This window comes from Aequorivita marisscotiae (assembly GCF_029814825.1).
GTDB lineage: Bacteria > Bacteroidota > Bacteroidia > Flavobacteriales > Flavobacteriaceae > Aequorivita > Aequorivita marisscotiae.
Genome location: NZ_CP122379.1, coordinates 1845489 through 1960831 on the forward strand (window position 1 = coordinate 1845489; position 115343 = coordinate 1960831).

Annotated in this window: 79 protein-coding genes, 5 tRNA genes and 1 other RNA gene (1 of these 85 only partly in view); 53 read left to right on the forward strand and 32 right to left on the reverse strand. The window is 38.7% G+C overall.

Features of this window, described 5'->3' with window-relative positions; translation table 11 throughout:
* Positions 1 to 207: 207 nt before the first annotated feature.
* From QCQ61_RS08475 to QCQ61_RS08500, 6 genes are all read right to left on the reverse strand, one after another.
* Positions 208 to 429, reverse strand: coding sequence for a DUF2795 domain-containing protein (locus tag QCQ61_RS08475; protein WP_014782927.1), 222 nt, complete (start codon positions 427 to 429; stop codon positions 208 to 210).
* Positions 430 to 634: 205 nt separating this feature from the next.
* Positions 635 to 1207: a cob(I)yrinic acid a,c-diamide adenosyltransferase gene (locus tag QCQ61_RS08480; RefSeq protein ID WP_279447204.1), complete on the reverse strand. Its 573-nt coding sequence runs from the start codon at positions 1205 to 1207 to the stop codon at positions 635 to 637.
* Between the two features lie 206 nt (positions 1208 to 1413).
* The gene (locus QCQ61_RS08485) at positions 1414 to 1590 is read right to left on the reverse strand and encodes a hypothetical protein (RefSeq protein WP_279447205.1); all 177 of its coding nucleotides are present in this window, start codon (positions 1588 to 1590) and stop codon (positions 1414 to 1416) included.
* 56 nt (positions 1591 to 1646) lie between these two features.
* Complete coding sequence (locus tag QCQ61_RS08490; RefSeq protein WP_279447206.1) at positions 1647 to 2351, reverse strand: ABC transporter ATP-binding protein; 705 nt, start codon at positions 2349 to 2351, stop codon at positions 1647 to 1649.
* 131 nt (positions 2352 to 2482) lie between these two features.
* A complete protein-coding gene (locus QCQ61_RS08495) occupies positions 2483 to 3259 on the reverse strand; it encodes an O-methyltransferase (protein ID WP_279447207.1) in 777 nt (258 codons plus the stop codon).
* 25 nt (positions 3260 to 3284) lie between these two features.
* Positions 3285 to 5153 carry an ABC-F family ATP-binding cassette domain-containing protein gene (locus tag QCQ61_RS08500; RefSeq protein ID WP_279447208.1) on the reverse strand — a complete coding sequence of 623 codons (1869 nt, stop codon included), beginning with the start codon at positions 5151 to 5153 and terminating at the stop codon, positions 3285 to 3287.
* Between the two features lie 216 nt (positions 5154 to 5369).
* Between QCQ61_RS08500 and QCQ61_RS08505 the strand changes: the two genes are divergently transcribed.
* Positions 5370 to 6029 (forward strand): uracil-DNA glycosylase family protein, encoded by a 660-nt coding sequence (locus tag QCQ61_RS08505; protein WP_279447209.1) that lies wholly within the window; start codon positions 5370 to 5372, stop codon positions 6027 to 6029.
* 6 nt (positions 6030 to 6035) lie between these two features.
* Here QCQ61_RS08505 and QCQ61_RS08510 read toward each other — a convergent pair whose 3' ends face one another.
* Positions 6036 to 9329: a VCBS repeat-containing protein gene (locus QCQ61_RS08510; RefSeq protein WP_279447211.1), complete on the reverse strand. Its 3294-nt coding sequence runs from the start codon at positions 9327 to 9329 to the stop codon at positions 6036 to 6038.
* A gap of 198 nt (positions 9330 to 9527) precedes the next feature.
* Here QCQ61_RS08510 and QCQ61_RS08515 point away from each other — a divergent pair, with 198 nt between their 5' ends.
* The gene (locus QCQ61_RS08515) at positions 9528 to 13322 is read left to right on the forward strand and encodes an HYR domain-containing protein (protein WP_279447212.1); all 3795 of its coding nucleotides are present in this window, start codon (positions 9528 to 9530) and stop codon (positions 13320 to 13322) included.
* A 130-nt stretch (positions 13323 to 13452) separates the two neighbouring features.
* Positions 13453 to 15573 (forward strand): M3 family metallopeptidase, encoded by a 2121-nt coding sequence (locus tag QCQ61_RS08520; RefSeq protein ID WP_279447213.1) that lies wholly within the window; start codon positions 13453 to 13455, stop codon positions 15571 to 15573.
* A gap of 67 nt (positions 15574 to 15640) precedes the next feature.
* Here QCQ61_RS08520 and QCQ61_RS08525 read toward each other — a convergent pair whose 3' ends face one another.
* The 6 genes from QCQ61_RS08525 to ssrA form a co-directional block, all read right to left on the reverse strand.
* Positions 15641 to 17809: a S46 family peptidase gene (locus tag QCQ61_RS08525; protein WP_279447214.1), complete on the reverse strand. Its 2169-nt coding sequence runs from the start codon at positions 17807 to 17809 to the stop codon at positions 15641 to 15643.
* A gap of 400 nt (positions 17810 to 18209) precedes the next feature.
* Complete coding sequence (locus QCQ61_RS08530) at positions 18210 to 18713, reverse strand: GreA/GreB family elongation factor (protein ID WP_279447215.1); 504 nt, start codon at positions 18711 to 18713, stop codon at positions 18210 to 18212.
* Between the two features lie 158 nt (positions 18714 to 18871).
* Positions 18872 to 19372, reverse strand: coding sequence for a hypothetical protein (locus tag QCQ61_RS08535; RefSeq protein WP_279447216.1), 501 nt, complete (start codon positions 19370 to 19372; stop codon positions 18872 to 18874).
* Positions 19373 to 19877: 505 nt separating this feature from the next.
* On the reverse strand, positions 19878 to 26474 hold the full coding sequence (locus QCQ61_RS08540; protein WP_279447217.1) for a M6 family metalloprotease domain-containing protein: 6597 nt from the start codon (positions 26472 to 26474) through the stop codon (positions 19878 to 19880).
* A gap of 502 nt (positions 26475 to 26976) precedes the next feature.
* Complete coding sequence (locus tag QCQ61_RS08545) at positions 26977 to 27465, reverse strand: YqiA/YcfP family alpha/beta fold hydrolase (protein ID WP_279447219.1); 489 nt, start codon at positions 27463 to 27465, stop codon at positions 26977 to 26979.
* A gap of 251 nt (positions 27466 to 27716) precedes the next feature.
* Positions 27717 to 28115: a transfer-messenger RNA gene (ssrA, locus tag QCQ61_RS08550) on the reverse strand.
* A gap of 171 nt (positions 28116 to 28286) precedes the next feature.
* On the opposite strand from ssrA, the gene QCQ61_RS08555 reads away from it, so the two are divergent.
* Entirely contained in the window at positions 28287 to 29504 is a 1218-nt protein-coding gene (locus QCQ61_RS08555; protein WP_373693831.1) for an NAD(P)-dependent oxidoreductase, read from the forward strand.
* A gap of 46 nt (positions 29505 to 29550) precedes the next feature.
* On the opposite strand, the gene QCQ61_RS08560 is transcribed toward QCQ61_RS08555, so the two are convergent.
* From QCQ61_RS08560 to QCQ61_RS08595, 8 genes are all read right to left on the reverse strand, one after another.
* Positions 29551 to 31521, reverse strand: a complete 1971-nt coding sequence (locus QCQ61_RS08560; protein WP_279447220.1) for a DUF3858 domain-containing protein — start codon at positions 31519 to 31521, stop codon at positions 29551 to 29553.
* Position 31522: 1 nt separating this feature from the next.
* Complete coding sequence (locus tag QCQ61_RS08565; protein ID WP_279447222.1) at positions 31523 to 33490, reverse strand: DUF3858 domain-containing protein; 1968 nt, start codon at positions 33488 to 33490, stop codon at positions 31523 to 31525.
* Positions 33491 to 33547: 57 nt separating this feature from the next.
* Entirely contained in the window at positions 33548 to 34216 is a 669-nt protein-coding gene (locus QCQ61_RS08570) for a DUF1361 domain-containing protein (RefSeq protein ID WP_279447223.1), read from the reverse strand.
* A complete protein-coding gene (locus QCQ61_RS08575; protein ID WP_279447224.1) occupies positions 34188 to 34580 on the reverse strand; it encodes a ribosomal maturation YjgA family protein in 393 nt (130 codons plus the stop codon). The genes QCQ61_RS08570 and QCQ61_RS08575 overlap by 29 nt, the downstream gene beginning before the upstream one ends.
* A gap of 72 nt (positions 34581 to 34652) precedes the next feature.
* On the reverse strand, positions 34653 to 36002 hold the full coding sequence (creD, locus tag QCQ61_RS08580; RefSeq protein WP_279447225.1) for a cell envelope integrity protein CreD: 1350 nt from the start codon (positions 36000 to 36002) through the stop codon (positions 34653 to 34655).
* A gap of 82 nt (positions 36003 to 36084) precedes the next feature.
* A complete protein-coding gene (locus tag QCQ61_RS08585) occupies positions 36085 to 36393 on the reverse strand; it encodes a hypothetical protein (protein ID WP_279447226.1) in 309 nt (102 codons plus the stop codon).
* A 78-nt stretch (positions 36394 to 36471) separates the two neighbouring features.
* Entirely contained in the window at positions 36472 to 36768 is a 297-nt protein-coding gene (locus tag QCQ61_RS08590; RefSeq protein ID WP_279447227.1) for a winged helix-turn-helix domain-containing protein, read from the reverse strand.
* 1 nt (position 36769) lies between these two features.
* Positions 36770 to 37378, reverse strand: a complete 609-nt coding sequence (locus tag QCQ61_RS08595) for a hypothetical protein (protein ID WP_279447228.1) — start codon at positions 37376 to 37378, stop codon at positions 36770 to 36772.
* Positions 37379 to 37832: 454 nt separating this feature from the next.
* On the opposite strand from QCQ61_RS08595, the gene QCQ61_RS08600 reads away from it, so the two are divergent.
* Complete coding sequence (locus QCQ61_RS08600; RefSeq protein ID WP_279447229.1) at positions 37833 to 38192, forward strand: DUF1801 domain-containing protein; 360 nt, start codon at positions 37833 to 37835, stop codon at positions 38190 to 38192.
* Here QCQ61_RS08600 and kdsA read toward each other — a convergent pair.
* Entirely contained in the window at positions 38183 to 39001 is an 819-nt protein-coding gene (gene kdsA, locus QCQ61_RS08605) for a 3-deoxy-8-phosphooctulonate synthase (RefSeq protein WP_279447230.1), read from the reverse strand. The two genes, QCQ61_RS08600 and kdsA, sit on opposite strands and share 10 nt — an antisense overlap.
* 180 nt (positions 39002 to 39181) lie before the next feature.
* On the opposite strand from kdsA, the gene typA reads away from it, so the two are divergent.
* From typA to QCQ61_RS08650, 9 genes are all read left to right on the forward strand, one after another.
* Positions 39182 to 40975, forward strand: a complete 1794-nt coding sequence (typA, locus tag QCQ61_RS08610; protein ID WP_279447231.1) for a translational GTPase TypA — start codon at positions 39182 to 39184, stop codon at positions 40973 to 40975.
* A gap of 235 nt (positions 40976 to 41210) precedes the next feature.
* A complete protein-coding gene (locus tag QCQ61_RS08615) occupies positions 41211 to 41414 on the forward strand; it encodes a hypothetical protein (protein WP_279447232.1) in 204 nt (67 codons plus the stop codon).
* A complete protein-coding gene (locus QCQ61_RS08620) occupies positions 41398 to 42792 on the forward strand; it encodes a class I SAM-dependent methyltransferase (protein WP_279447233.1) in 1395 nt (464 codons plus the stop codon). The genes QCQ61_RS08615 and QCQ61_RS08620 overlap by 17 nt, the downstream gene beginning before the upstream one ends.
* Positions 42782 to 44263, forward strand: a complete 1482-nt coding sequence (locus QCQ61_RS08625; protein WP_279447234.1) for a sulfatase-like hydrolase/transferase — start codon at positions 42782 to 42784, stop codon at positions 44261 to 44263. The genes QCQ61_RS08620 and QCQ61_RS08625 overlap by 11 nt, the downstream gene beginning before the upstream one ends.
* Positions 44264 to 44266: 3 nt before the next feature.
* Positions 44267 to 45718 carry a sulfatase-like hydrolase/transferase gene (locus QCQ61_RS08630; protein ID WP_279447235.1) on the forward strand — a complete coding sequence of 484 codons (1452 nt, stop codon included), beginning with the start codon at positions 44267 to 44269 and terminating at the stop codon, positions 45716 to 45718.
* Positions 45719 to 45736: 18 nt separating this feature from the next.
* Entirely contained in the window at positions 45737 to 46714 is a 978-nt protein-coding gene (locus QCQ61_RS08635; RefSeq protein WP_279447236.1) for a GNAT family N-acetyltransferase, read from the forward strand.
* Complete coding sequence (locus QCQ61_RS08640; RefSeq protein ID WP_279447237.1) at positions 46711 to 47811, forward strand: DegT/DnrJ/EryC1/StrS family aminotransferase; 1101 nt, start codon at positions 46711 to 46713, stop codon at positions 47809 to 47811. Before QCQ61_RS08635 ends, QCQ61_RS08640 begins: the two co-directional genes overlap by 4 nt.
* Positions 47812 to 49101, forward strand: a complete 1290-nt coding sequence (locus QCQ61_RS08645) for an O-antigen translocase (protein ID WP_279447238.1) — start codon at positions 47812 to 47814, stop codon at positions 49099 to 49101.
* 94 nt (positions 49102 to 49195) lie between these two features.
* Positions 49196 to 50179: a hypothetical protein gene (locus QCQ61_RS08650; protein WP_279447239.1), complete on the forward strand. Its 984-nt coding sequence runs from the start codon at positions 49196 to 49198 to the stop codon at positions 50177 to 50179.
* A gap of 3 nt (positions 50180 to 50182) precedes the next feature.
* Here QCQ61_RS08650 and QCQ61_RS08655 read toward each other — a convergent pair whose 3' ends face one another.
* Positions 50183 to 51322: a glycosyltransferase gene (locus QCQ61_RS08655; RefSeq protein WP_279447240.1), complete on the reverse strand. Its 1140-nt coding sequence runs from the start codon at positions 51320 to 51322 to the stop codon at positions 50183 to 50185.
* Positions 51323 to 51455: 133 nt separating this feature from the next.
* Here QCQ61_RS08655 and QCQ61_RS08660 point away from each other — a divergent pair, with 133 nt between their 5' ends.
* Together QCQ61_RS08660 and QCQ61_RS08665 are read left to right on the forward strand one after the other, a co-directional pair.
* The gene (locus tag QCQ61_RS08660) at positions 51456 to 52565 is read left to right on the forward strand and encodes a glycosyltransferase (RefSeq protein WP_279447241.1); all 1110 of its coding nucleotides are present in this window, start codon (positions 51456 to 51458) and stop codon (positions 52563 to 52565) included.
* Complete coding sequence (locus QCQ61_RS08665) at positions 52552 to 52971, forward strand: sugar 3,4-ketoisomerase (RefSeq protein ID WP_279447242.1); 420 nt, start codon at positions 52552 to 52554, stop codon at positions 52969 to 52971. The genes QCQ61_RS08660 and QCQ61_RS08665 overlap by 14 nt, the downstream gene beginning before the upstream one ends.
* Here QCQ61_RS08665 and QCQ61_RS08670 read toward each other — a convergent pair.
* From QCQ61_RS08670 to QCQ61_RS08680, 3 genes are read right to left on the reverse strand one after another with little or no spacing between them, the layout of a single operon-like run.
* Complete coding sequence (locus QCQ61_RS08670; RefSeq protein ID WP_279447243.1) at positions 52954 to 53880, reverse strand: glycosyltransferase family 2 protein; 927 nt, start codon at positions 53878 to 53880, stop codon at positions 52954 to 52956. The genes QCQ61_RS08665 and QCQ61_RS08670 overlap by 18 nt on opposite strands.
* 13 nt (positions 53881 to 53893) lie before the next feature.
* Positions 53894 to 54772, reverse strand: a complete 879-nt coding sequence (locus tag QCQ61_RS08675; RefSeq protein WP_279447244.1) for a glycosyltransferase family 2 protein — start codon at positions 54770 to 54772, stop codon at positions 53894 to 53896.
* A complete protein-coding gene (locus QCQ61_RS08680) occupies positions 54769 to 55494 on the reverse strand; it encodes a class I SAM-dependent methyltransferase (RefSeq protein ID WP_279447245.1) in 726 nt (241 codons plus the stop codon). Before QCQ61_RS08680 ends, QCQ61_RS08675 begins: the two co-directional genes overlap by 4 nt.
* 121 nt (positions 55495 to 55615) lie before the next feature.
* On the opposite strand from QCQ61_RS08680, the gene QCQ61_RS08685 reads away from it, so the two are divergent.
* Positions 55616 to 57250, forward strand: a complete 1635-nt coding sequence (locus QCQ61_RS08685; RefSeq protein ID WP_279447246.1) for a S8 family peptidase — start codon at positions 55616 to 55618, stop codon at positions 57248 to 57250.
* A 32-nt stretch (positions 57251 to 57282) separates the two neighbouring features.
* Here QCQ61_RS08685 and QCQ61_RS08690 read toward each other — a convergent pair whose 3' ends face one another.
* From QCQ61_RS08690 to QCQ61_RS08705, 4 genes are all read right to left on the reverse strand, one after another.
* Positions 57283 to 57966: a cell division ATP-binding protein FtsE gene (locus tag QCQ61_RS08690; protein WP_279447247.1), complete on the reverse strand. Its 684-nt coding sequence runs from the start codon at positions 57964 to 57966 to the stop codon at positions 57283 to 57285.
* Positions 57914 to 59284, reverse strand: coding sequence for a hypothetical protein (locus QCQ61_RS08695; RefSeq protein WP_279447248.1), 1371 nt, complete (start codon positions 59282 to 59284; stop codon positions 57914 to 57916). Before QCQ61_RS08695 ends, QCQ61_RS08690 begins: the two co-directional genes overlap by 53 nt.
* Positions 59281 to 59757, reverse strand: a complete 477-nt coding sequence (locus QCQ61_RS08700; RefSeq protein WP_279447249.1) for a tail fiber protein — start codon at positions 59755 to 59757, stop codon at positions 59281 to 59283. Before QCQ61_RS08700 ends, QCQ61_RS08695 begins: the two co-directional genes overlap by 4 nt.
* 67 nt (positions 59758 to 59824) lie before the next feature.
* Positions 59825 to 60496: a transposase gene (locus tag QCQ61_RS08705; RefSeq protein ID WP_279447250.1), complete on the reverse strand. Its 672-nt coding sequence runs from the start codon at positions 60494 to 60496 to the stop codon at positions 59825 to 59827.
* 217 nt (positions 60497 to 60713) lie between these two features.
* Between QCQ61_RS08705 and QCQ61_RS08710 the strand changes: the two genes are divergently transcribed.
* From QCQ61_RS08710 to QCQ61_RS08725, 4 genes are all read left to right on the forward strand, one after another.
* The gene (locus QCQ61_RS08710; protein ID WP_279447252.1) at positions 60714 to 63731 is read left to right on the forward strand and encodes a tetratricopeptide repeat protein; all 3018 of its coding nucleotides are present in this window, start codon (positions 60714 to 60716) and stop codon (positions 63729 to 63731) included.
* Positions 63732 to 63816: 85 nt separating this feature from the next.
* Complete coding sequence (locus QCQ61_RS08715; protein ID WP_279447253.1) at positions 63817 to 65553, forward strand: TonB-dependent receptor; 1737 nt, start codon at positions 63817 to 63819, stop codon at positions 65551 to 65553.
* 78 nt (positions 65554 to 65631) lie between these two features.
* Positions 65632 to 67269, forward strand: coding sequence for an amidohydrolase (locus QCQ61_RS08720; RefSeq protein ID WP_279447254.1), 1638 nt, complete (start codon positions 65632 to 65634; stop codon positions 67267 to 67269).
* A 72-nt stretch (positions 67270 to 67341) separates the two neighbouring features.
* Complete coding sequence (locus QCQ61_RS08725; protein ID WP_279447255.1) at positions 67342 to 67839, forward strand: YkgJ family cysteine cluster protein; 498 nt, start codon at positions 67342 to 67344, stop codon at positions 67837 to 67839.
* A 116-nt stretch (positions 67840 to 67955) separates the two neighbouring features.
* Here the strand turns inward: QCQ61_RS08725 and QCQ61_RS08730 are convergent, their stop codons facing one another.
* Positions 67956 to 69275: an exo-beta-N-acetylmuramidase NamZ family protein gene (locus tag QCQ61_RS08730; protein WP_279447256.1), complete on the reverse strand. Its 1320-nt coding sequence runs from the start codon at positions 69273 to 69275 to the stop codon at positions 67956 to 67958.
* 9 nt (positions 69276 to 69284) lie between these two features.
* Between QCQ61_RS08730 and QCQ61_RS08735 the strand changes: the two genes are divergently transcribed.
* The 30 genes from QCQ61_RS08735 to QCQ61_RS08880 all read left to right on the forward strand — a co-directional run bounded on the left by QCQ61_RS08735 (position 69285) and on the right by QCQ61_RS08880 (position 99871).
* Positions 69285 to 70520, forward strand: coding sequence for an ABC transporter permease (locus tag QCQ61_RS08735; RefSeq protein ID WP_279447257.1), 1236 nt, complete (start codon positions 69285 to 69287; stop codon positions 70518 to 70520).
* 420 nt (positions 70521 to 70940) lie between these two features.
* Positions 70941 to 72299 (forward strand): pyridoxal-phosphate dependent enzyme, encoded by a 1359-nt coding sequence (locus tag QCQ61_RS08740; protein ID WP_279447258.1) that lies wholly within the window; start codon positions 70941 to 70943, stop codon positions 72297 to 72299.
* Between the two features lie 84 nt (positions 72300 to 72383).
* Positions 72384 to 72767, forward strand: a complete 384-nt coding sequence (locus tag QCQ61_RS08745) for a GxxExxY protein (protein ID WP_279447259.1) — start codon at positions 72384 to 72386, stop codon at positions 72765 to 72767.
* 165 nt (positions 72768 to 72932) lie between these two features.
* Positions 72933 to 73292 carry a DUF202 domain-containing protein gene (locus QCQ61_RS08750; protein ID WP_279447260.1) on the forward strand — a complete coding sequence of 120 codons (360 nt, stop codon included), beginning with the start codon at positions 72933 to 72935 and terminating at the stop codon, positions 73290 to 73292.
* A gap of 77 nt (positions 73293 to 73369) precedes the next feature.
* Entirely contained in the window at positions 73370 to 74659 is a 1290-nt protein-coding gene (locus QCQ61_RS08755) for a DUF2851 family protein (RefSeq protein WP_279447261.1), read from the forward strand.
* 71 nt (positions 74660 to 74730) lie between these two features.
* On the forward strand, positions 74731 to 74961 hold the full coding sequence (locus tag QCQ61_RS08760) for a PspC domain-containing protein (protein ID WP_279450247.1): 231 nt from the start codon (positions 74731 to 74733) through the stop codon (positions 74959 to 74961).
* On the forward strand, positions 74958 to 75965 hold the full coding sequence (locus tag QCQ61_RS08765; RefSeq protein ID WP_279447262.1) for a potassium channel family protein: 1008 nt from the start codon (positions 74958 to 74960) through the stop codon (positions 75963 to 75965). Before QCQ61_RS08760 ends, QCQ61_RS08765 begins: the two co-directional genes overlap by 4 nt.
* 527 nt (positions 75966 to 76492) lie before the next feature.
* On the forward strand, positions 76493 to 78118 hold the full coding sequence (locus QCQ61_RS08770) for an alanine/glycine:cation symporter family protein (protein WP_279447263.1): 1626 nt from the start codon (positions 76493 to 76495) through the stop codon (positions 78116 to 78118).
* Positions 78119 to 78130: 12 nt separating this feature from the next.
* Complete coding sequence (locus tag QCQ61_RS08775; protein ID WP_279447264.1) at positions 78131 to 79015, forward strand: ComEA family DNA-binding protein; 885 nt, start codon at positions 78131 to 78133, stop codon at positions 79013 to 79015.
* A gap of 47 nt (positions 79016 to 79062) precedes the next feature.
* Positions 79063 to 80229, forward strand: a complete 1167-nt coding sequence (locus tag QCQ61_RS08780; protein ID WP_279447265.1) for an acyl-CoA dehydrogenase family protein — start codon at positions 79063 to 79065, stop codon at positions 80227 to 80229.
* 22 nt (positions 80230 to 80251) lie between these two features.
* Positions 80252 to 81670, forward strand: a complete 1419-nt coding sequence (locus QCQ61_RS08785; RefSeq protein ID WP_279447266.1) for a carboxypeptidase-like regulatory domain-containing protein — start codon at positions 80252 to 80254, stop codon at positions 81668 to 81670.
* 77 nt (positions 81671 to 81747) lie between these two features.
* Positions 81748 to 81942 carry a 30S ribosomal protein S21 gene (gene rpsU, locus QCQ61_RS08790; RefSeq protein WP_279450248.1) on the forward strand — a complete coding sequence of 65 codons (195 nt, stop codon included), beginning with the start codon at positions 81748 to 81750 and terminating at the stop codon, positions 81940 to 81942.
* A 149-nt stretch (positions 81943 to 82091) separates the two neighbouring features.
* Positions 82092 to 82976 (forward strand): tyrosine-type recombinase/integrase, encoded by an 885-nt coding sequence (locus QCQ61_RS08795; RefSeq protein WP_279447267.1) that lies wholly within the window; start codon positions 82092 to 82094, stop codon positions 82974 to 82976.
* A gap of 62 nt (positions 82977 to 83038) precedes the next feature.
* Positions 83039 to 83341 (forward strand): ribosome hibernation-promoting factor, HPF/YfiA family, encoded by a 303-nt coding sequence (gene hpf, locus QCQ61_RS08800; protein WP_279447268.1) that lies wholly within the window; start codon positions 83039 to 83041, stop codon positions 83339 to 83341.
* A 113-nt stretch (positions 83342 to 83454) separates the two neighbouring features.
* Positions 83455 to 83528 (forward strand) — tRNA-Thr (locus QCQ61_RS08805).
* 128 nt (positions 83529 to 83656) lie between these two features.
* Positions 83657 to 83738: transfer RNA gene (locus QCQ61_RS08810), tRNA-Tyr, on the forward strand.
* 389 nt (positions 83739 to 84127) lie between these two features.
* Positions 84128 to 84200, forward strand: a tRNA-Gly gene (locus QCQ61_RS08815).
* 212 nt (positions 84201 to 84412) lie between these two features.
* Positions 84413 to 84484: transfer RNA gene (locus QCQ61_RS08820), tRNA-Thr, on the forward strand.
* A 56-nt stretch (positions 84485 to 84540) separates the two neighbouring features.
* Positions 84541 to 85728, forward strand: a complete 1188-nt coding sequence (gene tuf, locus QCQ61_RS08825; RefSeq protein WP_279447269.1) for an elongation factor Tu — start codon at positions 84541 to 84543, stop codon at positions 85726 to 85728.
* Positions 85729 to 85919: 191 nt separating this feature from the next.
* Positions 85920 to 85992 (forward strand) — tRNA-Trp (locus QCQ61_RS08830).
* Positions 85968 to 86243, forward strand: coding sequence for a preprotein translocase subunit SecE (gene secE, locus QCQ61_RS08835; protein ID WP_279447270.1), 276 nt, complete (start codon positions 85968 to 85970; stop codon positions 86241 to 86243). Before QCQ61_RS08830 ends, secE begins: the two co-directional genes overlap by 25 nt.
* Before the next feature lie 4 nt (positions 86244 to 86247).
* Positions 86248 to 86802 (forward strand): transcription termination/antitermination protein NusG, encoded by a 555-nt coding sequence (gene nusG, locus QCQ61_RS08840; RefSeq protein WP_279447271.1) that lies wholly within the window; start codon positions 86248 to 86250, stop codon positions 86800 to 86802.
* Between the two features lie 64 nt (positions 86803 to 86866).
* On the forward strand, positions 86867 to 87304 hold the full coding sequence (gene rplK, locus QCQ61_RS08845; RefSeq protein ID WP_279447272.1) for a 50S ribosomal protein L11: 438 nt from the start codon (positions 86867 to 86869) through the stop codon (positions 87302 to 87304).
* A gap of 21 nt (positions 87305 to 87325) precedes the next feature.
* Positions 87326 to 88021, forward strand: a complete 696-nt coding sequence (gene rplA / locus QCQ61_RS08850) for a 50S ribosomal protein L1 (protein ID WP_279447273.1) — start codon at positions 87326 to 87328, stop codon at positions 88019 to 88021.
* A 12-nt stretch (positions 88022 to 88033) separates the two neighbouring features.
* A complete protein-coding gene (gene rplJ / locus QCQ61_RS08855) occupies positions 88034 to 88555 on the forward strand; it encodes a 50S ribosomal protein L10 (RefSeq protein ID WP_279447274.1) in 522 nt (173 codons plus the stop codon).
* 95 nt (positions 88556 to 88650) lie between these two features.
* Positions 88651 to 89025 carry a 50S ribosomal protein L7/L12 gene (rplL, locus tag QCQ61_RS08860; protein ID WP_237604113.1) on the forward strand — a complete coding sequence of 125 codons (375 nt, stop codon included), beginning with the start codon at positions 88651 to 88653 and terminating at the stop codon, positions 89023 to 89025.
* Between the two features lie 137 nt (positions 89026 to 89162).
* Positions 89163 to 92975, forward strand: coding sequence for a DNA-directed RNA polymerase subunit beta (rpoB, locus tag QCQ61_RS08865; RefSeq protein WP_279447275.1), 3813 nt, complete (start codon positions 89163 to 89165; stop codon positions 92973 to 92975).
* 78 nt (positions 92976 to 93053) lie between these two features.
* A complete protein-coding gene (rpoC, locus tag QCQ61_RS08870) occupies positions 93054 to 97352 on the forward strand; it encodes a DNA-directed RNA polymerase subunit beta' (RefSeq protein ID WP_279450249.1) in 4299 nt (1432 codons plus the stop codon).
* A 116-nt stretch (positions 97353 to 97468) separates the two neighbouring features.
* Positions 97469 to 97789, forward strand: a complete 321-nt coding sequence (locus QCQ61_RS08875; protein WP_279447276.1) for a DUF3467 domain-containing protein — start codon at positions 97469 to 97471, stop codon at positions 97787 to 97789.
* Between the two features lie 174 nt (positions 97790 to 97963).
* Positions 97964 to 99871: a beta strand repeat-containing protein gene (locus tag QCQ61_RS08880; RefSeq protein WP_279447277.1), complete on the forward strand. Its 1908-nt coding sequence runs from the start codon at positions 97964 to 97966 to the stop codon at positions 99869 to 99871.
* 59 nt (positions 99872 to 99930) lie between these two features.
* Here QCQ61_RS08880 and QCQ61_RS08885 read toward each other — a convergent pair whose 3' ends face one another.
* Positions 99931 to 101541 carry a peptide chain release factor 3 gene (locus tag QCQ61_RS08885; protein ID WP_279447278.1) on the reverse strand — a complete coding sequence of 537 codons (1611 nt, stop codon included), beginning with the start codon at positions 101539 to 101541 and terminating at the stop codon, positions 99931 to 99933.
* 431 nt (positions 101542 to 101972) lie between these two features.
* On the opposite strand from QCQ61_RS08885, the gene QCQ61_RS08890 reads away from it, so the two are divergent.
* Both QCQ61_RS08890 and QCQ61_RS08895 read left to right on the forward strand, forming a co-directional pair.
* Entirely contained in the window at positions 101973 to 102470 is a 498-nt protein-coding gene (locus QCQ61_RS08890) for a FixG Ig-like domain-containing protein (protein ID WP_279447279.1), read from the forward strand.
* Between the two features lie 62 nt (positions 102471 to 102532).
* Positions 102533 to 115343, forward strand: partial view of an Ig-like domain-containing protein gene (locus QCQ61_RS08895; RefSeq protein WP_279447280.1) — the 5' portion only. 7028 nt of this gene lie beyond the right edge of the window; the window shows 12811 of its 19839 coding nt (coding positions 1-12811); it begins with the start codon at positions 102533 to 102535; the stop codon falls past the right edge of the window.

Consider the following 115343-nt stretch of genomic DNA (forward strand, 5'->3'; position numbering starts at 1 on the left):
GCCAATTTTTCGTAAATTCTTGGTTTTTTTTGAATTTTTCAATTTTTTTGAAAAACTCACTTTATAATTTATTTCCGTGAATACATTTGTGATTAACCGTTTAATTGGTGTATTCGCCGTTTAATTTTTCAATACATTTTAAATAAAAAAAAGCCTCATAAAAGAGACTTTTTGTATTATTTTTAAATGTTTCCCAAAACCTTGGGATTAATATTCATCCTCGTTCCAAAGATAATCGTCGTCTGTGGGGTAGTCTGCCCAGATCTCTTCAATAGAGTCATAAGAGTCGCCCTCGTCTTCAATTGCCTGAAGGTTTTCCACTACTTCTAGTGGAGCACCGGTCCTGATCGCGTAATCAATCAATTCGTCTTTGGTTGCGGGCCAGGGTGCATCGCTTAAATAGGATGCTAATTCTAATGTCCAGTACATAGCACTTTAGGTTTTAATTTTCTGCAAAAGTAATTTTTTAGATCAAAAAGTCAAGTAAAATCTCAATTATTTCTGCTATATTTTAAAGAACGTTTTTTGTTAGCTGATAGTCAGTTAGTTGCAAAACAGCTTGTTTATAAGTTATTTTTTAAAAACTCGTGTTTTACTTAAATCTAACTAATATTAGTAACAGATAATTAATAACTTACAATTTCTTTGGAATCCATTGCGTTTCTTCTGCGTTTGTGTCTTTAGACAACTTTCGTGCCAGCACAAATAGGTAGTCAGATAGTCTGTTTAAATATTTTATAACTAGTTCGTTTACTGGTTCCTTTTCATTTAAAAGGGTAATCCGGCGTTCGGCACGACGACATACGGTACGGGCAATGTGACAAGATGACACGACCGGATTTCCTCCGGGAAGCACAAAATGGGTTATCTCTGGCAAGGCCTCGTTCATAGCATCCATTTCTGTTTCCAGAAGTAAAATATCTTCCTCCTCAACTTTTGGAATATTGAGGCGTTCCTTTCCACTTTTTAGAATGGCCTTGTTGGGGTCTGTTGCCAAGGTAGAACCTATGGTAAAAAGTATATTCTGAATTTGTATTACTATTTTTTTACTATGATCGTCTATGGCGTGGCTGCGTATCATCCCGAGGTTGGCATTAAGTTCGTCAACAGTGCCGTAACTTTCAATACGGATGTTGTGCTTAGGAACCCGTGTGCCGCCGAAAAGGGCAGTAGTGCCTGCATCGCCGGTTTTGGTGTATATTTTCATTTTAGGTATGAGGTTTTAGACAAATTTACAAATAACACAATTAATGGATGGACTAAAAAATTATTTATTAATCGGGTTAAAGTGAAGAAAATTATTTCTTAAATTGTTACATATTTTCAAGTACTTCGGATAGGCTAAGGTGTAGGACTTTTACAATTATGCCAATAGGAACAACGAGTATCAATACGCCTGTGTAGTGCAATTGCCTACCGCCCACTTTCTTTTTCCCGTTCCTTTTTCCGCTCGTAGTAACTGCTTTTGAAATTTCTGTTGCGACGCGCCTTTTGGTTTGAAGCGTTGCGTTTGTTCCAAAAATAGAGAATGGCAAGTAGCAGGATTCCGCCAATGATTAAAACGATGGGGTTTGAAAGATCAAAATTCATACTTCAAAGATAAAGTTTGAAATGGGAAGGACGAAATTAAAAGAATATTTTTCAACTCAGGACTTACCAATTAATACTTCCTTTTTCGTGTCGCTCTCTACCATTCCGTCGCGAAGCCTAATTATTCTGTGGGCATTCTCGGCAATTTCTTCTTCGTGGGTTACAAGAATTACCGTATTGCCCGCTTGGTGAATTTCATTAAATAGATTCATTATTTCATCCGAAGTTTTTGAATCTAAATTGCCTGTTGGCTCATCGGCCAAAATAATAGATGGTTTATTTACTAAGGCTCTGCCAACAGCCACACGTTGCCGTTGTCCGCCGGAAAGTTGGTTTGGCTTGTGGTCCATCCTATCTGCCAGTCCCACATCTGTTAATACTTGTTTGGCACGTGCGGTGCGTTCGCTTTTTGAGGCGCCTGCATAGATCATTGGCAAAGCCACATTTTCGAGCGCTGTGGTTCGGGGCAGTAAATTAAACGTTTGAAAAACGAAGCCTATTTCCTTATTTCTTATTTCAGCCAATTCGTCATCGGTCATATTGCTCACATCCTTGCCATTTAGCTCGTAGCTGCCAGAAGTAGGCGTGTCTAAACAACCCAAAAGATTCATTAATGTAGATTTTCCCGAGCCAGATGGCCCCATTAATGCTACGTATTCGCCGCGATTAATATCGAGGTCTATCCCTTTTAAAACTTTTACCACTTCATTTCCTAGTGGAAAATCACGGGTTATTTTTCTAATTTTAATCAATAAACTCATAGTCCTCTAAATTTCCAAAAAAGAAATTTTTTAAATTAATAGTGCTTGTAAGACGCAAAGATACATGGGTTGTTACAAATTAAATTTAAAGCCTTTGTTTTAAAGTGAAAGAATTGTTTTGCCTATAAATACTACTTAATGCGAATTATAAAATGTTGTTTAGGCTGTTCCTTCCTAAAAAATACCAAACCCCATTGAAAGGTATCGATACTTACTGTAACTTTTGTATTTGCAATAATTTGTTGCCATGCAGCCGTCATCTCTTTGCTCCAATAAATATCGTCAAAAATTATAAGAGAGTCGTTGTGAACATTGTTTAAAAGCGAATTGAAATACTGCAAAGTACGCTCTCCGTTATGGTCGCCGTCAATAAATACTAAATCGTATTTAACCATTTTATTTTCAAAAAGAAAATCTTTAAACAACATCTCGTTAATCTGAATATTGTGCAGATTAAATTTTTCAAAATATTGCTGCGCTTTCCCAAGGGTATTTGGGCAACCGTCCACCGTATTAATTGCGGCAAATTCATTGGCGAGCGAAAGCGCAACCGTACCAAGGCCCAAGGAGGTTCCAAGTTCTAAAATATTTTCACTTTTAAGATATTTCGCCAAGCGGAAAAGTAATTTTTGCCGCTTTTTTTTCATACCAGCATTTTTAACTACTGCCGAAACCTTTCGGGCATTGCCTTTAAACACGCGCGAACCTTGGCCAAAATCCTTCATTTCTACCTTCGTGGTATCTTGCCTGAGGGCTTGGCGGTGTTTTTTTAAAATTTCGTATTCAGGGTATTTCGCTTTATCGTTAAAACACTGCGTCACCAAATCGAATACAAACGGCGAATGTACGCCATGCTTATTCTTGGAGAGCCGAATAAATTTTATATAACTTTTTGATTGATGTATCATAATTTTGAATTTTTTTAATTCAGAATTATTCCATCTTTGCCGAAAGCTCAAACCAACGCTCTTCCTTTGCTTCAATGGTATCTATAATTTCCTGAAGTTTTATAGATTGCTTGTCAATTTCGGGGCCGTCCCAGTTTTCGGTTGCGAACTTGTTTTGCAGTTCTTCGCGATTTTTTTCAAGATTTGCTATTTCCTTTTCCAGTTTATTGTATTCCTTTTGTTCGTTATAGGTTAGCTTTACCGGACTGGCGTCTTGTTTCCAATCTTTTTTAACTTTAGGTGCACTTTCGCTCGCCTCGCGTTTTTCTTGAATATTACTGTCTTCATACGCCCTAAAATCTGAATAGTTTCCGGGAAAATCTTCTATTTCTGCATTGCCTCTAAATACAAACAAATGATCTACAATTTTATCCATAAAATAGCGGTCGTGGCTCACTACTAATAGACAGCCGGGAAAGTCTAACAGGAAACTTTCCAACACATTTAACGTTACAATATCTAAATCGTTTGTGGGCTCATCGAGAATTAAAAAGTTAGGGTTTTTAATTAAAACCGTACATAAATAAAGTCGTTTTCGTTCTCCGCCGCTAAGCTTTTCTACAAAGTCGTATTGCTTTTTGGGGTCGAAAAGAAAACGTTCCAACAGTTGCGATGCCGATATTATCCTTCCTTTTTTTAGCGGAATATATTCGCCGTATTCCTTTATAACATCTATAACTTTTTGGCCATCCTTAATATTTAGTCCTGCTTGGGTGTAGTAACCAAATTTTACGGTTTCGCCAATAATTACTTTCCCAGAATCTGGTTTTAAAGCACCAGTTAAAATATTTAAAAATGTAGATTTTCCTGTTCCGTTTTTCCCGATAATTCCTACGCGTTCGCCACGGTTAAAATTATATTCAAACTTATCGAGCATCTGTTTGTCGCCAAATGATTTCGAAATTTTATGCAACTCCACCACTTTGGTGCCCATTCGCTCCATATTTAGTTCCAATTGTACTTGGTGGTCGTTTCGGCGTTTGTTGGCGCGTTCTTTTATTTCGTGAAAATCGTCTATTCGGCTTTTGCTTTTTGTGGTTCTAGCTTTGGGTTGGCGGCGCATCCAGTCCAATTCTTTTTTAAAAAGTTGCTTTGCCTTGCCGGTTTCGGTCGCTTCGTTTTCAATGCGGGCCTCACGCTTTTCCAGGTAGTAACTGTAATTTCCCTTGTAACTGTAAAGCGTTCCCTCGTCTAATTCTACAATTTCGTTGCAGACGCGTTCCAAAAAGTAACGGTCGTGTGTAACCATAAACAAGGTGAAATTTTCTTTCGCAAAAAGATTTTCCAGCCATTCAATCATTTCTAAATCTAAATGGTTGGTAGGCTCATCCATTATTAACAAATCTGGCGTAGTTAATAGGGCATTTGCCAAAGCCAACCGTTTTTTTTGTCCGCCGCTAAGTGTTGAAACTTTCGCGTGCAAGTCTTCCATTTTAAGTTTGAAAAGAATCTGTTTGTACCGCGTTTCAAAATCCCAAGCGTGATGCGCTTCCATGGCGTCAAAGGCTTTTTGGTATGCTTCGGAATCCTCCGGATTTTCAATGGCCCGCTCGTAATTCTCAATAATTTTAAGAATGGGGTTGTCTGAAGAAAAGATAGTTTGTTCTACCGTTTGTGCGGGGTCTAAATCGGGTTCCTGCGGTAAATAAGCAATTTTTAAGCCTTTTCGGCTCACAACATTGCCGGAGTCGGCGGTGTCGTTTCCCGCAATTATATTGAGTAAGGATGTTTTTCCCGTACCGTTTTTGGCTACAAAACCTATTTTTTGTCCTTCATTTATTCCGAAGGAAATATTTTGAAACAAAGGTTTCATCCCGAAGGATTTAGATATGTTTTCTACTGAAAGGTAATTCACAATTTGTATTTTCCGCAAATGTAGTGAATATGTTAGAGCATTTGTACATTTAGAAACCTCGGAAGAGTGCCAAACAACTATGTGGTGTGCAAAACCACTTCAATTTAATGAATTTCTGTATTTTCACGCCTATTATACCAAAATTGTACTTTCCAGTAATAGGGTTTACCTTCGTAGATTTAATTCTGAAAGCGATAAATATAAAAAGAGATCCGCTTGTTTCATCACATTCATCCATACCCGCCGTATATTCCAAAGACAGCCACCAAATTAATTGTGGGTACCTTGCCGCCCCCTCGTTTTACCACAGGTAATTTAAAAGAAGGCGATGTAGATTTTTGCTACGGAAGTAGAGACGGACAATTATGGACAATTCTCGATAAAATTTTCAATTTAAATCTGAAATTTGAAACTACTGCCGAAGCCATTGCGCAACGGGAGCATTTTCTTATTAAAAGAGGCATAGGCATTTGCGATATGGTAGCTTCGGCAAAACGTGAAAAAGTAGATGCTTCAGACATAGGAATGTTGGATGTAGAGCTACGTGATTTGGTTGCCGTTCTTCAGCAAAACCCTAAAATTGATACGCTTCTTTTTACAGGAGGCAACAGTAAAAATGGTCCGGAATATTTCTTCCGAAGAAGTTTGAAGGCGTATAATATTTCTTTAAAAGTGGTTTCAAACAAAGTACCGAGAATTCACCAATTTCAACTTCCTAAAGACGGTAGAATTATAAAAACCGTTTCGTTAATTGCGCCTTCGGGCGCTGCAAATAGGGCGGTGGGTAGTTTGGATTCGTATAAAAAAATGAAGGCTGAATTTCCTGAGAAAACAACAATTGATTTTCGGGTAGAGCAGTATCGGCCTTTTTTTTAAAACGATTTACGGAGCTGTGAAATTAAAAATTTGCAGGGGTGCGTTATTGCTGACCACTACATACATTTCGTTTCCGTTGATGTTTATGGCTTTCATATTTTTTGAATCGCTGTCTATAAAAGGCGCGTATTCTTTTGAATAGGTAAAACCGCCTTTTCCATCGCCCAATAAAACATAGCCGTAATTGCTGTCGTAACGGATGGTTTCCACTTCGGCGTCATAAATAGCGCCAACGCCCATTATATCTAGGTTGCCATCGTTATTAAAATCGCGCGAAATAAAGGAAAGCGTTGGGCCTAGCTGGGCTTCGTTTGGCAGTTTTTTTACTTGAAATTTTCCGCCGCCAAGATTTTCTGCGTACATGCTTTCAAAATTGTGGCTGGTTAATTTAAAAGCTTCTTTAAGCTGTTCTTTGCCGTAAATACCTTCCATATCTAGCGTAGAAAATTCCTTGAAGCTTTTTATTTTATCGAGCAGAAATGGATTTTGCTGGCTGCTGCATTCTTTTCCGCGAACAGGTACTATTCTTCCGTCGTTAATTTTACTCATAGCGACGTCAAAACTACCGTTGTTATCAAAGTCTTTTGCGTAAATAAACAGGGGTTTTTCTGCGGAAGGGTGAAATTTATTATTACCGCCAATATTGCCAAAAACATAATCTTCATCGCCGTCGCCGTCAAAATCTGCGGCAGTTACGGTAAACCACCATCCTTCGGTATTTTCAAAGCCTGCAATGTTTTCATTTTTGGTGAAATTTCCATTATTGTTAGTGAAAATGGTTGGCGCCATCCACTCGCCAGTGATCAACAAGTCTAAGTCATTATCGTTGTCATAATCGGTAAAAATTGCTTCAGAAATCATCCCTATTTCTTTAAGTGAAGGGTTTTCTTCGGTGGCATCTTTAAAACTTCCATTTTCGTTTTTAAGAAGATAGGAGCGTGGGGAAAGCGGATATTTTCTGGGAACAACATTTCCACCAACAAACAAATCCAGGTCGCCATCGCCATCGTAATCTGCAGCAACAACACTTTTGCTGGACACTAACATTGCGGGCAAAGCTTCTTTTTTATAAGTGAAATTTCCGTTGCCGTCATTTATAAAAAGTCTGTCCTGTAAAAGCGGACTGTTTTCATCGAGCTCGTAGCCAGCGCTTGCAAGGTAGAGGTCTAAGTCGCCATCGGCATCGGCATCAAAAAAGAGGGCGTTTGCATCTTCAAATTTTGCGTTGTTTTTCCATAGCGCTTCGTTCGTTTTTGTGAAGCTGCCGTCGGGTTTTTGAATGTACATGGCGGCTTCGGCTCCCGCGGCATTTCCTACAAAGAAATCGTCTAAACCATCATTATTAACGTCGGCCACGGCAAGGCCACTACCTTTGGTTGATTGCTTTTGCGGGATGAGGAGTTGAAGCGAAAAATCGTCAAAATCATTCTCTTTCTGCTCGTAATTAATCCCGATACTTGTAGGGTCTAAGCTAATTTTTTTTGACACCGGACTTTTATACGTCACCGTGCCTACAATTGCCGTGTTATAATCTATATTGAGCATTTGGTTGCTGGATATATTGTTCAGTTTTGATATTTTTCCATCGGGCCATTGTACTATCACTTCATCAATTTGTTCGTTTTTTCCGAGCCCAAAATGTAGCACATCCGAAACTGACGATTGATACCCACGGGTAAGATATAATTGCTGTAATTGAATGGTGTCGCCTTTTTTTACATAAACTTTTGTTCCAATTCCTAATGAATTCTTGCTTGGGCCTTTGAGTTTTACTTGTAAGTAATTAGTGTTGGCATTGTTTCGGTATATGCCCACTTCGTCATCTATGTTGTTTACAATAAGGTCTAAATCGCCATCGTTGTCAAGGTCGGCATAAACGGCACCGTTGGAGAAAGTTGGGTCTTCCAGCCCCCATTCTTTAATTGTTTTAGTAAAAGTGAGGTCGCCATTATTTTTAAAAATATAATTGTCTAGCTTTTGGTAGGGCAACATATTCGTAACGGCTTCGATAGTCATGGCCTCTCCATTGGCATTTTTTTCTTTTAAAGCACTCCTGAAATCTTGGTTGGCGTAATCTTTATAAACTCCATTGGAGACAAAAATATCTTTCAGCCCATCGTTATCAAAATCTGCAATAAGTGGAGCCCAGCTCCAATCTGTTTTTACAATGCCGCTAAACTGTGCAGTTTCTTGAAACTTACCATTGCCGTTATTGTAATGCAATAGGTTTGCCATATAGGCATGGTGATACCCCACTTCTACCATTTTTAAAAAATTGGAAGTGCTCATAGAAGCCATGTTTTGTTTGCCTCTGGCATAATTTTCTGCCAACATATCTAAGGTTATTAAATCTGGGTAGAGGTCATTATTGAGGTCGGCATAATCAGAGCCCATACTATTAAAAGATATGTGGTTAATGCGACTATTAATTTCGTTTTTAAAGGTGCCATCTTTTTGATTGATGTACATAGCATCTGGTTCAAGAAAATCATTTGAAACATAAATATCGTCCCACCCATCATTATTAAAATCTCCAATAGCGCTAGCAAGCCCCCAGGTTTTGTTGTATAATCCTGCTTCTCCAGTTACTTTGGTAAAAATTGTGCCGTCATTTCGATAGAGTTGATCGCTGGTAATTTCTTCGATATTTCGTTGAATTTCGCCACTTATTTTGATGTTGTTTTTAAAGTCGTATCGATAGTTTACAACGTATATATCTAGGTCTCCATCTTTGTCATAGTCTAACTGGTAAATTTGAGTTGTATAGCCGGGGTCGTCTAAGCCCCATTTTTTTGCTTCTTCCTTGAAAGTGCCGTTTTGTAGGTTTACGAATAAAAGGTTTCGTCTGGCGGCGTCGTCTTTTAATGAACCAGCTTTTGAAACGTATATATCCAGCCATCCATCATTATTTATATCTAACATGGTAACGCCCGTTGAAAACCCTTTGTAATCTTCGGTTTTTGAAGAAGTTGTTATATCTTCAAAATTAAGGCTGCCCTTATTCTTATAGAGTTTATTGGGGCCAAAATTAGAAACCAGATAGATGTCTTGAAGTCCATCATTATCAATATCGCCAACGGCAACTCCAGCTCCAGCATATATATAAGGGTAATTTAAAAAGTTAAAATCTAAATCTTGCTTTATTACATTTTTAAATTTTAATTGGGAACTTTTAGAAGAAACTTTTGAGTATAGAGTACTAGCATTGTCGGTATATTTTGCGTTTTCTGTCTTTTTTTGATGTTGGGAACAGGAAAATAAAACAGTAGCTAAAAAAAGAATAGCAAAAAGTGTTTTCATAATAAAATAAATTAACTCGCTTATAGACAATTGCTTAAGGAGTGCATAAAAAAATTGTTTCTTGGTTTGTAAAATGAATCTTTAAATATAGTGAATTTTAGTTTTGGGAATAATTTGTCTTCTATCATAAATAATGCTATTTTTAACGACTTATTAACTAAATAGTATGAATATTTATTAATTTAAAACAATCAATTTATGAAGAAAATTACCCTCACGCTCTTACTGTTATTTTTTACGGTTGGGAGTGTATTTAGTCAATGTATTGGTACTTCGCAGTATCTTACTAAAACGGCCAATAACGATGGAAGCGTCCAGAGTATTACCACCTGTAATTTCGGGGGGGAATACACTCGAGTAAACGGACTTATTATTGGTAGTAATTATGAATTTACTTCCACTAACGGGTATTTAACCATTACCGATTTAACCAACAATGTACTTGGTTTCGGAGTATCTCCTGTAGTGGTTAATGCAATGTCGGTTACCTCTATTAGAATCCACTTGCATTCTAGCCCGGCACCAAGTTGTGGTACGGCTTCAACCTGCCTCAACGCTACTTTACAAAACCTAACACCTCCACCGCCACCGGCAAATGATCTTTGCTCAGGTGCATTCGAAATAACGGGCGATGGAACTGTGGCGGGAACAACGCTTCTTGCTACTGTAGATTCTCCTGGAACTTGTAATAGTGTATCTGTTACAGCTCCTGGCGTATGGTATTACTTTGACGATGTTAGTGGTTCTGGTTCAGCTGTTACCATTAACACGTGTTCTGCTGTAGGTTATGATACCAGACTTTCTGTATATTCTGGCACTTGTGGCACTTTAATTTGTGAAACTGCTAATGACGATATGACTCCAGCTTGCCCAAGTGGTTCTTTCCGTAGTGAAGTAACATTTAATACCGATGGTTCATCTAGGTATTATGTATTGGTGCACGGTTTTAGTTCTAATGCAGGTGATTTTGAATTAAATATCTCTGGTTTTCCAGTATTATCTACAGGCAATCCACCAACCATAGTGTGTCCTGCAAACATTACGGCTAACAATGACCCTGGAACCTGTGGCGCTGTAGTAAACTTTGCGGGTGTTGCATTTGACGATGAAGATGGCAACATCTCTGGCGATATTGTTGCTACACCTGCAAGCGGAAGTGTTTTTCCAGTAGGTGATACTATGGTTACACTTTCGGTTACCGATAGCGATGGCAATACTGAAACGTGCGATTTTATGGTTACTGTAGTTGACGATGAAGATCCTGTGGCAGTTTGCCAGGATATTACAATAGACCTTGACCCAACAACCGGTATGGCAACAATCACTCCTGCCGATCTAGATAACGGATCTACCGATAACTGCGCCATAACAGCTATGACATTAGACGTATCTTCGTTTGACTGTTCAATGGTTGGCGCAAATACCGTAACGATGACCGTTACCGATGCAGCTGGCAATACCGCTACATGTACCTCAACCGTTACCGTTCAAGATGTAACTGCACCAGAGGTATTCTGTGTTGGCGGATTTGGAATTTTTTCAGAATCTGAAGACTTTGAAGGCGCTACCATCCCAACAGGATGGACTACCGTAATTGAGTCCGGAGGCCAAGATTGGACATTCGGAAGCGGTGCTATGCCAGGAGGGGCAGATTTCCCAACAAACGCCGCTATTTTTGATGACGATGCAGCAGGTAGTGGCCCGGCAAACCTTGCGCGACTTCTTTCTCCCGCATACGATCTTACCGGGGCAAGCAACGTGCAACTATCTTTTGATTATTCATTACAGGATTTTGCAGGTTCAGGAACATTTGAAGCTGAAGTATGGGATGGAGCTGCTTGGCAACAGATATTATTTGTAGATGTAGATACCGATCCTGTTAACACGGGCGATATAGATGTTTCTGCGTTTGTAAATGCAGCCTTCCAAGTGCGATATACTTATGATGATGAAGACGATTGGGCTTGGGGAGCTGGTGTAGACAACTTCCTATTGACCTATGAAGCTGCCGCTGGCGGTGGATTGGATGTTTTCCTTGATGTAAACGGTGTGGCTTCAATTAGCCCTAACGATCTTGTTACCGGAGTAAACGAAGCTTGTGGATACACAATTACCGCTGGTGGTACCGGCGGTGGAAGCAGCGAAAGCCTTACTACAACCTTTGCAGGTGGTAACGGACTTGACGGTGCTATGTTTGATGTTATGGCTATAAACGACCTTACCATCGACTCTTTTGATGTAAACCTTGATACCGGAATAACCGATGATATTGAAGTATATTTCAAAACAGGTACTTGGGTAGGTTCGCATACCAATCCTGGCGATTGGACATTGTTAGACACAGCCGCAGGTATTACTTCTGCAGGTGATGGTTTACCAACCCCGTTAAACCTTGATTTAGGGGTTACAGTAGCTGCTGGTGAACGAGTAGCTTTCTACGTAACCACATTAAATGGTGGTATGAACTACACCAATGGTACAACAACAGGAAACCTGTTTGCTTCTGACGCCAACCTTGAGTTTTACGAAGGTCGCGGAATGGGCTATCCATTTACCGGAGGTTTTGAACCAAGAGTATTCAACGGAAATATACTTTATACTACCGGCGGAGGCTCTGGCCTAGACTTTACGTGCGCAGATCTTGGTGAGAACATCATTGAAGTAACCGTAACCGATGCCAGTGGAAACGCTTCTACCTGTATGGCGGTAGTAAATGTTATAGATAACATAGCGCCAGTTATTACTTGCGGGGTTGCAAACATTACTTCAGAATTAACAGATTTTGAAGATGCTACCATACCAACGGGTTGGACTACTGTGGTAACCAGCGGTTCTGCAGACTGGGCCTTCGGGTCGGGCGATATGCCAATAGGAGGCGATTTCCCTACAAACGCAGCGATCTTTGATGATGATGCGGCAGGTAGTGGTGAAGTAAACCTCGTAACACTTGTTTCTCCAGTTTATGATATCTCTGCAGCTGTAACGGCATCTATCTCTTTTGATTATGCCTTGCAGGAATTTGCAGGTGATGGTACTTTAACTGTAGAAGTATACGATGGCGCAGCTTGGCAACAAATACTATTTGTAGATGTAGATACCGATCCGACCAATTCAGGAGCCTTAGATATGGCCGCTTATATGAACGCTGACTTCCAAGTTCGTTTTACTTACGACGATGAAGGCGGCTGGGCCTGGGGTGCCGGTGTAGATAACTTCCAAATAGATTACGAAGGTGTTAGCACGGGTAACGTTGTAGAAATTGAACTAGGACCAGATGGTACGACCACTATCGATCCTTATAGTTTGCTTTCTGACATAAACGAAGCTTGTGGCATTGCTACTATTGCAGTAGATGTGCCAACCGTAACTTGCGCAGATATAGGAACCCCAGTTATGGTAACTGTATTTGTAAGCGATACAAGCGGTAACCTTGCCTCTTGTGTGGCCGAAGTTCACGTGGTTGACAAATTGGCTCCGGTGCTTACTTGCCCTGCAGACCAAACAGTAGATCCAGGACCAGGCAACATTTTCTATATTGTACCGGATTACTTTGCAACTGGCGAAGCGATCGCTGACGATAACTGTACTGATCCCGTAACGGATACTACACAAGATCCTGCTCCAGGAACGGCATTGCCAGACGGTGTTTACACTGTTAGCTTTACCGCTACCGATGAGTACGGAAACACCTCCAGCTGTGACTTTGAGCTTACAGTTGAATCTGTTCTTGGTGTAAATCAAAACACTTTAGAAGCTGGCGTGGCATTATATCCAAACCCAGCGAGCCATGTTGTAAACCTTGTAAACAAGACCAACATTTCACTAGAGAAAATGATGATCTACGATGTAAACGGAAAATTAGTAAACCAGATAGACCTTCGCACTATGCAGGGTGAAAAAGCGGTAGATGTTTCATCGCTCGCGGCTGGCGTTTATATGGTACAGATTATTGGTGAAAAAGCAAGCACTGTTAAGCGCTTGATTAAAGAATAATCGCCAAATAACCAACCAAAACAAGAAAGACCCCTTCAGCATATGCTGGAGGGGTTTTTCATTATGTAACATTCAAAATAGAAAGTGTACTAATTATGTATCTTTACGTTTCTAAAAAAATAATCAACAAATGAAAAAAGCAATTCCCTTTTTGGCAATCGTCCTATTAATTGCAGCTTGCAATGATTCAAAAAAAAAATCAACTGAAAGTAATGACGAAATGAACAATACCGAAAATCCGCTACTTACTGAAAGCACCTTGCCCTATGAAGCTCCCGATTTTACGAAAATTAAAGACGAACACTTTAAACCTGCGATGCTTGAAGGCATAGAACAACAAAAACAAATTGTACTAGAAATAGCAAATAACGAAGAAGAACCCACTTTTGAAAACACCGTGGTGGCCCTGGAAAAAAGCAGCGAACTTTTAGACCGTTCTTCCCAAATTTTCTATGCGCTTGCTGGCGCCAATACAAACGAAACACTTCAAGCAGTGGAATCGGAAATGGCGCCGAAATTTGCCGCTCAAAAGGACATGATATATTTGAACGAAAAATTGTTCAACAGGTTTAAAACCCTCTATGATAAAAAGGAAAGCTTAAACCTAGATGCCGAATCTTTAAAATTACTTGAAAATTATTACGAAGATTTTGAAATTGCGGGGGCAAATCTTTCTGTAGAAGATAAGGAAAAATTAAAGGTTTATAATGAAAAAATTGCAACCCTAACCACCAAATTTAGTAAAACACTTTTAGACGCAAACAATGCGGGCGCAGTAACGTTTACCAACAAAGAAGACCTTTCGGGCGTAGCTCCAGATTTCTTAAAATCTAAAGAAATTGAAGGAGGCAAAGGTTGGTCTATTCCGTTGCAAAATACTACACAACAACCATTGTTGCAATCTATGAACAATAGAGCAAGTAGAGAAAAACTGTTTAAAGCAGCGTGGCACAGAGCAGACCAAGGTGAGAACGATACTAGAGAAATAATTAAGGAATTAGTAAAAGTGCGTGCCCAAAAAGCAAAACTTTTAGGCTTTAATAATTATGCCGAATGGAGCCTTCAAAAAACAATGGCAAAAACACCCGAAAATGTAAATAAATTTTTTAGCGGGCTTATTCCTGCTGCAACGGCAAAAGCACAAACTGAATCTGATGAAATTCAGAAAATGATAAATTCTGATGGAAAGGATTTTACATTAGAACCGTGGGATTGGAACTATTATGCCGAAATGGTGCGAAAAGAAAAATACGACTTAGATGAAAACCAAATAAAGCCTTATTTTGAATTACAAAATGTACTAGAAAAAGGGGTGTTCTATGCTGCGGAAAAACTGTATGGAATAACCTATAAGTCCAGAACCGATATTCCTACCTATCACGAAGATGTACGGGTTTATGAGTTGTTTGAAGAAAATGGCGAACCACTGGGACTTTTTTATGCCGATTACTTTGCTAGACCGAGCAAACGTGGCGGCGCTTGGATGAGTAATTTTGTTACACAATCAAAATTGTACAATAAAAAACCGGTAATTTATAATGTTTGTAACTATCCAAAACCAGCTGATGGCGAACCTGCGTTACTTACTTATGATGAAGTTGAAACCATGTTTCACGAGTTTGGGCACGCCCTTCACGGGTTTTTTGCAGCGCAGCAATACCCATCATTATCTGGAACGGCCGTAGCGCGCGATTTTGTAGAATTTCCTTCGCAGTTTAATGAAAACTGGGCCCTGTATCCGGAAATTCTAAAAAACTACGCCCTTCACTATAAAACAGGCGAAGAAATTCCGGAACAATTGATTGACAAAATAAAAGATGCGGGCACATTTAATCAAGGGTATAGTCTAACCGAAAACCTGGCGGCATCTAACCTGGATATGCAATGGCACACCATTTCTGCTGATAAGCAAATTGATGATGTAAATGCTTTTGAAGATGCTGCTTTAAATAAAACTAAACTTGATGTTGTTCATGCCGTACCGCCAAGATACCGCTCAACTTATTTCTCACATATTTTTGCGGGTGGTTATGCCGCAGGCTATTATTCGTATTCGTGGACAGAAATGTTGCATCACGATGCCTATAACTGGTTTACAACCCACGGAGGTTTAACACGCGAAAATGGCCAGCGTTTTAGAGACATGGTTCTTTCTAGAGGAAATACATTAAATCTTGAAAAAATGTATAAAGATTGGCGTGGTAGTGACCCAAAAATTGAGCCTATGTTACAGGCTCGCGGGTTGAAATAACAAAAAAAGAAAACCACTAATCCACGAATAGTCTTTACAATTATTCGTGGATTAGTGGTTAATACTGTTACTTCTTCTTTTTAGAATTTTTCTTATCCTTCTTTGGGTGTACCAATTTCATCTCTTCAATTAAATTGGTGGCGCCTGCGTATTTATCTACTATAAAAAGTACGTATCGAATATCTACCATAATGTTGCGCGATAGGGCAGGGTCATAATAAAAATCGCTCATTGTACCTTCCCAAACGCGGTCAAAATTTAGACCTATTAAATTTCCGTGTGCATCAATAGCTGGGCTACCGCTATTGCCACCCGTTGTATGATTGGTTCCAATAAAGTTAACGGCCATCTTGCCGTTTTCGCCATACTGGCCGTAGTCTTTCGCTTCAAAAAGATCGATAAGCTTTTGCGGCACATCAAATTCATAATCGCCAGGTACGTATTTTTGAATTACTCCTTCCAAATGCGTTACAGGCTCGTAATACACGGCATCTGCGGGAGAGTAACCCGCCACTTTTCCATAGGTTACTCGCAAGGTACTGTTGGCATTGGGAAAGATGCGTGCGTCCTTTGGACTTAGTTCAAGCAAGGCTTTCATATAATCACGCTGCAACCCTGAAATTTTTAAATCTAATTCTTCGTATTTCGGGGCAACTTTTTCAAAATAAGCATCTGCCATTTCTGCTACTATTTTAAAACCTGGGTCATTATTCAACTTTGCTAAAACTGTTTCAGCATCGCCTGCTAACAGCTCTTTAACCGAGGTGTAATCTACCAAAGCAGAGTTGGTATAAACGTTATTTGTTAGTTGTTGTGCGTTTAAATTTTTAAATGAAGCTGGTAAAAAGTGATCTGCAACCCCTTCAGCGTAGAGCGCAATTAATGCTTCAAACACTTCTTTGTCTACTTGCTGGTTGTAATCTTTGTAATGACTTTCAAGTCTTTCAACCATATTGTTTCTTCTATCTATAAAGGACTGTTCGCCTCGGTTTTCAAAAACTTGTTTTAGCTGATAGGCTTGATAGGCCGTACGCAGTAATTCTACATTTCGTAATACAGTTTCAAGAAAATATTCACGTGCTAACGTATATGGTTCAATTTCGGTGTAGTAGGCCTCAAATTTTGGTAAAAGTTGACCGTATTCCTGTTGTTTCCCTTTTTTGTTAATCTGTTCTTTCAGTTCCCTTTCCTGTTGTTTTTTAATGCCAACTGCATCAGATTTTTTAAGTCCTAATGTTTCGCCTTTCCACTTTTTCCAGTAATTGGCAATTCGGGCGAATTTAGAAGCATATTGAATTTTTATCTGCGGATCGGCGCGCATGTATTTATCCTGAATGGCTAAAGCCGCATCGCGAATGGCAATTCGAGCTGGGTTTACAGTATTTATAACTTGTTCTATAGCGATTGAGGGTAAATACTCATCGGTAGTTCCTGGATAGCCAAAGACCAAAGTAAAATCGTTTTCCGCCACCCCATCTAACGAAATAGGAAGAAAGTGTTTTGGAGTGTAAGGCACGTTGTTTTCTGAATATTCTGCGGGACGGTTGTTTTGGTCGGCATAAATTCTAAAAAGTGAAAAATCGCCAGTGTGCCGAGGCCAGATCCAGTTATCGGTATCGCTCCCGAATTTTCCGATAGAAGAAGGTGGAGCCCCCACCAAACGAATATCCTTAAAAGTTTCAACTACAAAAAGCATGTATTGGTTGCCTTCGTAAAAGGTGCGTACCCGATTTTCTTGCCAAGCTTCTTTTGGATAATTTTGTACAGTTGCCGCAATATTTTCTTCAATTTTTTTCTGTTTGTCACCTTCGCTCATTGCGTCTAAAACGCCCGTCATTATTTGAGGAGTAACATCTTCAATTTTTACAATGAATGTAGCCGTAACGCCCGGATTGGGTAATTCATCCTTCAAACTCATTGCCCAAAACCCATCTTCTAAATAATCATTTTCTAACGATGAGTGACTTTGAATTTGCGAATATCCACAATGGTGATTGGTAAGTAAAAGCCCTTTGTTGCTAATAACTTCGGAAGTACAGCCTCCATTAAAATGAGGTACGGCGTCTTTTAAACTGGCATTATTTACATCGTAAATATCGGCTGCAGTCATTTTCATGCCGAGGTTGGTCATTTCAGTTTCATTCATTCCTTCCAAAAGTGAAGGAATCCACATGCCACCTTGTTGTGCGAAAAGTGGAACCGATAAAAAGATAAATAGTAGACGAAATAATTTCATAATAATTGCTTTTTAAAATAATAGCGTGCAAGATAACAATACCCTATCAATTCTGGTAATTAAGCTATGTAAAGACTTCAAAAATTTGAAAATTTATTTAAAATAGAAAACTTCACTTTTAAAATTCAGCTTCAGAATCATTGTTGTCCGATAAAAGTAATGACTAACTCTGGAAAACCCCATATTATATGTAGTCCCTATGGGACTAGGAATTGACGGGGCTCTATTTTTTTACCCATATTTAATGCCTAACGGCATACTGCTCCAGCTGGGCAAAATATTGGTAATCAAGAGATCGCACCTAAACAAATGTCCCGTAGGGGAAAAACATGATTTTTAATCGGACAATACTGTTTCAGAATAGTTATAATCGTTTTTATAATGCGAATAGAACGTAAATTTATGTATATGAAATAGCTAAAATTTCGAGGGCTCTAGACTCGGTACCTAATTTAAAAGGCACAATTTCGCCAATTTTATGACCCGTTAAAGCCACCGCAATAGGTGCTACAAATGCAATTTTTCTATTTGCAATATTGGCTTCGTCTACGCCAACAATTTGAAAAGTTTGCGGCGAGGGAGATGTAGATATTTTATACGTTACCGTGGCGCCAAATCGGACTTCGTCTTTTGGTTGGCTCGCAGGGTCTAGAATGCGGGCAGACGCAATCCGTTCGTTCAGTAAATCTAATTTTCCGTTTATTACAGCTAATTCAATTCGGCGCTGTTGCTCGTTTACAGTTGTAAGTGTGGCGCGTTCGTCCTCTAAGTTTTTTCGTTCGCGCTGTAGCAATTCCATTCCGGTAGGTGTAACATAATTGGTAGCGCTTGTAGGTAAGGCCGCGCGTGGTGGAATAATAGGGGTCTCTTCCTGATCGCCCTCTTTTACAAAACCTCTGCTCATAGTTAACTAATTTTTGAGGTAAGATATAAATTCTGGCACGGCTTTACAATCAAGTTTTAATTGTACGGTAAATGTTGAAGAAATTTACCCTGAAATTTAAAAGCGAATTTTTAACTGCTATAGCTTACTATTCCTTCATTTTGTTTTGGTGTTTAAAACTAAAAAAAAGGTTGAATCTCCTGTACGTGAAAAACGTATTTATCGTCTTCAAGAGCCCATGTTCCGTAGTAATTCATCAATAAGCCTTCGATGGGTTTTTTATAATAATTTTCTGGAGAAATATCGCCAAAATAGATATAGGCGCCATAACCATATTTTTCTGAAAAACAACCATTGGTAAGTCCGTCGTTTATGTTGTGAACAATTCCTGCATCAACCATTTCTAAATCTATAAATAAACAGCCAGATTGGGTTTTTTCGTTATAATTATACACAAAGCCTCCTAAAGTAACCTTGCCTGTGTTTTGAAGGTTAGAAGGGTTATGGTGCTCAATTCCAGTAATTTTATGGTTTATTGCTAAAGTATCGCTTGCCTCAAATAAGGTAGAAGATATTTGGTTTTTCTGTGGCTGGTAAATAAGCGAAGTTCCTTTAACTGGATTTGTAATGAAAACTATACTCAGAATAAGTGCGAGTTTTATTATTTTAAAGCGTTTCATAATTTAGATTTTTGCTTTGTATTTTATAGGAATAGAATAGGCTTCTGGCGTATTTAATTCGGTATGTGCGCGAGCAACAATGTTGTATTGTTGAAAACGTACAGTTAAAATGTATTTTAAGTTTTTTGCTTTTCTTGCAATAAGTTTTTGCTTTTTTTAAAAACTTTACTATTTACTTATTAATTGAAAGCGTCTGCAGTTGGGGAGAAATACTGCAGGGTTTTGGAAAATTTTGAATGTATTATAAAATGAATAATTTAATTTCCAATCTAACAAATATATAAAATGTGTAAATACGATAAATGCGATCGCTGTAAATAAATACTTACAAATTTCCTAGATGTTGTTTAATTGAATTTAAATATTAATAACTATTTAATTTTTATTGAAGAATTAAAAATCTGACTAGATATAATTTGGATTGCTGCATTACTTATTTTTACAAATAAAAAAATCGCCCGAGAATTTTCTCGGGCGATTTCCATTTCAATATTCAATTATAAAACTACTCTTTTAAAAGGCGTTTGGTTATCTCGCCCTCTGTACCTCTTATTTTTACATAGTAGGAAGCAGCGGCAAGCTGGTCAACGTTTATTGTTTTTACATTGCCCATTGCACGAAGGTCTGCACTTTGTACCAATCTACCTCTTAGATCGTAAATTTCCAGTTTCTCCAATTCCAATAACTTCGGATTGCCGATGTTCAGAATATTCTTGGCCGGTACCGGATACATCGTAATGCTTCCAAGGTCGTAGCTATTATCGCCAACCCCTAAGACACTTTCTACGATAAGTTCAAAATCACAAGTTGAAACATTTCCATATGCATCCTCTGCGGTAAATGTAATGGTGTACGTACCATCAGAAAGCGGCGTTCCTGCTGCAGGAGATTGTGTTGTAATTGTAACTGGATCTGTACAGTTGTCAATTGCTGTAGCTTCACCCGTTGCAAAATAATCTGGAAGGATATAGAATATATTTCCTGGTCCTGGATCTACTGTTTGGTCTGCAGGACACGTAATTACCGGTGCAAGGTTGTCTACCACAGTAACCTCTGCTGTACAAGATGCAAGGTTGCCATTTACGTCAATTGTAAACACCTGAACCGTTACTGGCGCACCAATATCTGAACAATCAAAATCGGTAATATCTACAGCTGAAGTAAAGATACCACAAGCATCGTCATTAGAAGCTATCACATCACTTGGGTCAAGAACGGCAGTACCATCCGCGCCCAGTTCTAGGGTAAAGTCCTGACACACTAATACCGGGCTTGTATTGTCTTCCACAGTTACCGTAGCGGTACAAGTTGACGTGTTTCCGTTTACATCGGTTACCGTTAATGTTACAATATTGTCACCAACATTTGAACAATCAAAAGTATCTATGTCGAGGTCGTAGCTCGCAATGCCACAGGCATCGGTGCTTCCGCCGTCAACATCTATTCCTGCAATGGTTACAGTTCCTGTTGCATCGAGTACAACTGTAATATCTTGACATACTACCATTGGTGCAGTTACATCTTCAACAGTTACAATGGCAGTACAAGTTGAAGTATTTCCGTTTACATCAGTTACTGTTAAAATAACGTTGTTGTCGCCAACATCAGAACAGTCAAAAGTATCAACATCTATCGATAGGCTACCAATACCACACTGGTCTGTACTTCCTCCATCAACATCGGCTGCAGTAATAGTTGCATTACCAGCTGCATCAAGTTGGATAGTGATATTCTGACATACTGCTACCGGAGCTTCATTATCCGTTACGGTAATAGTAAAACTGCAGGTGCTGGTGTTTCCATTTACATCGGTCGCGGTGAATTCAATGGTGTTTACGCCAACCGGGAAACTGCTTCCGCTTGGATCGCCCATTGTTTGGACGACGCTTGCAATGCCGCAATTATCGAAAGCCACCGGAGTAACAAAGGTTACCGTTGCAGCACAATCTCCCGCATCTGTGTTGGCGGTAATGTCTGCCGGGCAGATAATTGTTGGTGCAATGCTATCCTCAACGGTAACCGTTGTTGTACACGTTGATATATTGCCGTTTACATCGGTTACGGTAAGTGTTACCGTATTCGGACCAACATCCGTGCAGGTAAACGTGGATTTGTCTATCGTGGTGCTCGCTATGCCACAGGCATCGGTGCTTCCGGCATCAATGTCGCCAACGGTAATACTTGCATTACCCGAAGCATCCAACTGAAGGGTGAACGGAGCAGCACAGTTTGCAACCGGCGCAACGTTATCTTCAACGGTGACCGTTGTTGTACAGGTTGAAACGTTGCCGTTTACATCGGTTACGGTGAGTGTTACCGTATTTGGTCCAACATCTGCGCAGGTAAATGCGTTCGGGGAAACTGACAGTGAAGCAATTCCACAGGCATCGGCAGACCCACCGTCAACGTCGGCGCCAGTAATTGTTACATTACCTGTGGCATCCAATTGGGCGGTAAATGGTTGGCATACGGCAGTTGGTGCCACATTATCTTCAACAGTTACAACTGTTGTACAGGTTGAAATATTTCCGCTAGTATCGGTTACAGTGAGTGTTACTGTATTGACTCCCACGTCTGCACAACTAAAATTAGATTTATCTATAGTAGTTGTGGCAATACCGCAGTTATCGGTGCTTCCATTTTCAATATCACCTACAACGATAGTTGCGTTTCCGGCTGCATCTAATTGTATAGTAAATGGCGCTGCACAGTTTGCTACAGGTAATTCGTTGTCTTCAACTGTAATAGTAAAACTACAGCTTGAGGTATTACCAGCTGCATCCGTTGCCTCAAAAGTGTTTGTTGTTGTTCCTACCGGAAAAGTGCTACCGCTAGGTAATCCTGCTGTTTGAGTAACTGCAATAGAAGAATTTGTATATAAGGTTACATTGTCTAAAGCAAACTTAGCAGGTCCTGTAAAGGTGTCGGGAGTATTTTGCCAAAAGCCAATACGAATTGTTTGACCGGCATAGGCAGAAAGGTCTGCAAATTCACTTACCCAAATATTATCAGAATCTATCGTTCCAGCGGGTAAAACTCTGGTTTTAAGTACTTGTAGTACTGTGTTTGTTGCATCTAGTATTTGAACTTGATAAGTTCTATCTGAACAACCACCACAGAAATTTAATAAGTCATAATCTATATTTTCATCCCATCTTAAATCGGCAGTAGTTGCTCCAGCCGGGATAGAGATCTCTTGGTATAGCAATGATGTATCTGGTCCTGCTGAATCGAATCCATTTCCGGCGAGCAGTCCTCCATCGGTTGGAGACGCTGGTGGGAAGAAGCCTCCTCCATTATTCGATGCACCAACAAAATAAGGAATAAAGGGATTTGTAAAATCAATTACATTCCAGCCTGTAAAATTGCCTGTTTCAAAACTGCCATTTACAAGTATATCATTTAATGCACAGTTATCTGTAGCTGTTGGCATAACATAAGTAACAACCGAACTACAAAGACCCGGATCATTACTTACTGTAAAGTTTATGGGGCAGGTTAAAACCGGTCCTTCTGTATCGATTACGCTTACAGTAAAGCTACAGTTAGCTGTGTTTCCATTTGTATCTGTAACCATATAAGTTACCGTGGTTGTTCCTGTTGGGAAAAAATCTCCTGGATTATGCGAGGATGTTGTTATGCTACCAGAGCAATTATCTACGCCTACTGGAGCAATCCACGTTACGGAAGCACCGCAAACACCAGGATCATTATTCACACTAATATTTCCAGGACATGTAATGGTTGGAGGCGTGGTGTCATCAACTGTTACTGTATCTGTAGCACTGCCCGAGCATCCACCTGCATCCGTATAATTATAGGTGAGCGTGTGGATTCCATTTCCTGCAGCCGCAGCATCAAATGTATAGGTTGTTCCATTTCCATCGTCTGTAACTCCGGGGCCGCTATATACACCGCCAACTGGAGTTCCGCCGCCTTGACCAGTTAAGATTGCATTCGGACAAACTGGACTGGAGGGTGCTGTAAAGGTAACAATAGGGGAGGCATATATTGTAACGTTCTGTGTTGAACTATTTGCGCAGGCTCCAGTTGTTGTGTAGGTTACTGTATATGTCCCAAGAGTTGACGCAGAAACGTCAATCGTTCCTGTTGCTGCATTAATTGATAATCCAGCAGTACTAGTAAAAGTTCCTCCAGCGACACCCGTAATTGTGGGAGTGGGATCTGCACCACTTACGCAATACGATCCGGCACTATAGTTAAACGACGCATCATCCAACGTATTTATGGTAACGTTTTGAGTTGAACTATTTGCGCAGGCTCCAGTTGTTGTGTAGGTTACTGTATATGTTCCAGGCGTTGACGCAGAAACATCTATTGTTCCGGTTGCTGCATTAATCGATAATCCCGCAGTACTGGAAAATGCTCCTCCGGCTACACCTGTAATTGTGGGAGTGGGGTCTGCACCGTTTATGCAATATGAGCCAGCACTATAATTAAACGAAGCATCATCCAAGGTATTTATGGTAACTCCCACGTTAGAGCTATTGGGACAAGGTCCAACCGTTGTATAGGTAACTGTGTATGCCCCAGGGGTTGATGTAGAAACATCAATAGTACCTGTAGCGGCATTAAGAGACAATCCGGCTCCAGCCGAGAAAGTTCCACCACCAAGTCCCGTAATTGTAGGTGTAGGATCAGGTTCACTTATACAATACGACCCTGCACTATAGTTAAACGAAGCATCGTCCAACGCATTTATGGTAACCCCCACACTAGAACTATTTGGGCAAGTTCCAGCCGTTGTATAGGTAACATTATAAGCCCCAGGTGTTGATGTAGAAACATCAATCGTTCCTGTTGCTGCATTAATCGATAAACCGGCAGTACTAGTGAATGTTCCTCCGGCTAAACCCGTAATTGTTGGGGTGGGATCTGCAGCATTTACGCAATACGAGCCAGCACCATAGTTAAACGAAGCATCATCCAAAGCAAATACCTCTACATTGTCTGTTGCCGAAGAAGCACCTTGGGTATAAGTTAAAGTATGGGTTCCTACGCCTGCAGTGGTGGGATTAAAACTGTATGTAGAGCCATTTCCGTCATCGGAAACACCTGGGCCGCTATAAGTACCCCCGGCAGGAGCACCGCCACCGAGACCGGTTTGAACGCCTGCATTTATGCAAAGATCTGCGAGTGCCGTAAAAGTTACTCCCGCGGGTAATACTTCAACCGTATCGGAAGCACTATCGGCGCACGAACCAGCAAAGGAAAAAGTATAAGTAAGGGTGTGAACTCCAACCCCGGCAGCGGCAGGATCAAAGCTGTACGTTGAACCATTTCCGTCATCGGTAACACCCGGCCCGCTATACGCACCACCTACTGGTGTTCCTCCGCCAAGACCCGTTTGTACACCAGCATTAACACTAATATCTGGTAAGGCTGTAAAATCGGCAGCCGTAAAATAGTTAAACCCCATTTTATTTGCAGCTTGTGCAACAATACCATAAACATTTGCAGAAGATTCATTACCGTTGTACGTTTTGGAATTTGGATTAGAAACGCAATTAAATATAGTGTTGTTTGAACTTCCAGGATATGGGTCGCCAGTATCGCCTCGATTAACATTATTATTTAGATTGTTCAATCCATCGGCTTGTTCAAGATTAACGCGATATCTAGCTGGGTTGGTGTTATCGCCTGTAGCTCTATCTATATGGTAAATACATATTCCTGACCCAGGTAAAAATGCATCCCAAATAAATTTTTGTCTGTTTTCAATTAAAAAATATTCAGTTCCAACCGCAGTATTTAACCGATAGGCTTCTGCCGAACTTTGCGAATAATCCATATTGTTAATAGTTCCGGATCCGGTGAGTAGGGTTGGGGTCATCCAGCCCATTTCGTCCTTACAATATACAGATGGATGTGCTGGCGTTCTGCCATTATTGTTCCAGGTTCCACCAGCCATTAAACACCAATTACCCAATCCTTCTGAACCTCCGTCGGCATCGTATAAATCGGGAAGACCTAATGCGTGCCCAAATTCATGGCACATTACACCAATATTTGTAATACTGGCAGGGCCGTATTTTTCTGCTTGGATTATATAATCATTAATTTGTTTACCATCGTAAGTAACCTGTAAACCGGCAGCAGCTAATACCCATCTATGCGACCAAATATCGTCCGCATTGGCAGATTCTTCGGCTCCACGACCCGAATGAATTACCATTACTACATCAACATTATTATCATTATCTCCGTCATAATCTGCGAAATTAACGCCGGCAGCTTCAGCGGCATCTACGGCTTCACGAATAAGAGGTACCGCATTTAAAAAATTTCTTGCAACTAAACTACCAACACCGTAGGTTGCGCGATTATTTGCGGCAGTGTACCATCCTGAAACATCAGTATTAATGGTAAGATTTCCATAGGAAGCAGCTAAATAAAAGTCGCGAAAACTTCCTGTTTGGCCATTTACGCTATAACCAACTTGATTGCTTAGATTGTTAAACTCTGCATTTGTATAGGTTGCGAGTTGGTCTGGGTAATCAATTAATAGCAGAAGTGACTTTCTAATCCCTGAGGAAGGAAATACACTTTGAACCGATACCCCAGATGGAATTCGCGATTCGCTAGCACTTATTATGCGTTCTCTTAAAGGTTCCCCTGCATAACGCGCATGGGTATTTAAAGAATTTAAAGTTCGTATTTCCTGTGCGGTTCTTCTATTGGTAGCAGAAACAATTACATTAGAAAGATATAATTCTCCATCAACCCCTTGAGCGGCATATTTAAAATACTTATCCGCGGGATCTTGCATTACCGTATAACCATCAATGGTTTCTAAATATGTAATTTTATCGTCGGTTAAAATTCTTCCGCGAAAAATTTGGCCGTTGGGCTGCTCAATTTCCGTGATATACGGAAAGTGGGTAACGGCGCAAAATTCATTTCCTTCCGTTGGAGATATAGGAATAATGCCCATTGGTCCAGCTGTTGGATTGGTGGGCAAAGCTCTTTGTAGATTCGAAGAAGCGGGATAGTATGCACTATTTTCAGCTCCCTGCGCACTACCTTGCCATGTGCAGCATATTACTGCAATGACCATTGCAAATTGCGTAATTTTTTTCATAATATGGTTATGTTGGTGAATAAAAAGATTCAATATAAACTTGCAACTGAAGATTGCTCGTTAATATAATGATAGGTGTAGGGAGAAATCCATTTCAAGTTACGAACTGTATACATAGTAAAAAATAAGTGGCACTACGTATAATGTTAGTAGTCAGAATTTTGTATTGGCTATACCTGAAATACAACAATGAGAATTCTAAAAGTAATAAATATTAAAATAGAAAACTTTACAACAGCGAAGGATGAAACGGGCCGTGCGTAGTATTTTTTACAGGTTTACACAGTAAATTTTTAAATACTGCATAAAAATGCTTTTTCTTCAATAAGAAGTGGAATGTAAATTTTGAATAACTAAACCAGTTGAAGTATTACAAACTACGCTAAATTAGAGCGAAATTAGTTGTTGGGATTCAGGAAATAATTCACTAAAAAATCCACTGGCAATACTAGAAAAGATATTGAAAAGGCTAGGTGGTCTTAAAACGAAACATTGCGCTAAATTAAAGCTTTCCAAAAAACGAGGCTACTTCTTCTTTAAATACATTTACGGGAATACGATGGCCGAGTTCTTGTCTTACATAAATGTGATAATTGGTATGTTCCTGTAAATTTTTGGAAAGAAAAGCAAAGGTACTTTTGGGATTAATTACATCGTCGTGACTGCCAAGTACAATTTGTTTAAAGCTTAGGTACGGATTTTTATATGTTGGTATTTTTTGATGTACCGAGCGCGTATGTAGCGCAGGATTAAAAAGTAAGGAGGGAAGGTTGTACGCATCTGCAATATAATACCCTACAAACCCACCCATGCTACTGCCAATAACCACCTGTATATTTTCACCGCGGTACTGTTCTACCAAAAGTTCAATACTATTATATTCAGTTCTATAATCAATTGCGGGAGAAAAGACCTTGCCGTATTCTTCTAAAATATTTCTTTTCTCAGGAGCTAGATCTCCATCTAAACCGTGCAAATAAAGAATATTCATAATTTACCTATTTTAAAGTGAATAAATACAAATAGTAACTATAATTTTCGGTACAGTACATATGTATTTGCTTATGCTCTTCTAAGGTAACCCAATCTTTTTAAACTTCAAAAAATGAAGTTTCATTTAACCTTAAATTCAGATAAAATGCATTGATTGGGGTTTAACAAAAGGGAATTACAAATTACTGGAGATACAATAAAATGAAAAGCTCGCCATAGCTGCATAAATCACAGCGTTATGGCGAGCAAAAGTGGAGCCGGGGAGATTCGAACTCCCGTCCAAACAAGCAATTATACTGCTTTCTACATGCTTAGTTTTCATTTCGGTTTTCGAGAGATTGCCGGTCGAAAACTACCAACGCACTCCTTATCTTTACTTGAGCTTCACGATGCCATCAAAGCACTAGCATCGCTAGGTTTACTTTTACGAAGCCACTAAATCAACCGCCGTAAACCAAGGCCGTTGAGTGACTTCCTGCTTGCCCACCTTGTGGGCCGAGGCACATCCTACTATAATTCGGATTATGCAGCTAGGGCGTAGTTATTCTCGCCGTTTAAAAAGTGTGAAATATGATATTTACGAGCTGTATCCCAGCGCTCGGCATGCTTACAATACAATTAGACCCGCTGTCAAAACCAGTCGGCCCCTTTTTTAATAATCAGTGTTAGTGTTCAGTCTCACGTCTCACGTCTCACGTCTCACGTCTCACGTCTCACGTCTCACGTCTCACGTCTCACGTCTCACGTCTAAAGAAGTGCAAAGATACATGAAAAACCCTATCTTTGACACCGCCTTAATTTATACAAAAAACATACCATATGTCAATAACCTTTGCTATCATCAAAGAACGCAAAAATCCGCCAGATCGTCGGGTTGTTTTTTCACCCGAAAAGTGCCAAGAAGTCATACGGAAATTTCCCCGTGCCAAAATAATCGTTGAAAGTTCCGATATACGTATTTTTTCTGATGAAGCCTATCGCGATGCTGGTTTTGAAGTAATGGATGATGTTTCGGAAGCCGATGTAATGCTGGGCGTAAAAGAAGTTCCCGTAGCTGCTTTAATTCCGAATAAAAAATATTTTTACTTTAGCCATACCATTAAAAAACAGCCCTACAACCGAAAATTGTTGAAGGCAATGCTCGATAAAAATATTGAAATGTTCGATCACGAAACCATTGTAAACAAGGGGAACAGACGTTTAATCGGGTTTGGTTATTACGCCGGCCTGGTGGGCGCATATAATGGTTTTAGAGGTTTGGGTTTACGCGACAAGCTTTTTGAGCTGCCTAAAGTTGAAAATCTTCGCGATTTAGAAGCTGTTAAAACCGAACTTGATAAGATTACCATTCCCAACATAAAAATAATACTATCAGGAACTGGAAAGGTTACGCGCGGTGCAAAGGAAATATTAGATCATTTAAAAATACGCGAAGTAACCGATGCCAAATATCTCAATAAAAATTTTGACGAACCAGTTTACTGCCTGATAGATGTTTCAGAATACAACAAACGTAAAGATGGAGGCACTTTTAGCAAAAAGGAATTTTATAAAGACCCTACCAACTACGAAAGCGATTTTATGAAATATGCCAAAGTGAGCGATATGTTTATAACGGGCCACTTTTTTGGTAATGGGGCGCCGTATTTATTTACTCGGGAAGACGCAAAACATCCGGATTTTAAAATAAACTTGGTGGCCGATGTTTCATGCGATGTAGATGGTCCAATAGCCTGTACACTGCGCGCATCAACTATAGCAGATCCTTTTTATGGGTACAATCCAAATACCGAAAGCGAAACAGATTTTAATGATCCGGAGGCTATACTGGTGATGGCCGTAGATAACCTGCCATGCGAATTGCCAAAAGACGCAAGCGAAGGATTTGGTGAAATGTTCTTGGACCACGTAATTCCTGCTTTTTTTAATAACGATAAAAATGGAATTTTAGAGCGTGCCAAATTAACGACAGCAGATGGAAAGCTAACGCCAAGATTTGCCTATTTGCAAGAGTATGTTGACGAAGCAGCTTCTTAAATTTTCTACGAACACTAAAATCAAAATACCTAAACAGTTTAGCTATTTATAGCTTCTGAAGTTCAATGGGCTCTTCATTTTGAATTTTTACCAAATTGTCAAAAAACTGGCGCAATGCAGGGTATGCTTCCGTAGAATAGGCGGTTGTATTTAGTTTTACGCTTAACCTAATATTCACTTTATTGCCAGATACATCGTACACCACCGAAAATTCACCATCGTTATTGGGAAGCTTTAAAATTTTGTTTTCGGGGGTTTTGGTTATTTTGTATTGGTCTGCAACATCTATAGAAATTAAGTAATTATTAATCACAGGAAAACCAAAATCTATCGGGTATGCACGGGTTTCTTTAGTAAACGGATTTTCGGTAAAATACGTTTGAAATAAAAATGGGTACACAAATAATTTATCGCCCACAGGTTGCTCGTAGATACTAAGATCGTAACTTTCCTTATAAGGTTGGTCTAAATCTGTTTCGTTTTCATTTTTTAGATTTGTAATATCTAAAGCCTCATTTTTGCTCTGTTTTCTTTTAATTACTTCATCCTTTGCCCAGTTATTGTTATCGCTTCTTTTGGAAAGAGCAATATAGCCGGTAGAAACTTCGGTTGCCTTCCCTGAAAATTCACCATTATCATTGGCAGTTAATTGCATATTAACGTAATGCATGTTTTTTTCAAAAGGTGCAATAGGTTCCCAAAAACTATCATTTTTAAAATCGAATACGCGTCCTTCAATATTTAATAAACGAAGGGGCAGCACTCCAAATGGGGCGTGTTTGTCTGTGGCGTCCAATAAATACTTTTCTTTATTAATAGTTAAATAAACTACCGCATAATTAAAGTCTGTTAACACTGGGTATTGTTTGGTAGGTTGTGCTTTATCTCGAGTGGCCAGCAACATGATTTTTGGTTTGAGCCCTACTGCATCCAGCGCATTTACTAAGCTTAGATTTATTTCGGAACTATTTCCAGATTTTTTTTCGAAAGCATCCTTTACACGAATATCGCTTAAAATTCGTCTTTCGTTATTCCAAGCCATGCTTTTTTGAATAAAATAATACACTGCTTTTGCACGCTCCAGATCGTCTTGCATATTCTTAATGGCTGCGGGCAGTTGTTCTTCAAAATAACTGGCGTATTTTAACTGGCGCCCTAAATTTTTATCGTATTTAAAAGTGCGATCTACATCGTCCCAGGTTTTTGAATAATTGGCTTTGCTTTCGTCAACATGAACAGCGTTGCGCAGTTCAAATTTTATAGAGGCTCTATAATTATCGCCCGAAAGCATGTACTTTTCTTCTTTAAAAGCTGGTACTGCTTTCATTACATAGGTAGCAGATTCGCAGTCGCCAGGCACTTTAAAACCCTGCAATAAAAAACAATTCTTTTTTATTTCGGCGTGGTTTACATCGAGTTTTCTATTGCCGTACATGGTGCGGTTATAAGTGTAATTTCCGGGTATTTCGGTGTGAAATTCAGAATAAACCGTTGGTAGTTCATTCATAAAAGACCAACCTCCCAAATTGTGAAAATAAGGGGTTTCAATTCTATAGGAATATTCCAGAATACTACCATCCTGAACATTTGGAAAGGTAAATTTTTTAAGCGACCAATGATCGGTTTCATCTGTGTTAAAAATGGCGTTCTCGCTCACATAAACTTTAGCCTTACCGTTATGGGTAATGGCTTTTATATCTTTCACATTTTCGCGAACATTGTTTTCGCGATAATATGGAATTTCAATCGTGCTGTGCTCAAAATTTTTTGCATTAAAAACCTTAATCTTTCGGTGTACTTCTTTAAAAAGTCGAATATAACCATCGGCGGCATCAACGGTGTAATTTCCTCTTTCATAGAGTACCACTCCGTTTGCTTCAGGATCTAAAGGATAGCTCGTCATTGCGTATTCGGAAGCCATGGGTTCGCCAAAAATATGTGGCGATTGGGTAATTTGTGCGTTTCCAATTGTAAAATGTAGGGTGAAACAAATAATGAGGAATGATTTTAAATTCATTTTATATCTTTTTTAAAACGATGGATTCTTCTTTTAAGATGGTAATCATAGTGCCGAAATATTCTTTTAAAGATTGATATGCGGCAGGTGGAAAGCGGTATTCGTTTAACTTCATATTAAAGCGGATGTTTATTTTATTTCCTTCAGAAATGTAGGTTACCGAACACTCACCGTCATCACCAGGTAATTTTATAGTTCTACTTTCTGGTAATTGGATAGTTTCGTAAACGTTGCCCAAATCTATGGAAAGTAAATAGGTGTTTGTAAATGGAAAACCAAAATCTATCGGGTAATTTCGTTCATTTAATTTAAAGGGATTTTCAGAAATATAGGTTTTGTTGAAAAATGGGTATAGAAATACTTTATCACCCACCATTTCTGGCTCTATGGTAACGTTGTAGTTTTCTTTGAGCGGTTTTTCAATACTATTTAAATCTTCTACTTGGTACTCCTGAATTTCTACGCCTGCCTTATCATTTCCTTCAGTTTTAATATAAGCTTCCAAAGTTTTTTCTTCAATAGTGCTTCTTTTTTTTAAACCTATATAACCATAATTCGCTTGAGAAACTTTGCCTTTAAAATTACCGTCGTCGGTAGCAATAATCTGTGCATTTACGTAATGGATATTTTGTTTAAAAGGTTCAATAGGCATCCAATAGCTTCCTTTTTTGAAATCCATAACGCGACCTTGCACATTTAACGTGCGAAACGGAATTAAACCAAAAGGCGCTTGTTTATCTGTTGCGTCCAATAAATAAGTTTGGTCTGCAATTTTCAATGCCGCTACCGTATAATTAAATTTTGTCATTACTGGATAAAGTGTGGTAGGCAGACCATTTTGTCTAGTAGATAGCAACATTAGTTTTGCATCTAATCCAGCTGCCTCTAACGCATTAATTAAGGAAAGATTAATTTCAGGAACGCTGCCTTTTTTATCGTCAAAAGCATCTTTTACCTCTGTTTCTGAGCTGTAAAATGTACCGTCCCAGGTGTAGTGATTCTGGATGTAAGTATAAATTGCCTTGGCTCTTTGTAGATCATCGGCTATTGCTAGGATTGAATCTGCTAGGTTTTCCTTGAAATATTTGGAGTTTTTAAGTTGACTCCCCATTTCACCTTTCTTAATAAATTTGTCAACATCCTTCCACTCTTTTGTAAATTTTCTGGATCTCCTCCATCCCGTAGAAGTAAAAAGTTCTCTGGGCTCGAATTCTACCCGCGAAATATAATTTTTAGAAGATAGCATATAATCCTCTTGCTGAAATGCCGGTATATCTTTCATAGCATATAGCGTGATCGGACATCCAACAATCATTGTATTTACTTTTGTTTGCAAACAATCATCCGTAACCTCAGATTTGTTTAAATATAAAGACTGATTGCCATAAAGAATATTTTCAAACTGATATTCTAATGGTATTTTAAATAGAAATTCACTGTAAATTTTAGGTAATTCGTCTTGAAAATGCCATCCGTAAAAATTAAAAAGAAAAGGAGATTCTAATTTATATACGTATTCAATTACACTTCCATCGGTTACGTTTGGAAAAACTATTTTGCAAACCGATCCAATTTCTGGTTCCGACGTAATAAATATAGCATCGGAAGATACTTTTCTTTTGGTATTTCCATTATAGGTCCAAGCACTAAAGCCTTTTACCTTTTCTCTGGTACCATCGGAGCTAAATAATGGTATCTCTACAGTACCATAATCTCTAGTTTGGGAATCGAAAATTTTTATTTTCCGATGAACCTCCTTAATTAATTTAATATAATCGCCAACTGCCGCATAGTAATAATATCCCTGCTCATACAAAACAACCGCATTGGCCGTGGTGTCTTTTTCATAAAACTTCATTGCCAGTTCACTTTCGGTTGGCTTTCCGAATACCGCTTTTTGACGTTCCTGAGAGTTTGCGCTACTAAATAAAGAAAGAAGAACAAAAAGTAATTTAATTCGCAAAGGCATAAAGAAGGGCTATAATTTATTTCGCAAATTATAATTTTTATTCTAAATATAAAACCTTTAAAAACCAATAGTATTGAAAAGAAATTTATCGGAAGTCCAACGACAAAGTTTTAATAAAAATCCAATTAAAAAGGTAAACAACCACGCTTTAAAATGTAGAAGCGGATTGGTGAATATTTCAAAAATATCTGTAAAAAGATGGCTCGGCTTATGAAGAATATCCCACGAATTCCATCGAAGAACACGCCCTAAATAAATTCCAAAACCCACTAAAAAAGGAAGCACGACCAAAAACCCGGAAGTCATTTTCCTGTTGAAATTTTTAAAAAGAATTTCTTCAATATCCTTTACCGAGAACAAGTAAAACGCAATGCCCGTAACTGCAAAAATCGCAATCATTAAAGCATCGAAACCAAGCCATTTAATAGGGCTTAAACGCAAATGAATAAAATCTGTTATTATATATGGTGCATTTGGAAGAAAAAGTAACCAGAGCAGAAGCAGCGAATAGAGCTTGTATTTTTTTAAGCCTTCGCGGGTTTTTGCGTACATAGAAATAAAAAACGGCACCATGGCGAGAAATAAATTCCATGCTAAGAAAAGATAAAAGAAAGAATGTGTGCTTTTTGAGCGAATGGCAAGCAGAATAATACACAAAGCTGTTAGCGACAAAAGCGGAAACAGTATATTGAAACGATTAAAGAGAAATGTTTTTATTGTCTTCATTTTTTAAAATAGTTTTTTCAATTAAAAGAATAAGTAGAAAGCCAAGAAAATAGGCCACGAGATCATAAGTGTCAAACACTGAACCCAAGATTGTCAATAATATTTCTGAATGGATTTGAAGTTTTTCTGCAAGCTTGAATAGCTGAAGAAATTCTACAAAATAGGCGAATACCATAACGGACATCGCAATTTTAAAAACATTGTTTTTGATGAAAATTTTCAGAAACGAATACAGTAGTAAGATCACTAAAACATCGCCTAAAAATCCACGTACAAACGGATTAAAGTGAAACTTGGCAATGCCGATTTCTACAGTTAGTAAGAGTAGTGTGCTATAAAAATACTTGCTTCTGAAAATATGCATAATATAAGTATTGATTAAAACCTCACAGATTAAAATCCCGTGAGGTTTGATTGTTATTATGTGTTTACAATATTAACTTGCATTGTTCCAATCAATATTTCGAGAGGCGAACATAATTGTTGACAAGATTAAGAAAAGGCCGATGCTGCCTACCAAAAGCGCATAATTTTCCAATTGTATAATTACATAAATAAAGCCGTACAACGAAGCCAAAGATGCGCAGATAAGCATCGGAAATTTAAAACCTTTTATTATGGCACGGGAGTAAACCGTAACTAAGCCGAGTACGGAAACGGCCGCAATGGAATATGCCTTAAAAAAAGTGCTGTGTTCCGAAATTGAAATAAGTAATGTATAAAACATCACCAAAGCCAAACCTATCATTACATATTGAAAAGGATGTATGTAAATTTTGCTAACCAATTGAATTAACAAAAACACCAGTAATGTTAAGCCAATAACCATAAAACCATATTTTGCGGTTCGTTCACTTTTTTGGTATTCGTCCACGGGAATTATGAGTTTTGTGCCAAATGCCGAAGTAGTAAGATTTGGAAGTTGTCCAAAAAATGATTGCTCAAATTGTCGATTAATTTGCAAGATTCGCCACGAGGCCGAAAAGCCGTCTTTACTTATTTCTTTATCGGTGTCTTCGGGCAAAAAGTTACCGTCAAAACTAGGGGAGTGCCAGTTAGATTTCATTGTGACGTCTGTCTCTTTTCCGATGGGCAAAAAATTCAGGCTTTCGCTGCCGTTAATTTTTAAATTGAAGGAAAAAGGATGCGATGTAGCCAATAATTCTTTTGCATTTGGAATGTAATTGCTCTGAATTGTATTTAGATTTTCGTTGGAATACTGTGGTGTCATCGTTAATGTTTCCGAAGCCAGATTAACAATAGGAGTCGTTTTTATTCCCTTTAAATTTGAAGTGTTTAAAAGCACAGTAGCTTTCTCCCAGAGTATATTTTCGTCGAGAATATCACCGACCGAAAAATCGATTTTAGGAAAGTTTCCTGTCACGTCAATGGCTGCAGAATATACCACAGATTCGTAAATACTTCTGTTTAGCGGCTTTGTATCAACCTGCGCAGAAATGGTTAATTTGTCTGGTAAAAAATAGGCATATTTTACAAGTTCTTTCCTTTTTGTGAAATAGGAATTGTTTTTTTGGTTATAAATTTTTTCTTCGGAAACTACTTTGTAGGGAATTTTTACGATGGGACCGGAGAGCAGCACTTCGTTCCCCCATTTTTCATTTATTTCCCTAATCACCGCTTCCTGCCTGCTGGCTCTCTCAATAATGAGTGATTTGACGAATTGTAAAGGTATTAGCAATACCAGTAATAAAAAGCCAACCACTAACATCCGTGCAGTGATGGAGTTTCGCATCCAACTGCCGAATTTTCCGTTTTTCTGTTTCATATGTTTAGTTTTAAATGTAAATAATTAATTTTAAAGTACTTTGAAATACAAAGTAAATGAATAAAAAAATAGATGCTGTTATTTAACTTCCCGCAAATGGGGAGCCAAAGATACCAACTGCAAGTTCTGCCCAAATCAGAAAAAATACAATGAGCAATGGTACTAAAATAAAAAGTCGGTGTGTATTTTTCTTAACCTTCCAAAAAACCTGTTCGCAAGTAAACCCAATACCAAAAAGCAGCATTGCCATGACTACAAAATCTAAAGAGCTCCAGTTAACCTGATCTGTAAATTGCATTGCCAATAGTGGAATAAGCAATAGTATTGCTACAATTATTACAAAAATTTGTCTGTTTTTTCTTCTGAAAAATTTCTTAGTTTTGGAGTTCATATTCTGTGTTTTAAAAGTTTATAAAGTAGAAAGTGTTCATTGTTTTCTTGCGCAATTATTTTATAATTACAATTGGTTCTATTCCTTTTTTCCTATCAGTTTTTCTAAAGCTTCAATATGTTTTTTAAATGCGGCCTTCCCAAGCGTGGTGGTGCTGTAGCTCGTATTTGGTTTTCTTCCCACAAAACTTTTTTCAACTAAAATATATTCGGCTTGCTCTAATGCTTTTATGTGGCTGGCAAGATTGCCGTCTGTAACATTGAGCAGTTCCTTTAATCGATTGAAATCGGCACTTTCATTCACCACAAGAATGCTCATTATCCCCAAACGGATTCGATGATCAAAAAGCTTATTTATGTTGTCTATAATGCCCACCCTAGCTTTTTCTTTCGTTTAGATACATAATACTTCCGTAGATAATGTGAAAAATGCCAAAGCCCAATATCCAAAACCAAAGGCCGTAGCCTGGAAGTGCTGCGCAGATTAGCCCAATAATTATTTGTGCATAGCCTAGATATTTTACATTTCCGATGGTGTATTTGGAAGCATTTACTAATGCGAGTCCGTAAAAAATTAACATTAATGAAGCAGTTAGTCCATAATGTTGATTGTTGATATTTATAATTATATAAATTCCGCCAGTGACCATTGGTATTAGAAAATTTAGTAAGAGGCGGCGAGTGGTTGTGTCCCAAATTTTTTCGTTATTTTTTTTTGCTTGTCGCGTAGTTAATAAAACTGCTGTTATTACACTTAATAACGCTACAACCGCTAGTAGCGACACAAGAAGTAGGAAATTATAACTATTAATTGCCATATATTCGCCAGCAGCAGGAAAGAGATAAAAATATGCAATGGCTGCACCAATAATGGCATATAGACCGGCAAAAATCCCGGAGAGTCCACTAAGTGAAATAAACCGTGTGGAGCGGTTCATTAAATTTTTGATTTCACTAATATCTTTTAAATAATCTTGCTCAGCCATAATAAAGTACTTTGAAAAACAAAGTAAATGCAAATATGTTTTATCACCAAATTTATTTTAAAAAAATGTGGTTAATATTTTCAGCATCTTTAAAATGCAAGTAATTTCTTACAAAAAAAACAGGGAAAACCCTGAGTAATTTCAGGTATTTTCCTCTTGACAGATGCCGAACTTCTTCGCATCTTTATACTCTAGGTTAATTGGGGAGTTAGCTTAGCCAAATAGGATAAAGCTGTTTCTTTAAAAGAAACGGCTTTCTCTATTTGGCGGATATCTCCACTTAAAATTAATGACGGTTTTTAACCCATCGAGCCCAATCTTTTCACATTTCACAATCTTTAAAGTTTCAGTTAAACCAGATTTAGCTAGCTAAAATACTTTTTGAAAGTATTATCTGGCTTAGCGCGCAGCAATTTTAATGGAAGCGCATTCTATTTATTAGTAACTTCACTTTATGAAACCAGCCGATGACTATATTTTAAATAAACCGGAGCCCTTCCGCGCTATCTTGTTGCATTTACAAGCTACAATAGAAACATTACTGCCTGAAACTAAACTATTGTATAAATGGAAAATGCCTTTCTTCTATATTGAAAACAAGCCATTTTGCTATCTGAATTTTTCAAAAAAATATGTCGATTTGGTTTTTTGGCATGGCACACATTTAACCAAGCATAAAGAAATATTAATTTCTGATGGCCGAAAACATATGAAATCCCTTCGGTTTAAATCACTTGAAGAAATTGATCAACAGGTATTAAACGATGTTCTTTTGGAAGCATACGCTTTGCGCGATAAAAAATATTACAAATGATTAATAGTCTTTCGGATAGCTACAAGATCTGTCAATAGTTTTTCCAGTAAATTTAAATTGAGCATATTGGCGCCATCGCTTTTTGCATTTGCGGGGTCAAAGTGGGTTTCAATAAAAATACCATCGGCACCGGTTGCAATACCAGCGCGGGCAATGGTGGAAATCATTTCGGGTCTGCCGCCAGTAACGCCAGCACTCTGATTGGGCTGTTGTAGGCTGTGGGTTACATCCAAAACTACGGGTGCGTATTGTTTCATCGTTGGAATTCCCCGAAAATCTACAATCATATCTTGATAGCCAAACATCGTTCCGCGGTCTGTAATTAACACTTGCTCATTATTGCAATCGGTTACTTTTGTAACGGCGTGTTTCATGCTTTCGGGACTCATAAATTGCCCTTTCTTCAAGTTTACTACTTTTCCGGTTTTAGCTGCGGCCACAACCAAATCGGTTTGCCGTACCAGGAAAGCTGGTATTTGCAAAACATCTACATACTCTGCTGCCATTGCGGCATCGCTTACTTCGTGAATGTCTGTTACGGTAGGAACATCAAAAGTTTCGGAAACCTTTCGTAATATTTTTAAGGCTTTTTCATCGCCAATTCCGGTAAAACTATCAATCCGACTTCGGTTGGCTTTTTTGAAACTTCCTTTAAAGATGAATGGGATTTCCAGTTTGTCGGTAATTCGTACAATCTTTTCGGCAATTTGCACTGCCATTTCTTCACTTTCTATAGCGCAGGGGCCAGCGAGAAGGAAAAAATTGTTAGCGTTTGTGTGCTTTATTTTTGGGATTAATTCAAGTTTCATACAATGTTTTTAGCACTGTAAAGATACGTATTTTAGTATTCTGATGCGCCGAAGATTGGTTTCAATGTATTTATTACAATCATTTCAAGAAATTATTCTGAAAAATAAAACAGCAACTTTTCACTTCTAATCCACTTAGAAACACTACTTTTGCACCCTCTTAAAAAAAGGAGTAACTATATGAAAGTCAAAAACATTGCCATTATTGCCCACGTTGACCACGGTAAAACAACCTTGGTAGATAAAATTATGCACTACTGTAGTATTTTTCGTGAAAACGAAAATACGGGTGAACTTATTCTGGATAACAACGATTTAGAGCGCGAACGCGGAATTACCATTACCTCAAAAAACGTTTCAGTAATATATAAAGACACAAAAATTAATATTATTGATACCCCTGGTCACGCCGATTTTGGTGGTGAGGTTGAACGTGTACTAAATATGGCCGATGGAGTGTTACTTTTGGTAGATGCTTTTGAAGGCCCTATGCCACAAACCCGTTTTGTGTTGCAAAAGGCAATAGATCTTGGTTTAAAACCATGTGTGGTTGTAAATAAGGTAGATAAGGAAAACTGTACTCCGGAAGAAGTACACGAAGCCGTTTTTGATTTAATGTTTGAATTGGGCGCCGAAGAATGGCAACTTGATTTTCCAACCGTTTACGGTTCGGCAAAACAAAACTGGATGAGCGACGATTGGAAAAAACCAACCGACACGCTTGAACCTTTGTTAGATATGGTTTTAGAACACGTGCCTTCTCCAAAAATTGAAGACGGTTCTCTGCAAATGTTAATTACCTCATTAGACTTTTCTTCTTTTACAGGACGTATCGCAATTGGTCGTTTACAGAGAGGCGTTTTAAAAGAAGGAATGCAAATTGCGTTGGTTAAGCGTGATGGCACAATAGTAAAATCAAAAATTAAAGAACTTCATACTTTCGAAGGTATGGGCCGTAAAAAAGTAACCGAAGTGCAACCAGGCGATATATGTGCCTTAGTAGGTTTAGAAGGTTTTGAGATTGGCGATACCGTTGCCGATGTAGAAAACCCCGAAGCGCTAAAAACAATTTCTATAGACGAGCCTACAATGAGTATGCTTTTTACCATTAACGATTCGCCGTTTTTTGGTAAAGACGGAAAGTTTGTTACCTCTCGCCATATCAGGGAGCGCCTTGAAAAGGAATTGGAAAAAAACTTGGCGTTGCGCATGCAGCCTACAGATAGTGCCGATAAATTTATGGTTTTTGGTCGTGGCGTTTTGCACCTTTCTGTTTTAATTGAAACCATGCGTCGCGAAGGATACGAACTTCAAATTGGACAACCGCAGGTTATCATCAAAGAAATTGATGGTGTAAAATGCGAGCCAGTTGAAGAAATGACAATCGATTTGCCCGAAACCGTGAGTGGCACCGCCATTAATATGGTGACCATCCGTAAAGGCGAAATGCTGAGCATGGAAGGAAAAGGAGACAGAATGGTTTGTAAATTTATCATTCCATCACGCGGCATCATTGGTCTTAGAAACCAATTGCTTACCGCAACCGCTGGGGAAGCAATTATGACGCACCGTTTTCTTGAATACCAACCCCTAAAAGGTGGTATTCCCGAAAGACAAAACGGAAGTTTGGTTTCTATGGAAACTGGCCAAGCTATTCCGTATTCTATCGATAAATTACAGGATAGAGGTCGTTTCTTCGTAAATCCGAATGAAGATATTTATGAAGGCCAGGTTATTGGCGAAAACTCGCGTCAAGACGATATGACGGTAAATATTACCAAAACCAAAAAACTTTCAAACGTACGTTCTTCTGGAGCCGACGATAAGGCCCGTATTATTCCAGCTATTAAATTTTCTTTGGAAGAAGCGCTAGAATACATTCAAAAAGACGAATACGTTGAGGTTACGCCAAACCATTTAAGACTTCGAAAAATACATTTGAAGGAAGTAGATCGCAAACGAAACAAACTGTAGCAAAAATAGTTGCATTGCTGATATAAGACGAAGGACGAAAACATTATTAACAAAACTGTTTTTACTAATTCGAAGTCTTCGTCTTATGTTATCAGGCTCTAAGCTACTTGTAAAATAATCAGGCTTACCTTCTTTAAATTCAACGATTTTTAGTTTATTTGCGGTAGCCGAAAAAATTAGACTGAGCTCAAGCGAAGTTATAGAACATTAAGGCAATTAGTATAAAATTTTAGGTATGAATTTTCTTTATTTCGATCCAGGGCTGGGAGCAATGATAGTACAGGCAGTTGTAGCTGCAGCAGCTGGTATTTTGCTTTTCTCAAAAAGTGTTATGTACAAGGTGAAATCTTTTTTCGGATTGGTAAAAGAAGAGGAAGATACTTACGATTCAATTGACGTTGAAGAGCAAGACACCGATAAATATGACAGAGAAAACTAACGCACACCAAGCTTCTTTTCGAGATCCTTCGGGGTATATCTTTCACGATGGAAACACCCTTCGCAGAGCTATAAAACCCATCTATTTTCCGCAATACAATTCGTTGAAAGACAGTGGGTTTTTCAAAAGCCTTATTGCGAATGAACTACTAATTCCACATACAGAAACGGCCGCTTCTTCCGACGAAATAATTATTACACCGGAAAACATTCCATTTATTACAAACCCGTACGAATGGAGTTTTGAGCAGTACAAACACGCGGCACTTCACACCTTAAAAATTCAAAAATATGCTCTTTCAAAAGGGTTTATTTTAAAGGATGCTTCTGCGTATAATATTACTTTTCACAAAGGAAAACCAATTTTTATAGATACGCTTTCGTTTGATTTTTACGAAGAAGGTACGCCGTGGCGCGCGTACAAACAATTTATTATGCATTTCTTGGGACCGTTGGCATTGGCAAAGTACCACGGCACCGAAGTCTTTAAAATGATGCAAACGCACATTGATGGTATTCCGGTAAAATTGATTTCTTCCTTACTTCCTACAAGAACCAAAATAAGTTCGGTGCTTTATCCCAACGTTCATCTGCTTGCAAAAATGGAAAGCAAACACAGCGAAGATTATAAAGCCGAAACAAAAATAGCAGCGCTTTCAAAAAAATCGCAAGAAAATATTATTGAAAGCCTTTACGATTATATAAAAGGTTTGTCATTAAAAGAAGCTAGCGAATGGGGCGATTATTACAACAAAACCAATTACGACGAAACCGCTTTTGAAGCCAAAAAAACACTCATAAAAGAGTGGATAAAGCCAATGGCACCACAAAAATTAATTGATGTAGGCGGCAATGACGGTACTTTTGCACGCACTGTTATTGACAGTGTACCGCATATAATAGTTACCGATATTGATAGCAATGCTGTAGATTATAATTACAAACAGGTGCATCAAAATAAGGAATCTAATATGCTGCCTTTTGTGTGCGATGTATTACAACCCGCACCTGGCATTGGTTTTAATAATACAGAACGCAATTCGTTAATAGAACGCTTGGCAGAATACGCGCCAGATGTTACAATGGCGTTGGCTTTAATACATCATATTACGCTTTCCGGAAATGTGCCTTTTGAAAAATCGGCCGAATTTTTTGCGTTTTTCTCAAAACATTTAATCATTGAATTTCCAACACGCGAAGACTCTTGGGCGCAATCGCTTTTGGTACGTAAACGCGAGTTTATAAACCATTTCGATTTTTATAACGAAACTGAGTTTGAAAAAGGCTATTTGCAATACTTCACAATTGAAAAAAAGGAAACGGTAAAAGGCACAAAACGTTTGCTATATTTGTTGAAAAACAAGAATCTTGAAGCCTAAAAATAGTTTTCCAGGAAAACATTTTCAAAATATTTCGCAAAACCCTGTTTTAATTGCACTTGGGGTTGGTCTTTATCCCTTGGTTTTTTACTATTCTCGCAACTTTGGAATGATCAATTCATGGGAGCAGTTTGGGTATTTTCTATTGCTTTTTATTGCGCTGCCAATTGTTTTCTTTTCATTTTTAAAATGGATTTCAAATTCTTCTTTTGCTTCAAAATGGAGAAAGTATCTCTTGCCGTTTTTTAGTGTTTTTCTATTTCTATTCTACATTAAAATCATTTTGTACGCAGATATTCAGCGTAAAATTATTTTAGGGATTTTTATTATAGCTGCCCTATTAGCCTATTTTTTACACAGGCATTTTAAAAAGTGGATATTGCTGCAGCTTATTTTGGCTGTAATTGGCTTTATTGGTTTAGTGCCTACGCTGATGAAATATGTAAATTACGATTCAGAATGGACGCAGCAACCCGATAATATTGAGGAAGTAATCTTCAAAAAAAAACCTAACATATATTATATACAGCCAGATGGTTACGCGAGTTTTTCTGAAATGGAAAGCGATTTCTATAAAGTAGATAACACGGATTTCAATACTTTTTTAGCTGAAAACAACTTTAAAAATTACCCAGATTTCCGAAGTAATTATATCACCACAATTTCATCAAACAGCGCCACCTTTATGATGAAACACCATTATTACAATCATGGTAAGGATTACTCCGAAATGCTCCACGCACGAAAAAACATTATTACCGAAAACCCTGTACTTTCTATTTTCAAAAACAATGGCTATAAAACACATTTTATTTCCGAACACCCGTATTTATTGGTTAATCGCCCAAAAGTAGGATTTGATTTTACCAATTTTGATTATAGTGAAATACCTTATATTTCAACAGGTTTCAACGTGAAAAAAGAAGTGCTTCCCGATTTAAAAAAAGCTATCGACTCTAAAAATGATGGTGGCAATTTCTTTTTTATCGAAATTTTTGAACCCAGCCATGTTTCCACCACCAAAGATGCTTCAAAAGGAAAGGAAGTTGAGCGCGATGAATGGATTAAAAGGTTGCGAATTGCAAATGCGAAGATTGAAAAAATGGTTAATCTAATTACCGAAAAGGATCCCGAAGCCCTAATAATGATTATGGCAGATCACGGTGGTTTTGTGGGCTTGGATTATACACGGCAAGTTTACACAAAAACCTCAAATCCCGAGATTATTTATACTACTTTTGGAGCTATGTTGGCTATAAAATGGCCAAATGGCGAAGCTCCTGATAGTGATTCATTTCTTAAAAGCTGTGTGAATTCATTTAGAGTTTTATTCGCGTATTTGGGCGAAGAAGAAAAATATTTATATCATTTGCAAGAAGACGCGAGCTATCTTATTCTAAAAGAAGGAGCCCAAAGTGGCGTGTATAAATACATAGATAGCAACGGAAATATTGTGTTTAAAAAAGTATAGTAAATGGGTGATTTTTTAGCAAAACACGTTAAGGGAGATTTCAATCCTTTACTCACAGGATTAATTTGCGGATTCTACCCAATTGTTTTCTATTTTTCAAATAATTATTCTGCAATCAATTCTTGGGAGCATTTCGGATTTTTCGTCTTGTTTTTTATAGGGATTCCTATTGTTATTTTTTCCATTGCTTTTTTGGTATTTAAATATTCCGAAACCTTTTCAAAATACAAAGCACAGATTCTTTTTGTATTAATAATTATGACCGTGGCAACACTAATGTCGCAAGCAATGTATCTTACGTTAAAGAAGAAAATGCTGCTTGGGTTGCTGATTGTTTCGGCATTGGCTGCTTATAAATTTTACGCACATTTTAAAAAATTGCTCGTAATAATTTTATTAATGAGTATTCTGCCTACAATCAATGTTATTATAAAAATTGTTGAACACGAGCAAAAAATGGCGTGGACGCAACTGCCAGATTCCATTGAAAACGCAACCTTTAAATCTACTCCAAACATATACCTAATTCAGCCAGACGGCTATGTTTCACGCCAGATTATGGAAAGCAGTCTGTATAATTTCAATAACCCGTTTTACGGTTGGTTGGAAAATAATGGGTTTAAAATTTACAACAATTTCCGAAGCAATTACCCGGCGAGTTTAACATCAAACTCTTCTATGTTTGCTATGAAGCAGCACCGTTTTGGGAAAGTGCTTTTTCCATCGATAGATATGCCAAATTCACGAGATATTATTGCGGGAGATAACGCGGCAATTTCAATTTTAAGGAATAATGGGTATAAAAATTTCTTTATTGTTCAAGATGAATATTTTCAGCAAAACCGACCAATTCAAGCGTATGATTACTACAATTTAAATCCTGATGAGATACCTTATTTCAGTAACGATAACAATGTAAAAAAAGTAGTTTTCAACGATTTAAAAGCTGCGATGGATACTTCAAATATAGAAGGTCCGCGCTTTTATTTTGTGGAAAAATTATTGCCACATCACATACATTTTGCTGCATCAAAAGAGGAGGAGCGCGATATGTATATTGAAAAAATACAGGAAGTAAATGGCTGGTTAAAAACTACCGTAAATTATATTTCTGAAAACGATCCAAATGCTATTGTCATTATCTTAGCAGACCACGGTGGGTGGGTGGGTTTGGGAAGTTACCCCGAAATGTTTTCTACTGAAAATGCTAGCCAAATACACTCTATTTATGCTACCTTGGCAGCTATAAAATGGAACGGACATTTAGTGGAGGGAATGGACGCAGAACTGCAAAGTAATGTAAATCTATTCCGTGTTTTATTTGCTGTATTAAGTGAAAATCCTGAATATTTGAAATATTTGGAAGACGATTCAAGTTATAACTTACAGCAAGGCACATTCTGGAAATCTGTACGCGCTGTAATTGACGACAACGGGAACGTTTTTTCAAACTAAAAATTAAAACCGGACAATTTGGAAAATTTCAACATAAAAAAATACAATCCGTCGCACAAAAAACTGTGGGATAGCTTTGTAAAAGAAGCAAAGAACGCTACGTTTTTGTTTCAGCGCGATTTTATGGATTATCATTCCGATCGTTTTACAGACCATTCATTACTGGTTTTTAAAGGTGAAAAGTTAGTTGCTGTGCTCCCTGCAAATATTTCCGGTTCCGAGTTACATTCGCATCAAGGGTTATCGTACGGTGGCTTAGTTTTAAGTAAGAAATGTACTTTTCCTGAAACTTTAGCAATATTTAAAAATGTACTCGCTTTTTTAAATAGGGAAGGAGTAGCTGTTTTAAAACTGAAATTGATTCCCAAAATATACCATCAATTGCCGAGTGACGAAATTGATTATTTATTGTTTTTAACCCAAGCATCGCTAACTCGTAGAGATATTACAAGTTGTGTTAACAATGAAAATAGTTTAAAAATTAAATCTTCAAATCGCTTACGCGGAATAAAAAAAGGAGTTAAAAACGAGTTAGAAGTTAAAGAAGAAGCAAAATTTAAAGCGTATTGGAACGAGGTCTTGGAACCAAATTTAATGCAAGTGCACAACCAAAAACCCGTTCATTCTTCTGCGGAAATTGAACTGCTTCAATCCCGATTTCCTGAAAACATAAAACAATTCAACGTTTATAAAGATGACGAAATCGTCGCTGGGGCAACTATTTTTGAAACATCAAACGTTGCGCATGCGCAATATATTTCGGCAAATGAAATGGGGCGGCAAACGGGTGGTTTGGATTTTCTTTTCAACCATCTGTTGGAGCATTTTTCGCATAAAAAATATTTCGATTTTGGAATTGTAAATGAAGCGCAGGGACTGAAGGTAAACAAAGGGCTTTTGCACTGGAAAGAAACCTTTGGCGGTCGAAGTATTACCCACGATTTTTACGAGGTAAAAACCGAAAACCATAAACTTTTAAACGATATTTTTATATGATTCCTTTTTTGGATTTAAAAGCAATTAACCAACGTTTTGAAGCGGAATTTCAAGGCGGTTTTCAGCAATTTATAGATTCGGGTTATTATATTTTGGGAAACCAAGTGAAGATTTTCGAAGCCAATTTTGCCAGATTTTGCGGCGCAAAACACTGCATTGGCGTTGGCAATGGCTTAGATGCATTACGATTGATTTTGGAAGGGTATAAAATTCTCGGGAAATTAAATGAGAACGATGAGGTTTTGGTTGCTTCAAATACATATATCGCCACTATATTGGCGATAAAGCAAGCCGGCTTAAAACCGGTTTTGGTGGAAGCCGATTTAGATACGTATAATTTTGATTTAACTTCACTTAAAAATTCAATTTCAGAAAAAACCAAGGCGATAATGCCCGTTCATCTTTACGGACAAATTTCGTTGATGGAGGAACTTTTAAAAATTTCTGAAGAACATAATTTACTTGTAATTGAAGATGCGGCACAGGCACACGGCGCAAAAAATGCAAGTGGCAAACGTGCAGGAAATATTGGCAATGCCGCAGGATTTAGTTTTTATCCGTCAAAAAATCTAGGGGCATTAGGCGATGGTGGCGCCGTAACCACAAATGATGATGCCTTGGCAGAAATAGTTCAAAAGCTTAGAAATTACGGTACTTCCACCAAATATGTAAACGAATTAATGGGATTTAATTCTAGGCTCGACGAGTTGCAAGCTGCATTTTTAAATGTGAAATTACCAACGCTCGATGCCGATAATGAACGGAGACGAGCAATTGCGAAACGATATATTTCCGAAATAAAAAACAAGAAAATAACACTTCCAAAATACGATGGTAGTGAAAATCATGTATTCCATCTTTTTGTAATTCGAGTGGAAAACAGAAATGTTTTTATAGATTATTTAGATCGAAATGGCATTGGTTATTTAATTCATTATCCAATCGCGCCGCATAAACAAAAGGCGCTTACAGAGTTTGCGCATTTAAGTTTTTTAAATACTGAAAAAATTCACGAAAAGGTAATCAGTATTCCTATGAGTCCGATTATGACTAATGAAGAAGTAGAAAGAGTTAATTCTGTCTTAAATCGCTATTAATTGAAAATTCCAGAATCCATAAAGGGAAATATACTTTTAAAGATGACTTCTTTAAACGCAGGAGTTATTGGTGTACGATTGGTTATTTCTCTTTTTATTCAGCGATTATTGGCTGAAATTGTTGGAGAGGCAGGGATTGCAAAAATAGGCTCGTTGCGCAATCTATTAGAGATGCTCAGTTCGTTTGCATCTGTAGGAATATTTAGTGGGGTTGTAAAATACGTTGCGGAATATCAAAATAATAAAGAACAACTTCAGAAGCTTTTTTCTACAACATTTGTATTTACCGTTCTTGGAACTATTGTAGTTTCTGCCGTTCTTTTTATAGGTTCGGATTATTTAAGTACAACTATTTTTGAGTCGTCAGATTACATTTATCTTATAAAGTTGTTGGCCGTAATGGTGCCTTTTATAAGTATGTATCGCATTTTTAACGGTATTGTCAATGGGCTTTCACGCTATAAAAAATTAGCCGGAATAGACCTTTTTAGTTATATAATAAGTGCAATTCTTACTGTTGTTTTATTACTTACAAACAATATAGACGGCGCCCTTATTGCAATTGCAATTACCCCCGCGCTACAATTTTTTGTCTTGCTTTTTATTTTTATAAAAGTTCTTCGAGAATATGTGCAGTTTTCACAACTCACCTTTAAAATGCCTATGGCCAAAGGATTATTGGCTTTTTCGCTAATGTCGTTTTTTTCAACGGTATTGTTAAATTACGTTGAAATAGATATTCGTGTAATGATCCAAAACCGCATTAATATTAACGATGCAGGTATTTGGACTGCAATGACCAATATTTCTAAAAACTACATGGTTTTTTCAAGTGCAATTTTTACGCTTTATGTGCTTCCAAAGTTTGCAAGCATTCACAATAAAAATGATTTTAAGGCAGAGCTCTTCAATATTTACAAAACATTATTGCCGCTTTTTGGAGTAGGAATGTTGCTTATTTATTTCCTTCGCGATTACGTAATTATGATAATCTACCCAGATTTTCACGGTATGGAATCGCTGTTTAAATGGCAACTTTTGGGCGATTTTATACGTTTGGCCGCATTGGTTTTAGGATATCAATTTCTGGCTAAAAAAATGGTGCGTAACTTTATTTTTTCCGAAGTGTTATCGTTGGCTCTTTTCTATGGCTTTGCCTATTATTTTGTTGATATTTATGGTGTTGAAGGTGTGGTGATTGCACACTTTTTACGATATTTTATATACTTTTTTGTCGTACTGTATTTGGTTTTCCGATACTTTAAAAAGCAGCGAAAGAAGGAAAGTTAATTACCTTTTTTGGATATTAATCTCTTTAATAAATCAACAACCCAAACAACAGATAATACGTACCTTTGCAGAAATTTTTTAAGTAGTATTTTTTATGTCCGCTCCGCTTTACAATCCCTTTGAAGATTTAGTTTTCGACCCTCATTTTTGCTTTCTCTCCGGCGCATTGACCACCGAACGGATTTCTGTTTTTCCAGAATGGCTTATGGATCATTTTAAGTTTGGTGATGAACGCATTGAGATGATGGATAAAACCAAGGCTTATAAATACTCCGATCTTGAATTGCCCTGCGCTCCCGAAGTAAAAGAAGCTTTTGCCCAATTAGATCTAAAAATTCAAGCTGCCTATAAAAAAGGTTTTGAAGGAATGGCGGCACTCGAAGAAAAATTACTTTTTCAGTGGACCGGTAGAATAGTGTACGGTTTACTGTATTACGAAATGGTTTACGAACGAAATAGACTTCAAAAATTAGGGGAAGATTTTAACCTTTCTCCAATGCTTCGCGAACGTTTTGGGCATTTTCATTTAATGCTTCAATCTTTGGTTGAACCAATTTCATTTGTAGGTCAAAAACCTTGGAGCATCATTGTATTTCCGCTGAAATATTCGGCAGATATATTTAGCTATCGCGATGACACCGTAAATTTATTGTTTTCCATGGGCGTAAATGGTTTTGGTATAATTGCGTGTTTGCAGGACAATGGTGCCATAGGGGAGCGACAAAACGATATTGTTGAAAAAATGAAAGGCCACGTGTTGCACCCTATTCAATTTGAAGAATTATACGCGCGTTTTCACTATTCAGATTATATATTTCAGTACAAGCCCGAATATATAATTAACGCGACCGATACTGATATAAGTATTGAAGCCCTGCCCATAAAAAAAGTAGGTAGTAAACCTGTTTTTGGAATTTGGAACGACGATATGTTTGCCCAATTACTCGCTAACTACTGGCAAGTGTACGGTATTGAACGAGAAGATATTTTAAAATTTCAAAAACCGCCGCTTAGCTTTCTCGAAAACCCGTATTCTAAAGAATTTATTGTTCCGGAGACTATCGATCTGCCTTTTTAAAATTTAAGCTTCTTTCCAAAATTCTAAATATTTTTTGGCGATGGAAATATAGTCGTGTTCGCGCTCAATAAACTGCCGGGCATTTTCTGAGATACGCGTTAGTTTTTCTGGATTTAAAATTAAGTTTTCAAGCTTTTTAACCAAATAATCTACGTCCGGAAGCGTATTTATACACACTTCGTCTTCCTTTAAATTAAACCATTCCAAAAACTCGGTTTCGGCACCGGTAAAAACCACTTTTCCTTTTGCCATTGCTTCCAACGCATTATAACCTTGGTCGTACGCAAACACTTGGTCTAAGAGAATATGTGCCGAATTATATTTTTCAATATACTCCAAATACGGCACGTTTTCAACTGTAATTACTTCAACTTTTGAAGGGTGTTTTTGCAGTATTTTTTTAAGTGCCGCTTCAAAATAATCATTTCCTTTTTTATAATAATTTTCCCGATTTATGCCGTGAAAAATAATGATTTTGCCTTTGGAAGAAATAGGCTGAAACTGTAATTTCTTCGTATTTATAGGATTCGGAATTAGCCCGTAATACTTTTCGGTTCCCTGTAGCGGAATTGCGTAATCAAAATCTGAAGCTGCTACGCCTTTTACATTTTGAAGAGTGAATTTGTGCAAATCTTCAAATTCGGGGTTTAAATATTTTAATGCGGGATAAAAATCTTTTTCTGAAACTTTCCCTTCAAAAAGTGGATCTAAAATAGAATATCGAAACTTTTTTTCGAAGGCGTATTTCACACTGGTATAATCGGTGCCGCAGGAAAGAAGAAAGAGTTTTTTGTTGTTGTTTTTTAAAAATGAAATGATTTCCTTTTCATATTTTGGTAAAATCCCAAACGAACTTTCATTTATAAACTGCACCGCATCAAAACCTTTAAATTGTTCTTTCTGCTGAAAAAATTGATTTTTTAATGAAAGAGAAGTAATGTCCAAGCCAAAAAGTCTGTACAATCCAACCTTTATTTTTTTTAAAATACCAGAATCGAATTTGCGCTTTAACAGAATGTCCGACGGATAATTTTTAAAAGCATCGCCAGTTGAAACTAGCGTTACTTCGTGGCTTAGCGCCAATAATCCTTCTTTTAAGGAATTGTGCAATCGGCTGTATTCGCCCACCAAAAGTATTTTCATGTGCAGATTGTATTATTTTTATCGGTTAAATATACATTTCAATTTATACTTTATGCCTTGCAGAAAGATAGCTTTGGATGCTTCATAAAACTTATATTTGCGCTGTACAACCAAAAATACACAATAATTAGCGATGCCCGCTGAAAAGAAATTTAAAGTATGCCTTGTATCCATTTCGCTCGCCAGAGGTGGGTTGGAGCGGTCTTGCGCCATGCTTTCACAAATGTTGGAGGCTCGGGGCCACGAGGTGCATTTGGTAATTTTGAACGATGAAATAGACTATCCTTTTAGCGGTAAAATGCTGAATTTAGGAAAAATAAAAACCGAAAATGACGCCTTAGTAAAACGATTTCTTCGATTTCGAAAATTTCGAAATTATTTAAAAACAGAAAAATTTGATGTAGTAATAGACCATCGCCCTAAAAATAACTTTAATCGCGAATTGTTTTACGCTAACTTTATCTACCGCGAAATAAATAAAATTTACGTGGTGCACAGTTCAAAAAAGACAGAATATTTAACTGAAAACCCGAGTGCATTTTCAAAAATTTATAGAAAAAACAGTATAAATATAGCTGTATCAAAATACATTGAAACCGAAGTTTTAAAAAAGGAGGGCATACATAATTCGGTAACGATCCACAACGGGTTTGATCCAAATTGGGAGAGTATGAGTAGCAAATTGCCCGAAATACTTCAAAATAAAAAATACATTCTCTCCTACGGTAGATTGGACGATTCGGTTAAAGATTTTTTATTTTTAATTGAAGCTTTTATGCAATCCAGCGTTTGGGAAAAAGATGTTCATCTCGTTATTTTGGGCGATGGAAAGGATAGGGAAATGCTTCAGAAATTTGCAAACTCAAAAGCGTGTTTTGATAAAATAATCTTTTTGCCTTTCACAAATAGTCCATTTGCCATTATCAAAAATGCCCGCTGTGTTAGCCTTACCAGCAAATACGAAGGTTTCCCGATGGTGCTTGTAGAGTCCCTTTCGTTGGGAACACCGGTGGTTTCGCTGGATATTGTTTCGGGTCCTTCCGAAATTATACAACACCATAAAAACGGTTTGTTGATTCCCGAAAGAAGTTTACCTTTATTCGCTGAAGCGCTGCAAAGCGTATGTTTTGATGAGACGCTTTTTCAAAATTTAAAGAAGAATACAAAATCTTCCGTCGAAAAATTTTCAATGCAAAATATTTCTGAAAAATGGAACCAAACTTTACTTCATGCACTACGTTGATTTGGATAAAATAGCCCTAAAGGAAATTCCTAAAATTAGCGACCCCGACGGTCGCGGTAATCTTTCTGTAGTAGAAAAAGACTTTTTGCCATTTACAATAAAACGGGTGTATTATTTGTACGATGTGCCAAGTTCTTCAACTCGCGGCGGCCATGCGCATAAACAATTACAGCAGTTTTTAATTGCTCTAAGCGGTAGTTTTGACGTGGTTTTAGACAATGGCAAAACACGGCGCACAATTACTTTAAACAGACCAGATAGGGGGTTGTTAATTCCAAATGGTGTTTGGCGCGAACTAGAAACATTTTCATCGGGAGCTGTTTGTTTATCTTTAGTGAGCGAAGTGTATAACGAAGCAGACTACATTCGCGATTACGATGAATTTAAATTATTTAAAGGTGCCTAAACGCAAGCCTAATTTTTCTAGATTATTTTTCGTTTTTGAAAGATATTTAAGAATTGTTTTGTTTTGACGCAGCAGAAAGCGTTGTTTTTTACTGAGATTGGTCTGATTTATTTTACCTAAGTTTTTTTTAAAAGCCGGTTTATCACCTTCCATTTTTGCCAAAATACAAAGCGAATATCTGTTTAAATCTAAAAATTTTTTTAACGCAGGATTATTTTCTTCAAAAGGTTCGTAGGCTTCAAAATTGGCTTTTTCAGCAACGTTTTTTACACTGTTAAACAAGCCACTTGTGCGTACTACATACGTTGCGCAAACTTTTGGACTGAAAACTACTTTGTATTTCAGGCCAATGCGAACGTATAAATCTGTGTCTTCTCCACTCTTTATTTCAGGATTATAATTTCCTACTTCATCAAAAACACTTTTTTTTACTACAAAAGACGAACTGTGCAAAACCGAGTCTAATTGGCTCGCCTCAAAATAATCTACCAGTACCGCATCATTATCAATTCTCTTTATGGAATAACTATTTTGAAATTTTTTTCCGTTGCGAATAATCTCGGCTGCCGTGGCAAATACATATTGGTTTGAAAATTTTTTCAGCAGTCTATTTTGTTCTTCCAAATAAAATGGATACCAATAATCGTCTGCATCTAAAAGTGCAATATTTTCGCTTTGTGCTTTTGCTATCGCTGCATTTCGAGCTGCTGCGGCACCTTTATTTTGTTGCAAAAAATAACGAATACGCGAATCGTTGAACTTTAAAATTTCGGCTTCACTAGTATCGGTACTACCATCGTTTACAATAATAATTTCAAAATCGGAAAATGTTTGCGCCAAAACACTTTTCAGGGTGTCGCCAATGTACTTTTCTTTGTTATAAACTGCTATTACTACTGAAAATTTCATCGTGTCATATTTTTTATAAACTGAGGTAATACCCCAATCTATATACATCGAAGATAACCAACGAAGGTCTAGACGACAAGAGGTTTTTTTCCATAGCGGCTTTAAAAGTTTTATAAAATACAGAAGCCACCTCCCTCAATTTGTACTTTTTTAGTACTTCTGCTTTTTTAGAAAGCGCGGTTTCGTTGTGTTTTATTAAGCCTTGCGCCACAAAACTATGCAGACTTTCTACAGATTCTCTTGATTTGCGAAGAAATATTTCGCTACTCTCCAAACCAAGATGAATTACAGGATTATCTATATGTGCCACGTGTATGTTTTTTGCCTTGGCATCTAAAGCAAAAAGCGTGTCTTCGTGCCTTAAATTTGGAATTTCCTCATTAAAAGCTAATTTGGAAAAAACCGATTTTTTTATCAGAAAGTTAAGTGTTAAAAAACGTAGATGCGGTTGTTTTTCCCTTTCTGGAACTGGGAGGGCCTCTCTTTCTTTCCCGTACTGCCAGCGCAAGATTTCCGATTTTGGGGGTGGATCGGATTGATAGAGGATGCCGCCGTAAATAATTTCAGTGTGTTTATTTATTGCGGCTAAGTATTTTTTTAGAAAATCGGCTCTAATTATTTGGGTATCGGCATCTAAAAAAAGCAGGTTTTCGTATTTGGCATTATTAGCCAAAAGGTTGCGAATAGCACTCCTGCCAATATTTTTTTTCAATTTATGGTATGTTGCATTTTCCAAACTGTTTATGGCTTCGTTTTCAGCAACGGGGTTTGGCGAACAATCATCGTAAACGTTTATTTCAAATATAATAGCCAATTTTTTAGCCTGTACATGCAGCGATGCTACCAACTTAAATACATTGTAATTATATGTGGGAATTAAGATTGAAATCATTTTTTCGATATTAATATGGTTTCTTCCACAAACCCATAACGCTCGTTTTCCGGAAATGTGTTTATTTCTACATTTTTAAAGCCGCTTTCTTTTAATCTTTCTTGCAATCCAGCTACCGAATAAACGCGCACATGATCCTCTTGTCCAAAAGCTTTTAAGCGGGCTTTTGGGGTTTTTATTGAAGCATCTTCGAATGTTTTTCCCGTCTTAAAAGGAGTTTGGATAATGCAGGTTCCATTGCTTTTTAGAACGCGATGTAATTCGGTCATGGCTTTTCTATCGTCTTCAATATGTTCTAAAATATGATAGCAAATTATTAGATCGAAAATATTTGCGTCCAACGGAATTTGGGTAATATCGTACTTGTATTCGGCAATAAATTCGGCCTCGTAATCTGTGCTAAAGTAAGTAATGGATGGGTTTTTCTTTAGCAATCTATAAACGCTTCGCGATGGGGAAAAATGAAGCACTTTCCCCTGGAGCAAATTGTTTGAATGTAATAGCGAATATAATCTTCGAGTTCGCGAACGGCTTCCACAAAATGGACAGAGCAGATCTGCCGGTATTTTTATAAAACGTTTAATACCTTTCCCACATACAGTACACTCGTGATTTTTTCCTCGTAAGTGAAATGCAAAAATAGATCGAAAAAAAACTTCGTGTTCAAAAAGTAATTTTTTTGGCACGAGGGTATATGCTGCCTTTTTAAGTAATTGGTACATGCCGCTAAAATACAGCAATCTTTTTTGGAAGGCGTATATTTTTAATTAGAAAATGCTTTAAATTATTTCCTTATTTCTTCAATTTTGAAAAAAGAAGTACCTTGTGTAAAAAGATTGATACGTGCGAATTCTATTTTTATTTTTATTGAGTTTTTTCTTCATGTTTTCGGCCTTTGGGCAGGAAGAAGCTTGGTTTTTTCTTCGTGCTCGCGACACTTCATTCGTACCTTCATTTGAAAAAAAAGATGCTTATTTAATTTACACAGGAAACGATGCCCGATTGAAAGCTGCATTGCGGAATTATAAAATTAAAACCTTCAAAAAAACGTGGAAACACGCCCGAAAGGAAAACCTGCAGAAAACATTCTTCGTAATTGCAGATAAGCAAGCCCTCATGACAGATTTGCTGCAGAATGCATCGCATCTTTTTGAATTTGGAGAACAAATAGCACAAGAAGATAAAAAAATTTTTGAACCCAACGATTACGGGTTAACCAGTACTATTGGCGAAAATCTTGGCGCACAGGTAAATCTAGATTATTTAGATGTAATGGAAGTGCCCAAGGCGTGGTATTACACCACAGGATCGCGCGATGTTATTGTTGGAATCTCTGACGGTTCCGTTCCGACAGACGATATTGAATTTGCTGGAAAGAGTAAGGTGATTCGAGAATCCTTTTTGGCAAAAGGCCACGGTATTTCAGTAGCCGAAACGGCTGCAGGTCAAGGTGATAATGGTTATGGTATTGCTGGCGTGTGTTATGATTGCAGTATTTACGCTACAAATTATCGTCATTTTGATACGTTGGAACAACTTGTTGAACTTTCTAAATTAGGTGTAAAAGTAATTAACTGCAGTTGGGGGCTTACCCATTATTACGAAACTGCACAACAAGCTATATACGAAATGTTAAACAATGGCACGGTGGTAGTAGCCATTGGCCACAATCAATCTTATTATCACACCAAAGGACAAAAGTATTATTATCCGGCTTCATATGATGGTGTAATTTCGGTTTCGTCGGCGTCGCATCGTTACGAGCATTATTGGGAAAATATTCGTGTGGAAGAAGACAAAGGTTTGTATTATGTAAAAAACATTCGCAATTATGTAGGGCTCACAGGTGGTTTTAAAAACAATGATACTACTCAAGTTCCACATTTGTACCCAATTAGTATTAGAAACCTGAACAGTGCAATTGATATTGTGGCGCCTTCAAGTGGTTTGTTTAGGTACAGCGAACTGGCACTGAGAGATAAAATAGACGTGAGTGAATTTAATCAAACTTCGGGGGTTGCTCCTTTAGTTACGGGTACTGTCGGACTTATGTTTTCGCTCTATCCTTGCTTGCCAGCTGACCAAGTGGAGAGCATTATTAAACTTACATCATCCAATATTGACGATGTAGAACCCAATAAACCGTATGCAGGAATGTATGGCGCCGGAATGCTAAACACCGGTCGCGCCGTAAAGATGGTTTTTGATATGTTTGCTGGAAAAGGTGCTGTAACAATGGAAAATCAGCGTTTTAGCCGTTGGAATTTTAAACTTACCGCCCTTGCCGAAGTGGTAATTAAAAATCAGGAATTTACTGAAGATGCTCGTTTAGATTTAACTTCAAAAAGAGGTATTGTTATTTCAGAAAATACAGTTTTAAAGCCGGGTGCACTCGGAAAAATTCATCTCAAAATTGATCCATCACTCGAGAAAGAGTGTGAGTTGCAACTTCGCGATCCGAGTATATTGGATGATTAATCTTTAACCGAAAACTGACAACCGATAACGGTTTACACCGTCTTCTGCACAACTTCAAAAATTTGGTTTTCGTCGCACTTTAGTGTTTTGGAAGGATATTTCAACAGTAAGGCATAGTCGTGGGTTGCCATTAAAATAGTATTTCCGTTTTTATTTATTTCGCGTAAAACCTCCATTACTTCTACACTCGTTTGCGGATCGAGATTTCCGGTTGGCTCATCTGCTAAAATAAGTTCGGGGTCGTTTAAAAGTGCACGGGCAATTGCCACACGTTGCTGTTCGCCCCCCGAAAGTTGGTACGGGTATTTAAAAGCCTTGGTTTTCATATCTACTTTGGCCAGCACATCGTTAATTTTGCTTTCCATGGCAGCTTTGTCTTTCCATCCAGTTGCCGTTAGTACAAAAAGTAAGTTGTTCTGAACCGTACGATCGTTCAGTAATTTAAAATCTTGAAAAACTACACCTAATTTTCGACGTAAAAAAGGAATATCTTTTTCTTTTAAAGTGGCAAGATCGTACCCCACAATATTGCCTTCACCTTCTTTTAGCGGAAGATCGCCGTAGAGGGTTTTCATAAAGCTACTTTTCCCGGTCCCAGTTTTTCCGATAAGGTAAACAAATTCGCCTTTATCAACTCTTACACTTACATCGGAAAGCACCAAATTATCGGTTTGATATATAGCGGCGTTTTTTAATTCTAAAACTGGCTGGGACATATTTTTTATTATTTAGATAAAATTGAATGACAACAATAAGAATCAATGGAAAAAAAGGCATTGAAAAGCGCGCGTTGGAACCAAAGGTTACTATTGCTTGTCCAACAGATGCGCCCAAAATTAGTAAAACACAGAAGAATTCAAAAGTAAATAACAATTTTCTATTTCGAATTCTTTTATAAAAATGAAACGCACAAATTATTAAAAAAAGTATTTTTAGAAATAGCACGATAGGGGTCATAATAAACAGCCAAAATCCAGCTAACACCCACTTAATTTCTTTGATCGGAAACGATTCGTAATTCCACATTACACCTGTGCCCCAAAAATCTATCCACGATAATGTAACTCTTTTTAAATAAGCGAGTTTGTTGTTTTTTATCAAATCGATATTCATGGGTATTAGCAACTGCGAAAATTCGGCGACTGTAATTGAGTCTTTTCTCTCCAAATCTGCAAAAACATGCCAAATGGCCATGGCGGGATCTGAGCCATTCGCAATTACTGAATCTCGTTTCCGAATATGCAAATCGCGAATCTTGGCGTATTTGTTATCTGCATTTTGAACAAAGAAAACCGTTGTTTGGGCAGTATTTATGCCGGAATAGCTAGTAATGGCCTTATAGCCCGTATGTGTTTCGTTAAACGAACTCCACAACGAATAAAAGGTAAACGCAGGAAAACAAATAAGTAAAACACTAATTATATTGTGAAATATACCGTTTTTAAAATTTAAGACTACATAATAAAAAGCAATAAACGGGGGGAGAATTATAAACATTGGTCGCACAACGAGAACCATGGTTGCGGCTATTCCAATTAAAAACACAGTAAAAAAACTGAGACGCTGTGTAAAAAAACCGGTTTTAAACAAAACCCATACGCAAAACACTAAACAACTTAGCGTAAGGCTCTCTGTAAGAATTGCACGCTCGTAAAATAAGAGGTGCATAAAAATGGAAGGAATTAACCCCACCACAAGTGCATAATTTAAATTTTTGCTTTGTTTAAAAAAGATATAAAAAAGCATAAATGATGTGAGTATGCCGAGAATGCTTTGATAAATTGTGGTCAGGGGGCCGGAAAGATCTGCTAAATAAATTAAAAATGGATAGCCCGGAGTTCGCGTACCATTATAACCATTAAAATTCCAGCTTTTAATCATTTCGGCAATGGTAAAATACCCGCCGGAATCATTAAACATACTCACATGGCCATTGTAGAGAATATAGACTAAAACTCGCACCACTACACCAAAAGCAAAAAGGAAAAAATAAGGATGCCTTTTAGCTAATTGCCAGATTTTTTTAAGAATCATTTATTAAGAGTTTGAACGATTTTCTTTAAGGCATCAATTTCTTTTTGTTGCTGCAGCGTATAAAGGGTTAATTCCTCAATTTTTTGAAGTAAAAGCAGGTTCATTTCCTTTAGTGAAATTCCTTCCATTTCCATCTTTTCGGCGGAAGGTATATTGGGCAAATGGTGATTTTCTTTTAAAAAGACTTCAAGATCTTCCAGGGAAATTAAATTGTATTCTGGCATTATTTCAGAAAAACCGGTGTAATAGCTTTCAAATACATAATCGGGCGCTACGGCACCGTATAAATCTACCATTACTTCCTGTGTGTGAATTTTTCCTTTTACAGTTAACAGTTCATCGGGCGTTGTGGTGCCAATGCCAATTTTACCATTTTTTTCAACAAGATTTTTAAAAGGATTGCGTTGGGCTGTTGCAGAAAAACAAAACAGCAGAACAATAACAATTACGATTTTAGGAAACAATATTTTCATAACAAATAATTTTTATAAAAATAGGGGTTATTTCTGGAATCAAACATTGTTATTTTTTAGATGGACATTAATTATGGAATTTATCCTCTTTCCAATTTTGTGGATTTTTAATAATATAATTTTCAATACGGTTATATTCCGCGTGGTTCCTAATAATGTGGTCGTGAAATCCTGCCTGCCAACCATTTTGTATTTGCAAACGATTTGCATGTCGTGTGATCGCCGATTTATAGGAACCCACGATGGACGATATGGTATTTTTCCCCTGATTTTGAAATCGGATTTTTCCTATCGATTTTGCGGTCGTTTCCCCCGTTTCCCCTGTTTCCCCCCGTAGAGACAAGGCATGCCTTGTCTCTACTACCACGCCACCATTGCCGTCACCATTGCCGCCACCATTGCCACCATTGCCGCCACCATCGCCACCATCACCACCACCATCGCCACCACCATCACCATCGCCGCCCGGTTTGTCAATCAATAATATTCCGTGAATATGGTTAGGCATAACCACAAATGCACCCAACGAAACGTGTTTTGAATGATTTGGAATTTCGTGCCATAAAATATTCACGATAATGCCTAACGATGAAAACACCATTTTCCCATTCTGTATTTCTCCAAAAAAATGTTTTCTATTTTTGGTGCAAATTGTAATAAAATAGGCCCCATTCCAGCCGTAATCCCACCATTGCGCTCGAATAGATTCAATTCTATATTTTCCTTTAAATTTTGCCACCTTAAATTGACATTCAAACCTTTATAATGAAATTTTAATTCTTAAAAATAAAGAATATTCCCGTAAAAATTTGAAATGTAATTTATTGCAATATGTGGCGTTATAATAGGGGTAAATTCATCAAAAAACCAATCGTTAATAAAACCTTAAAAATTACAGTATCGCCGAAAGCTACATTTAAAGTTAAATATCTTTACGCCACAAAAAACTGTAACAAATGGTTAAGAATTTTCTTGTCTTTTCGCTTTTTCTATTCCTTTCGTTTTCATCGCAATCACAACAATCGGCTGTTTTTACAAACGATTTTGCTGAGTTCAATAAAGCCTTGGAATTATACAAAAACGAACAATATCTAGCAGCCCAAAGCCTTTTCGACAAAATAAAATCCAATAGCAATGACGAAACCGTGCAAAGCGATTGCGCGTACTATATTGCAAATGCTGCCGTGCGTTTAAACCAACAGAACGCCGATCAATTAATGGAGGAATTTGTGAAGAAATATCCTACGAGTTTAAAGCGCAATTCTGCATATATAGACGTGGCGAATTTTTACTTTGAAAACGGAAAATATTCGCACGCCCAAAAATGGTACGATAAGGTTGATGCTTCAAGTTTAAGCCGAAGCGAAAAGGAGCAATTCAATTTCAACAATGGTTACGTTTATTTTAAGGCGAAGCGGTACGACGATGCCAAAAACTATTTTAACAGAGTTTCTACTTCGCAAAAATACGGTTCGCAGGCTAAGTATTACTTGGGTTTTATTGCCTACGAAGGCGATGATTATGAGGAAGCAAATGAAATGTTTGAAGAGGTAAAAGGCGAGGAACGCTATTCTGAAGATCTCAGTTATTACCAAGCCGATATGAATTTTAAACTCGGCAATTTTGAAAAGGCCATCGCGATGGGGAAGGAGCAGTTTGATAAATCCAACCCGCAGGAAAAAAGTCAGCTTTCAAAAATTATCGGCGAGAGCTATTTCAATCTTGGCCAGTATGCCGAAGCGATTCCGTATTTAAAGGAATACAAAGGAATGCGCGGTAAATGGAACAATACAGATTACTACCAATTGGGTTACGCTTATTACAAACAGGGCGAGTACGAAAATGCTATTGGCGAATTCAACAAAATTGTGGATGGAAAAAACGCCGTTGCACAAAATGCCTATTACCATTTGGCGGAAAGTTATCTAAAGCTCGATAAAAAACAGGAAGCGTTGAACGCTTTTAAAAATGCTTCGGAAATGGATTTCAGTGAAAAAATTCAAGAAGATGCGTATTTAAATTATGCAAAGTTGAGCTATGAAATAGGGAATAGCTATAAAAGCACACCGCAAGTTTTGCTTTCGTTTATTGAAAAATATCCCGACAATGAAAACAATGAAGAGCTGAAAACATTACTTATAGACAGTTACATAACTTCAAAAAATTATAAGGAAGCGTTAGATTTATTGGAAAACAACAAAAATTTCGCAGATAAAGCCGCGTATCAAAAAGTAGCTTTTTACAGAGGTATTGAATTGTACAACGAAGCAGATTACAACGAAGCCATTTCATTTTTCGATAAAAGCCTAAAATATCCCGAAGATGCTAATTTTGCCGCCCGCGCAACCTATTGGAAAGCCGAAAGCGAATATCAACTTTCAAATTTTGAAAAGTCGCTGGCGGGTTATAATAAATTTCAACAAATGACCGGATCCCGGCAAACGGGAGAATTTAAAAACTTGAAATACAATCTGGCGTACAACCATTTCAAATTAAAAAATTATCCTGAAGCTATTTCAAATTTTAAAACTTATGTGGGTTCATCTTCGGCAGAAAGCGTTCGGAAAAAGGATGCGTTCTTGCGTTTGGGCGATAGCTATTTTGTTACTAGCCAATATTGGCCGGCGATGGAAAATTACAATGCCGCAATTGAATTGGGTGGAGAAAACGATTATGCACAATTTCAAAAGGCCGTTAGCTACGGTTTTGTAGACCGTAGCGAAAAGAAAATTGAGGAACTTATCACTTTTATCAAAAAATACCCAAAATCGGTTTACCGCGATGATGCGCTATACGAATTGGGCAATACGTACGTGGCTCAAAATAGAAACGAGGAAGCTATTTCGGCTTACGACCAATTGGTCCGCGAAATTCCCAATAGTAGTTTTGTTTCAAAAGCTTTGCTAAAAAAAGCACTCATTTTTGAAAACTCTGGAAAAAGTAACGAAGCACTGGCAATTTTTAAAAGTGTAACAAAAAATTTCCCTTCCACACCCGAAGCTTTACAAGCCGTTTCGTCCGCAAAACTTATTTATATAGAACAAGGCAATGTTGACGAATATGCTCGCTGGGTAAAAACTTTGGATTACGTGCAGGTGGGCGACACAGAGCTCGATGATGCAGCCTATCAAGCGGCAGAGCAGCCTTATTTGGAAAACAATCAAAACCAGGCCAAAACCCGTTTTGAGGATTATTTAAAGCAATTTCCAAATGGGCAGCACGTGTTGAACGCACATTTTTACGTGGGCCAAATTTATTTTGCCGATGGAAAGAATGAAGCGGCCATTCCGCATTTTGAATACGTTGTAAACCGTGAACGAAGCGAATTTACCGAACAGGCCCTTGCCCGGATTTCCGAATTGTATTTGGGTAAAAAGGATTACAAAAACGCTTCAAAATATTTAACGCGTCTGGAAGCCGAAGCAGATTTTCCGCAGAACATAATTTTTGCACAGACCAATAGTATGAAAGCTGCATATGAATTAAAACAATATGCCGAAGCGGTAAGTTATGCCGAAAAAGTGCTTCAGAATTCAAAGATTGACAATTCAATTAAAAGCGATGCGCAGATAATTATTGCCCGTTCGGCGATAAAAACGAATAATGAGTCAAAAGCCAAAACCGCCTATGCCGAAGTACAAAAAATAGCAACCGGCGCCCTCGCCGCCGAAGCGCTTTATTACGATGCATATTTCAAAAATAAAGAAGGAAATTTTGAAGGTTCAAACGCATCAATCCAGAAATTAGCGAAGGACTATTCCGGATATAAATTATACGGTGCCAAAGGTTTGGTGCTGATGGCGAAGAATTTTTACGCGCTAAAGGATGCCTATCAAGCCACCTATATTTTGGAAAGTGTGACAAAAAACTTCACCGATTTTCCGGAAGTGGTTGATGAAGCAAAAGCCGAACTTGTCGTAATCAAAAACGCCGAAGCCAAAACCAATTCTTCGGTAGAAACTGGCGGAAATTAAGCATTTGGACCAATTCTTCCTGCAAGGTTTTCAAAACTTTGTAGGCTTAAAAACTAATTAAAGAAGAAAAAAATTAATTGATAATATGTTAAAGAAACGCATCGTATTATTTTCATTCGCAACAATTGTATTGTTCAACTTTTCTATGTTTTCACAGGAAAAAGAACTGGATCCCGAAGTGGTAAATATTGTAAAACCCTATACGCCCACAATTTCGGATGCCTTTAAAGTGAAGGAAACACCATCCTTGAACGACTCCATTTCAACTTCCAAAAAAGAAGTGAAATACAGTATTTTCTCGGTTCCGGTAGCTTCAACTTTTACGCCTGCAAAAGGAAAGGCCACCAATGTTGAAAAGGCGAAACCTATAAAGTTATACGATAATTACGCCACGCTTGGCTTCGGAAATTACACCTCTATTTTGGGCGAACTCTACAGCAATTTTGAAATAAGCCGTACCGATAACGCTGGGTTTTTCTTTCGGCATAATTCATCACAGGGCGATATTAAAGATGTAAAATTGGACAATAAATATTACGACACCAGCCTGGATGCAAATTATACGAGTCGCCAACGAGACGCAACCTATAGGCTCGATGCGGGCGTGGAACATCAAATTTATAACTGGTATGGTTTGCCCGAAAATTACGTAACATATCCCGACAACGTGATTGCGAATATTGATCCGCTGCAAACGTATTTCAGTGGTTATGTAGGAGGAAGTATTGCGCTGGACGATTCGTTTTTTGAAAAAGCGGCATTAAATATTCGGTATTTGGGCGACGCGTTTTCCTCTTCGGAATTTAATGCTACGGTAAAACCTGAGTTTTCATTTCCGTTGGAAGATATATTGCTAAAAGTAGATGGCGATATTGATTATTTAAGCGGAAGTTTTGATAGAAACTACCTAAATACTTCCGATATAAAATACAGTAATTTACAAGTAGGTTTGGCACCGTCAATCACCTATATAAATAACGAGCTAAGCGTTTCGTTGGGCGTTGCGGGGTATGTGAGTTTGGATGCTGAAAACAGCAACACAGATTTTTCACTCTACCCAAGATTAAATGCCTCGTACCGATTGTTGGACGAGACCGTAATTGTTTACGGTGGGGCAGAAGGTGGACTTCAGCAAAATACATATTATGGTTTTAAGGAAGAAAATCCATTTGTTTCTCCAACCTTAAACATTGTACCAACAAAAAAGTTATACGAAGGTTTTGGAGGAGTTAAGGGGAAAATTTCAAATTCCGTTGCTTACAATGTTCGGGCTTCCTATGGAAAGGATGAAAACCGCGCACTTTTTCAAATGAATCCTTTTAAGATTTACAACGCAAATTTTGAAGGGTATGAATACGGAAATACCTTTAATGTGGTTTATGACGATATAAATACACTTGCTTTTTTCGCAGAGTTAAAAGTGGAAGTTTCCAATACATTCTCCTTGGGAATTAACGGAACGTACAATAATTACAGCACAGATTTGCAAAATGAAGCTTGGAACTTGCCTGATTTAAAAGCCTCGGTGTTTTCAAATTTCAACATTACCGAAAAATTATACGGTGGTGCATCGCTGTTTTTCGTGGGTGAACGGAAGGATTTGGCGTATAATTATAACCCTCCAGGCACTTTCTTTGCGCAGAAAGTTTCGTTGGATGGATATGTGGATGCTAATGTGAATTTCGGGTACAGATTTACCGATAGACTTTCCGTTTTTGTAAAGGGAAGCAATTTGTTTGGCGAGAATTACGAAAAGTGGATGAACTATCCGGTGCAGGGAATACAAGGTTTGGCGGGTGTTACCTATAAATTTGATTGGTAAATTCCAAAAATTATAAATTAGTAAAACATCCGTCTTTGGCGGATGTTTTTTTATTTTTACAGACTAATTATTTCTATTATGAAAAAACTATTCTCCATTTTATTCGCAGTTACCCTTTTATCCTGCGCCCCCGATAAACTTCCCGCAGACTTATTGATTAAAAACGCAACAATTTATACGGTCGATAATAACTTTAGCACCGCGAGTGCTTTGGTGGTAAAAGACGGTAAAATTATTGAAATAGGCCTAAAACCTGAACTTGAATTAAAATATAAAATTAAGGAAACGTACGACGCCAAAGGCAATACGGTAGTTCCCGGACTTATTGATGCACACGCGCACTTATACGGCCTTGGCCTTGGGTTGCAAAATGTAAACTTAATCGGAACCAAGAGTTTTGAAGAAATTCTGGGTCGGGTGGTCGCTTTTCAGGAAACTAGAAATGTGCCCTACGTTATCGGACGCGGTTGGGACCAAAACGATTGGGACGATAAAAATTTCCCCACAAAAAAGGAACTGGACTCATTATTTCCCGAAACGCCCGTTGCCTTGCAAAGGGTAGATGGCCATGCGTATTTGGTGAATTCAAAGGCGTTGGAACTTGCGGGAATTAATTCCAAAACAAAGGTGGCCGGTGGCGAAGTGGTTTTGGAAAACGGCGAACCTACCGGAATAATCATAGACGCGCCAATGCGTTTAATACGAAAAACCTTCCCTCCAATTACTTCTGAAGTTTCAACCGAAGCCCTGTTGGAAGCCGAAAAAATCTGCCTGCAATATGGCTTGACCACGGTTGATGATGCGGGCTTGGGAAGAAATATTATCGAGTTGATCGACACCCTTCAAAAAGAGGGAAAATTTAAGCTCAGAATGTATGCTATGGTTAGCAACACTCCCAAAAATCGCGACTATTATTTAAACAAAGGCATTTATAAAACCGACAGATTGAATGTGCGTTCCTTTAAAGTGTATGCAGATGGCGCGCTGGGTTCCCGCGGTGCCGCAATGCGCAAACCGTACAGCGATATGCCGCACCATTTTGGAGCGATGATTGCCACTGCCGATAGCTTGAAGTATTTAGCCGAAAAACTTGCTGCTTCAGAATTTCAGATGAACACCCACGCCATTGGCGATTCGGCAAACATTGCGGTGCTCCGGGCGTATAAAAAGGCGTTGGAAGGACAGACCGATAGACGTTGGCGTGTGGAACATGCACAGATAATTTCGGCAGCAGATTTTGATTATTTCAATGACAATAATAATATTCTTCCGTCGGTGCAGCCTACGCACGCCACCAGCGATATGTATTGGGCCGAGGATAGAGTGGGAGCGGAGCGCATAAAAGGCGCCTATGCCTATAAAGAATTACTGAACAAAGCCGGAAGCATCGCTTTGGGCACCGATTTTCCCGTAGAACAAGTAAACCCGATGTACACTTTTTACGCCGCCGTTGCAAGAAAGGATTTAGAAAATTACCCTGCAGAAGGTTTTCAGATGAAGGATGCCTTAACGCGTGAAGAAGCTTTACGCGGAATGACTATTTGGGCTGCTTTTGCAAATTTTGAGGAAGATGAAAAAGGAAGTATTGAGGTGGGAAAATTTGCCGATTTCACCATTCTCGATAAAGATATTATGAAGATTGAGGAAAGTGAAATTCCAAATACGAAGGTTGTTGCAACATTTATAAATGGTGAATTAGTTTACGAAGCCGAATAAAAACTTTCCGTCTTTGCGACTTTGCGAGAAATTTTTGCACGCAAAGCCGCAAAGACGCAAAGAATAGTTATAATGGAAAACATCATAAAACAACTTCCTCAAAAAGCAAAAGAAGCCGAAGCCGAAAACAAAAAGTTTTTCGCAAAGCTGAAGAAAAAGCCGCCTAAGCATCTTGATAGTTTGATGCAGGAATTGCACGAGGAAGAATTCCAAAGAACAGATTGTTTAACGTGTGCCAATTGCTGTAAGACTACCGGGCCACTTTTTACCGATAAAGACATTGGGCGGATTTCAAAACATTTCCGGATGAAACCGCAACAATTTATTGAAACCTATTTGCAGATAGACGAAGACAAAGATTACGTTTTGCAAAGCGTGCCCTGCAGTTTTTTGGGTGCGGATAATTATTGCGGTATTTACGATGTGCGCCCAAAAGCCTGCCGCGAATTTCCGCATACGGACCGAAAGAAATTCCAACAGATTTCAAACTTAACACTAAAGAATGTAACTATTTGTCCCGCTGCTTTTAATATAGTGGAAGAGATGAAACGAAGGATAAATTCCAAATAAAAAATCTCAAAAAAATAAATTCTAAACAATAAAGTCCCACCCCTAGCCCTCCCAGAGGGAGGGAAAGATTCCTCCTTTTGAATGGGGTTAGGTGGATGTTTTGGAATTTGTCAATTTTATGGATAAAGCAAATACTTCGCTCGAATTTTCTGAAAATCAGAAAGCCCTTCTTTCCACGAATCCCGGATTTCTTCCGCAGATAATCCTTGTTCAATCTGCTTTTGTAATTTATCGGTTCCTGCAAGTTTCACAAAAAACGAATTAAAGAAATCCTTCTTTTTTCCATTGGCGTTGTAAGCATCAATCAACCATTCCAGCTTTATTTTACTTAAACGCGGTTCGTTTCTTAGATCTTTTCCGTGGCAAAGTTGCCCTTTGAACTTAGGGTTTTTTGCACCTTCATTGGACTGTGGCGTATATGAAAAAGTATAATTTGAAGCAGGCAAGCTCGGCGCCCCAAAAACCTGAAATTGCATATCGGTACCGCGGCCAGCGTTAATAAATGTTCCTTCAAAAAAACACAGACTTGGATATAAATTTATGGATTGCGCATTTGGTAAATTAGGCGATGGTTTTATGGGTAGTGCGTACGGAGTTTGGTGGGTGTAGTTTTTCATCTTTATAATGGTAAGATCGCAATAGGTTCTTTTTTTAGACCAATCGCTGCCTAAATTATCTATCCATCCTTCGCCGTTAATCATTGCCGCATATTCTCCAATGGTCATCCCGTGCACAATAGGAACAGGATGCATTCCAACAAAGCTTTGATGCTCTTTTTCTAAAATAGGTCCATCAATATAATGCCCGTTGGGATTGGGACGGTCCAGGACAATTACTGGAATTCCTAGCTCTGCGCAGGCTTCCATTACGTAATGCAACGTAGAAATGTACGTGTAAAACCGTGCCCCCACATCTTGAATATCGAACACCATTACATCAATTCCCTTTAACTGTTCTGGGGAGGGCTTTTTGTTGCTACCGTAAAGTGAAATTAGCGGTACACCGGTTTCTTTATCAATACCATCTTTCACGTGTTCTCCGGCATCGGCCGTACCACGGAAACCGTGTTCGGGTGCAAAAACTTTTTTAACTGAAATTTTATTTAGAATAAGATAATCAACTAAATGCATCTGCATTTTGAATTTTTTTACTTCTTCAATTGCAGGATCATTAGCCTTTTTAATTGTTACTTCAGAAGTTTGGTTTGCAACTACACCCACATTTTTACCTTTCAAAAGATCGGCATAAAGGTGATATTGTTCTGCCCCTACAATAATCTGTGGTTCGCTAAGAGAATCAAGGATAGTTTTGACGGTTATCTTTTCTCTTTGTTCTCTGTTCTTTTTTCTTTCTTCTTTATTCTGAAGAGAATTTCCACAAGACAAAACCGTTAAAACAACCAATAAAACTGTATTTTTGAAAAAAGTTAAGCCCATAAAATCATAGTGAATTTCGAATTTTTCATCGCTCGGCGCATCATTGCTTCCAAGGACTATAAAAGTAGTATTTCGGCACCGATAATAAAAATTGCAATTACGGCAATTGCATTGGGCATAATTATGATGCTCGTCTCGATTGCTACGGGCGTGGGACTTCAAAAAAAGATTCGCGAAAAGGTTTCTGCTTTTAATGGCGATATTGTAATCACAAATTTCGACACCAACTTTTCCAACGATTCCCAAAATCCAATTTCAAAAAATCAGGACTTTTATCCAACTTTTAAAAATATTGAAGGCATTAAGCATGTGCAAATAACTGCTTCCAAAGGTGGCGTGATCCGAACCGAAACCGACTTTGAGGGCGTAGTGGTAAAAGGCGTTGGCGGCGATTACGATTGGGAATATTTTAAAGATTATTTAATTGAAGGAAACCTGCCCGATTTTAAAGGCGATTTAAATGAAGATATTCTCATTTCCGAATATTTGGCGAACCGACTCCAATTGAAATTAGGCGATAAAGTGACCACTTTTTTTCTGAACGATGAAGTTTCCAAAACTCCGCGAAGCCGCGGTTTCGATATTGTCGGTATTTACAACAGCGGTTTTCAGCAGTTTGATGAACAGTTTATAATTACGGATATTCGTCACATTCAACGGCTGAACAAATGGGAGGAAGACCAGATTGGCGCTTTTGAAGTATTTGTAAACGATTTTGATGAAATAATTCCCATTGGGAATCAGGTTTATAGTGAAACAGAAAGTACGCTCGATACCCAAACCATTCGCCAAAAATACGCCTCCATCTTTGAATGGCTCGATCTTTTCGACTTCAATATAATTATGATAATCGGCATTATGATTTTGGTGGCGGGTATCAATATGATTACGGCTTTACTGGTTTTAATTTTGGAGCGAACCCAAATGATAGGAATTCTGAAAGCGCTGGGAAGCAGCGATTGGAGCGTGCGGAAAGTATTTCTTTACAACGCAATGTACCTAATTGGCGTCGGTCTTTTTTGGGGAAATGTTATAGGGATTGGGCTGCTTTTAATCCAGAAATACGGTAAGATTTTTAAACTAAACCCAGATACGTATTACGTAAACGAAGCGCCAGTTTATTTAAACTGGGATTATATTCTACTATTAAACGCAGGTACGTTTTTACTTTGTCTTTTGATGCTTTTGATACCTTCCTTTATTATTTCGAAAATTTCTCCGGTAAAGGCCATTCGGTTTGAGTAAAGCCATTTTCAAAATATATTCCGGTTTTAATCCCCCACCTTTGGAGGGGTTAGGGGAGGCTTATTAATGCTTTTGATTCCTTTTATTTATTATTTCGAAAATTTCTCTGGTAAAGGCAATTCGGTTTGAGTGATATAAATGAATGGCACTCAATCATTCAAAATTTCTTATCAGTTATATATAATATATATATAGTAAATTTATAGTATGTTTATAGCGTATTTATAGTATATATATAGCGTGTTTTTAGTAGTAATTAATTTACATATATTCTAAAGCTATTATTATACTTCTTTGCATCTTCTACTTATTTAATATTTGAATTAAATCATTTAAACGTTTCTATATTATTAGGTCTTAGTTAAGCAATGCATTTTGTTTTCATCTATTAATTGTACCTTTGCCGCTTCAAAATAGACTATGGAATACGCAGAAAATATATTGGGAACCATCGGTAACACGCCCATGGTAAAAATCAACAAAATAATTGGGGACATTCCCGCTTTGGTGCTCGCCAAATACGAAACTTTTAATCCCGGCAACTCGGTAAAGGATCGAATGGCGGTAAAGATGATTGAAGACGCCGAAGCAGACGGAAGATTAAAACCCGGCGGCACAATCATTGAAGGAACTTCCGGCAACACGGGAATGGGCCTCGCACTGGCCGCAATCGTAAAAGGCTATAAAATGGTCTGTGTAATCAGTGACAAACAGAGCAAGGAAAAGATTGATATTCTAAAAGCCGTGGGAAGTAAGGTCATTGTTTGCCCCACAAACGTTGCCCCCGAAGATCCGCGCAGTTATTATTCTACTTCCAAACGCTTGGCGGAGGAAACGCCCAATAGTTGGTATGTAAACCAATACGACAATCTTAGCAACACAAAGGCACACTACGAAAGCACCGGCCCAGAAATCTGGAAGCAGACCGATGGAAAGGTAACTCATTTTGTGGTAGGTGTTGGTACTGGGGGAACAATTAGCGGTGTAGGGAAATATTTAAAAGAGAAAAATCCAAATGTAAAAATCTGGGGAATCGATACCTACGGAAGTGTTTTCAAGAAATACCACGAAACGGGAATTTTTGACGAAAACGAAATCTATCCCTACATCACCGAAGGGATTGGCGAGGATATCCTTCCAAAGAATGTTGATTTCAGTGTTATCGATGGTTTTGTAAAAGTAACCGATAAAGATGCAGCAATCTATACACAAAAGCTTGCTAAAATGGAAGGTTTCTTTTTGGGGAATTCTGCCGGAGCGGCTATTAAAGGTTTACTTCAACTAAAAGACAAATTCAAAAAAGATGATGTTGTCGTTGTGCTTTTCCACGATCACGGCAGCCGTTATGTGGGCAAAATGTACAATGACGAGTGGATGCGCGAGCGCGGTTTTGTGGAAGATGAGGTGAAAAATGCTTCCGATTTAATTCAAGGGCACGCAGATAAACCTTTAATTACCGTAAAAACCGAAGAGCTTGTTAGTCACGCTATTGAACGTATGAAGAAATTCAAAATCAGTCAAATCCCTGTGGAAGATAGCACTGGGTTTGTAGGCGCTTTGGATGAAACCGATTTGCTTCGGAAATATCTTGAAAACAAAAACGTAGCCGACCTGTTTATAAAAGATGTAATGCACAAACCTTTCCCAATTGTAAAGAAAAGCACAACTGTTGAAGAAATTTCGAAGTTAATTCACAAAGAAAACAATGCGGTTTTGGTAGATATGGGAGATGGAAATTATAACATAATTACAAAGCACGATATAATTAGTGCGCTTTGATAGATTGCTAAACCTTTTGCGACATAGTGATTTTGCGAGAAATATGGCACGCAAAGCCGCCAAGTCGCAAAGCAAAAAAAATATATGAATTTATCTGAAAACCAAATAGCCGCTATAGTGGTTGATTGTTGTTATCATATTCATATTGATTTAGGACCTGGGTTATTGGAATCTGTTTATGAAGAAGTTTTGTTTCATGAGTTAAAGTCTAAAGGGCTGAATATTGAAAAGCAAAAACCTTTGCCAGTGGTTTGGAAAGACTTGAAATTGAATCTTGGATTTCGGACGGATTTGATAATAGAAAATAAAGTGATTATTGAAATAAAATCCGTAGAAGAGATACATCCCGTTCATCCGAAACAATTATTGACTTATTTGAAATTGACGGGATTGAAATTAGGATTGCTTATTAATTTTAACAGCCCGTTGATTAAATCTGGAATAATAAGAATAGTAAACAACTTGTAAACCTTTGCAACTTTAACTAGATAAATGGTGCGCATAGTTCATATTACTTATTGAATGTTTTTCTCTTTGCGTCTTCGCGACTTTGCGAGGAAATCGTACCGCCTTTGCGAGAAAATGTTCAAATGTGCTGGTAAATATGGAATTTCGAAGTATTTTTATATTGTAATGAAAAACGAAGCCAAAAAATTATTTCGCTTTTTGCGCACCAAACCGGTGCCTGCAAATACCAATGAAATATTGGCACTGGAACGTACAAAGCTTGCCAATGAGCGTACCTTGCTTTCCTACATTCGCTCTTCCTTATATCTTCTTTTGGGCGGAATAGGTATTTTACAATTAAAAGACTTTGAAAGCATACAATGGATCGGGTATGTGGCTCTGGCAGTTTGTGTAATTTTTCTGGCGATTGGTATTTTTAGGTACGTATTGCTATCCCGAAGACTTTACAAATGGAACCGTATTCTTTTTGTAGATACTATTTCGGAAAAGGTTGAAAAACAGGCTGATTCTGAAAAAAATTCATAAAAAGTAGCAGTTTAGGGCAATCAATTTTTCTTATCTTTATAGCTCAGTTTAAAACTCCCCGTTAATTTATATTTCAGATGAAAGAAGATTTTCTGCACTACGTGTGGAAATTTCAGAAGTTTGAAGTGGGTAGTTTTTACACTTCTGATAATGAAAGTCTCCACATAAAAAATCCAGGGAGCCACAATTTAAATTCGGGGCCTGATTTTTTTAATGCCCAAATTGAATTAAACGGGCAGCTCTGGGCAGGCAATGTAGAAATACATTTAAAATCTTCAGATTGGTACGCACATGGCCACGAAACCGATGCAGCTTATGACAATGTAATCCTTCACGTAGTGTGGGAGCACGACGCTGAAATTTATAGAAAAGACGGCTCTATAATTCCCACATTTCCTGTAAAAAACCATATTCCCAAATCTACTGTGGAGCAATATCAAAAATTATTTTCGAAAGGAAAAAAGTGGATTAATTGTGAAAATGAATTAGCCGCCGTAGATACTTTCACTTTTCAAAATTGGCTGGAACGCCTTTATTTTGAAAGGCTTCAGAAGAAAGAAAAAATACTTCTCAAAGAACTGAAAGCTACTCAAAACCACTGGGAAAGTCTGCTTTTCAGAATGCTCTGCAAAAATTTTGGATTGAAGGTGAACGGCGATTCCTTTTTCAGTATTGCAAAATCAATTGATTTTTCCGTAGTAAAAAAATGCAGCCAAGAGCGGCAGGATTTGGAAGCACTGTTAATTGGGCAGGCGGGTTTATTGGAAGGAGAGACGGAAGATTGGTATTATAAAACTTTAAAATCACGCTATACTTATTTGGCACGCAAATTTAAACTGAACAATGAGAATGTAATAGCGCCCAAGTTTTTTAGGTTGCGGCCGCCAAATTTTCCGACGGTGCGGTTAGCGCAATTGGCGATGCTATATTCCGAGCGTCAAAACTTATTTTCGCACGTGATGGAAACACACGATTTAAACGGATTTTATAAACTATTTGATGTTTCATGTGGCGAATATTGGGATTCGCATTATAATTTTGGAATTGGTTCGTTGGGGCGTAAAAAACGAATTACCAAGAAATTTATTGATCTTCTTCTTATAAATACCGTCCTTCCATTAAAATTTTGCTATGCCATACAAAATGGCAAGGATGCTACAGAAGAGATATTGCAGTTGGCTTCCGAAATTCCTTCCGAAGAAAATTCAATTGTAAAGAAATTCAATTCAATCAATACCATTTCAAAAAAGGCTTGGCATAGCCAGGCGTTGCTTCAACTAAAAAATGAATATTGCGATAAAAATAACTGTTTGCAATGTGCGGTTGGGAATGTTATTCTAAATTCGAGCCTCAATTTGAAAACGTAGAACTAATTTGGCCCATAATTTTTTCTATGTGAAGATTTTACATATTTCGTTAAAAGATGTATTTTGCGAGTATGTTGCAGGCTATTTATTCCATTCGATATTTCTTCGAGAAACGAGGTTTTTACGTATCGTCGCGTTTAGCCGAAAGGTTGGGAATGCGCGCTAAAAGCGTTCGGTTATTTTTTATTTATGTTTCTTTTGCCACCTTAGGTGCCGGCTTTGCAATCTATCTTACTCTAGCCTTTATTTTAAGGTTAAAGGATTTGGTAAACACCAAACGAACCTCTGTTTTTGATTTATGAAACAATTTTTCAGCTCTAAAATTACCGTTGCAATATTACTTTTAATAGTGGTGTTTATGACGGGGGTTGTAGGCTTTCACTTTTTTTCGGATTACAGTTGGATAGATGCTTTTTACATGACCGTAATTACGGTAACTACGGTAGGTTATGGCGAAGTAATGCCGCTGAGCCCGAGTGAAAAAGTTTTTGTTTCGCTTCTTATCATTTCCAGTATCTTTATAGTTGGTTATGCCATTTCAGTAATAACGGAATATATTTTAAGCAAGAACATAGGAATTTTAAGACAGAAAAAAGTGCAGAAAAAATTGAAGTCAATGCATAATCATATAATTGTTTGCGGCTATGGCCGAAACGGAAAGCAAGCAGCCCAAAAGCTATCGGCCTACAATCGCCCTTTTGTTATAATTGAAAAAGACGAAGAGGTTATTTCGCGATTTTCTGAAGACGGTTTGCTATTTGTGTTGGGAAATGCAATAGAAGATGAAACCTTGTTAAAGGCCGGAATAGAAAGGGCTTCTACCTTAATTTGTGCCACACCTAACGATGCAGATAATTTGTTTATTGTGCTCTCTGCACGGCAGATGAATAAGAAATTGCAAATAATTAGTAGGGCTAGCGAAGAAACAAGTTATAAAAAACTAAAACTAGGGGGCGCAGATAATGTAATTATGCCCGATAAGATAGGTGGCGACCATATGGCTTCTTTAGTTGTAGTGCCAGATTTGGTTGAGTTTTTAGATAATTTAACGGTGGCCGGTGAACAGGATAGTATTAATGTAGAGCAGATTCCTTTTGAGAAAATGTGCCCTCACGGCAAAGAGCAGGCTATTCGTGATTTGGATGTGCGAAAAAAAACGGGCTGTTCCATTATTGGGTATCGCTCTCCAACGGGCGAATACATAGTTAATCCTGAACCTTCGTTAATCTTGAAGAAAAGTTCCAAATTAATATTGATTGGGCGCCCCGATCAGATAGAAAGTCTTAAAAGGGAATACGGTGTTTAACCATTTCATGGAGTTAATTTTTTGGTGTGACCTTTAAAAATTACACATGAAAATAATCTCCCGACTGCATAATATTTCTGAAATCATCGTGATAGAAAATATAGATTTTTAATCAGTATTGTCCGATTAAAAATCATGTTTTTCCCCTACGGGACATTTGTTTAGGTGCGATCTCTTGATTACCAATATTTTGCCCAGCTGGAGCAGTATGCCGTTAGGCATTAAATATGGGTAAAAAAATAGAGCCCCGTCAATTCCTAGTCCCGTAGGGACTACATATAATATGGGGTTTTCCAGAGTTAGTCATTACTTTTATCGGACAACAATGATTTTTAATGTGTGATTTAAAGAAAGTATATTTATCATTAAATCCTTGGAAATAGAGTTTTAAACTGATTGGAGAGTTAATAATTATATAAATATTAATAATACGTTAACAAATTTATGTGTATTTTTTTGAAATTGTAATATTTTTTAATCATCTTGCTTCGCTTTACTACAAAAGCGTTTCATCCTAAAAATATACTATGAGGAAACTTCTTCTTTCGCTAATTGTTTTTTTAATTCCATTACTCACATTCGCACAGCAAACAACCACTTCCCAAAAGGTTGATGAAATCTTTAAAGATTATACGGGATGGTTTGTAGATCTTATTTTTTACGAAATTCCATTCTCTGATACTTTTCAGATTCCCTGGGTTTTAATAGTACTTGTTGGTGGAGCTACATATTTCACCATTTATTTTAAACTTATAAACTTCACTGGTTTTGCTACGGCTGTTAGGGTAGTGCGTGGAAAATACGAAGACATTGAAAAACACGGGGCCGACACGCTCTATGGAGACGTTACCCCGAACGAACAGGAAAACCTTATTGAAACTATTCGCGACGACAGTGCCGATGGTGAAGTTAGTCACTTTCAGGCTTTAACCGCAGCCCTCTCGGCTACCGTTGGCTTAGGAAATATTGCAGGAGTTGCCGTGGCATTATCTATTGGTGGCCCCGGAGCTACTTTTTGGATGGTCTTGGCAGGTTTATTAGGGATGGCTTCTAAGTTTGCCGAATGTACCCTTGGGGTAAAATTTCGCGACGTAGGACCAGATGGCACGGTATACGGAGGCCCGATGTACTACCTTAAAAAAGGTTTATCGCAAAAAGGAATGGGCGGTCTAGGTAAAGTATTGGCTGTTCTTTTTGCCATATTTGTTATTGGTGGTTCTTTTGGTGGCGGAAATATGTTTCAGGCAAACCAAGCCGCAGCACAATTCGTGCAACTTTTTGATCTGCAGGACACCAGTGCAGCAATATGGTTTGGTATTGTAATGGCAATTATAGTTGCCGTAGTTATTATTGGAGGTATAAAGCGTATTGCCAAAGTAACCGAAAAAATAGTGCCGTTTATGGCTGGAATATATGTGTTGGGAGCTTTGGTAATTTTGGTGGCAAATTACCACCACATTGGCGACGCCTTCGCCTTGATTTTTGAAGGTGCATTTTCTGGTTTGGGTATTGCTGGAGGTTTGGTTGGTGTTATGATTCAGGGAATACGCCGTGGCGCATTTTCCAATGAAGCCGGAGTAGGGTCGGCTGCAATCGCCCACTCGGCGGTGCGTACTAAGTATCCAGCTTCCGAAGGAATTGTGGCTCTATTAGAACCTTTTATAGATACGGTGGTAATATGTACAATGACTGCCTTGGTAATTGTAATAACCAATTTTGATAATAATATTCTTCAATATGGCGTTGAGGTAAAAGAAGGGGTAGAATTAACAGCAACTGCTTTTGATAGCGTTATTCCGCACTTTTCGGTAGTACTTACCGTAGCGGTTATTTTGTTTGCTTTTTCAACCATGATTTCGTGGTCGTATTACGGTATGCAAGGTTGGGTGTATCTCTTTGGAAGAGGTAAGGTTACCGAACTTGTGTATAAATTGTTATTTTGTATCTTTATCTGGGTTGGGTCGGTAATTAGTCTTGGCTCCGTAATTAATTTCTCTGACGCCATGATATTTGCAATGGTGGTGCCAAACATTATTGGAGTGGTACTATTAACGCCAGTAGTTAGAAAGGAACTAAACCGCTATATGAAAGCAATAAAAATTAAACACGATGCCCTTGACGACGGTTTAGAAGATTTGCAGAAGCATATGTAAATTGTAAAATATATGGAATTAAAATCCCACTTCACGTTTAGCAAACAGCAACGAAGTGGGATTTTGCTTTTGTTGCTATTTATCGTTGCCTTGCTATGTGTATTTTGGTTTGTAGATTTTTCGGAAGAAGACGTTCTGGATACAACTTCAACTGAAATCATTTTGCTACAAAACGAATTGGATTCGCTTAGATTGGTTGCAATAGAAAATAGAAAACCTAAGATATATCCTTTTAATCCAAACTTTATAACCGATTATAAAGGCTATGCCTTAGGAATGTCTAACCAGGAAATTGATAAATTGCTGCAATATCGAAATGCTGGAAATTGGATTAATTCTACGGCAGATTTTAAAAAAGTAACCGGCGTTTCAGATTCTTTGTTGGACGAATTGAGTCCGTTCTTCAAATTCCCCGAATGGGTTACCAATCCGAAACCAAAAGCAGATTTTAAAGATTATAATTCGGAAAAGGGCTTTTCTGAAAAACCTTTCGCCCAAAAAATTGATCTCAACAAAGCTACCGAAGAACAATTACAGCAAGTAAGTGGCATTGGGGAAGCATTGAGCAGGCGAATTATTTCGTATCGCGAAAAGATTGGCGGATTTTCAAGCGATATCCAATTAAACAGCGTTTATGGTTTAGAACCTACTGTAGTACGACGAACGCTTAATCTATTCACGGTAAAAACGCCTAAAAAGATTTCAAAAATAAATATAAATACGGCCTCTGCCTCAGACATTTCAACTATACCCGGAGTATCGTTTAAAATGGCTAAAAATATCTGGGAATACCGACGTCTTCGCGAAAAAATAAACAGTATTCAAGAACTGGATAAAATTGAAGGAATGACTGAAAGAAAGTTACGCCTAATTCAGTTATATTTGTCCGTTGAGTAAATTTTCTAATTCGCCGAAAGGCTTATAAATAATAGATTTAGACCAGTATGAATAACATGTATTTTACAGAGGAGCACGAATTTTTCAGAAAGAGTTTTCAAGATTTTCTTCAAAAGGAAGTTGTGCCGCACATTGAAAAGTGGGAAAAAACCGGACATATTGAGCGCTTTATTTGGGAGAAATTTGGTGAAATGGGCTACTTCGGAATCTATCAGCCCGAAGCCTACGGTGGCATGGATCTCGATCTTTTTTACACTGTAATATTTCTGGAAGAACTTCAAAAAATAAATAGTGGCGGATTTGCAGCTGCAATGTGGGCGCACGCATATTTAGCGATGACGCACCTTAAAAAAGAAGCGAACCACGAACAAAAGGAAAAATATTTAGCCCCCAGTATTACAGGTGAAAAAATAGGATGCCTTTGCATTACCGAACCCTTTGGTGGAAGTGATGTTTCGGGTATGCGAACCACCGCCGTAAAACAAGGCGATAGCTATATTTTAAATGGTTCAAAAACCTTTATTACCAATGGCGTTTACAGCGATTATTTAATTGTGGCGGCAAAAACCGCACCCGAATTGGGCAATAAAGGCATTAGTATTTTTGTGGTAGATAGAGACACTAAAGGGGTTTCGGCAACTAAACTGGACAAGCTAGGATGGAGAGCCAGCGATACTGCCGAAATAGCCTTTGATAATGTTACAATACCGCTTACAAATTTAATGGGTGAGGAGAACGCTGGCTTTCCTTACATTATGCAGCATTTTGCTTTAGAAAGGTTGATTATGGGTATAAACGCCCACGCTCGTAGTGAGTTTGCATTGGAGTACACCATTCAATATATGAAAGAGCGAACTGCGTTTGGAAAAAGCATTTCTAAATTTCAGGCCTTGCGTCATAGAGTGGCACAACTTGCCAGTGAAATTGAAGTGAGCAAAACCTTTAATTATGTTACGGCTAAACGTTTAAACGATGGCGAATATGTAGTAAAGGAAGCTACAATGAGCAAGCTAATTTCTACTAAAGTTGCCGATGAGGTAATGACCGAATGTCTGCAGTTTTTAGGCGGTTATGGATATATGGAAGAATATCCGTTGGCGCGTTTACTGCGCGACAGTAGGCTAGGGCCAATAGGTGGCGGAACTTCTGAAATACTTAAGGAAATTATTTCAAAAATGGTTATTGAAGGGAAAGAGTATAAGCCTGCAACTTAAAATTATAACCTAAACTTTAAGAATGAAGAATATCAGGAAAAGTCATTTTCTCACACTACTATTTTTTTTAATTACCGCAGCAACTTTTGCTCAAAGTGAGCTAAAAGGAAAAGTAGCCGATTTTTTAACCTTTCAACCCATTGAAAGCGCCAGTGTGTACATTAAAAATACCACCGTAGGTTCCATAACTAATGCCGATGGAAATTTCGTTTTAAAAGTGCCACAACAAAACTTGCAGGATACCTTGGTTATTTCGTCCATCGGGTACAAAAGTTTTAATGTAGTAATCACTGAATTTGAAAACGGCTCCGATATTTATTTGGAAGAAGATGTTGCTTCCTTAGATGAAGTTGTAATAGTTGCAGATCCGCGCCCTACTACCGGCAATGGTATTGTGCAAAAAGCCATTGAAAAACTTCCGGGCAATTTGCCTGAAGTTGCGTATCTGCAAAAAGGATTTCTTCGTCATAAAGAACGCAATAAAAAGGAATACAAATGGCTTATTGAAAGCGCTATAACTTTATACGATTCCAGCTATGCAGCCGGGGCAAAAAATTATTTAAAAATAAATGTAGACGAAACCCGCAAAAGCTACGATCTACGAGATATAGACAGTCTGTTTACGTATTCGGCCTATTTAAAGAGCATCGGGTCTAAGGCCGGAAATATTAATAAAAATACCGTAAAAACTTCAGCTTTAATTGAAGCCATAAAATGGAACGACAGCCGAGTAAATGGTTTGGGCAATCTATTTAAAGGGAGGCTTAATATAGTTAGAAATTCGGATGTTTCGGGGGCTTTGTTCGGTACAAATACTTTGGAAATGCACCAGTTTAAATTAGATACAATTTTAGTAGATAACGGTAGAAAACTCTATAAAATTAAAATTGAAAAAGGTGCAGATTTTGTAGGCTTAAGCACGCCTAATATTTATAATGAAGGTTTTGAACCCAAAGGGTGGATTTATATTTATTACGACAATTACGCCATTAAAAAAGTGGAATACGAACTAATTGCTGCATCCGATGTTCAAAAAAGAAGGAGCAAAAGTCTTTTTGATACGCAAACAATCCATAAACTTGTTATAACGTATAAGGACTATAACGGAAAAATGTACCCCAATTATGTGTATTACGAAACGCCAAAACTTGTAAATACGGGCGACCGATCTTCCGATAGAATAAAAACTGAAGCCGAACCAGGCTTTGATAAGGGCGAGCAATACTACTATACTGTTCAAGAAATTTTATTTACCGATATAATCCGTGACCCAGAATTGGTAAGCCAAGAATTGCTTCAAAACAACTGGGATGCAGATGTTTTTTCCAGCAAACCCTACAATGCTCTTTTCTGGGAAAATTACAACGTATTGTTGGAGAGTAAAGAAGAGCAGAAGCTTATTCAGGATTTGAGCAAACGTGCTTCATTGTATAAAGAGTGATTTTTTTTAAATTCTGTGTTTGTAATTCAATATTAAATATTACTTTTGCCGACCTAAAGAGAGGAGGTGATGACACTATGTTAATTATACCAGTTAAAGACGGAGAAAATATCGACAGAGCGCTAAAGCGTTTTAAGCGTAAATTTGATCGTACAGGAACAATGCGCCAATTGCGTGCGCGACAAGCTTTCACAAAGCCTTCAGTTAAGAAGAGAGCGCAAATGCAGAAAGCACAATATATTCAGAACTTAAGAGATCAGGAAGAAATCTAGTATTTCTTTTTTGAAGAGAGAATCTAAAAATCCGTTGGAACTAATTTCCATCGGATTTTTTTTATGGGTGAAAGCCATTGGGTTGTTAAGTTATTGCGTTATTTTTAGGATCTCGTAACTAAAATGGAATTGTTAACGAAACTAGCAAAATGTCTTTTCAAGCTTTTACAGATTATCTCCAACTCGAAAAAAAGTATTCGCCAAACACCATAACTGCTTATTTAAAAGATTTGCGCGATTTTGGGAAATTTGCTTCGGACGAATATCAGTATGCCAATATTGATACGGTAAATTATGCAATTGTACGTAGTTGGATTGTAATGCTTGTAGATTCGGGTATTTCAAATCGTACGGTAAACCGAAAAATATCCTCGCTTAATACCTATTATAAGTTTCTGTTGAAAATAGGGCAGATAGAGGTTAATCCGTTGGCAAAGCACAAATCGCTTAAAATTTCAAAAAAAATTCAAGTGCCATTTTCAGAAACCGAAATTAGTAGCGTGCTGGAATTCCTAGCATTGCAAAGTGATTTTATAGGATTGCGCGACCGGTTAATTGTAGAGCTTTTTTATTCTACAGGAATTCGAAGGGCAGAATTAATTAATATAAAGTTAAGCGACGTATCACTTTCACAAAAAACAGTAAAAGTATTGGGCAAACGGAACAAAGAGCGCATTATGCCACTTTTGCCCATAGTAATACAAACCATAGAGGCGTATGTGCCCCATCGAAACCAACTGGAAAACAGCAACGATTCGGAATACCTATTTCTTACCCAAAAAGGGGTTAAAATCTACGAAAATCTTGTTTATCGTATTATAAATTCATACTTTAGTAAAACTTCAGAAAAGGTAAAGAAGAGTCCGCATATTTTGCGGCATTCTTTTGCTACCCATCTTTTAAATGAAGGAGCAGATATAAATGCGGTAAAGGAGTTGTTGGGTCATTCCAGTTTAGCTTCTACCCAGGTTTACACACAAAACAGTATAGCAAAATTGAAAGAAGTTTATAAAAGCTCCCATCCACGAAACTAAAAAATTGAGACAGACTTATGGCATAAAAATACGTAACGTATAAACTTAAAAAATTATATAATATGAAAGTAAACGTACAAACTCCCAATTTTGCAGCGAAAGAGGAACTTTTAGTATTTGTAGAAAAAAAGTTGTCTAAGCTAGAGCAGTATTACGATAAAATAGTATTTGCAGATGTATTTTTAAAAGTTCAGAAAACAAGTGAGAAGGAAAATAAAATCGTAGAAGTATTGCTAAGTTTGCCTGGCGATGAGGTTATGGTGAAAAAAGAAGCAAAAACCTTTGAAGAGGCTACAGATGAAGTTGTTAAGGCGATGGAGCGACAGCTAAAAAAAAGAAAGCAAAAACAAAAAGCATATTTATAGTATTATTTTTTAGAAAAAGTTTTGTAGAAAAAATAATTTCTCTACATTTGCAGTCCGTTAGAAATAGCGGACTTTTTTATGGCTGAAAAACAGTCTTAAAAAGAGGTCAAAAAGCCGATGTAGCTCAGCTGGCTAGAGCAGCTGATTTGTAATCAGCAGGTCGTGGGTTCGAGTCCCTCTATCGGCTCAATAATTCAGAATTATGAATTCGGAATTATGAAAAGTAAAAAGTAGATTTTTAAATCTGCAAGTTCATTAGGATTATTGAAAGTTTTAGTTGTGAATTCTGCATTCTTAATTCATAATTGAAAAATTGGGGAGATACTCAAGCGGCCAACGAGGGCAGACTGTAAATCTGCTGACTACGTCTTCGCAGGTTCGAATCCTGCTCTCCCCACAAATGAGTGTATAGCTGAAAGAGGATCTTCGCAGGTTCTCCCGAAGCTTCGGGACTGCTCTCCCCACAAATGAGTGTATAGCTGAAAGAGGATCTTCGCAGGTTCTCCCGAAGCTTCGGGACTGCTCTCCCCACAAATGAGTGTATAGCTGAAAGAGGATCTTCGCAGGTTCTCCCGAAGCTTCGGGACTGCTCTCCCCACAAACAATTTTTGCTTAGGCAGAAATTGAAAAAATCAAATTTCAATAAACAAATTCCAAATGGGTTTGCTTGATGTTTGAAAATAGTTCTTTAATAGATTGGAAAATATCTTTTTTGGTTAAATTCTTAATCAATTTCAATTTCCGTTGGAATTTGGGATTTGTTATTTGGAATTTATTCAAAAAATTGCGGGAGTAGCTCAGTTGGTAGAGCGTCAGCCTTCCAAGCTGAATGTCGCCGGTTCGAACCCGGTCTCCCGCTCAAGAAAGTTCTTTAAAATGTGTAGATATTGTTTTTTACAATATTTCCATAAAAATTTAGAGAGCAGGGTACTAGGTTTATGCCGAGTGCAGTCTAGGTAATCCCGGTCTCCCGCTCTAAAAAGTTATAGGTTAAGTTTTTTTTATAATAATCTTGACTTATAGGCTTTAAACTGTCACCCTGAGCGCAGTCGAAGGGCAGAAACCAAAAACGCCGGTGTAGCTCAGGGGTAGAGCGTTTCCTTGGTAAGGAAGAGGTCATGGGTTCAATTCCCATCATTGGCTCAAGTTGTAAATACAATAGAACACTAATATATAACTAAGATTAAAACTAATACAAAATGGCAAAAGAAAAATTCGATCGGTCAAAACCACACTTAAATATTGGTACAATTGGACACGTAGATCACGGAAAAACAACCACTACTGCAGCTATTACTAAAGTTTTGGCGGATGCAGGATATTCAGCAGCGACATCATTTGATCAAATTGATAATGCGCCAGAAGAAAAAGAAAGAGGTATTACAATTAACTCTTCTCACGTAGAGTATCAAACAGCTAACCGTCACTACGCACACGTTGACTGTCCTGGTCACGCGGATTACGTAAAAAACATGGTTACTGGTGCTGCCCAAATGGACGGTGCTATTCTTGTAGTTGCTGCTACAGATGGTCCAATGCCACAAACACGCGAGCACATCCTTTTAGGTCGCCAAGTAGGTATTCCTAGAATTGTTGTGTTTATGAATAAAGTAGACTTAGTTGATGACGAAGAGTTGTTAGAATTAGTTGAAATGGAAATCCGTGACCTTCTTAACTTTTACGAGTACGATGGTGATAACGGACCCGTAGTTCAAGGTTCTGCTCTTGGTGCACTTAACGGTGAGCAAAAATGGGTAGATGCGCTTCTTAAATTAATGGAAGAAGTTGATCAATGGATTGAAGAGCCAGTTCGTGATATCGAGAAGCCTTTCTTGATGCCTATCGAAGACGTTTTCTCAATTACTGGTCGTGGAACTGTTGCTACAGGTCGTATCGAAACTGGTATTGCTAAAACTGGAGATCCAGTTGAAATCATCGGTATGGGAGCTGAAAAATTAACTTCTACAATTACTGGTATTGAAATGTTCCGTCAAATCCTTGATAGAGGTGAAGCTGGTGATAACGCTGGTATCCTACTTAGAGGTATTGAAAAAACACAGATATCTAGAGGTATGGTTATTACTAAGCCAGGTTCTGTAACTCCACACGCTAAATTCAAAGCTGAGGTTTATATCCTTAAGAAAGAAGAAGGTGGGCGTCACACTCCATTCCACAACAACTACCGTCCACAGTTCTACGTTCGTACAACTGACGTAACTGGAACAATTATGCTTCCTGATGGTGTTGAAATGGTTATGCCTGGTGATAACTTAACTATTACTGTTGAGTTGCTTCAACCAATCGCAATGAATGTAGGTCTTCGTTTCGCTATCCGTGAAGGTGGACGTACTGTAGGTGCAGGTCAGGTAACTGAAATTTTAGAATAATTATTATATCATTAAAAGTTCTGGGTGTCTCGAATTTACTTCGAGATACCTTGGCTTTTAAAGTGGGTTTAACCAATCTGTTGGTCTGTAAACCTGTGTTGTAATTCAGATTGCTGAATTAAAAATAGTTTAACGCTCGCATACTAATCGGGAGTAAAACTAAAAGAAAGATAAAATAGAAATATTTATCTACGGGTTTAGCTCAGTTGGTAGAGCACTGGTCTCCAAAACCAGGTGTCGTGAGTTCGAGTCTCGCAACCCGTGCTAAATATCTGCTAAAACAGGTAGCCCAAAATTTGGGAACAAGAAATTTTAATAGCGACGTCATGGTAAACTATATTACAGAATCGTATAAAGAACTTAAAAATCACGTTACCTGGCCTACGTGGGCAGAAGCGCAGAAGTTAACTGTTATTGTAGCGGTTTTTTCTGTTCTCTTGGCTTTGGCTGTATGGGGTGTAGATACCGTTTTCAGCAAAGTGGTCGGAATATATTTTGATTGGATCAAGTCGTAAAAAAATGACCGAAACAACAAATACAAAAAAGTGGTACGTAGTCCGTTCAGTTAGTGGGCAGGAAAACAAGATTAAATCGTATATCGAAAGCGATATTAAACGATTGGGCCTTGAAGATTATGTTGATCAGGTGCTGGTACCTACTGAAAAGGTAATTCAAATTCGCAACGGAAAAAAGGTAAACAAAGAACGTGTTTACTTTCCGGGCTATATAATGATCCAAGCTAACTTAGGGGGTGAAATTCCACATATTATAAAATCTATAAATGGGGTAATTGGCTTTTTGGGTGAAACCAAAGGTGGAGACCCTGTGCCGCTCAGACAATCTGAAGTAAACAGAATGTTAGGTAAAGTAGATGAGCTATCTGTAAAAGACGATAGTGTAAATATACCTTTTACCATTGGCGAAACCGTAAAAGTTATAGATGGTCCATTTAACGGATTTAACGGAACGGTAGAAAAAATTAATGAAGAAAAACGCAAACTCGAAGTAATGGTGAAGATTTTCGGAAGAAAAACACCACTGGAATTGAGTTATATGCAAGTAGAAAAAGTTTAATTGTTACGCTTAATAGGTTTTTTCGAAGGCTTCCACTTTTGAATAACCACATCAAAAATTAGAAATGGCAAAAGAAATCAGTAAAGTAGTTAAGTTGCAAGTTCGTGGAGGTGCTGCTAACCCATCACCACCAGTAGGACCTGCTCTTGGTGCTGCCGGTGTTAACATCATGGAGTTCTGTAAGCAGTTTAATGCCAGAACCCAGGATAAGCAAGGAAAGGTATTGCCAGTAGCGATCACGGTTTTTAAAGATAAATCTTTCGATTTTATCATTAAAACTCCACCCGCTGCCGTTCAAATACTAGAAGCTGCTAAAGCAAAAAAAGGCTCCGGTGAACCACACGCAAAAAAAATAGCCACAATCTCTTGGGACCAAATTAAAACGATCGCGGAAGATAAAATGCCCGATCTTAATGCATTTACCATCGAGTCTGCTATGAAAATGGTAGCTGGTACTGCACGTTCTATGGGAGTTAAAGTAAAAGGTGATGCACCTTTTTAATTTGAAAAAAGAAACTATAAAATGGCACGATTAACTAAAAAGCAAAAGGAAGCTAAACTAAAGGTAGAGGATAGAACCTATACCGTGGCCGAAGCTTCTGCTTTAATAAAAGATATCACCAGCGTAAACTTTGATGCTTCCGTTGACCTTGCAGTGCGCCTTAACGTAGATCCACGTAAAGCGAACCAAATGGTTAGAGGCGTTGTTACCCTTCCGCACGGAACCGGTAAAGACGTAAAAGTTTTGGCATTGGTAACTCCAGATAAGGAAGCCGAAGCCAAAGAAGCAGGAGCAGATTACGTAGGTCTTGATGAGTACCTCGACAAAATTAAAGGAGGATGGACAGATGTTGACGTAATTGTAACTATGCCAAGCGTTATGGGTAAATTGGGTCCTTTAGGACGTATATTAGGGCCTCGTGGCCTTATGCCAAACCCTAAAACAGGTACAGTAACAATGGACGTTGCTAAAGCCGTTTCAGATGTAAAAGCTGGTAAAATCGACTTTAAAGTAGATAAAACCGGTATCGTACACGCAGCAATTGGAAAAGCATCTTTTGATGCCGAAAAAATTGCCGGAAACGCAAGAGAATTATTAACAACCCTCGTTAAACTTAAACCACAAGCGGCAAAAGGTATATACATTAAAAGTATTTATATGTCTAGTACTATGAGCCCAGGAGTTGAAGTTGACACAAAAAGGTTTACTGAGCAGTAAAAACTGGAAATTATGACAAGAGAAGAAAAATCACAAGTAATTGAAACGTTGACTGCACAGTTGTCTGATAGTGCTAATATTTATTTAGCAGATATTTCAGGCCTTAATGCAGGGAACACTACCAACCTTCGTCGTGCTTGTTTTAAAGCAGGTGTGCAGTTGGCAGTGGTTAAGAACACGTTGCTTAAAAAAGCAATGGAGAGTTCTGATAAAGACTTTGGCGAATTAACAGAAATACTAAAAGGCAACACGTCTTTAATGTTTTCTGAAACAGGTAACGCACCTGCCAAGGTAATTAAAGAATTTAGAAAAAAATCTGATAAGCCGCTTTTAAAAGGAGCCTATATCCAAGAATCAATTTACGTTGGCGACAACCAATTGGATAGTCTGGTTGAACTTAAATCTAAAGACGAACTTGTTGGAGAAATTATCGGGTTGTTACAATCGCCTGCTAAAAATGTTATCTCGGCTCTTAAGAGTGGTGGTAGTACAATCGCGGGAATTGTTAAAACCTTATCCGAAAAAGAAGGATAAAACCTTTAAAACTCCTTTTTTAAATGGAGATTTAAAGAAATGGTATTGCACTAATTTAATTTATATAAACACAATTATTTTTAAAAACGATAGAAATGGCAGATTTGAAAGATTTCGCAGAACAATTAGTTAACTTAACAGTAAAAGAAGTTAATGAGTTAGCTACAATATTAAAAGACGAGTACGGTATAGAGCCTGCAGCTGCTGCAGTAGCTATGGCCGGACCTGCTGCTGGTGGTGGAGAAGCCGCTGAAGAGCAATCAGAATTCACAGTAATGTTGAAGGCTGCTGGTGGTTCTAAACTTGCAGTTGTAAAACTAGTTAAAGAATTAACTGGTGCTGGTCTTAAAGAAGCAAAAGAATTAGTTGATAGTGCTCCTTCTCCAATAAAAGAAGGTGTATCTAAAGATGAAGCAGAAGCTTTAAAAGCACAACTAGAAGAAGCTGGAGCTGAGGTTGAGCTTAAGTAAGCTTACAACGTTCCAAACCTTAAGGTTTAGGTCTTCCCGATAGTTCGGGAAAGGCCTAAACCATTTTGCGTATATAATGGTTAACCCCTTTTTTATACGTTTTTTCAATTTCATTTTAATTAAAATTCCGTCCATAGATGTCAGCAACGCAAACTGAAAGATTGAATTTTTCCTCTGTAAAAAATAAGCCGGATTACCCCGACTTTTTGGACATTCAGATTAAATCCTTTCAGGATTTTTTCCAGTTGGAAACCAAATCAGAAGAAAGAGGCCAAGAAGGATTGTATAAAACCTTTTTGGAAAATTTCCCGATTACCGATACCCGTAATCAATTCGTTTTAGAGTTTTTAGACTATTTCGTAGATCCACCAAGATATTCCATTCAGGAATGTATAGAACGTGGCCTTACCTATAGCGTCCCTCTTAAAGCGCGTTTAAAACTGTACTGTACAGATGCCGAACACGAAGATTTTGAAACTATCGTGCAGGACGTTTACCTCGGTACTATTCCTTACATGACCCCTAGCGGAACTTTCTGCATTAATGGGGCCGAACGTGTTGTGGTTTCACAACTTCACCGTTCACCTGGTGTGTTCTTTGGCCAATCTTTCCACGCAAATGGAACGAAGCTTTACTCTGCCCGTGTTATTCCTTTTAAAGGATCTTGGATTGAGTTTGCCACAGACATCAACAGCGTAATGTACGCCTATATAGATCGTAAGAAAAAATTACCTGTAACAACACTATTCCGTGCTATTGGCTTTGAAAGGGATAAAGATATTCTTGAAATATTTGACCTGGCAGAAGAAGTAAAAGCTTCAAAAACTGGACTTAAAAAATATATTGGCCGTAAACTTGCCGCCCGTGTACTTAAAACGTGGCATGAAGATTTCGTAGATGAAGATACCGGCGAGGTTGTATCTATTGAACGTAACGAAATTGTTTTAGACCGTGATACCGTTCTTGAAAAAGAGCACATTGATGAAATCATTGAATCTGGCTCAAAAACAATCTTGTTGCACAAAGAGGATAACCTATTGGCAGATTACGCCATTATTCACAATACACTGCAAAAAGATCCTACCAACTCCGAAAAAGAAGCGGTAGAACATATTTATAGACAACTTCGTAACGCTGAACCACCGGATGAAGAAACTGCGCGTGGCATTATACACAAACTTTTCTTTAGCGACCAGAGATATAACCTTGGGGAAGTAGGCCGTTACAGAATGAATAAAAAACTGGGTCTTGATATCCCTATGGACAAGCAAGTGCTTACCAAGGAAGATATTATTACCATTGTAAAATACTTAATCGAGCTTATTAATTCCAAAGCTGAGATTGATGATATTGATCACCTTAGTAACCGTCGTGTACGTACTGTAGGCGAACAACTTTCCCAGCAGTTTGGAGTAGGTCTGGCACGTATGGCACGTACCATCCGCGAACGTATGAACGTGCGTGACAACGAGGTGTTTACACCTATAGATTTGATTAATGCGAAAACACTTTCGTCAGTAATCAACTCTTTCTTTGGTACCAACCAGCTTTCGCAGTTTATGGACCAAACCAACCCACTTGCAGAGATTACGCATAAGCGTCGTCTTTCGGCACTTGGGCCTGGAGGTTTATCACGTGAAAGAGCAGGTTTTGAGGTTCGAGATGTACATTATACACATTATGGCCGACTTTGCCCAATTGAAACTCCAGAAGGACCAAACATTGGTTTAATATCTTCACTTTCTGTGTTTGCCAAAGTAAACAACCTAGGCTTTATTGAAACGCCATATCGAAAAGTGAATGATGGGAAAATTGATTTTAAAAATGAATCGATCTACCTTTCTGCTGAAGAAGAGGAAGATATGCACATTGCCCAAGCTAACATTCCATTGTCAGACAATGGAGTAATTGAAGCTGAAAAGGTTATTGCGCGTATGGAAGGCGATTTCCCATTGGTAGATCCAACTGTATTAAATTATGCAGACGTTGCACCAAACCAGATTGCTTCTATTTCGGCCTCGTTAATTCCGTTCCTTGAGCACGATGATGCTAACCGTGCTTTGATGGGCTCAAACATGATGCGCCAGGCGGTACCATTATTAATTGCAGATTCGCCAATCGTAGGAACAGGTCTTGAAAGACAAGTTGCTTCAGATAGTCGTGTGCTAATAAATGCCGAAGGTGATGGTGTAGTTGAATATGTTGATGCTAATGAAATTACTATAAAATACGACCGTACCGAAAACCAACGTATGGTTAGTTTTGATGCGGATGAAAAAACGTATCAACTAGTAAAATTCAGAAAAACAAACCAAAGTACTTCCATTAACCTAAAGCCTATTGTAAGTAAAGGCGATAGAGTGAAAAAAGGTCAGGTACTTTGCCAAGGATACGCTACCGAAAAAGGTGAATTGGCACTCGGACGAAATATGAAGGTTGCCTTTATGCCTTGGAAAGGGTACAACTTTGAGGATGCAATTGTTATTTCTGAAAAAGTAGTTCGCGAAGATATTTTTACTTCTATTCATATAGACGAATATTCGCTGGAAGTTCGCGATACCAAACTAGGTAACGAAGAATTAACGAACGATATTCCAAACGTATCGGAAGAGGCTACTAAAGATTTGGATGAGTATGGAATGATCCGTATTGGAGCCGAGGTAAAGCCCGGTGACATCCTAATCGGAAAAATTACGCCAAAAGGTGAAAGTGATCCTACGCCAGAAGAAAAATTGCTTCGCGCCATATTTGGTGACAAAGCAGGCGATGTAAAAGATGCTTCACTTAAAGCTTCACCTTCATTGCACGGTGTAGTCATAGAGAAAAAGCTTTTTGCCCGTGCCGTTAAAGACAAACGCAAGCGCGCAAAAGACAAAGAAGACATCGCAGAACTTGAAGCAAAATACGAAGCAAAATTTGTTGCACTTCAAGATGTTTTAGTTGAAAAGCTTTTCGCTATCGTAGGTGGAAAAACAGCACAAGGTATCAGCAATGATCTTGGTGAAATAGTTTTCCCTAAAGGAAAGAAATTTACATTAAAAATGCTTCACGCAGTTGACGATTACACTCACTTAATTGGAGGTACTTGGACAACCGATGATGAAACCAACGAATTGGTGGCAGATTTAATGCACAACTATAAAATTAAGGAAAACGATCTTCAAGGTAACTTGCGTAGAGAGAAGTTTACCATCTCTGTAGGTGATGAGCTTCCTTCAGGAATTTTGAAACTTGCCAAAGTTTACGTTGCTAAAAAACGTAAACTAAAAGTAGGAGACAAGATGGCGGGACGTCACGGTAACAAAGGTATTGTTGCACGTATTGTACGTGAAGAAGATATGCCTTTCCTCGAAGACGGAACCCCGGTAGATATCGTGTTAAACCCTCTTGGGGTACCATCGCGTATGAATATTGGGCAAATTTATGAAACGGTACTTGGATGGGCTGGTCAAAAATTAGGACGCAAGTATGCGACTCCAATTTTCGACGGAGCAACAATAGACCAGATTAATGAATTAACAGATGAAGCTGGAATTCCGAGATACGGGCATACCCATCTATTCGACGGTGGAACTGGTAAGCGTTTTGATCAACCTGCAACCGTAGGGGTAATCTATATGCTAAAACTAGGCCATATGGTTGACGATAAAATGCACGCACGTTCTATAGGGCCGTACTCACTTATTACGCAACAGCCGCTTGGTGGTAAAGCACAATTTGGTGGTCAGCGTTTTGGAGAGATGGAAGTTTGGGCGCTTGAAGCATACGGTGCATCCAGCACGCTTAGAGAAATATTGACTGTTAAATCTGATGATGTTATTGGAAGGGCAAAAACCTACGAGGCAATCGTAAAAGGCGAAACCATGCCAGAACCAGGATTACCAGAATCTTTCAACGTACTTATGCACGAATTGAAAGGCTTGGGTCTTGACATTAGATTAGAAGAATAACCCGAAGGGTTATTTCGGTCGAGGCGCAATGCATTGCGCCTCGACCACAATAAAACAAATAATCATTTTTTCAACATGATGAACAGAAATAAAGAAAACACAGTACAGAAATTCGATAAGATTTCTATTGGTTTGGCTTCTCCTGAATCTATTTTGGCAGAATCACGTGGCGAAGTATTAAAGCCCGAAACAATAAACTACCGTACGCACAAACCAGAGCGCGACGGTCTTTTCTGTGAGCGTATTTTTGGCCCTGTAAAGGACTACGAATGTGCCTGTGGTAAATATAAAAGAATCCGCTACAAAGGTATTGTTTGCGACCGATGTGGTGTTGAAGTAACGGAAAAGAAAGTACGTCGTGACCGTGTGGGGCATATTAATTTAGTTGTTCCCGTAGCACACATTTGGTACTTCCGTAGCCTTCCAAACAAAATTGGCTACCTTCTTGGATTGCCGTCTAAGAAACTGGATATGATTATTTACTACGAACGCTATGTAGTAATTCAGCCAGGTATTGCTAAATATGAAGGAGGAGAAGACGTTAAAAAAATGGATTTCCTTACCGAAGAAGAATATCTAGCAATTCTAGATTCAATTCCGGCAGAAAACCAATATTTGGAAGAAACCGATCCAAATAAATTTATTGCGAAAATGGGAGCAGAGTGCTTGATCGATCTTTTACAGAGAATTGATTTAGATACACTGTCATACAACCTTCGTCATAAAGCAAATAACGAAACTTCTAAACAACGTAAAACCGAAGCGTTAAAACGTCTTCAAGTTGTAGAAGCACTTCGCGATGCAAATAAAAACCGCGAAAATAAAGCCGAATGGATGATTATGAAAGTAGTTCCGGTTATTCCACCAGAATTACGTCCGTTGGTGCCACTTGATGGCGGTCGTTTCGCAACCTCAGATTTAAATGATCTTTACCGAAGAGTAATTATCCGAAACAACCGTTTAAAACGATTGATGGAGATAAAAGCTCCCGAAGTAATTCTCCGAAACGAGAAACGTATGCTTCAGGAATCGGTAGATTCATTGTTTGATAACACACGTAAATCTTCCGCAGTAAAAACAGATAGTAACAGACCCCTGAAATCTCTTTCAGATTCATTAAAAGGAAAACAGGGTCGTTTCCGTCAAAACTTGCTTGGTAAGCGTGTAGATTATTCAGCACGTTCGGTAATTGTTGTAGGCCCAGAATTAAAATTATTTGAATGTGGTCTTCCAAAAGATATGGCGGCCGAGCTTTACAAACCTTTTGTAATCCGTAAATTGATTGAAAGAGGAATTGTAAAAACCGTAAAATCTGCAAAGAAAATTATAGACAAAAAAGAGCCTGTAGTTTGGGATATTCTTGAAAATGTGTTAAAAGGCCACCCTGTTATGCTTAACCGGGCCCCTACATTGCACAGATTGGGTATTCAAGCTTTCCAGCCTAAATTAATTGAAGGAAAGGCAATCCAGTTGCACCCATTGGTATGTACCGCGTTTAACGCAGATTTTGATGGTGACCAAATGGCGGTTCACCTTCCACTTGGGCCAGAGGCAATTTTGGAATGTCAACTTTTAATGTTGGCTTCTCACAACATTTTAAACCCAGCAAATGGTTCGCCAGTTGCGGTTCCTTCACAGGATATGGTTTTGGGTCTGTATTATATGACCAAATTGAAAAAAACCATGGGCGATGTGGTTGTAAAAGGCGAAGGGCTTACCTTCTATTCAGCCGAGGAAGCAATAATTGCTTATAACGAAGGCAGAGTAGATCTTAATGCCGAGATTAAAATTCGTACCGAAGACTTCAACGAAGAAGGCGTATTAGCTAAACAAATTATTACTACTACTTTAGGAAGAGTAATCTTTAACGAAAAAGTGCCTGTTGAGGCTGGTTTTATAAATGAAGTATTGACCAAAAAATCACTTCGTGATATTATTGGTAAAATATTGAAAGTAACATCGGTACCTGCTACGGCTAATTTCCTTGATGAAATTAAAACCTTGGGGTATAAGTACTCTTTTGAAGGTGGCTTGTCCTTTAGCTTGGGCGATATTATTATCCCAGCCGAAAAGCAAACTATGATAGACAATGCCAATTCGCAAGTAGATGGCATTATCAATAGCTATAACATGGGGCTTATTACCAATAACGAACGTTATAACCAGGTAATTGATATTTGGACAGCAACCAACGCCGAACTTACCGAACTTTCTATGAAACGAATTCGCGAAGATCAGCAAGGTTTCAACTCTGTGTATATGATGCTTGATTCTGGTGCGAGGGGTTCTAAGGAGCAAATTCGCCAGTTAACAGGTATGCGTGGTTTGATGGCTAAGCCTAAAAAATCTAACTCCGGAGGTGGTGAAATTATTGAAAACCCAATTCTTTCCAACTTTAAAGAAGGTCTTTCAATTCTTGAATACTTTATCTCTACCCACGGGGCGCGTAAAGGTCTTGCAGATACCGCTCTTAAAACGGCAGATGCAGGGTACTTAACACGTAGATTAGTAGATGTTTCGCAAGATGTTATCATTAATATTGAAGACTGCTATACGCTTCGTGGCATTGAGGTTTCGGCCTTAAAGAAAAACGAAGAAGTAGTTGAAACTCTTGGAGCCAGAATCGTAGGGCGTACAGCTCTTAACGATGTTGTAAACCCACTTACCAAGGAATTATTGGTGGCTTCTGGCGACCATATTACAGAAGAAATTGCCGATGCAATTGAAGCGTCTCCTTTAGACAGTGTTGAAGTGCGTTCTGCGCTTACTTGTGAAGCTAAAAAAGGTATTTGTTCGCAGTGCTACGGTCGTAACCTTGCTACCAATAAAATGGTACAAAGTGGCGAAGCTGTAGGTGTTGTGGCGGCACAATCTATTGGTGAGCCAGGAACACAGCTTACACTACGTACCTTCCACGTTGGGGGTATTGCAGGTAACATTTCCGAAGAAAACAAATTAATTGTAAGATTTGACGGAAAAGCCGAAATTGAAGATCTTAAAACCGTTAAAGGCGAAGATAATCAAGGCAATACAGTAGATATTGTTATTTCTCGTACTTCTGAAATAAAACTTGTTGATAAGAAAACAGGAATTACACTAAGTACCAATAACATTCCATACGGTTCTACACTTAATGTGAAGGATGGCGATACGCTAAAAGCGGGCGATGTAGTATGTACTTGGGATCCTTATAACGGGGTAATTATTTCGGAATTTGCTGGAAAAATTAAATACGAAAACATTGTTCAAGGGGTAACCTATCAAGTTGAAATTGATGAGCAAACTGGTTTCCAAGAAAAGGTAATTTCAGAATCCAGAGATAAAAAACGTATTCCAACCCTGCAAATTTTAGGGAAGAAAGACGAAGTAATCCGTAGCTATAACTTGCCTGTTGGCGCCCACATTATGGTGGATGACGGCGACAAGATTAAGATTGGTAAAGTACTGGTGAAAATTCCTCGTAAGTCTGCAAAAGCAGGTGATATTACGGGTGGTCTTCCGCGAGTTACCGAACTTTTTGAAGCGCGTAACCCGTCAAATCCAGCAGTAGTTAGCGAGATTGATGGTGTGGTTTCTTTCGGAAAAATAAAACGTGGTAACCGCGAGATTATCGTTGAGTCTAAATTAGGCGAATTGAAAAAGTACTTGGTTAAACTTTCAAACCAAATTCTCGTTCAAGAAAACGATTATGTTCGTGCAGGAATGCCATTATCAGACGGATCTATTACACCAGAAGACATTCTTCGCATTAAAGGCCCATCTGCAGTACAGCAATATCTTGTGAACGAAGTTCAAGAGGTTTACCGTCTGCAAGGGGTAAAGATTAACGACAAACACTTTGAGGTTGTTGTTCGTCAAATGATGCGAAAAGTGAAAATTGAAGATCCGGGAGATACAACCTTTTTGGAGGATCAATTGGCGCATAAAGACGATTTTATTGAAGAGAACGATAAAATCTACGGAATGAAAGTAGTTACCAATGCAGGAGAATCTGAAAACCTAAAGGAAGGACAGATTTTATCGCCACGAATGCTTCGTGATGAAAACTCGTTGTTGAGAAGAAACGACAAAGAACTTGTTGAAGCTCGCGATGTGATTACCGCAACGGCAACTCCAGTACTTCAGGGTATTACGAGAGCGTCCTTACAGACCAAATCGTTTATCTCTGCAGCTTCCTTCCAGGAAACCACCAAGGTATTAAACGAAGCCGCAGTAGCTGGTAAAGTAGATACGTTGGAAGGCTTAAAGGAAAACGTTATTGTAGGTCATAAAATACCAGCCGGTACCGGTATGCGTAAGTATGATACTATAATCGTGGGTTCTAAACAAGAGCTGGAAGAAATGAATCAAGCAAAGCAAGAAGTAAATTATAATTAATATGTAGATCTGGTGCGGTAGAGACGCAAGGCATTGCGTCTCTACCGCCGCCTACAATTATATTTTAAAACGATTTAACGTCTAATCTCGATTCTATCGGGAGTAACATAAAAAAAATGGCTGATCAAAAAAAAGAAAAACCAAAGCAAAATCAGATAAACATTGAGCTGGACGCCGATGTGGCACAAGGTATTTACAGTAACTTGGCTATAATAAATCATTCAGTTTCTGAGTTTGTGGTAGATTTTGTTACCATTATGCCCGGAATACCTAAAAGCAAGGTGAAGTCTAGAATTATTTTAACCCCTCAACATGCTAAACGATTTTTAAAAGCATTGAATGACAACGTTAAACGCTTTGAAAACGCCCATGGCGAAATAAAGGATTATGAGCAACCGCCCATTCCTTTAAACTTTGGCCCTACGGGGGAAGCGTAATAAGGTATCTAAATAAATTTTTCAATAACCCCTTTAGCATTTTCTATGCTAAAGGGGTTATTTATTTTGGCAGGTAATGTCTTTATTTTTTGGAGAAGAGTAAAGTAATTATTCATCTAATTCAATACGAAAGTTTGTCTATATTTACACTCTATTTCAATAAAACCTACTTCCATGAGAAACATTACTTTTTTCTTGTTCTTTTTAATTTTGTCATTCTCAAATTATGCTCAAGTTGGTATTGGCACTGTTAGTCCTAATCCCTCTTCAGTATTAGATATTACTTCGGACAACGAAGGTATTTTAATTCCGAGAGTAGCATTGCTTTCCACTACTGATGTAACTACCATTGCCTCACCTGCAACAAGTTTAATGCTATATAACACAAATACTGCAGCCGATGTAGTGCCTGGCTACTACTATTGGAGTGGTGCTAAATGGATGCTTGTGGCCACTACTAATATGATTGAAAATAAGTGGGATACATCAGGTAACGCTGGAACAGATCAGACTACAAATTTTCTTGGTACCACGGATAATCAGGATTTAGTTTTTAAAAGAAATAACGCCTTGGCTGGAAGATTGGCTTTGAAAAGCACTGCTTTTGGTCTAGGAGCACTTTCAGCAACACTTACTAGTAATGCAATTGATAATACAGCTATTGGGATAAACGTATTACAAAGCAATACTAGTGCTTATGGTAGCACTGGGGTTGGTTTTGGCGTATTAACAAATAGCAATGGAGATAATAATACAGCTATTGGTAGATATGCTATGCATTATAACCTTGGCGGATTTGCTAATACAAGTGCTGGAGCCTATGCTCTCGAAAATAATATAAATGGTACGCATAATACAGCGATTGGATACACGGCCCTTCGGAGCAATACTTCTGGAGGTTATAATACGGCAGTGGGGTTTAAAGCTTTAAAAAACAATATTAATAATCAAGAAAACACGGCCGTAGGTTATGGAGCTCTCGAAAATAATAATTCATATAACAATACGGCTACCGGTGCTATAGCACTACAAGCTAAAACTTCTGGAAGAGAAAATACCGCCAATGGAAGAGCGGCTCTACTTAGAAATACTACGGGGAATGAAAATACTGCAATGGGATCAAAAGCACTTCTCTCGAATACAACCGGTTATCGTAATACATCCAGTGGTATGGAGTCTTTATTGGATAATACAACGGGCTTTCAGAATACAGCAAATGGTACTCGTGCATTAAATAAAAATACTACTGGTTCTAATAATAATGCAACGGGTAATTATGCTATGCGTCTTAACACTACAGGATCGGGAAATGTTGCCATTGGTGGTTCTGCGCTTGATGATAATATAAGTGGAAACAATAATACAGGTATTGGTTATTTATCTAATGTTGCTTCAGAAAACTTGACCAATGCAACTGCTATAGGTTACAACGCTATTGTTAGTACGAATAATAGTTTAGTTTTAGGTTCAGTAAGTCCACCAGTTAATGTAGGTATTGGAGTTACTAATCCTTCCGCAAAACTCGAAGTTTATAGTACAATTGCGAATACATCTGGTCTGAAGTTAACACGACTTACTTCTGCTTCCCCTGTAGCTACAGGAGCAACGATAGGGGTTGATGCTACGGGTAATGTGGTTACAGTTCCCGGAGCCGCTCCTGTGGTTATTTATACGGGATCATTAGGTAATGGGAGTGGTGGATCCGTAAATGCTACAATTACGGCAAGTGGCTTTAATACAGTGCCATTGCCCAATACTTCTACTAATATTGGTGGTGGTATTTGGAACGGGACTAACAATACATATACAATACCTGTAAGTGGCACGTATTTAATTAAATCTAGTATAAGACTAACTGATGGTAGTGTTTCTCGGAATGTTTTCCAAGCTGTTCACACTTCAAATGCAGATATCCCTGATGGAATTTGGCAGACCAATTCTGGGAATAGATGGACCATGTTGTACACAAGAATCGCCTATTTTAATCAGAATGATGTGCTAAGATTGTATATATATTCTGATGGACAGCAAGCAAGACTGTCTGATGCATCCTTGAATATTACCTTGTTGAGTAAAAGTTAGATTGACAGATATAAAGGAACAATAGTTTTAAAGTAGATCTTTTAAAAAATTATTACTAGTTATCCTATTAATTTAGTGCTTTTCTCAAACTCACTCACAAAATGCAGTTTTACATTCGGGTATTTAGACTGTGTCATTTGTAATGTAAACGATGAATCTGCAAAGAAAACCAATTGGCTGCGTTTGTCTTTGGCCAAAAATTTTGCCTTTACTCTTTTAAAATCCGCAAACTCTGCACTTTTGGGGTCTTTTGCTTCAACCCAGCAGGCTTTATGTACATTTAAGTTTTCGTAGCTGCATTTTGCGCCGTATTCGTGCTCTAATCTGTATTGAATTACTTCAAACTGTAACGCGCCCACGGTACCAATTACTTTTCTACCGTTTAACTCTAGAGTGAAGAGTTGCGCCACACCTTCATCCATTAATTGGTCTATCCCTTTTTCGAGCTGCTTGCTTTTCATCGGGTCAGCATTATTAATATATTTAAAGTGTTCGGGTGAAAAGCTAGGAATACCTTTATAATGCATTTCTTCTCCTTCAGTAAGTGTGTCGCCTATTTTAAAGTTGCCTGTATCGTGAAGTCCAACGATATCGCCAGGGTAGGAAACATCTACAATTTGTTTTTTTTCGGCAAAAAAGGCATTGGGGCTGCTAAATTTCATTTTTTTACCATTGCGAACGTGTAGATAAGGCGAATTTCTTTCAAAGACACCAGAAACAATTTTAATAAATGCCAGACGGTCGCGATGTTTGGGATCCATGTTGGCGTGTATTTTAAAAACGAAACCCGAAAAGTCTTTTTCGTCCGGATAAACTACACGCGTACTGCTTTCTTTGGGGCGTGGCGTAGGAGCTATTTCAACAAAACAATCTAACAATTCGCGAACGCCAAAGTTATTAAGCGCCGATCCAAAAAATACCGGTTGAAGTTCGCCATTCAGGTATTCTTCCTGATTAAAATCTGGGTAAACCTCATGAACGAGCTCTAACTCTTCTCGTAATGTATTGGCTGCTTTTTCACCAACTAACTCATCGAGTTCGGCACTGCTTAGGTCTTCAATTTCAATGGTTTCTTCAATGTTTTTACGGCTATCACCACTAAAGAGGTTTATGTTTTTTTCCCATACATTATATATACCTTTAAAATCGTAGCCCATTCCAATAGGAAAACTCAATGGGGTAACGCGGAGCTGTAACTTTTGTTCAATTTCATCAAGTAGGTCGAATGCATCGCGACCTTCACGATCTAATTTATTGATAAAAATGATCATGGGAATATTGCGCATTCTACAAACTTCAACAAGCTTTTCAGTTTGCTCCTCCACGCCCTTAGCCACATCAACCACAACAATTACACTATCTACGGCAGTTAAGGTTCTAAAAGTATCTTCAGCAAAATCCTTGTGGCCGGGAGTGTCTAATATATTTATTTTAAAGCCTTCGTATTCAAAAGCTAAAACCGAAGTTGCCACCGAAATTCCACGTTGGCGCTCAATTTCCATAAAGTCGCTGGTAGCGCCTTTTTTTACTTTATTGTTCTTTACGGCGCCGGCTTCTTGAATGGCTCCTCCAAATAAAAGAAGTTTTTCAGTTAGTGTTGTTTTTCCTGCATCTGGGTGGGCAATGATCCCAAAAGTTCTTCTGCGTTTTATTTCGCTTTTAACAGTCATATATTTTTCTCAATAAGTTGCAAAGATAAAGTTTGTAATTCGAGTTAGAAACTTTAGAAGTATCAAATAAATTTTCTGCACAAAAGATTTAATTTAAGTTGAATTAATAGCAACTTCAAAAGTTGTTTTTTGCAAGTTTAAAAATTGGGTAATCAGGAAACGTAAAAGGGAGTGCTCGTAAAAATCGCATGCGCCGAAACGGTCTATTCTTAGGGAGTGTACGTGTTACTACGTATGTTTTTACGGGGTTAAATTACTGAGATTTAGCGTGGAATATGCAGTTTGCCGACTATTTGGAACATTTTAACTAATAGTTGTTTGTAAAGCATTCCTTACGATTTTTCCACTGTATATTTGATTGTTAACAGGGCGAGAACTGTTTAAATAATATGTATCAAAAACTAAATAACAATTAATTTAAAACTGAATATATGTATCAACTATCAACAATAATTAAGGGATTAATGCTGGTAATTTTTGTTGCTGTATTAAACATAAATTTTGTTTCGGCACAAAATTGTAATGCAACTTTATCAGTAGAAAAGGATAGAAATGCGCAATCTGCATATACAGAGGATGGTGCTACCTTTAATATGGTACTAACAAATACTTCATCCAAAAAGGTAACATATATTATTTCATCAACAAATTTAGAAGAGTCTTGTGCTAATGATGCTTATAAAACTTCGGCTCCCAATGTTGCATTAAATGTTGCTGTAAAGAGCAGTGCGAATGCAAGTGTTGCTAATAACGCACTTACACTGGCTGCCGGGGAAACTCGTAAATTTAAAATATACGTATCGGTACCGGCACGCACCCCGAGTAATGTTTGGAGTTGTATAAAAATTTCTGCAAAGGGAAGCGAATGTGCCGAGCCGTCATCGAGTACTACATTGCGAGTTTATGTTCCAGAGCCTTCGGAAGGATAGGACAAAAAAATATTGAAAAGGAATACTATAAATAGTATGGGTTAATGCCAAAATTATTTTTTATGAAAAAACAACTACACTTTAGAGACATATTGGTTGAAAAATTATCGAAAATTACTTTCTTATTAGTAATTCTTTCGTCATTCACCTTTTTTGGACAGCAACCATCACTTGATGTTGTTAAAACTAGGGTTGCAAATACCACGACATGTAACGTTTTTGATATTAATATAGATGTAGACGGTGTTGCATCAAAAAAACCGCAAGAAGTTGTATTGATAATAGACCGTTCGGGTAGTATGTCCTACGGTAATAACCCAAAGCCAATAGCATATGCCAAAGATGCAGCTATTGATTTTGTGAATGAATTGTTTAAGCCAGAGAATAACCCTACTGGTCTAAATAAAGTTTCCTTAGTTTCGTATTCAAGTTCTGCGACAGTTGACCAGCAACTTACCACTAATAAAACATTAGCCATCGCCAAAATTAACGCTTTGGTAACTGGAGGTACAACTAATATTGAGGATGCGCTTGTAAAAGCCAGAGCCGAACTTAATTCTAGAGGTACATTTAATTGTGAAACCTCAAGAAGTATAATCTTGCTTACCGATGGAGTAGCGAACCGCGACAATAACGGTAATAGTTGTAGTACTACTTCGCCTAATACAATTTGCCAACAAAGAGCTATCGCTGCTGGTCAAGCTGCTTGGTCTATAACCAAAAGTGGCGTTCCGTATCCGCAAAATGTATTTACTATTGGTTTAACAGGAGCAATTTGCTGTAATGAACAAACAATAGCATTAAATACCTTAGATCAAATACAAAATGCGGGTGCATATCATACAGAAGTAAATGCCGATTTATCTGATATTTATATGGATATTTTTGGTAATTTAAACTATGCTGCTATCCAGCTTCCCGGACAGAAATTTTTAACTACTACTATTACACCTGGATTTACTATTGTTCCCGGTTCTATTTCTACAAATAAAGGTACCGTAACCCTTAGTGGGCCTGAGGATAAAATCTTTTGGGATGTTCCAAAAATCGCTACAGAGTCATTATTTTTAAAATATTCTCTTGTTGCTACAAACTCAAGTGTTTGTGGCACTCAAAATCCTGATAGTACGGTAGTAAAGTATGAGGACAGCGACTGTGATCCTGTTACTTTGAATTTAACAAACCCAGATGTCTGTGTTCCATGTCCATCAGTAACAGCTTCTATTGATCAGGTAAGTTGTGATAACTCTGTTAATTACAGCGCCAATTTCTCTTCGGGTGATTGCAGCCCGCCATTAGGTAATGTGCAGTGGGAGTTTTTCTTAAATAATGTTTCAGTAGGAGTTTCCAATCAAGCAACCGGCACCTATGTATATACTGGGGGTGGTGCGTTTGAAGGTAATTTTAGAGCCAAAGCAACTTATACGAGTACATATGCTTCCGGTTGTACCTTGCCTTCAGTAACAGATGAAAAAACCATAACGCTACATGATAAGGTGGCGGCTACAATAGAAAAAGTAAATGCCAATTCTTCAGGCAATTGTAATAATGGTGAAGCAACTGTAACTCCCACAAATGGAACAGGACCTTACACGTATCTTTGGAGTGCAAATGCAGGAAGTCAAACCACCCAAACTGCTACTGGATTAGCTGCAGGAACTTACAGTGTTGTGGTTACAGATGTTAATGGTTGTACTGTTGAAAAAACTATTTCGGTTTACTGCGACATAGAGGATTGGAATTTTGAATGCGGCGATGACAAAATTGTAGATGAGTATGGCTATAATGCAAATTGTAACGCTACAACTGTTGCCAATATTCCTAATCCATCAAATGTATACCAATATGCAGTTGAAATAGTTTACAAAGATAACAACCCTGGAGCAACGCTACAGTTTACGGATGCATTAGGAAATCCACATACCCTTGAAAGGTCAGTGCCTGTTGGCTCTAGTTCTAGTGTATGGGTGTATCGAGGTCTTATAGTAGGAAGTACAAGTAGTATAACATATACTGATAATGCCAATAGATGTAAACTTCAATCTGTGGTGGTGTATGCTTTCCGAAATGTTCCTAACGCTACTTCAAATTCAGGGAAATTTACAAGTTTAAGTGGTTATAATAATATAGTTAACTTTACTATAGATATACCTACATTTTCGGGTCCACGAGATTTATTGGTAGAAACGCCAATATCAGAAGTAACAGATGATGGAAGATACCTTCTTGTTAGAGCTACTGCAGGTTCAGTTTCAAATCAGACAATTATATACGGGCCAGACTCAAACTTGCCTGGAGGAACTTGTTGCCTTTCTATTCCTTCTATAACTTTAGAAGATGTTCCTGGTAATATCACACAGGTTACAATTACGGTTGATACAAGAAATAATCAAAACGGACAAAGCGTTAACGGACAATCATGGGTAATTGCAGGAGGAGTAAATGTAGAAGCTAATTGTTACTCAGATTTAGAGCTTACGCTACAGTCGAAAACTGATATATTATGCTATGGCGATAACACTGGTTCCATAACCGTTGAGGCTACTGGAGGGGTGCAACCTTATTTATATTCAATAAATGGAGGCACACAACAGTCGAGTGCAACATTTAATAACCTAACCGCTGGAATATATGTAGTTGAGGTAGAGGATGCTATAGGAAATACTGAGTCTATTTCAGTAACTCTTACACAACCTGATGATATAGTGATTCAAATCACCAAACAAAACGCCTCTACATCTGGTGCTTGTAACAATGGGGAAGCTACTGCCAGTCCTAGTGGAGGAGTTCCTCCATTTTCATATCAATGGAGTGTGAGTGCAGGTTCCCAAACTACTGCCACGGCAGTCAATTTACCTGAAGGAACGCACCAGATTGAGGTTACAGATGCAAACGGTTGTACCGTTGTTCAAAGTGTTGTTATAGATTGTATAAATGATTGTGATGCAGTAATTGATATAGATAATGTTACTCATGTATTATGTAAGGGAGATGCCACTGGTATGGCGAAAGTTTCGGCCAGTTCGCAGGCAAATCCTACGGCAGTATTTACCTTTACTTGGAATACCGTGCCTCCACAGATAGATAGTGGTGTAACCTCCAGTACAATTACCAATCAGCCAAGTGGCGTTTACACGGTGAGTGTAACGATTGATGGAACCGTTTGTCTCCCTGTAGAACAGAGCGTAACAATAAATGAGCCTTCAAATGCATTAAATGTTACTGCTACTTCTACCGATGAAAGTGGTCCTAGTACTGGCGATGGAACTGCTACGGCAAATGCTTCAGGTGGTACACCACCTTATACTTATAGCTGGAGCCCGGGCGGTCAGACTACTAGAATAATTACAGGATTGAGTGCTGGAATATATACAGTAACAGTTACAGATGCAAATGGTTGTACAGAAACGGCAACAACCACGGTTAATCCTGGATCTTGCCATAATTTAAGTGCAAACCCTTCTTCAACCCCTGTTTCTTGTAATGGAAGTAGTGATGGGTCTGCTACTGTTTCAGTAAGTAACGGGGTAGGACCATTTACCTATTTATGGAGTCCTGGAGGTGAAACGACTCAAACAATCACCGGTCTTTCCGCTGGAAACTATACTGTTACGGTTACAGACCAGACTACTTTATGTACAGTTGATGCTACAGCAACGGTTAGTCAACCTAATATTTTAAGTTCAGGTATAGCTATTACAAGTGTTTCGTGTTTTGGAGGTAATAATGGGTCGTTAGATTTAACTGTCCTTGGAGGAACCCAACCTTACTCATTTCTATGGAATAATGGAGCGACAACAGAAGATTTATTTAATTTGACTGCCGGTACTTATTCGGTAACCATTACAGATGCTAATGGTTGTACAACATCTAATAGTGCAACCGTACTTGAACCTGCGTCTGCCTTATCACTAACTTACTCGGTTCAAGACGTTTTATGTTATGGTAATTCTACTGGATCAATAGATATAACTGTTTCTGGTGGTACCATACCATATCAATACAATTGGAGTAATGGAGCTACGACTGAAGACTTATCAGGTATTCCGGCTGGAGTATATAGCGTAACGGTAACTGATGCCAATGGTTGTACACTTACAGAAAATTCAATTACTATTAGCGAACCAGCAAATCCTATTAGTATAATAATTACCAAAGAAAATGCAACAACAGGACAAGGTTGTAATGATGGGGAAGCCACAGCAAGTCCGTCTGGAGGAGTTTCTCCTTATACATATTTATGGAGCGCAAGTGCCGGAAATCAAACAACTGCTACTGCCGTTAACCTGCCCGCTGGCACACATAGTGTCACTGTGACCGATTCCAATGGATGTGAACTAAATCAAGGTGTGGTAATTATTTGCGATAACACTTGTGATGCTATTATTGCGATAGATCAGGTAACCAATGTGCTTTGTACTGGCGATACTACTGGTAGTGCTTCAGTAAGTGCTACTTCCGCTTCAAACCCTGGAGCATTATTTACATTTACTTGGGATACCACACCCCCTCAGGTAGATGCTGGTGTTACAACTAGTACTGTAAACAATCTTGGTTCTGGTATTTATACTGTAAGCGTAACTATTGATGGTACAGTTTGTCAACCAGAACAGCAGAGCATAACTATAACCGAACCTGCGTCTGCACTATCAGTGTCTGCTACATCTACAGATGAAAGTGGACCAGCCACTGGTGATGGTACTGCAACTGCTAATCCAGTTGGCGGAACTCCACCATATACTTATAGCTGGAGCCCAGGCGGAGAAACTACGCAAACTATTACGGGATTAAGTGCTGGCGTTTATACTGTAACTGTTACAGATGCTAATGGATGTACGGCTGTGGCCACAACTACCGTGAATCCTGGTACTTGTAGAGGTTTGGCGGCAGTTGCCAATTCAACTTCAGTAACTTGTAATGGTGATAGCGATGGTACTGCAACAGTTTCTGTAACTGGTGGATCCGGATCATTTACATATTTATGGTCTCCAGGAGGACAAACAACGCAATCTATTTCAGGATTAAGTGCGGGATCGTATTCTGTTGTTGTAACAGATACGGTTACTTTATGTACCGTAACTGCTTCAACTATTGTAAATGAGCCTAATGTTCTGACTTCTGGGGTGGCCGTAACTCATGTGAAGTGTTTTGGCGAAAATACAGGTTCAGTAGATTTAACTGTTTCAGGAGGAACAGCTCCGTATTCTTTTTTATGGAGTCATGGTGCTACAACAGAAGATATTATCAATTTAGCCGCTGGAACTTATTCAGTAACTATAACCGATATTAATGGTTGCACGGCAACCAATAGTGCAACAGTATTAGAACCTGCTTCAGGACTTACACTTGCCATAACTTCTCAAACGGATATTGTTTGTAATGGACTAGGTTCTGTTACAGTACAGGCTAGTGGAGGAACAATTCCTTATTTATATAGAATAGACGGTGGAGCTTATCAATCTTCCGGAACATTTAATAATTTAACTGCGGGTTCACATACTATTGATGTGCTTGACGCTAATAATTGTACAGCCCAAGTTGTGGTTGATATATTGAGTAATTGCATTATTGCCATTGAGGACATCAACGATACCTTTATGAACCTACCGGTAGGAGGCGATGTATCTACAAACGACCTGAACCCAGACGGTCCAGCTGGAACGGAAGTGTTCACATTAGTAACAGGTCCAACAAGTGGTACCGTGGTATTTAATGCCGATGGAACATACATATACACACCAGCACTTGATTTTGTAGGTGCAGATATCTTTGAATACCAAATTTGTGACGGTGGTAACCCGATAGCGTGTGATACGGCCTTCGTTTACATTGAAGTATTAAACACTACAACAGGTAACGATGCACCGATAGCCAATGCCGATACAAATACCACGGAGACCGATATCCCGGTAAGCGGAAACGTACTTGTCAACGACTTTGATCCGGACGGCGATCCGATCACCGTGACGGCCAACACAAACCCGGCAAACGGTACGGTAGTAATGAACCCTGACGGAACTTACACCTATACGCCAAACGCAGGATTTGAAGGACAGGATACCTTTGAATATACAATTTGTGACAACGGCACCCCGCCCTTATGCGATACAGCGGTAGTTATCATCCAGATAATACCGAACGCCGGTAATATTACCGTTGCCAATGACGATGCGTACTTCGGTATGCCGGATACGGACATTACGGGCAATGTACTGGACAACGATTCAGACCCAGAAGGAGATAACCAATTTGTTGATGTTGCAATAACACCGATAAGCGGTCCGGCCAACGGAGTCTTGGCGATCAATGCCGATGGTACATTTATCTATACTCCGAACGCAGGTTACACTGGTACTGACCAGTTTGTTTACGGCAAGGTGGATGACGGTACACCGGTGGCTACAGATGTAGCAACGGTTTATATCAGCATCGATCCAAACAATGCCAATACCATCCTGGCCATCGAGGATATCAACGATACCTTTATGAACCTACCGGTAAGTGGCGATGTATCCACAAACGACCAGAACCCGGACGGTCCAGCGGGCACGGAAGTGTTCACGTTGGTAAACGGTCCAACCAATGGTACAGTAGTATTTAATGCCGATGGTACCTATACCTACACACCGGCACTTGATTTTGTAGGTGCCGATATCTTTGAATATCAAATATGCGATGGCGGGAATCCAATAGCTTGTGATACGGCCTTCGTTTACATTGAAGTATTAAACACTACAACAGGTAACGATGCACCGATAGCCAATGCCGATACAAATACCACGGAGACCGATATCCCGGTAAGCGGAAACGTACTTGTCAACGACTTTGATCCAGATGGCGATCCAATCTCCGTAACGGGCAATACGAATCCGACCAACGGTACGGTTGTAGTGAACCCTGACGGAACTTACACCTATACGCCAAACGCAGGATTTGAAGGCCAGGATACCTTTGAATATACAATTTGTGATAGCGGCACCCCGCCCTTATGCGATACGGCGGTAGTTACCATCCAGGTAATACCGAACGCCGGTAATATTACCGTTGCTAATGACGATGCGTACTTCGGTATGCCGGATACGGACATTACGGGCAATGTACTGGACAACGATTCAGACCCAGAAGGAGATAACCAATTTGTTGATGTTGCAATAACACCGATAAGCGGTCCGGCCAACGGAGTCTTGGCGATCAATGCCGATGGTACATTTATCTATACTCCGAACGCAGGTTACACTGGTACTGACCAGTTTGTTTACGGCAAGGTGGATGACGGTACACCGGTGGCTACAGATGTAGCAACGGTTTATATCAGCATCGATCCAAACAATGCCAATACCATCCTGGCCATCGATGATATCAACGATACCTTTATGAACCTACCGGTAAGTGGCGATGTATCCACAAACGACCAGAACCCAGACGGTCCAGCGGGCACGGAAGTGTTCACGTTGGTAAACGGTCCAACCAATGGTACAGTAGTATTTAATGCCGATGGTACCTATACCTACACACCGGCAGTTGATTATGTAGGAGCGGATATCTTTGAATATCAGATATGTGATGGCGGAAATCCAATAGCTTGTGATACAGCCTTTGTTTACATTGAAGTATTGAATACCACATCGGGCAACGATGCACCGATCGCCAATGCTGATACTGGCTTAACAGAAGTTGATACCCCGGTAAGCGGCAATGTATTGGTAAACGATTTTGATCCAGACGGCGATCCGATCACCGTAACAGGCAATACCAATCCAACCAACGGTACAGTTGTAGTAAATGCTGACGGAAGCTATACCTATACACCAAACCCTGGATTTATAGGTCAAGACACCTTTGAATACACTGTTTGTGATAACGGCACACCTCAATTATGCGATACAGCAGTGGTTACCATCCAGGTAGTTCCAGATGCAGGCAACATAACCGTTGCCAATGACGATTCATACTTCGGTATGCCAGATGTTGACATTACAGGCAATGTACTGGACAACGACTCTGATCCAGAAGGGGACAACCAATTTGTTGATGTTGCAATAACACCAATTAGCGGTCCAACCAACGGAATCTTGGCGATCAACGCAGATGGTACATTTACATATACTCCGAATACAGGTTATACTGGTACAGACCAGTTTGTTTACGGCAAGGTGGATGACGGTACACCGGTGGCTACAGATGTAGCAACGGTTTATATCAGCATCGATCCAAACAATGCCAATACCATCCTGGCCATAGAGGACATCAACGATACCTTTATGAACCTACCGGTAAGTGGCGATGTATCCACAAACGACCAGAACCCGGACGGTCCAGCGGGCACGGAAGTGTTCACGTTGGTAAACGGTCCAACCAATGGTACAGTAGTATTTAATGCCGATGGTACCTATACCTACACACCGGCACTTGATTTTGTAGGTGCCGATATCTTTGAATATCAAATATGCGATGGCGGGAATCCAATAGCTTGTGATACGGCCTTCGTTTACATTGAAGTATTAAACACTACAACAGGTAACGATGCACCGATAGCCAATGCCGATACAAATACCACGGAGACCGATATCCCGGTAAGCGGAAACGTACTTGTCAACGACTTTGATCCAGATGGCGATCCAATCTCCGTAACGGGCAATACGAATCCGACCAACGGTACGGTTGTAGTGAACCCTGACGGAACTTACACCTATACGCCAAACGCAGGATTTGAAGGCCAGGATACCTTTGAATATACAATTTGTGATAGCGGCACCCCGCCCTTATGCGATACGGCGGTAGTTACCATCCAGGTAATACCGAACGCCGGTAATATTACCGTTGCTAATGACGATGCGTACTTCGGTATGCCGGATACGGACATTACGGGCAATGTACTGGACAACGATTCAGACCCAGAAGGAGATAACCAATTTGTTGATGTTGCAATAACACCGATAAGCGGTCCGGCCAACGGAGTCTTGGCGATCAATGCCGATGGTACATTTATCTATACTCCGAACGCAGGTTACACTGGTACTGACCAGTTTGTTTACGGCAAGGTGGATGACGGTACACCGGTGGCTACAGATGTAGCAACGGTTTATATCAGCATCGATCCAAACAATGCCAATACCATCCTGGCCATCGATGATATCAACGATACCTTTATGAACCTACCGGTAAGTGGCGATGTATCCACAAACGACCAGAACCCAGACGGTCCAGCGGGCACGGAAGTGTTCACGTTGGTAAACGGTCCAACCAATGGTACAGTAGTATTTAATGCCGATGGTACCTATACCTACACACCGGCAGTTGATTATGTAGGAGCGGATATCTTTGAATATCAGATATGTGATGGCGGAAATCCAATAGCTTGTGATACAGCCTTTGTTTACATTGAAGTATTGAATACCACATCGGGCAACGATGCACCGATCGCCAATGCTGATACTGGCTTAACAGAAGTTGATACCCCGGTAAGCGGCAATGTATTGGTAAACGATTTTGATCCAGACGGCGATCCGATCACCGTAACAGGCAATACCAATCCAACCAACGGTACAGTTGTAGTAAATGCTGACGGAAGCTATACCTATACACCAAACCCTGGATTTATAGGTCAAGACACCTTTGAATACACTGTTTGTGATAACGGCACACCTCAATTATGCGATACAGCAGTGGTTACCATCCAGGTAGTTCCAGATGCAGGCAACATAACCGTTGCCAATGACGATTCATACTTCGGTATGCCAGATGTTGACATTACAGGCAATGTACTGGACAACGACTCTGATCCAGAAGGGGACAACCAATTTGTTGATGTTGCAATAACACCAATTAGCGGTCCAACCAACGGAATCTTGGCGATCAACGCAGATGGTACATTTACATATACTCCGAATACAGGTTATACTGGTACAGACCAGTTTGTTTACGGCAAGGTGGATGACGGTACACCGGTGGCTACAGATGTAGCAACGGTTTATATCAGCATCGATCCAAACAATGCCAATACCATCCTGGCCATAGAGGACATCAACGATACCTTTATGAACCTACCGGTAAGTGGCGATGTATCCACAAACGACCAGAACCCGGACGGTCCAGCGGGCACGGAAGTGTTCACGTTGGTAAACGGTCCAACCAATGGTACAGTAGTATTTAATGCCGATGGTACCTATACCTACACACCAGCTTTAGATTTTGTTGGAGCCGATACATTTGAATATCAGATATGTGATGGCGGAAACCCAGTGGCCTGTGATACGGCGATGGTCTACATCGAGGTGCTCCCAATAGGTAGCCCAGTTAACGATGCGCCGATAGCCAATGCCGATACGAATACCACGGAGACCGATATCCCGGTAAGCGGAAACGTACTTGTCAACGACTTTGATCCGGACGGCGATCCGATCACCGTAACGGGCAATACAAACCCGGCAAACGGTACGGTTGTAGTGAACCCTGACGGAACTTACACCTATACGCCAAACGCAGGATTTGAAGGCCAGGATACCTTTGAATATACAATTTGTGATAGCGGCACCCCGCCCTTATGCGATACGGCGGTAGTTACCATCCAGGTAATACCGAACGCCGGTAATATTACCGTTGCCAATGACGATGCTTACTTCGGGTATTTGAACGCTCCTATTGCGGGCAATGTACTGGACAACGATTCAGACCCAGAAGGGGACGCCCAGACAGTTGATGCCATCAGTCCGATTAGCGGACCATCAAATGGTACCTTGGTGATCAACGCCGATGGAACCTTTACCTATACTCCAAACACAGGTTATAGCGGCACGGACCAATTTGTATACGGAATCCTAGATAATGGTGCACCGGTAGCTTCAGATGTTGCCACGGTTTACATCAGCATCGATCCAAGTATAAATGGCGGTAACGAAATACTGGCCATCGAGGACATCAACGATACCTTTATGAACCTACCGGTAGGAGGCGATGTATCCACAAACGACCAGAACCCGGACGGTCCAGCGGGCACGGAAGTGTTCACGTTGGTAAACGGTCCAACCAATGGAACAGTAGTATTTAATGCCGATGGTACCTATACCTACACACCAGCTTTAGATTTTATTGGTGCCGATACATTTGAATATCAAGTTTGTGATGGCGGAAACCCAGTGGCCTGTGATACGGCGATGGTCTACATCGAGGTGCTCCCAATAGGTAGCCCAGTTAACGATGCGCCGATAGCCAATGCCGATACGAATACCACGGAGACCGATATCCCGGTAAGCGGAAACGTACTTGTCAACGACTTTGATCCGGACGGCGATCCGATCACAGTAACGGGCAACACAAACCCGGCAAACGGTACGGTAGTAATGAACCCTGACGGAACTTACACCTATACGCCAAACGCAGGATTTGAAGGCCAGGATACCTTTGAATACACCATTTGTGACAACGGCACCCCGGCACTATGCGATACGGCGGTAGTTACCATCCAGGTAATACCGAACGCCGGCAATATTACCGTTGCCAATGACGATGCTTACTTCGGGTATTTGGATGCAGAGATTACGGGCAATGTACTGGACAACGATTCAGACCCAGAAGGGGACGCCCAGACAGTCGATGCCATCAGTCCGATTAGCGGACCATCAAATGGTGCCTTAGTGATCAATGCCGATGGTACGTTTACCTATACTCCAAACACAGGTTATAGCGGAACGGACCAGTTTGTATACGGAATCCTAGATAATGGTGCACCGGTGGCTTCAGATGTTGCCACGGTTTACATCAGCATCGATCCAAGTATAAATGGCGGTAACGAAATACTGGCCATCGAGGACATCAACGATACCTTTATGAACCTACCGGTAGGAGGCGATGTATCCACAAACGACCAGAACCCGGACGGTCCAGCGGGCACGGAAGTGTTCACGTTGGTTAACGGTCCAACCAATGGTACAGTAGTATTTAATGCCGATGGTACCTATACCTACACACCAGCTTTAGATTTTGTTGGAGCCGATACATTTGAATATCAGATATGTGATGGCGGAAACCCAGTGGCCTGTGATACGGCGATGGTCTACATCGAGGTGCTCCCAATAGGTAGCCCAGTTAACGATGCGCCGATAGCCAATGCCGATACGAATACCACGGAGACCGATATCCCGGTAAGCGGAAACGTACTTGTCAACGACTTTGATCCGGACGGCGATCCGATCACCGTAACGGGCAATACAAACCCGGCAAACGGTACGGTTGTAGTGAACCCTGACGGAACTTACACCTATACGCCAAACGCAGGATTTGAAGGCCAGGATACCTTTGAATATACAATTTGTGATAGCGGCACCCCGCCCTTATGCGATACGGCGGTAGTTACCATCCAGGTAATACCGAACGCCGGTAATATTACCGTTGCCAATGACGATGCTTACTTCGGGTATTTGAACGCTCCTATTGCGGGCAATGTACTGGACAACGATTCAGACCCAGAAGGGGACGCCCAGACAGTTGATGCCATCAGTCCGATTAGCGGACCATCAAATGGTACCTTGGTGATCAACGCCGATGGTACGTTTACCTATACTCCAAACACAGGTTATAGCGGCACGGACCAATTTGTATACGGAATCCTAGATAATGGTGCACCGGTAGCTTCAGATGTTGCCACGGTTTACATCAGCATCGATCCAAGTATAAATGGCGGTAACGAAATACTGGCCATCGAGGACATCAACGATACCTTTATGAACCTACCGGTAGGAGGCGATGTATCCACAAACGACCAGAACCCGGACGGTCCAGCGGGCACGGAAGTGTTCACGTTGGTTAACGGTCCAACCAATGGAACAGTAGTATTTAATGCCGATGGTACCTATACCTACACACCAGCTTTAGATT

What these genes read in the sequence shown, in the direction of transcription:
- QCQ61_RS08475 (WP_014782927.1), bottom strand. Translation starts at nt 429, where the DNA reads ATGTACTGGACATTAGAATTAGCATCCTATTTAAGCGATGCACCCTGG.
- QCQ61_RS08480 (WP_279447204.1), bottom strand. Translation starts at nt 1,207, where the DNA reads ATGAAAATATACACCAAAACCGGCGATGCAGGCACTACTGCCCTTTTC.
- QCQ61_RS08485 (WP_279447205.1), bottom strand. Translation starts at nt 1,590, where the DNA reads ATGAATTTTGATCTTTCAAACCCCATCGTTTTAATCATTGGCGGAATC.
- QCQ61_RS08490 (WP_279447206.1), bottom strand. Translation starts at nt 2,351, where the DNA reads ATGAGTTTATTGATTAAAATTAGAAAAATAACCCGTGATTTTCCACTA.
- QCQ61_RS08495 (WP_279447207.1), bottom strand. Translation starts at nt 3,259, where the DNA reads ATGATACATCAATCAAAAAGTTATATAAAATTTATTCGGCTCTCCAAG.
- QCQ61_RS08510 (WP_279447211.1), bottom strand. Translation starts at nt 9,329, where the DNA reads ATGAAAACACTTTTTGCTATTCTTTTTTTAGCTACTGTTTTATTTTCC.
- QCQ61_RS08515 (WP_279447212.1), top strand. Translation starts at nt 9,528, where the DNA reads ATGAAGAAAATTACCCTCACGCTCTTACTGTTATTTTTTACGGTTGGG.
- QCQ61_RS08520 (WP_279447213.1), top strand. Translation starts at nt 13,453, where the DNA reads ATGAAAAAAGCAATTCCCTTTTTGGCAATCGTCCTATTAATTGCAGCT.
- QCQ61_RS08525 (WP_279447214.1), bottom strand. Translation starts at nt 17,809, where the DNA reads ATGAAATTATTTCGTCTACTATTTATCTTTTTATCGGTTCCACTTTTC.
- QCQ61_RS08530 (WP_279447215.1), bottom strand. Translation starts at nt 18,713, where the DNA reads ATGAGCAGAGGTTTTGTAAAAGAGGGCGATCAGGAAGAGACCCCTATT.
- QCQ61_RS08535 (WP_279447216.1), bottom strand. Translation starts at nt 19,372, where the DNA reads ATGAAACGCTTTAAAATAATAAAACTCGCACTTATTCTGAGTATAGTT.
- QCQ61_RS08540 (WP_279447217.1), bottom strand. Translation starts at nt 26,474, where the DNA reads ATGAAAAAAATTACGCAATTTGCAATGGTCATTGCAGTAATATGCTGC.
- QCQ61_RS08545 (WP_279447219.1), bottom strand. Translation starts at nt 27,465, where the DNA reads ATGAATATTCTTTATTTGCACGGTTTAGATGGAGATCTAGCTCCTGAG.
- QCQ61_RS08555 (WP_373693831.1), top strand. Translation starts at nt 28,287, where the DNA reads ATGTCAATAACCTTTGCTATCATCAAAGAACGCAAAAATCCGCCAGAT.
- QCQ61_RS08560 (WP_279447220.1), bottom strand. Translation starts at nt 31,521, where the DNA reads ATGAATTTAAAATCATTCCTCATTATTTGTTTCACCCTACATTTTACA.
- QCQ61_RS08565 (WP_279447222.1), bottom strand. Translation starts at nt 33,490, where the DNA reads ATGCCTTTGCGAATTAAATTACTTTTTGTTCTTCTTTCTTTATTTAGT.
- QCQ61_RS08570 (WP_279447223.1), bottom strand. Translation starts at nt 34,216, where the DNA reads ATGAAGACAATAAAAACATTTCTCTTTAATCGTTTCAATATACTGTTT.
- QCQ61_RS08575 (WP_279447224.1), bottom strand. Translation starts at nt 34,580, where the DNA reads ATGCATATTTTCAGAAGCAAGTATTTTTATAGCACACTACTCTTACTA.
- creD (WP_279447225.1), bottom strand. Translation starts at nt 36,002, where the DNA reads ATGAAACAGAAAAACGGAAAATTCGGCAGTTGGATGCGAAACTCCATC.
- QCQ61_RS08585 (WP_279447226.1), bottom strand. Translation starts at nt 36,393, where the DNA reads ATGAACTCCAAAACTAAGAAATTTTTCAGAAGAAAAAACAGACAAATT.
- QCQ61_RS08595 (WP_279447228.1), bottom strand. Translation starts at nt 37,378, where the DNA reads ATGGCTGAGCAAGATTATTTAAAAGATATTAGTGAAATCAAAAATTTA.
- QCQ61_RS08600 (WP_279447229.1), top strand. Translation starts at nt 37,833, where the DNA reads ATGAAACCAGCCGATGACTATATTTTAAATAAACCGGAGCCCTTCCGC.
- kdsA (WP_279447230.1), bottom strand. Translation starts at nt 39,001, where the DNA reads ATGAAACTTGAATTAATCCCAAAAATAAAGCACACAAACGCTAACAAT.
- typA (WP_279447231.1), top strand. Translation starts at nt 39,182, where the DNA reads ATGAAAGTCAAAAACATTGCCATTATTGCCCACGTTGACCACGGTAAA.
- QCQ61_RS08615 (WP_279447232.1), top strand. Translation starts at nt 41,211, where the DNA reads ATGAATTTTCTTTATTTCGATCCAGGGCTGGGAGCAATGATAGTACAG.
- QCQ61_RS08620 (WP_279447233.1), top strand. Translation starts at nt 41,398, where the DNA reads ATGACAGAGAAAACTAACGCACACCAAGCTTCTTTTCGAGATCCTTCG.
- QCQ61_RS08630 (WP_279447235.1), top strand. Translation starts at nt 44,267, where the DNA reads ATGGGTGATTTTTTAGCAAAACACGTTAAGGGAGATTTCAATCCTTTA.
- QCQ61_RS08640 (WP_279447237.1), top strand. Translation starts at nt 46,711, where the DNA reads ATGATTCCTTTTTTGGATTTAAAAGCAATTAACCAACGTTTTGAAGCG.
- QCQ61_RS08650 (WP_279447239.1), top strand. Translation starts at nt 49,196, where the DNA reads ATGTCCGCTCCGCTTTACAATCCCTTTGAAGATTTAGTTTTCGACCCT.
- QCQ61_RS08655 (WP_279447240.1), bottom strand. Translation starts at nt 51,322, where the DNA reads ATGAAAATACTTTTGGTGGGCGAATACAGCCGATTGCACAATTCCTTA.
- QCQ61_RS08660 (WP_279447241.1), top strand. Translation starts at nt 51,456, where the DNA reads ATGCCCGCTGAAAAGAAATTTAAAGTATGCCTTGTATCCATTTCGCTC.
- QCQ61_RS08665 (WP_279447242.1), top strand. Translation starts at nt 52,552, where the DNA reads ATGCACTACGTTGATTTGGATAAAATAGCCCTAAAGGAAATTCCTAAA.
- QCQ61_RS08670 (WP_279447243.1), bottom strand. Translation starts at nt 53,880, where the DNA reads ATGAAATTTTCAGTAGTAATAGCAGTTTATAACAAAGAAAAGTACATT.
- QCQ61_RS08675 (WP_279447244.1), bottom strand. Translation starts at nt 54,772, where the DNA reads ATGATTTCAATCTTAATTCCCACATATAATTACAATGTATTTAAGTTG.
- QCQ61_RS08680 (WP_279447245.1), bottom strand. Translation starts at nt 55,494, where the DNA reads ATGTACCAATTACTTAAAAAGGCAGCATATACCCTCGTGCCAAAAAAA.
- QCQ61_RS08690 (WP_279447247.1), bottom strand. Translation starts at nt 57,966, where the DNA reads ATGTCCCAGCCAGTTTTAGAATTAAAAAACGCCGCTATATATCAAACC.
- QCQ61_RS08695 (WP_279447248.1), bottom strand. Translation starts at nt 59,284, where the DNA reads ATGATTCTTAAAAAAATCTGGCAATTAGCTAAAAGGCATCCTTATTTT.
- QCQ61_RS08700 (WP_279447249.1), bottom strand. Translation starts at nt 59,757, where the DNA reads ATGAAAATATTGTTTCCTAAAATCGTAATTGTTATTGTTCTGCTGTTT.
- QCQ61_RS08710 (WP_279447252.1), top strand. Translation starts at nt 60,714, where the DNA reads ATGGTTAAGAATTTTCTTGTCTTTTCGCTTTTTCTATTCCTTTCGTTT.
- QCQ61_RS08715 (WP_279447253.1), top strand. Translation starts at nt 63,817, where the DNA reads ATGTTAAAGAAACGCATCGTATTATTTTCATTCGCAACAATTGTATTG.
- QCQ61_RS08720 (WP_279447254.1), top strand. Translation starts at nt 65,632, where the DNA reads ATGAAAAAACTATTCTCCATTTTATTCGCAGTTACCCTTTTATCCTGC.
- QCQ61_RS08725 (WP_279447255.1), top strand. Translation starts at nt 67,342, where the DNA reads ATGGAAAACATCATAAAACAACTTCCTCAAAAAGCAAAAGAAGCCGAA.
- QCQ61_RS08730 (WP_279447256.1), bottom strand. Translation starts at nt 69,275, where the DNA reads ATGGGCTTAACTTTTTTCAAAAATACAGTTTTATTGGTTGTTTTAACG.
- QCQ61_RS08740 (WP_279447258.1), top strand. Translation starts at nt 70,941, where the DNA reads ATGGAATACGCAGAAAATATATTGGGAACCATCGGTAACACGCCCATG.
- QCQ61_RS08745 (WP_279447259.1), top strand. Translation starts at nt 72,384, where the DNA reads ATGAATTTATCTGAAAACCAAATAGCCGCTATAGTGGTTGATTGTTGT.
- QCQ61_RS08750 (WP_279447260.1), top strand. Translation starts at nt 72,933, where the DNA reads ATGAAAAACGAAGCCAAAAAATTATTTCGCTTTTTGCGCACCAAACCG.
- QCQ61_RS08755 (WP_279447261.1), top strand. Translation starts at nt 73,370, where the DNA reads ATGAAAGAAGATTTTCTGCACTACGTGTGGAAATTTCAGAAGTTTGAA.
- QCQ61_RS08760 (WP_279450247.1), top strand. Translation starts at nt 74,731, where the DNA reads ATGTTGCAGGCTATTTATTCCATTCGATATTTCTTCGAGAAACGAGGT.
- QCQ61_RS08765 (WP_279447262.1), top strand. Translation starts at nt 74,958, where the DNA reads ATGAAACAATTTTTCAGCTCTAAAATTACCGTTGCAATATTACTTTTA.
- QCQ61_RS08770 (WP_279447263.1), top strand. Translation starts at nt 76,493, where the DNA reads ATGAGGAAACTTCTTCTTTCGCTAATTGTTTTTTTAATTCCATTACTC.
- QCQ61_RS08775 (WP_279447264.1), top strand. Translation starts at nt 78,131, where the DNA reads ATGGAATTAAAATCCCACTTCACGTTTAGCAAACAGCAACGAAGTGGG.
- QCQ61_RS08780 (WP_279447265.1), top strand. Translation starts at nt 79,063, where the DNA reads ATGAATAACATGTATTTTACAGAGGAGCACGAATTTTTCAGAAAGAGT.
- QCQ61_RS08785 (WP_279447266.1), top strand. Translation starts at nt 80,252, where the DNA reads ATGAAGAATATCAGGAAAAGTCATTTTCTCACACTACTATTTTTTTTA.
- rpsU (WP_279450248.1), top strand. Translation starts at nt 81,748, where the DNA reads ATGTTAATTATACCAGTTAAAGACGGAGAAAATATCGACAGAGCGCTA.
- QCQ61_RS08795 (WP_279447267.1), top strand. Translation starts at nt 82,092, where the DNA reads ATGTCTTTTCAAGCTTTTACAGATTATCTCCAACTCGAAAAAAAGTAT.
- hpf (WP_279447268.1), top strand. Translation starts at nt 83,039, where the DNA reads ATGAAAGTAAACGTACAAACTCCCAATTTTGCAGCGAAAGAGGAACTT.
- tuf (WP_279447269.1), top strand. Translation starts at nt 84,541, where the DNA reads ATGGCAAAAGAAAAATTCGATCGGTCAAAACCACACTTAAATATTGGT.
- nusG (WP_279447271.1), top strand. Translation starts at nt 86,248, where the DNA reads ATGACCGAAACAACAAATACAAAAAAGTGGTACGTAGTCCGTTCAGTT.
- rplK (WP_279447272.1), top strand. Translation starts at nt 86,867, where the DNA reads ATGGCAAAAGAAATCAGTAAAGTAGTTAAGTTGCAAGTTCGTGGAGGT.
- rplA (WP_279447273.1), top strand. Translation starts at nt 87,326, where the DNA reads ATGGCACGATTAACTAAAAAGCAAAAGGAAGCTAAACTAAAGGTAGAG.
- rplJ (WP_279447274.1), top strand. Translation starts at nt 88,034, where the DNA reads ATGACAAGAGAAGAAAAATCACAAGTAATTGAAACGTTGACTGCACAG.
- rplL (WP_237604113.1), top strand. Translation starts at nt 88,651, where the DNA reads ATGGCAGATTTGAAAGATTTCGCAGAACAATTAGTTAACTTAACAGTA.
- rpoB (WP_279447275.1), top strand. Translation starts at nt 89,163, where the DNA reads ATGTCAGCAACGCAAACTGAAAGATTGAATTTTTCCTCTGTAAAAAAT.
- rpoC (WP_279450249.1), top strand. Translation starts at nt 93,054, where the DNA reads ATGAACAGAAATAAAGAAAACACAGTACAGAAATTCGATAAGATTTCT.
- QCQ61_RS08875 (WP_279447276.1), top strand. Translation starts at nt 97,469, where the DNA reads ATGGCTGATCAAAAAAAAGAAAAACCAAAGCAAAATCAGATAAACATT.
- QCQ61_RS08880 (WP_279447277.1), top strand. Translation starts at nt 97,964, where the DNA reads ATGAGAAACATTACTTTTTTCTTGTTCTTTTTAATTTTGTCATTCTCA.
- QCQ61_RS08885 (WP_279447278.1), bottom strand. Translation starts at nt 101,541, where the DNA reads ATGACTGTTAAAAGCGAAATAAAACGCAGAAGAACTTTTGGGATCATT.
- QCQ61_RS08890 (WP_279447279.1), top strand. Translation starts at nt 101,973, where the DNA reads ATGTATCAACTATCAACAATAATTAAGGGATTAATGCTGGTAATTTTT.